This window comes from Pseudomonas sp. BCRC 81390, from assembly GCF_030341915.1.
Taxonomy (GTDB): domain Bacteria; phylum Pseudomonadota; class Gammaproteobacteria; order Pseudomonadales; family Pseudomonadaceae; genus Aquipseudomonas.
This window is the reverse complement of record NZ_JATAAG010000010.1, coordinates 168,334-261,780: the sequence shown is the minus strand read 5'-3', so window position 1 is coordinate 261,780 and position 93,447 is coordinate 168,334. Positions and strand designations below refer to the sequence as shown.

Genomic DNA, 93,447 nt, shown 5'->3' with positions numbered 1-93,447 from the left:
GGGGGGGGGGGCGCAGCAGCCCCATTGGCACCGGACCTGAAAATGCTATCGTGTGGCCACCCAGTCTGCCGCCAGGAGCCCGCTCAGTGAGTATCGCCGCCATTCGCCCCGCCCGGGAACTGTTGCTCAAGGAATACCGCGGGGTGCTCTCGACCCATTCGCGGTCGATGCCCGGTTACCCGTTCGGCTCGGTCGTGCCGTACTGCCTGGACGGCCAGGGCTACCCGCTGATCCTCATCAGCCGCATCGCCCAGCACACCCACAACCTGCAGAAAGACCCCAAGTGCTCGCTGCTGGTCGGTGAGCGTGAGGCCGAGGACGTGCAAGCCGTAGGACGCCTGACGGTAATGGCCGAAGCGCACAAGCTGGTGGAGGAGGCCGCCATCGACGCCGCCGCCGAACGCTACTACCGCTATTTCCCGGACGCCGCCAACTACCACAAGGCCCACGACTTCGACTTCTGGGTGCTGCAACCTGTACGCCACCGCTACATCGGCGGCTTTGGTGCGATCCACTGGCTTGACCAGGTGACCCTGGCCAACCCGTTCGCCGGCGAGGCCGAGGCGAGCATGGTCGAGCATATGAACAGTGACCATGCCAAGGCGATTGCGCACTACGTCGAACTGACCGATTTGCCACGCCATGCGCCCGCGCAACTGGTCGGGGTGGACAGTGAAGGCATGCACCTGCGTATCGGTCAGGCAGTGCACTGGTTGCCTTTTCCCAATACTTGCAATACGCCGACACAAGTCCGCGAAGCCCTGGTTTTGCTGGCGCGCGCCGACCAATGGCCGGCTGTGACCAAGGCCGAGGCTTGAAAAGCCGAGCGCACGCATCCATCTGTGGGTCTTACAGGAAGGTTCTCTTCCGACGAGGAATGCTTTGATGCGTGCTTTTCTACTGTTGTTTCTCCTGTTTCCCGTGCTGGAGCTGTTCGTCTTCGTGAAGGTCAGCGCCGCCATCGGTTTCTTCCCGGCGCTGCTGTTGATCATCGCCGGTTCCGCGCTGGGTGTGCTGGTGATGCGGGTGGCCGGGCTGGCCACCGCGTTGCGCGCCCGTGAAAGCCTGCAGCGTGGCGAACTGCCCGCCGAAGACATGTTCCAGGGCCTGATGCTCGCGGTCGGTGGCGGCCTGCTGTTGCTGCCCGGCTTCATCAGCGACGTGCTCGGCCTGCTGTGCCTGCTGCCATTCACCCGTCACCTGGCCGCCCGCAAGATGCGTGAGCGTGCCGAGGCCCAGGCCATGCGCCAGCGGGCGTTCCAGGACGACCCGTTCCAGGCGCAGCCGCGTGATGGCGGTCACCGTCCGAATGTGATCGAAGGCGAGTACGAGCGCCGCGACAAGTAATAACCGGGGGCCGCTTCGCGCCCCTATCGCGACACAAGGCCGCACCTACGGAGTTCACAAGCCCCTGTAGGCGCGGCCTTGTGTCGCGATAGGGCTGCGAAGCGGCCCCAAGCTTTTCAGGCTGATGAAAAAATTTCTGAAGCAAGCCTTGTAATTGAATATGACGGCCTCATGTATGTGGTCACCGCAAGGTTTCTGGTGGCAACACCAGACATGACTCAGGCGGTTCGCCCAGCGCGAGCGGCCTTCCGGCTACGCCGGACAGCATCAACCCGCCGGTGTCGACACCGGCCGATGAAAACCACAATTTGGGAGAGATCGACAATGAAGCTTCGTCCTCTGCATGACCGCGTCGTTATCCGTCGCAGCGAAGAAGAATCGAAAACCGCTGGCGGTATCGTCCTGCCGGGTTCGGCCGCTGAAAAGCCAAACCGCGGCGAAGTAGTCGCCGTCGGCACCGGTCGCATCCTGGACAACGGCGAAGTGCGCGCGTTGGCAGTGAAAGTGGGTGACAAAGTGGTTTTCGGCCCTTACTCGGGCAGCAACACCGTGAAAGTCGATGGCGAAGACCTGCTGGTCATGGCCGAGAACGAAATCCTCGCCGTCATCGAAGGCTGATTTCCCCGACTTCCCGTTACTCCAAAGAATTCCAAAGGATTAAACGATCATGGCTGCTAAAGACGTAAAATTTGGTGATTCCGCCCGTAAGAAAATGCTCGTTGGTGTCAACGTTCTGGCTGACGCCGTAAAAGCCACCCTCGGCCCGAAAGGCCGCAACGTGGTCCTGGCCAAGAGCTTCGGCGCGCCGACCATCACCAAGGACGGCGTTTCCGTCGCCAAGGAAATCGAGCTGAAGGACGCCTTCGAGAACATGGGCGCCCAGCTGGTCAAGGAAGTCGCTTCCAAGGCCAACGACGCTGCCGGTGACGGCACCACCACCGCTACCGTCCTGGCCCAGGCCATCGTCAACGAAGGCCTGAAGGCCGTCGCTGCCGGCATGAACCCGATGGACCTGAAGCGCGGTATCGACAAGGCCACTGCTGCCGTCGTCGCCGAGCTGAAGAACCTGTCCAAGCCATGCGCCGACTCCAAGGCCATCGCCCAGGTCGGTACCATCTCCGCCAACTCCGACAGCTCCATCGGTGAAATCATCGCCGAAGCCATGGAAAAAGTCGGTAAAGAAGGCGTGATCACCGTTGAGGAAGGCTCGGGCCTGGAAAACGAACTGTCCGTCGTGGAAGGCATGCAGTTCGACCGTGGCTACCTGTCGCCGTACTTCGTCAACAAGCCGGACACCATGGTTGCCGAGCTGGAAGGCCCGCTGCTGCTGCTGGTCGACAAGAAGATCTCCAACATCCGTGAGCTGCTGCCAGTGCTGGAAGCCGTTGCCAAGGCCGGCCGCCCACTGCTGATCGTTGCCGAGGACGTCGAAGGCGAAGCGCTGGCTACCCTGGTGGTCAACAACATGCGCGGCATCGTCAAGGTTGCTGCGGTCAAGGCACCGGGCTTCGGCGACCGCCGCAAGGCCATGCTGCAGGACATCGCCGTCCTGACCGGCGGCCAGGTCATCTCCGAAGAAATCGGCCTGTCCCTGGAAACCGCTACCCTGGAGCACCTGGGTAACGCCAAGCGCGTCATCCTGTCCAAGGAAAACACCACCATCATCGACGGCGCTGGTGCCGACGGCGAGATCGAAGCACGCGTCAAGCAGATCCGTGCCCAGATCGAAGAAACTTCTTCGGACTACGACCGTGAGAAGCTGCAAGAGCGCCTGGCCAAGCTGGCTGGCGGTGTTGCCGTGATCAAGGTGGGTGCCGGCACCGAAGTTGAAATGAAAGAGAAGAAAGCCCGCGTTGAAGACGCCCTGCACGCTACCCGTGCAGCCGTTGAAGAAGGCGTGGTGCCTGGCGGTGGTGTGGCCCTGGTGCGCTCGCTGGCGGCCATTGCCAACCTCAAAGGCGACAACGAAGACCAGAACGTCGGTATCGCCCTGCTGCGTCGTGCTGTCGAAGCGCCGCTGCGCCAGATCACTGCCAACGCCGGCGACGAGCCAAGCGTTGTCGCTGACAAGGTCAAGCAAGGTTCGGGTAACTTCGGTTACAACGCTGCTACCGGCGAATACGGCGACATGATCGAGATGGGTATCCTGGACCCAGCCAAGGTCACCCGCTCGGCGCTGCAAGCTGCTGCTTCGATCGGCGGTCTGATGATCACCACCGAAGCCATGGTTGCCGACCTGCCGGAAGACAAGCCAGCTGCTGGCATGCCTGACATGGGCGGCATGGGTGGCATGGGCGGCATGATGTAAGCCAGCCTTACCCCCTGCACCATCAAAAACCCCGGTTCGCGAGAACCGGGGTTTTTTGTTTTCCTGTCGGGGTCATTGGGGCCGCAATGCGGCCCTGGGTCAGGCGACGCTACGCTCGGCGGCAGGTACCTCAGCCATTCCCCGCCGATACAGAACCAGGTAATACGAGCCCAACCCGATCAACCAGCAGAACACCGCCGTCCAGACGTTGTGTGACAGGAAATGCGCCCCTTGCATCATCCGCCCCAACGACAGTACCGACCCGGCCACGAAAGCCAGTGCCAATGCTGCCCGCGCCAGGCGCGGTTTGCGGTCCCGCAGCATGAAGAACAGTCCGAACAGGCAGAACCCGGTCGCCGCATGCCCGCCCGGCCAGCACAGCCCGGGTTTGTCGGTAGCCGGGCGTGGTTCCAGCAGCTTGCTGTAGGTTTCGCTGCCGCCGAACTGGGTCAGGCTCCACGGGCATTGCACCTGGGTCACCTTCTTCAGCGGCGTGACGAACGCCGTGGACAGGCCCAGCGCCAGCACCAGGCAACCCAGCTCGCGGCGCCAGCCGAACAGGCGCTTCCAGAAGAAGCTTGCGGCGAAGGTCAGCAGCGACAGCAGCCCAAGCAGGATCACCCCCTGCTTGACCCGGTCATGCAGGATGTTCTCCAGCAGATAGCTGTGGCGGCCGATGAACTGGCCCGCCGCGGGGTCGAAGAACAACTTGGCGATGTCCATGTCGACCGAGGTCAGTTCCAGCAGGATCAAGCCCAATGCGGTCGCCAGGGGAATTCCCAGGTACAGCCAGAAATTGATCGGACGGGGTCGGGTTGCTTGCTGCATGACGGCTCCAGGAGGCAAAAAAGATCGGGCATTGTCGGCTGCCCGCTATCCTGTGTCCGTGAAGGATCAGTGAAAAAACCGTCAAGTCCGATGAATTTCGCCCGGGGCTGGCACCCTGCAGGCATAGGCCTTAAGCTGCGCCTGCCGCGCCACAGCGAGAAGCGCCGCACAGGAGAAACCGATGCGCATTCTTTTGGTTGAAGACAACCGCGATATCCTGGCCAACCTGGCCGATTACCTGGGCATGAAGGGCTACACCGTAGACTGCGCCCAGGATGGCCTGTCCGGCCTGCACCTGGCCGCCACCGAGCACTACGACCTGATCGTGCTCGATATCATGCTGCCCGGCATCGATGGCTACACCCTGTGCAAGCGCCTGCGCGAAGACGCCCGCCGCGACACGCCGGTGATCATGCTCACTGCCCGCGACCAGCTGGATGACCGCCTGCAAGGCTTCCGCTCCGGGGCCGACGATTACCTGCTGAAACCCTTTGCCCTGTCGGAGCTGGCCGCACGCATCGAAGCGGTGCTGCGCCGTGCCCAGGGCGGCGGGCGCCGCACCCTGCAGGTAGCTGACCTGAGCTACGACCTCGATACCCTTGAAGTCACCCGCCAGGGCCGCCTGCTCAAGCTCAACCCGGTCGGCCTCAAGCTGCTTGCGGTGTTGATGCAGAAGAGCCCGCACGTGTTGCGCCGCGAAGTACTCGAAGAAGCCCTGTGGGGCGACGACTGCCCTGACAGCGACAGCCTGCGCAGCCACGTGCACCAGTTGCGCCAGGTGATCGACAAACCGTTCGAAAAACCGCTGCTGCACACCGTCCATGGCGTCGGCTACCGCCTCGCCGAGGGCCGCGATGGAGTTTAAGCAAAGCCTTGCCCAGCGCATCATCATCGCCTTCGCCCTGATGAGCGCGCTGGTGGCTGGGGCCTTCGCCTTTGGCATCGTCGGTACTGTGCACCTGGTCGAGGAGCGGCTGATTTCCTCGGTACTGGGCGGTGACCTGCAGCGCCTGCTGCGCATGGACAGTGTCAGCGATTGGAGCCACCGGCCGCGCCCCGACCAGTTGTTCTACTTCAGCGGCGGGCGTGACGACTTCGAGCTGCCCAAGGACCTGCGCCACCTCGACCGGGGCTTCCACGAGGTATTCCGCGACCAGCTGTCGTACCACGCCATGGTCGAGATCGTCGATGGCCGCCGCTATGTCCTGCTGCAGGACCAGAGCGACTTCGAGGAACGCGAGCGCCTGCTGTTCGCAGTCGTGGTGGTGGGCTTCGTGCTCAGCCTGGTGCTGGCAGTGATCCTCGGCTGGCTGGTGGCGCGCCGGGTGATGGCGCCGGTGATCCGCCTGGCGCGGCAGGTGCGTCATCGTGACCAGTTGCTGGGCCTGGCGCCGCCACTGGCGCCGGACTATGCGGCGGACGAAGTCGGCCAGCTGGCGGTAGCATTCGACGATACCCTGGGCCGCCTGCGTGACGCATTGACCCGGGAACGGCTGTTCACCAGCGACGTCAGCCACGAACTTCGCACGCCCCTGATGGTGCTGGCCACTTCATGCGAACTGCTGATGGAAAACCCCAACCTCGATGCCCGTTCGCGCAGCCAGGTGGAGCGTGTGGCAAGGGCTACGGAGGAGATGCGTGAGCTGGTCAAGACCTTCCTGATGCTGGCCCGCGCACAGCGCGACGAGGGTGCGGTGGCCTCGCGCGCCACCCTGCGGGAAGTGGCGGACGAACTGGTCGGTGTGTGGCGTGACACCATCGAGCAGAAGGGCCTGGCCTTGTATTTCGACGGCCGCGTCAGTGCCAGCCCGGTGCTGTACAACGCTACCTTCCTGCAATCGGTGATGGGCAACCTGTTGCGCAATGCCGCGCACTATACCGACAGCGGCTATATCCGCCTGAGCCTCGAGGCCAACGGTTTCAGTGTCGAAGACAGTGGCGTGGGCATTCCCGAAGAGCAGCGCGAGGCCATGTTCCGGCCCTTCGTGCGCGGTGATGAAAGGCGTGGCGAGGGCCTGGGCCTGGGCCTGTCGTTGGTGCAGCGAATCTGCGATGACCAGGGCTGGCATGTCACCCTGACCTCAACCTTGCCGCACGGCTGCCGTTTCCACGTCGACCTGAGCAATACTGCGTCCAAGGGCGACCCTGAGGCAGAGTAAACTGCTGTTACAGGTCGCTGCGCCGATGACGTTTTTTTCACATCAGCATGACCTGATTCCAACGCCCGCTTGCCTACTGTGGGTGGAATGGAATCAGGAGATGCCCAATGCGTAGTCCCATCAAGCTTGAATTTTCTGAGAAGTACGACAAAGAACACGCACGTGAATACTTTCTCAAGCATCAGGATGGCCTGGCGCGACGCCTTTCCCACAAGCGAGACGAGCAACTGGCGCGTCGCGCCCTGGCATTGGCAGGTGAGCCTGGCCTGGTCCTCGACCTGCCATGCGGCGCTGGCCGCTTCTGGCCGTTGCTGGCAGAAAAACCCAACCGGGTGATCATTGGCGCCGACAACTCCGAGGCGATGATCGAGACAGCCTGTGCAGCACAACCGCCAGAGGTGGTGGCGCGGGTACGTCCCTTGCAGACTTCGGCGTTTGCCATCGACCTGCCGGACAATTCGGTGGACAGCATCTTCTGCATGCGGCTTTTCCATCACATTGGCGAAGCTGCCCACAGAAAGACCATTCTTTCGGAATTTCAGCGGGTTAGCCGTGATAGTGTGATCCTGTCATTGTGGGTGGATGGCAATTTCAAGGCCTGGCGGCGGAAAAAGCTGGAGCAACGCCGCAACGCTCGCAAAGCCGGGCAGGACAATTACCAGAACCGTTTCGTGTTACCGGCCGAAACGGTGGAAGAAGAATTCAGGGCCGCCGGCTTCAGAATCCAGGAACGCCTCGACTTCCTGCCGTTCTATGCCATGTGGCGGGTCTATGTATTGCGTAAGGGGTAGTGTTTGATGGCTGTAGCCCGGAAAGGGGAGTCGCGGTTCGATTTTTACTGGCGCCAACAGGGCGAGTGGGTCGAGGAGCCAAACCAGCGCCGCGGCGGCGAAAGCGGCGTGCAACGCCTGAACGATGCCAATGGCAAGCTGCTGTATGCCAAGCGCCAGGTCGGGCACATCTATCGTAGCCTGCTGCACCCTTTCGGCCGACCGACCGTGTTGCGCGAACTCGATGCGTTGCACAGTTTCGAGCAGTTGGGCGTGCGCGTGCCGCGCATCGTCTTCTGTGGTGCCGAGCGTGATGCCGATCATCAATGGCGTGCGCTGCTGGTAAGCGAAGCACTCGACGGCTTCGTCGAACTCGATACCTGGCATGCCGAAGGTGCCCGCGAACGTTATCCCCAGGTGGTGCACGAGCGCATGCTCAAGGACCTGGCCGATAACCTGGCGCGCATGCACCTGGGCCACTGGCAGCACGGCTGTCTGTATGGCAAGCATGTCTTCATCAAAGTGATTGGCGAAGGTGAGCAGGCCCGGGTCGAGGTCGCGCTGCTGGACCTGGAAAAGTGCCGTCGACGAATCAGTTGCCAGCGTGCGGCGGGCAATGACCTGCGCCAGTTACGCCGCCATTCGTCGTTGAACGACGCGGAATGGCAAACCTTGCTCTACTTTTACCAGATGGCGTTTGGCAGCGCTGTCAAAGGGTTAGGGCAATGAAACTAGAAATAGCTCGAGCTTTGTTCCTGGTGGCTGGCCTGGCGGTGACCACCGTGGCGGTGGCTGCGTGGGAAGAGCCGAGGCCGACAGTGTTCAGCAGAGCCGATATGGCCGACCAGTGCGCGTTGCCGCGGGACGTGAAACCGCAGCAGCAGGCCAAGGTTGCGCCGGATCAGGACTTGCTGTTGTTCCTGTTCGGCATGCGCCAGGGGTTGCGGCCGTTTGGTTGAACCCGGCGGTAGATGGAAATGCCTTGCCGGCTTCTTGGCGGGTGAACCCGCTCCCACAGGAACTGCACAGAATCCGAACCTGACGCTGTATCTGTGGGAGCGGGTTTACCCGCGAAGAGGCCGGTTCAGGCTACAGCGGTTTCTTTGGCCTGCGCCTTGTGCGCCAGCAAGGTGTAGATACAGGGCAAGACGAACAGGGTAAACAGCGTACCAATCGACATCCCGGTAGCAATCACCGTCCCAATGTCAAAACGGCTGACCGCCCCCGCCCCGGTCGCCAGAATCAACGGCACCATGCCAAACACCATCGCTGCGGTGGTCATCAGCACCGGCCGCAGGCGAATCGCCGCCGCCTCTTCGATCGCCTCACGCACGCTCAGGCCCTGTTCTTCGCGCAACTGGTTGGCGAACTCGACGATCAGGATGCCATGCTTGCTGATCAGGCCGATCAGCGTCACCAGCCCGACCTGGGTGTAGATGTTCATGCTTGAGACACCGAGGAACAACGGCAGCAACGCGCCGCAGATCGACAACGGTACCGTCACCAGGATTACCAGCGGGTCGCGGAAACTTTCGAACTGCGCCGCCAGCACCAGGAAGATGATCGCCAACGCCAGGCCGAAGGTTACCCAGAGTGCGCTACCTTCCTGCACGTATTGGCGAGCCACCCCGGCATAGTCGAAGGCGAAGCCTTCCGGGGCCTCCTCGCGGGCGATGCCCTGCACGGTCTGCAGCGCCTCGCCGAGGCTGACCATCGGCACCCCCTGGATGATCGCCGAGTTCAGTTGCTGGAACTGGTTGAGCTGGCGCGGGCGAGCGCGGTCGCGGAGGGTAATCAGCGTCGACAGGGGCAGCAGCTGGCCCTGGTCGTTCTTCACGTAGTAGTTGTTCAGCCAGCCAGGGTTGTCACGGTAGGGCCTTTCAACCTGGGCAATCACCTTGTAGCTGCGGCCTTCGAGGGTGAAGCGGTTGATTTCCCCTTCGCCCAGCAAGGTTGCCAGGGTGCCGCCGAGGGTATCCATGGATACCCCCATCTGCGCCGCCTTGGCTCGGTCGATATCCACCACCACCTCGGGTTTGTCGAACGCCAGGTCGATATCGAGGAAGGCGAACTTGCCGGACGCCTGGGCGCGGGCCTTGATACGCTGGGCGACTTCCAGCAGCGCAGGGTAGTCACCGGCGCTGTTGATCACGAACTGGAACGGCAAGCCTTCGCCAGTGCCGGGCAGCGATGGCAGGTTGAAGCCGAAGATCTGCAGGCCGCCGATTTCCTCGAGCTTGGCCTGCACCAGCGGCAGCAATTCCATTTGCGTGCGCTCGCGCTCGTTCCAGGGTTTGAGCAGGAAGCCTCCGATGCCGGTTTGCACACCGTTGAAGCCGTTGATCTGGAACGACGAGTAGTACTCGGGGAAGCTCTTGAACAGCGGGGTGAACGTGTCGGTATAGGCGTTGAGGTAATCCAGGTTGGCTGTTTGCGGCGAGCTGCTCATCATGAAGATCACCCCCTGGTCCTCGTTGGGCGCCAGTTCGTTCTGGGTGAATTTCAGCAACACCGGGATCAGGCACAGGATGATCACCGCGAATACCAGTACCACCGGACGGCTGTCGAGGGTGGCGTGCAGCAGGCGTTGGTAACGCGTTTTCAAGCGTTCGAACAGCACGTCCAGGCGGTGGGCCAGGCCGCTGGGGTTCTGCTCCTGGCGCAGCAGCAGGGCACACATCATCGGCGACAGGGTCAAGGCAACGATGCCGGAGATGATCACTGCACCGGCCAGGGTCAGGGCAAATTCCTTGAACAGTGCGCCGGTGAGCCCGGTAAGGAAGCCGATCGGCGCGTATACCGCAGCCAGGGTGATGGTCATCGACACCACGGGCATGGCGATTTCGCGGGCACCCTCGAGGGCGGCATCGAACGGCGACTTGCCCTCTTCCATGTGCCGGTGGATGTTCTCCACCACGACAATCGCATCATCCACTACCAGGCCGATGGCCAGCACCATGGCCAGCAGGGTCAGCAGGTTGAGCGAGTAACCCATCATCTGCATGAAAAACAGCACGCCGATCATCGACAGCGGAATGGTCACCACAGGGATCAGCACTGAACGCAGGGCACCGAGGAACAGGAACACCACCACGATGACGATCAGCACCGCTTCGCCGAGGGTCTTGATCACTTCGTCGATGGAGGCCTGGATGAACAGCGTGGCGTCGTAGGCGATCGACACCTTCAACGCCGAGGGCAGCTGGCTTTCCAGCTCGGGCATGATGCGCCGTACTTCCTTGATCACGTCCAGCGGGTTGGCCGCCGGGGTGGCCTTGATGCCGATGTACACCGACGGGGTGCCGTCGAACGAGCTGACCGTGTCGTAGTTTTCCGCGCCCATCTCGACCCGCGCCACATCGCCGAGCAGCACGCGGCTGTCACCGCTGGTCTTGACTGGCAGGGCAGCGAAGGCCTCGGCCGACTTCAGCTCGGTGCTGGCGTTGACGCTGGTGACCACGTATTCGCCCTTCACCTCGCCGGCGGCGGAGAGGAAGTTGTAGCGGCGCACGGCGGTGGTCACGTCGCTGGCCGACAGGCCGTAGCCTGCCAGCTTCACTGGGTCGAGCCAGATGCGCATGGCGAACACCTGGTTGCCGAGGATCTCCGCCTCGGCCATGCCCGGCAGGGTGGCCAGCTTGGGCTGGATGACCCGCGACAGGTAGTCGGTAATCTGCGGGTTGCTCATCTCCTTGCTGTAGAAGCTGATGTACATCAGTGCCGAAGCATCGGCGGCTTCCTTGCTCAGGACCGGGTCCTCGGCATCCTGGGGCAGCTTGTTGCGCACCTCGTTGGCCTTGGCCAGCAGCTCGGTGAACAACCGGTCGCTGTCGGCGCCGATGCGCGCGTAGATGGAAATGATCGAGAAGTTCTGCCGGCTTACCGAGGTCATGTAGTCAATGCCTTCGGCGCTGGCCAGGCTTTGTTGCAACGGCTGGGTGATGTAGCCCTGGATGGTTTCGGCGTTGGCGCCGGGGTAGGCAGTAGTGACCGTGATCAGGGCGTTTTCCATTTGCGGGTACTGGCGGATCTGCAGCTTGCTCCAGGCCTGGAAGCCCAGCAACAGGATCAGCAGGCTGACCACGCTGGCCAGCACCGGGCGGCGGATGAACGGGTCGGTGAATGCCATGCCAGCCTCCTGTCAATCCTTGCCCGGCTCGCCCGCTGCGGGCTTGAGGGCTTGGTCCTCGCCGATGCGGATCGCGGCCCCCGGGGTCAGTTTCAGTTGACCGGCGGTGACCACCTGATCCCCGGCCTGCAGGCCCTTGCTGACCACCACCACACCGTCGCGGCGCTCGCCGGTCTGCACCGTGCGCTGCTCGGCGGTGAGCTGCGGCTGGCCCTTGTCGTCGTTCAGCGGCTTGCCGTCCTTGTCCTTTTTCGGCGTGGCGACGTACACCGAGTTGCCGTACAAGGTGTAGGTGATGGCGCTCTCCGGCACCACCACTTGTGGCTGCGGGTTGGGCAGCAGGATCAGCAGGCTGGCGAACATGCCTGGCAGCAGCTTGCCGTCCGGGTTGGCCATGGTCGCGCGCACCAGCAGGTTACGCGTGGCTTCATCGACCTTGGGGTTGATCGCGCTCAGGCTGGCGGGGAAGGTCTGGCCGGGGTAGGCCGGTACCTGCACCAGCACCTGCTGGCCCACATTCAGGCGCGGCAGGGCCTGTTCCGGCACGTTGAAGTCAACGTAGAGGCTGGACAGGTCCTGCAGGGTGGCGATCACCGTGCCGGCGGCCAGGTAGTCACCGACGTCCACCTGGCGAATGCCGATAGTGCCGCTGAACGGGGCACTGATGCTCTTCTTGGTCTTCGATGCCTTGAGTTGCTCGACCAGTGCCTGGTTGCGCCGGTACTGGGCGGTGAGGCGATCGAACTCGCCGCGGGAGATGGCCGCGTCACCGACCAGCTGGCTGCCGCGGCCGAAATCGACCTTGGCCAGGCCGAGGTCGGCCAGGGCGGTGCCGAGCAAGGCGGTTTCCTGGTCGTCATTGAGTTGCAGCAGCAGTTGCCCGGCCTTGACCTGCTGGCCGGAGTCGAAGTGCAGGGCCTTGACGATGCCTTCCACCTCCAGGCTCAGTTCCACACCCTGAAATGCCCTGAGGCTGCCAACGGCAGGCAGGCGCTCTTGCCACGGGCGCTGCTTGGCCAGGGCGGCTGCCACGGTGATGGGTGGCCGTGGGGCAGTGAACATCTGGATCTGCTGGTAGATCGAGAAGGCCTTGTAGCCCCCCAAGGCCAACACGATCAGCAGAACCACGGCCAACATGATGAGCATGCGGCGGCGCAGCATAGGTCCGTTTCCTTGGATGCAGTTGTTATTCGCTTGGACACGACTACGGGCGTTCCTGCCCACGTGTGGATGGGGGAATTATCGACTGTTTTTTGCGGGAAGGGGAGTGCAATGTCTGTGCCGACCCCTTCGCGGCTAAAGCCCACACAGGTGTAGTGTCAGCTCGAAGCCAGCGCAGTACCTGTGGGAGCGGGTTTACCCGCGAAGCAGGCGACGCAGTGGATGGCACAGGCTTCGCCCGTGTTCGCGGGGCAAGCCCGCTCCCACAGGAATAACGCCAGCTTTGAACATTTGAGCAAGACAGTGCTCCCGCAGGTGTAGTGTCAGCTCGAAGCCAAGCGCAGTACCTGTGGGAGCGGCCTTGTGCCGCGAAGCAGGCAACGCGGAGGATGGCACCGGCTGCGCCGGTGTTCGCGGCTGAAGCCGCTCCCGCAGGTGTAGTGTCAACGCGAAGCCAGCGCAGTACCTGTGGGAGCGGCCTTGTGCCGCGAAGCAGGCGACGCGGAGGATGGCACCGGCTGCGCCGGTGTTCGCGGCTGAAGCCGCTCCAACAGGTGTAGTGTCAACGCGAAGCCAGCGCAGTACCTGTGGGAGCGGGTTTACCCGCGAAGCAGGCGACGCAGTGGATGGCACAGGGTTCGCCCGTGTTCGCGGGGCAAGCCCGCTCCTACAGGAATAACGCCCGCTTTGAACATTTGAGCAAGACAGTTGCTCCTGCAGGAACCGCGCAGTCAGTGGGCTGCGCGGTTCCTGTGGGAGCGGCTTCAGCCGCGAAATGGCCAGTACGGCCAACCCGAAGATCAGACCAGATGCAGGTGGTTGTCCCAGAAACCGGACGGCAGGTTCAGCGGCTGCCCGACCAGTTCGGCCTTGCGGCAATCGTAGAAGCGGCAACGGCCCTGCCCGGAGGTAACCACGAAACCGTCCTGGACCGCGCCAACCCCGGCGCAATCAGGCATCGGTGCGTCCAGCCGCACCGCGGCGGTGTCCAGGTCCCAGACGAACAGGCGGTTGGCACGTGGCGCGGTCAGCGCGACCAGCCGCAACTCGCTGTGGATGGCGACACTGGCGGTGTACTGGGCCATCGCCTGCAACTGCCGCTCCGGCACCGGGAAGGCCTTGAACGGCTCGCCCGGGCGCTTGATCGCCAGCAGCTCGGCGGTCTCGTCGGCAGCGCCCATGAATTGCTGGCAGGCGGCGATGGTGCCGTCGCTGCCCACCGCCAGGTGGCGCACGCTGTTCATCTGCTGGGCCAGGGTTTCCTTGCTCAGCAGGGTGCCGTCGCGCTGCATCAGCACCAGGCTCGGCTGCATGGCGTCGAGGTTCATCTCCACCCGGCTTTCGGCTTCGGTGCGAATACCGCCGTTGGCCACCACCAGTGTCTCGCCGTCCGGCAGCCAGGCCAGTTCGTGCGGGCCGATGCCGTGGGTCGGCAGTTCGCCGCTGTGCACCAGGCGCTCGCCCTCGAAACGGTACACGCCGAGCACGCCGCGCCCCGGGTCGGTGGTGTCGTTCTCGGTGGCGTACAGCCATTCGCCACTTTTGTGCACCACCGCATGACCGTAGAAATGCCGGTTCGGTTGCGAGTGTACGGTTTGCAACAGGCGCCCGTCGCGCAGGTCGACCAGGTAGCTTTCGGTACCGGGGCGGCGGGCGACGAACAGGGCGACCGGCAGTTGCGGGTGATGGATGATGGCATGGCAACGCTGGGCAACCTGGGTGCTGAACACCTGGGTGCCATCCAGGCGGAACCCGACCGCGTAGTGCTTGCCGTCGCCGTCGTCACGCGCCGACAGCAGCAGCGGTTCGCTGCCTTTGTTGCGGAACAGGCTCCAGCCGCCCAGGGTGAGGGCGCTGAGCAATACGCTACCGAGTTTGAGGGCCTGGCGTCGCAGCATGATCAGTCACCGTCGTTGGCATTGAAGCCCAGCTGGATGTTCAACGCCTTGGCCAGGTCGCCTTCGTGCAGGCGGTGGACGACGTTGAGGCTGTCGTAGATCTGGTTGAGGGTTTGCTGGCCGGCGTCGTCAGCCAGCAGTTCGCCCAGGGTCTTGTGGTTGTTGGCCAGCAGCTTGAGCGCGCTCGCGTAGGCATCGTCGATCTTGTCCGCCAGGGCTTTCTGGTCGCTGGGCAGCAGGCCGCGCAGGCCCTGGTTGTCGACCCCGACCCATACCGCTTCGGCGGCCTTGAGGCTGGCCTGCAGGCTGTTCAGCGAGTTGTGGCTGCGCCAGGCTTCGGCCTGCAGCGGCTGCGGGATGCCCTTGCTCTGGCGGCCCATCGGCGCGCCGAGTTTCTTCTTCAGGCTGTCCAGGGCAGTGACCTGGGCACGCAGCAGGTCGGCAATCGCCTCATGCGAGTCGGCATAGCGCTGGTTGGGGAACTTGGTCATCTGCGACAGCATGCCGTCGGTGCTGTTCCAGCTCTTGAGGATATCTTCGGCCAGCGCCTTCTGGTGTTCACCGATGGCCACCAGCAGCGGGCAGTAGCGGGCCTTCTGCTCGGCCGTGGCGATGTCCGGCTTGCTGTCGAACAGGATGTACTCGTAGGCCGAGAGGCCACGCACCACGACGCTGGCCTTGCCCAGGGCCGCGGCATCGACGGGGGTGTCGGCGCTGACCAGTTGCTCGACCTGGCGACCGACCAGGTTCTTCTTGTCGGGCCAGAACTGTACCTGCCAGGCGCGATTGCCTTCGGCCAGCGGGCCGACCAGCAGCGGTTGCAGCTCGGCCCAGGCCTTTTGCGCGTTGAGGAAGTCGGCACGGGCCTTGTCCAGGGTTTCCTTGCCTTCGCAATAGGCCAAGGCGCTGGCGGCCAGCATGCGGTCGGCTTCGACCCAGCGGCTGTAGGTAGGCAGGATCACCTGCTTGGCAATCGCAGCGGAGGTCACGGCTTGCGGGTCCTGCGGCGAGCAGGCACCGAGGGCGAGTGCGGCGAGGCTGGTGAACAACAGTTTGGGTCGGAACATGCCGGCTCCTATGCGCGTTTCAAAGTGAGTTCAGGAAAGCCAGCAACGCGGCGCGCTGCCCGGCATCGAAAGTTAGCACGACATTGCGCGCTGCCTCGGCTTCGCCGCCGTGCCAGAGCACAGCTTCGAGCAGGTTGCGGGCGCGGCCATCGTGCAGGAACTGGCTGTGGCCGCTGACCGTTTCGCTCAGGCCGATGCCCCACAATGGCGGAGTACGCCAGTCCTGGCCGTTGGCGGCGAACTCGGTGCGATCGTCGGCCAGGCCAGGCCCCATGTCATGCAGCAGCAGGTCGCTGTAGGGGCGAATCAGCTGGTTGGCCAGCTCCGGCTCGGCAGCATTGGCGGCGGTGGTGAACTGCGGTGTGTGGCAGCCCTGGCAGCCGGCCTGGTAGAACAGGTTCTTGCCTGCCAGTACCTCTGGCGTGCCCACGTCACGGCGCGCCGGCACGGCCAGGTTGCGCGTGTAGAAGGTGACCAGGCGCAGGATGTTGTCGCTGACCTCCTTCTCGCCATCGGCACCGTTGCCATTGGGGGCGGCCAGGCAGGCGGCCTGGGCCGGGGTGCAATCGTCGTTGGGTTGCAAGGTGGTGGTCAGGCCCATGTCGCCGGCAAAGGCGTGCACGTTCTGCTGGTTGACGTTGGGCTGCCCGGCCTTCCAGCCGAAGCGGCCGACCACGGTCTTGCCCAGGGTGTCGTCCCATACCCGGTTGGCGCGCCCGCGGATACCGTCGTGATTGCGGTCGTCCGGGTCTTCGTTGGCCAGCAGGTCGGCTTCGGGGATGGCTTCGAGCAGGCCCAGGCCGATCATCGGCGGCGCTACCCGCGCCGAAAAACGCGTGTCGGGGTGCATCACGCCATAGCCGAGCTGGGTGATCTGCAGGGCCGGCTTGCGCAGCTCGACCTGGTAACCATCCTTGAACGTCAGTGTTTCCCGGGTATAGCTGACCCGTACCTTGCCTTCCGGTGCCACGCCGGGGATGGCCATGTCCTGTAACTGGGTGCCATAGACCGGCTCCGGCACCACCCCGAGGCGCTCGACCACCTTGGCCAGGTAGGGCTGGTCGGGGATCGACAGGCGCACCAGCATCGACACTGCGTTGCTGTCGCCCGGCTCTGGCGGGTGGCCGCGGCCGTCGCGTACGTGGCAATTCTGGCAGGCATTGGTGTTGAACAGTGGGCCCAGGCCGTCACGTGCCGTGGTGGTGGACGGGGCGATCACCCACGGGTTGCGGAAGAAACTGTTGCCCACGGCGAAATCCAGGCGCCGCTCGGGCGAGAGGTTGGCCGAGGGCAGGGAATAGGCGTTGCGGTCATTGCGCTGCACGGTCGCTGCGCCAGCTGACAACGCTTCGCCGGGCTCGGCCTGGGTGAAACGCGGGGCGTCGTCACAGGCGGCGAGGGCAAAGGCCAGCAGCAGGGGGGAGAGTCGAAACAGCGACGAGGACATCGAGAATCCTGGGCGTGAGCGAAAAACCGGCGTGCAAGCTTAGCAGGGTGGAGAAGTTTGAATAAGAGCAATTTGCAATTGCTGGATGAAATCGCTGTCAGTTGGCCACGCCGGCCTGTCCGGTTTCTGCAGGGGCATGCGGCTTGCAAAGAAAAGACGGCCCGAAGGCCGCCTTTTCAGAACCGCTACAGCGGGATCAGAATTCGTGATCCGCAGTATCCGGGTTCAGGTTGGCAATACCCAGCTTGCCCGCAGCCTGTTCGATCGCACCGGTCTGCTTGACCAGGGCGGCGATGGCATCACGCACGATCTGGTTGCCGGCAGCGTTGTCGGCGGCGATCAGCTGGTCGTAGTGCTCGCCCTTGAGGGCGTGGTCGACGATCACCTGGATCTTGGCTTCGGTGGCCTCCAGGTCGGCCTTGAGGGTGGCGTCGGCGGCCGGGTCGACCTTGGCCACCAGCGACGACAGGCTTGGGCCGGTCACCTTGCTGCCGTCCGGGCGGGTGTACTCGCCCAGGTAGACGTTGCGGATGCCCTTGGCGTCGTAGAAGTGCGAGTAGTGGGTGTTGTCGCTGAAGCAATCGTGCTCATCTTCCGGCGAGTTGGCTTCCAGCGAAACCTTCATGCGCTCGCCCGCCAGTTCGCCCAGCGACAGGCTGCCCATGCCGAACAGCATCTTACGCAGGCCGTCGTTGACCGGCTCGGCTTCCAGCTTGGCGCGGTAGTTGTCGGCAACGTTCGGTGCCCAGTTGCCGACCATTTCTTCGAGGTCCTTGACCAGCAGGTCGGTGACCGCTTTCAGGTAGGCGCGACGGCGGTCGTTGTGGCCGCCGGTGGCGCCCTTGCCTTCCAGGTAGTCCGAGGCCGGACGGTTGCCTGCGCCCGGGCCGGTGCCGTTCAGGTCCTGGCCCCAGAGCAGGAACTCGATGGCGTGGTAGCCGGTAGCGACGTTGGCTTCGGAACCGCCCAGCTCGTTCAGGCTGGCAAGTTTCTCGGGGGTGATCTGCTTGACGTCGATCTTCTCTTCGCCGACCTGGATCTCGCTGTTGGCGATGATGTTGGCGCTGGCTGCCGGGTTGCCCAGGGCATGCTCGTAGCTCTTGTCGACGTAGTCGATCAGGCCTTCATCCAGCGGCCAGGCGTTCACCTGGCCTTCCCAGTCGTCGATGATGGTGTTGCCGAAGCGGAAGACTTCGCTCTGCAGGTACGGGACGCGCGAGGCGACCCAGGCGTCCCGGGCGGCCTTCAGGGTTTCGTCGTTGGGCTTGGCCAGAAACGCGTCGACAGCGCTCTGCAGGGTCTTGGCGGTGCTCAGGGAGTCGCTGTACACGGCATACACCAGCTCGGCGTAATGCTTGACTACGGCTTTGCCGGCAGCCTCGTCGACAGCCCCGGGCGCTGCAGCGGTGGTGCTGGCGGCAGCCGGTGCCTGGGCTTGCGGCGCGGCGGCCTTGTCGTCCTTGCCTTCACCGCAACCGGCGAGAGCGATGGCAATGGCCAGCAGACTGGCGGAGGCCAGAGGCATTCGAATCATTGTTGGTTTTCCTGCGTCGTGTGGTTGGACCAAGGGGGAGACCGTGCGCCGTGGCACGCGAAACGACAACATCATGCGAAAGATTTGCATTTGCTGTAAAGGGGCGCTATGCAAATTATGCAGGCGGCAGCCAAGCCCAGCGGCTGCTGGGGTGTGATGTCAGGTCATCGACACCTGGTTGCGCTGCGCCTGTTTGAGGAAGTTGGTCAGCTCCCGGGCCGACAACGGCTTGCTGTAGTGGTAGCCCTGGCCCTCATGGCAACCCTGGGCAATGATGTAAGTCTCCTGTTCGACGGTTTCCACGCCCTCGGCAATCACCTGCATGCCCAGGCTCTTGCCCAGCTGGATGATCGCGCGAACGATGGTAGCGTCGTCATCGTCGTCCAGCAGGTCCTGGACGAAGCTCTTGTCGATCTTGATCTTGTCCAGCGGCAGCGATTTCAGGTAGCTGAGCGACGAGTAGCCGGTGCCGAAGTCGTCGATGGCAATCAGCGCCCCGGAGCGGCGCAGGCTCAGCAGGTGCTGGGCGGCGGTGCTGATGTCTTCCATCAGGCCGGTTTCGGTCACCTCCAGCTCCAGGCTGCGCGGGGGCAGGCGGTAGGCCTGCAGCAGGTTGTTGACCACCCGCGGCAGTTCATTGTGGTGCAGTTGCACGGTGGACAGGTTGACAGCCATGCGCAGGTCGCTGAAGCCCATGTCATGCCATTCGCGCAGTTGTCGGCAGGCCTGGTCGAGCACCCACTCGCCGATGGCGATGATGCTGCCATTCTGTTCAGCCAGGGGAATGAACTGGTCCGGCGGCACCATGCCCAGCTCCGGGTGCTGCCAGCGCAGCAACGCCTCGACACCGACCACCCGGTGGTCGCGGTAGCTGATCTGTGGTTGGTACACCAGGTACAGCTGGTTGCGCGGCAGGGCTTCGCGCAGGTCTTTCTCCAGCTCGCGGCGGCGGCGCATCTCGCTGTCGACGCTGGCGATGTAGAACTGGTAGCGGTTACGCGACCGGGCCTTGGCCAGGGTCATGGTCTGTTCGGCTTTCTGCAGCAGCTTTTCGGTGCTGTCGCCGTCTTCCGGGAACAGGGTGATGCCGATGGTGGCGCGCAGGCGGATCTGTCGGTGGTGGTCGAGGTCGAACGGCACTTCCAGGTCGTCGAGGATGCTTTGCGCCAGTTCGGCCGCCTCGTAGGGTTGCTCGATATTGGCCTGTACCAGGGCGAACTGGTCGCCGCCCAGCCGAGCCAGGGCGCCCAGGCGGCTACTGTGGGCGCGCAGGCGGTCGGCCAGGGCCAGCAGCAACTGGTCACCGACCTGGTAGCTGAACTGCTCGTTGATGCCCTTGAAGTCGTCGAGGCCCAGGCACAACACGGCTACCCGGTGTTGCAGGCGGCCGCCGTCGATGAGGATCTTGTCCAGTTGCTGCTGCAGTTGCTGGCGGTTGGGCAGGCCAGTGAGGAAGTCGTACTGGGCCATGCGTTGCAGGCTGTTTTCGGCCTCGTGGCGCAAGTGGGTGTTGCGCTCGATCGAGGCCAGTAACTGGTTGGCGGTATTTACCCACAGGCCCAGTTCGTTCTTTTCGTGGCCCTTGAGCAGTGGCAACTGGTGCTGGCTGGGGCGGTCGGGGTTGATCTGGGTGAGGTGCTCGATGATCTTCGACAGTGGCTTGGTCAACAACCAGTGGTAGACCAGATACAGCACCATGCCCATGGCCAGCGCCCGTAGTACGCCGGAAATGAAGATGATCACGGCGTTTATCAGGAAGTCCTCGCCATAGGACGAGGTGTCGAGGGTGATGTTCAGGTCGCCGTAGTATTCGCTGTAGGGGCCGCGGCCGACCAGTTGCGTGGTGTAGGTGCGTTCCTGGCCGAGGATCAGGTCAGTCAGCCAGCGCATGGCCGTGTCCCGCAACGGACGGGACTTTTCTGCCAGCATGGTTTCGTTGGGGTGGCCGATGGAGGCCATGCGCACCGACTCATCCTGGAACAGGCCTTCCATTACCTGCATGCCCATTTCGCGGTCGAGGCTGTAAACCGCCTGGGTCGAAGGGTCGCGGAACATGTCGAGGATGCGCTGGGCATCGTTGTTCACGGCTTGGCGGGTCTTGTAAGTGTCATAGATGATTTGCGCACAGCTGAGCACGACGCCGACCGCCAGCGCCGACAGCAGCACGACCCTGAGCAACTTGACCGACAAGCTGTTCCGCAATTCCAGCTTCAATGGGGTTTCCTTAATCCATGCGCATGGCATCATTTTGCCATCAACGATGACGATACACTACCGGCCGACCATCAGCAGTGTATCGGTTGCCCGACCCCGCAACTTGAATGCGCTGTATCAATCTTCCGAAAGTTTGATGTTAGCGTGGTATGCGGGCTGAGCAAGCAAAACCGTGCCGGCTCCTTCGCGGGCTTGCCCGCTCCCTCAGGCGTTTCACTTTATCAGGGCAGTGACTGACCAGTGGAAGCGGGCAAGCCCGCGACGAGGTCCTTAAAGGCATAAAAAAACCCGGCGCCGGGCCGGGTTTTCCGTTCAGGGCTGAATGACTCAGGCCTTGAAGGTCTTGCCTTCGAACTGTTCGGCAACGAAGGCCCAGTTGACCAGGTTCCAGAACGCCTCGACGTACTTCGGACGCAGGTTGCGGTAGTCGATGTAGTAGGCGTGTTCCCAGACGTCGCAGGTCAGCAGCGGGGTGTCGCCGCTGGTCAGCGGGCAGCCGGCGCCGATGGTGCTGGCCAGGGCCAGGGAACCGTCGGCCTTCTTCACCAGCCAGCCCCAGCCGGAACCGAAGGTGCCAACCGAAGTCTTGGTGAACTCTTCCTTGAACTTGTCGAAGGAACCGAAAGCGGCGTTGATGGCGTCAGCCAGGGCACCGGTCGGCTGGCCACCGCCGTTTGGCGACAGGCAGTTCCAGTAGAAGGTGTGGTTCCAGACTTGAGCGGCGTTGTTGAAGATGCCGCCCGAAGAGCTCTTGACGATCTCTTCCAGGGTCTTGCCTTCGAATTCGGTGCCTGGGACCAGGTTGTTCAGGTTCACGACATAGGTGTTGTGGTGCTTGTCGTGGTGATACTCCAGGGTTTCCTTGGAGATGTGCGGCTGCAGGGCATCGTGGGCGTACGGCAGCGGCGGCAATTCAAAAGCCATGGTGGATCTCCTGATTCAGGTCTGTTTGCGGTTTGCGCAAGGCCGATCACGGGCGGCCCGATCAGCGTCAGCGAGATTGTACTCTTTGCGACGCAAGGGCTGGATCATAGCACCGGGCCCGGCGCATAACCACGCAACAAAGATAGGGAATAGAGGTTCCAGAGCGGTTGGCGGGTGGCGATCGGTGGTGGTCGTTTCCAGGCAGGCGAATGTGCGAAAGCCTTTGTAGGGGCGGCCTTGCGTCGCCCTAGGGCCGCAGCGCGGCCCGTGCAAGGCGGGTGATGAAACCCTGTGTCAGTTGAAGACCAACTGCGCCGCCACCGCGAACATCATGACAGCGACCATCAGGTCCAGCATGCGCCAGGTCGCTGGCCGTGCCAGCCAGGCGGCGCCGAGCGCCAGGGTCGAGAACCACACCAGCGAGGCGCTGGCAGCCCCGGCCACATAGGCCCCCGGCGCGGTCTGCTGGGCCCCCAGCGAGCCGATCAGCAACACCGTGTCGAGATACACGTGCGGGTTCAGCAGGGTCACCGCCAGGGCGCTGAGCAGCACCGCGCGGCGTGAGCGTGCGCCTTGGCCCTGCTGGTGCTGCAGGCTCTGCCGGGAGCAGGCGCTGCGCAACGCCTTGGCCCCGTACCAGATCAGGAAGACCGCGCCGCCCCAACGGGCGACCGCCAGCAAGGTAGGGTTGTGCGCCAGCACGGTGGCCAGGCCGAACACGCCGGCGGCGACCAGGATCGCATCACAGAGGATGCACAGCGCCGCCACCGGCAGGTGATGCTCGCGGCGCAAGCTCTGTGCAAGGACGAAGGCGTTCTGGGCGCCGATGGCCATGATCAGGCCGAAGGCCACCAGCATGCCGTTGAGATAGCTTTGCCACATGGCCCGCTCTCCAGGAGTGTCGAGAAAAGATGCTGGCCATTGTGCGCAAACGGGTTGTATAAGAAAAACAAATAACGCTGATCAGGCATTAGCAAAATCGATGTTCGACTACAAACTGCTGGCCGCCCTCGCGGCGGTGATAGAACAGGGTGGTTTCGAGCGCGCCGCGCAGGTGCTGGGCCTGTCGCAGTCGGCCATATCCCAGCGCATCAAGCTGCTCGAGGCGCGGGTCGGCCAGCCGGTGCTGGTGCGGGCCACACCGCCAGGCACGACCGAAGTCGGTCGGCAGTTGCTCAACCATGTGCAACAGGTGCGCCTGCTCGAACGCGACCTGCAACGCCAGGTGCCGGCGCTGGACGAGGAGGGCATGCCGGAGCGCCTGCGCATTGCCCTCAACGCCGACAGCCTGGCCACCTGGTGGGCCGCTGCGGTGGGTAACTTTTGCGCGCAGCACAACCTGCTGACCGACCTGGTGGTAGAAGACCAGGAAGTGGGCCTGAAGCGCATGCGTGCCGGCGAAGTGGCAGCCTGCCTGTGCGCCAGCGAGCGCCCGGTGGCCGGCGCGCGTAGCCTGCCACTGGGGGCCATGCGTTACCGGGCGCTGGCCAGCCCCGGGTTCATGGCGCGGCATTTTCCCCAGGGGTTCGCTGCGGGCCGCCTGGCCCGTACGCCGGCAATCGTCTACGGCCCGGACGACTTCCTGCAGCACCGCTACCTGGCATCGCTGGGCATCGACGGTGGTTTTCTGCACCACCTGTGCCCGTCCTCGGAAGGTTTCCTGCGCATGACCGAAGCCGGCCTGGGTTGGGGCCTGGTGCCCGAACTGCAAGCCCGTGAGCAGCTGGCCGGCGGGCAATTGGTGGAAATCTGCAGCGATACCCCCATCGATGTGCCGTTGTACTGGCATCATTGGCGCAACGGCGGGCAACTGCTCGCGCAACTGACCGAGCATCTGCGGCACTGCGCACGGCAATGGCTGGTGCCCTTGTAGCCACGGCTGGCGTCAGTTGCATCTGAAATCTGGCAAGACGGAGTCTTACATGCGAATTCTGGTCACCGGCGCGAGCGGCTTCATTGGCGGGCGTTTTGCGCGCTTTGCCCTTGAGCAGGGCCTGGACGTGCGGGTCAGCGGCCGCCGCGCGGAGGGGGTCGAGCACCTGGTCAAGCGCGGCGCCCAGTTCATCCCCGGCGACCTTGGCGATGCCGAGCTGGCCCGTCGCCTCTGCCAAGGCGTCGAGGCCGTGGTGCACTGTGCCGGCGCGGTGGGCAACTGGGGACGCTACCAGGACTTCTACCAAGGCAACGTTGTGGTCACCGAGAACGTGGTAGAGGGCTGCCTCAAGGAGCACGTGCGACGCCTGGTGCACCTGTCGTCGCCGTCGATCTACTTCAACGGTCGCTCGCGTCTGGATATCCGCGAAGACCAGGTGCCGCGTCGCTTCCACGACCACTACGGGCAGACCAAGTACCTGGCCGAGCAGAAGGTGTTCGGCGCCCAGGAATTCGGCCTCGAGGTGCTGGCGCTGCGCCCGCGTTTCGTCACCGGGGCTGGCGACGCCAGTATTTTTCCGCGGCTGATGCACATGCAGCGCAAGGGCCGCATGGCGATCATCGGCAACGGCCTGAACAAGGTGGATTTCACCAGCGTGCACAACCTCAACGAGGCGCTGTCCAGTGCGCTGTTCGCTGACGCCCGGGCGCTGGGCCAGGCCTACAACATCAGCAACGGCCAGCCATTGCCGCTATGGGATGTGGTCAATTATGTGATGCGCAAGATGCAGCTGCCGCAGGTCACTCGCTACCGTTCCTACGGCCTGGCCTACAGCCTGGCTGCGCTGAACGAGGCGGCCTGCCTGCTATGGCCGGGTCGCCCGCAACCGACCCTGTCGCGCCTGGGCATGCAGGTGATGAGCCGCGATTTCACCCTGGATATCAGCCGCGCCCGGCAATACCTGGACTACCAGCCCAAGGTCAGCCTGTGGACGGCGCTGGATGAATTCTGCGCCTGGTGGCAGCACCAGCTGCCAGGCGCATGAGGCCCGCGGGTCGACGACGGTCATCAACGCGCCGCGCTGGCGGTTTATACTCGTGCCTCTTTGCGACTACCGCGGTTGAATGTATCCATGCGTAACCATGCTGATGATGACTACGATGACGTGCCTACCCTGCGGGCCGGCACCCATGACGATGACGAACTGATGCCGGCGCACGTGGTGCGCAGCCGCCAGAAAGCCGCCCGCGGGGCCAGCACGGCGCCGCTTTGGGCCTTGCTCGGGGCCTCGTTCATCGCCTTGGCGGGCCTCGGCTGGTGGAGCTTCCAGCAGATTTCCCTGATGGAACAGCAACTGGTGGCGACCCAGGAGAGCTTTGCCCGCATCAGCGAGGAAGCGGCCGGGCGCCTGCAGGCCATCAGCGGCAAGGTCGCGGCCAGCGAGTCGGGGGCCAACACCAGTAGCGAGGCATTGAAACTGCAGCTGCGCCAGTTGCAGCAGGGGATGGCCGGGCAGGCCGGTGACCTGGGCAAGCGCCTGGAGCAGGTGCTGGCCGATACCCGTGAACAGCAGAAGGCAGTGACCGAGCTGCAGAGCCAGTTGCAGGCGCAACTGAAGCAGGTGAACGGCGAACTGGCCGCGTTGCGCTCGGGCCAGGTCGATGGGGGCAAGCTGGATGCCCAGCTGAAGGGCCTGAACGAGCAGGTTGCGGCACTGAAGGCCGCGCAGGCCGACGGCGGCAAGCTGGATGGCCAGCTCAAGAGCCTGAGCAGCGAGGTGGCGGCGCTGAAGAAGCAAGGTAACCCGAGCGCGGCTATCCAGGACCTGGAGCAGGACATGTTGGTGCTCAAGAGCCAGATCGATAACCGTCCGGCTGCGGCGGCAGCCAGTGGTGCTTCGGTGCAGGAGTTCGATGCCTTCCGGGCGCAGACGACCCGCAACCTGAATACCTTGCAGAGCCAGATCCAGAACCTGCAGCAGCAGATCAACGCCCGGCCGTGACAGGGCGGGGGAGGGTTTTGCCCTCCTTTCGCGACACAGGGCCGCAAAGCGGCCCCGGCAATCCCGGTTACAACCGCGGATAGTCGATATACCCCACCGGCCCCTTGCCATAGAAGGTCTCTGGCCGCGCTTCATTCAACGGCGCATCCGCCGCCAGCCGCGCCGGCAGGTCAGGGTTGGCGATAAACGGCACGCCAAACGCCACCGCATCCGCCTTGCCTGCCGCCAACGCGGCATTGGCACTGGCCTTGTCGAACCGTTCGTTGACGATGTACGCGCCACCGAACGCTTCCTTGATCAGCGGGCCAATGCTGTCGTCAGCTTCCTTCTCCCGCGAGCAGATAAAGGCAATGCCGCGTTTACCCAGCTCACGCGCCACGTAGGTGAAGGTCTCGGCGCGGTCGGCATCACCCATGTCGTGGGCATCGGCACGTGGTGCCAGGTGTACGCCGACGCGGCCTGCACCCCACACTTCGATGGCCGCATCGGTCACTTCCAGCAGCAGCCGTGCACGATTTTCCAGCGAGCCGCCGTAGCGGTCGCTGCGCTGGTTGGTGCTGCTTTGCAGGAACTGGTCGAGCAAGTAACCGTTGGCGCCATGAATCTCCACACCATCGAAGCCGGCGGCCTTGGCATTCTCGGCGCCGCTGCGGTAGGCCTCGACGATATCGGCGATTTCTTCGCTCTCCAGCGCGCGCGGGGTGGGGTAGTCACTGAGCGGGCGTACCAGGCTCACATGACCCTTGGGCTGGATTGCGCTGGGGGCTACCGGCAGTTCGCCATTCAGGTAGCTGGGGTGCGAGATGCGGCCAACATGCCACAGTTGCAGGAAGATGCGCCCGCCCGCAGCATGCACGGCCTTGGTCACATTGTTCCAGCCACGTACCTGTTCGTCGTTCCAGATGCCCGGGGTATCCGGGTAGCCGACACCCATGGGGCTGACCGAGGTCGCCTCGCTGAGGATCAGCCCGGCACTGGCGCGCTGCACGTAATACTCGGCCATAAGCGCATTGGGCACCCGGCCTTCATCGGCGCGGCAGCGGGTCAGCGGGGCCATGATGATGCGGTTGGGCAATTGCAGGTCGCCCAGGGTGATCGGATCGAAAAGCGTGGTCATGACGGTTACCTGCCTGTTCAGAGTGTTTGGCGCAATTGTTCGAGAAACGCCTGTATGGTGGTTTCGTTGCGTTTGAAGAAGTGCCACTGGCCGATCTTCTGGCTGCTGACCAACCCGGCGCGCTGCAGGGTGGCCAGGTGGGCAGAGACGGTCGACTGCGACAGGCCGCAGCGTTGGTCGATCTGCCCGGCACAGACACCGTTCTCGGTGCTGTGGTACTGGTCCGGGAAGTGCGTTGCCGGGGCTTTCAACCAGCCGAGGATTTCTCGCCTGACTGGGTGGGCCAGCGCTTTTATGATTTCGTCGAGATCGAGAGGCATGGGTTGAGGCTCGTTGTAGCGGTATATCGCGATAGGGCGAAATGTAAATCGTGAATTACCGATATACAAATACCAAGAGGTTCTGAGCTGAGCGCGAATCGCTATATCGCGTTATAACGATATAGGCGCTGACGGTGCTAGACTGCGCCGATGAACTACCTCGCACACCTGCACCTGGGCGGCCCGGCGCCGCAACAACTGCTTGGCAGCCTGTATGGCGATTTCGTCAAAGGCCCGCTGGAAGGGCGCTTCCCGCCTGCGTTGGAGGCGGCCATCCGGCTGCACCGTCGAATCGACAGCTATACCGACCAGCACCCGTTGGTGCTGGCGGCACTGGCGCGTTTTCCACGTGAGCGGCGGCGCTTTGCCGGCATCGTTGTGGATGTGTTCTTCGATCACTGCCTGGCCCGGCATTGGCAGGATTATGCCGAGCAACCGCTGGAGCAGTTCACTGGGGCGTTTTATCGGGTGCTGTTGGCGGAACCCAAGCTGCCCGGGCGGCTGGCGCGCATTGCGCCGTACATGGCGGCGGATGACTGGCTGGGCGCTTATGGTGATTTCGCCACGCTGGAACAGGTCTTCAACGGCATTGCCCGAAGGCTGTCGCGGCCAGAGGGGATGGCGGGGGTAATGGGTGAGCTGGAGCGGTTATATGAACCGTTGCTGGCGGATTTTCGCGAGTTCTATCCACAGTTGCAGGCGTTCGCGGCGGTGGGGCGGATGTCTGGCAGCCAGGCCTGTGCCGGCCTCTTCGCGGGCAAGCCCGCAAGAGACCAGTCCTGAACAGCAGACACTCAGGCAGCCCGCGCTTGCCGTCGCGCCACAACTTCAACTTCCTCAGCGCCGAACAATGCCAGCTGAATCGCCTGTTGCGCCTGCAGTGCGAGCATCGCCCGCTCCTTGCCTACGCTGCCGATCGGCTGCAGCAAGTGGATGCACACCTCGCTCCGCGGCTGGGCGAACAGGCGCAGCAGGTGCGACACCAGGTCATCCTCGCCGATGAACGGTGCGATCGGGTCAACCTGACCATGGCGCAGGTACTGGATGGCCACCGGTTGTACCGCCACCCCACGGTCGATGGCGCCCGCCAGCAGGCGGCCATGGAAGGTGCGCAGGGTCTGTCCGCTGGTGGTGGTGCCTTCGGGGAAGATCAAAAGCGGACGCGCCAGGCCCAATTGCCCGGCGATCTGTTCACGCAGGCGCTGGCTGTCACCGCCACCCCGGCGGATGAACAGCGTGCCGGCCTTTTCCGCCAGCCAGCCGGCCAGCGGCCAGTGGCGCACTTCGGCCTTGGACAGGAACGACAGCGGCAGCAGCATGCCGAGCAAGGGGATATCGGTCCAGGACACGTGGTTGCTGACCCACAGCATCGGCCGCTGCGGTAGCGCGCCGATCACTCGCACGTCGAATGGCAACGCCGCGACCAGGCGTTTCATGAACAGGCAGGTCCAGCGCTGGCGGCGCTCTATCGATGGCTTGAAACCCAGGCGCTCGCCCAGGGTGATCACACCGGCCAGCAGCATGCCCAGCAGCAGGACCAGCAGCAGTCGCGTCAGGCGGGCCAATACCCGCAGCTTCGGCATCACACCGCTGCCTTGAAGTGGCGGGCATAGCGTGGGCACAGTTCGTCGCGCTTGAGCAGGATGAACACGTCGGCGACCTGGAAGTCTTCGTCCCAGCATGGCTCGCCGCAAATTTTCGCGCCCAGGCGCATGTAGGCCTTGAGCAGGGGAGGCATTTCGGCAATCACGTTGTTCGGCAGCGCCAGCTTGGGCAACGGGTTTTTCGGTTCGGCGCGCAGGTGCTCGGTGCACAGGTAGCGGTCGCGCAGGCGCTGCATCACGGCATGGGCCTGTATGCCGCCATCCTGCATGGGGATGCTGGCGCAGCCCATCAGGTAGCTGTAGCGGCCTTCATTGAGGATTTCCGCCAGTTCGCTCCACAGTACGGCGATGGTGCCGCCGTTGCGGTAGTCGGGGGCCACGCAGGTACGGCCCAGCTCCAGGATCGGGCCCTGCAATTGCAACAGGCCATGCAGGCTGAATTCTTCTTCACTGTAGAAACGGCCCAGGCTGCTGGCGGCCTGGTGGTCGAGCAGGCGCGTGGTGGCGACCAGCTCGCCGGTACTCAGGTCGCGCACACCGATGTGGCGGCAATGCACGTCGTAGTCATCCATGTCCAGGCCGTGCTCGGCACCTTTGAGGCGGGCCTTGAATTCGGCGCTGAACACCTTGTAGCGCAGGGCCTGGGCCTCGTGCAAGGCCGCGGCGCCAACCAGGCGTTCGGCTTGCAGACGGCGTTCGGTGCTGTTGTCGCCAGCGTGAGCGATCCGAGTCATTACGAGTCTCCATAAGCCAGCCATGAAGGGTTGCGGCCGGTCGGCTTTGTTGTGCAAAGTCAGCCTAGGTAGACGCGGTGTCACCCCTGTGAAGCTTTGGTGATGCTTGCGTGACATCCCACGGCCTTAGCCGAAAGCCCCCTGCAAGGAGCCGCTCCATGGCCTGGTTGCAACGACTCAACGACCCGCTTCGCCAAGCGCTGGCGGGCACCCTTGGCGAAACCTATGCCGCGCTGCTCGAGCGTCTTGGCCCGGTTGCCCCGTTCGAGCTGGCGGTTCTTGGCGGGCGGGCGATGGCCACGCCGGGCCTGGCGTTCCTGGTCGGTTACCAGGCCGCCTTGCGCGTGCTGTGGCCCAGTGCTCCGCCGAGCCTCGGTGCCCTGTGCGCCAGCGAACGGCGCAGCGTGCGGCCGGCGGACATGCGTACGCGCCTGGACGGCCTGCGCTTGACCGGCAGCAAGGACTTCGTCACCGCCGGCCTGGAGGCGGAGTGGTTGCTGGTGGCGGCGCGCAGCGAGGCGTCGGGTGCGGCAGCGCAGTTGAACCTGGCGGTGGTCTACCCCGGCGAGCCGGGGGTGACGCTGGAAGCACTGCCGACCCTGCCGCTGATGCCGGAGGTGGGGCATGGGCGACTGGTGCTGGCGCATGCAGCGTGCGAACTGCTGGCTGGGGATGGCTGGGATGCCTATGTGAAACCGTTCCGCTCGCTGGAGGACTTGTATGTGCTCACCGCCCTGACGGCCTGGCTGTATGGCGTCGGCCAGGCGTGTGCCTGGCCGCAGGCCTTGCGCCTGCAGTTGCTCGGGCTGCTGGCCGGGTGTGCCGAAGGTAGCCGGCAGTGTGCCGATACGGTCGGTTGCCATTTGTTGCTGGGTGGGTTGTTTGCGCAGTTCCAGGCGCTACGGGGCGAAATCGAGGCGGCGTTGGCAGCCGGGCCGGCACATTGGGCGCAGCTCTGGCAGCGCGACCAGGGCGTGATGGCGCTGGCGGCTGCAGCGCGGGAGAAGCGCTTGAACAAGGCATGGGCGGCTGCGGGACTGTCATGAATGACTGCTACATTCGGGTGATTGCATGAATCCTGGGGCCGCACGGTGGCCTTCGAAGAAAGGCAATCCCGATGAAGACATTGTTCGTCATACTGGCATTGGTTACGCGGTGTGCCTGGGCCGAGGACTGGCCTCAACCCGATTGGCCAATCGATGACGCCACCCGCGACTGGCAGGCTGTCGACGCCTACGCCTTTCCCGCCCGTCCCACACGGGAGCGCATTGGCATTCGTACCGACGCCCTGCTGATCATTCGTGACGGTCGTATCCTGCACGAACGCTATACGGCGCCCACCACCGCAGCCACTGCCCACCTCACCTGGTCGGTCAGCAAAAGCGTGCTCGCCACGGTGCTGGGCGTGGCCCAGGGCCAGGGGCGCTTCCAGTTACAAGACCCGGTCAGCCGCTTCTACCCGCCCATGAGCGCCCACCCCGACGTGCGCATGGCCGACCTGCTGCACTGGGCCAGCGGTCTGGACTGGCAGGAAGACTACGAATACGCTCCGCTGAAATCCTCGGTGGTAGCCATGCTCTATACCCGCGGCCGTGCGGACATGGCGGCCTATACCGCGGCGCGAGGCACGGCCGCCAGCCCTGGCCAGCGCTTTCTCTATTCCAGCGGCGACAGCAACCTGCTGGCCGCCGCCCTGCGCGGCATGCTCGGCGGCGAACAGTACCCGGAATACCCCTGGCACGCGCTGTTCACCCCGCTGGGCATCACCAGCGCGGTGTGGGAACGTGACCAGGCCGGCATCCATGTCGGTTCTTCCTACCTGTACCTTACCGCGCGCGACCTGGCACGCATCGGTCTGCTGATGCAGCGCGACGGGCGTTGGCACGGCCGGCAACTGCTGCCCGAAGCCTGGGTGGCCTTCAATCGGACACCATTTGCCCAAGCCAACGCCACGGCCGGCGAGGCCAACCCCGGTGGTCACTGGTGGCTCAACCAGCCGTTGGCCGGGGCGCCACGGCCCTGGCCGAGTGCACCCGCAGACACCTATGCGGCCCTCGGCCATTGGGGGCAGGCGCTGTACGTGCTGCCCACGCAGAAGCTGGTGATCGTGCGGTATGCCGATGACCGCGACGGCAGCTACCAGCACGACGAACTGCTCAGGCGGGTACTTGCGGTGCTGGCCGGGGAGGGCGCATGAAGCGGGTCGGGCTGCTGCTGTTGCTGGGGCTGTCGTACTGGGCCTGGCAAGAGCGCCAGGCCCTGGCCGACTTCCCCGGCATCCTTTCGGCCTACTCGGCCAAGGAGTACTGCTCGTGCCGCTTCGTCATGGGGTTCGAGCCGGAGTATTGCCAGGGCTACGTGAAACAATGGCTGGCGCTGAGCCTGCTGGAGGAAGACCGCCAGCAGCGGCGGGTAACCGCCGAAGGCCTGGGGCGGCGCCACCAGGCTGTCTGGCAAGGCCCGCACGAGGGCTGCCGCTTGCTGCCGTGAAGGCGGGCGGTTAAGGTTGGCGGCCTGGTTTCACGAGATCCGTCATGTTCAAGTTGCCCCGCCTGCTACCCGCCTTGCTGCTGGCTTTGTGCCTGCCTGCCCACGCCAACTGGCACCTCGATGGCGAGTCGTCGCGCCTGTCGTTCATTACCGGCAAGAACGGTGACAGCGCCGAAGTGCATCGGTTTCTGGTGCTGCATGGCACGGTCGACCGCAAGGGCGCGGCCGGGTTGAGCATCGAGATGGATTCGGTGAGCAGCGGCATTCCCCAGCGTGACGAACGCATGCGCGAGGATCTGTTCGAGGTCGAGCGTTTCGCCGAGGCCAAGGTGCAGGCACAACTGGACCTGCGGCCGATAAACGACCTGGCCAATGGTGCCCAGGTCGAACTGCGCCTGCCACTGACCGTAACCTTGCACGGCCAGTCCCACAGCTACAACGCCCTGCTGCTGGCCACCCGCCTCGACGAGCGGCGCTTCCAGGTGGTGACCCTTGAGCCGCTGGTGCTGCGCGCCGAGGATTTCGGCCTGCTGCCCGGGTTGCAACGGCTGCGCAAGTTCGCTGGGCTCAAGTCCATCAACCCGTCGGTACCGGTGAGTGCGGTGCTGATCTTTACCGCCCGCTGACATGGCCGGGCCAGTCTTCCCCTGGCGGGATGGCAACCACTTCGAACTGCTGATCGACGGGCCCGAGTTCTTTCCGCGCATGCTCCTGGCGATCATGCGCGCCGAGTTCCAGATCGACCTGGAACTGTACCTGGTCGAGGCCGGCGACTGCGCGGACACGGTAGTCGAGGCGCTTGAACGGGCGGCGCTTCGTGGTGTGCGGGTGCGTTGCCTGTTCGACGACTATGGTTCGCTGGCGTTCAACAGCACATTGCGCCAGCGCTTGCTGGATGCCGGGGTGTACCTGCGCTGGTACAACCGCCTGCGCTGGAAGCGTGGCCTGCGCAACCTGTACCGCGATCACCGCAAGCTGCTGCTGGTCGACCAGCGTTGGGCAGTGGTGGGCGGCACCGGTGTTACCGATGAGTTCTGGACGCCGGGCGAGGCGACCAGTGAATGGCACGAGGTGATGGTGCAGATGCAGGGGCCGGTGGTGAATGACTGGCAATTGCTGTTCGACCGCCAGTGGCACGCCAACAACCGCCGTACCGCCTGGCGCCCTGCCGAGGGCTTTGGCCTGCCACGCCTGCCCAAGGTCCCGGCGCAGGGCCAGGGCATGGGCCGGGTGGCCTATGCCGACGCCCGCCAGCACCAGGACATCCTGCATTCGCTGGTGCGCGCGATCAACAGCGGCAAGCGCCGGGTGTGGCTGGCCACGCCCTACTTCCTGCCGACCTGGAGCGTGCGACGCTCGCTGCGCCGAGCCGCTGGCAAGGGTGTCGATGTGCGCCTGCTGCTGACCGGCCCGCGCACCGACCACCCATCGGTGCGTTACGCCGGGCACCGTTATTATCCCCGGCTGCTGCGCGCCGGGGTGCGCATCTACGAATACCAGCCGTGTTTCCTGCACCTGAAGATGGTCCTGATCGACGACTGGGTCAGTATCGGCTCGTGCAACTTCGACCATTGGAACCTGCGCTTCAACCTGGAGGCCAATATCGAGGCCCTCGACCCGCCGTTGACGGCTGCCGTACAAGCCAGCTTCGAGCGTGACTTCGCCTTGAGCGAGGTGGTCGACCTCAGTCATTGGCATGCGCGCCCGCTCTGGCGCAGGGTGAAGCAGCGGGTGTGGGGCTGGCTGGATCGCCTGGTGGTCAACTTGCTCGACCGTCGCGACTGAGACCGGCTATCGTGCAGTGACTGTCTCTAGGCAATCGAAGGAGTGGGTGCAATGACGGCTAAGAAGATTCTCATGTTGGTCGGCGACTTCGTTGAAGATTACGAGGTCATGGTGCCATTCCAGGCCTTGGGCATGGTTGGGCATACGGTGCATGCAGTTTGTCCGGAAAAAGTCGCGGGGCAGACCGTGCGCACGGCCATCCATGATTTCGAGGGTGACCAGACCTACAGCGAAAAGCCCGGGCACAACTTTGCCCTGAACTACGATTTCGTGCGGGTGCGGGCCGAGGGTTATGACGCATTGCTGATTCCCGGTGGCCGTGCGCCGGAGTACCTGCGCCTGGATGAGCGGGTGCTGGAACTGGTACGGGCATTCGACCAGGCTGGCAAACCGATTGCCGCGGTGTGCCACGGGGCCCAGCTGCTGGCGGCGGCCGGCGTGCTGGAAGGGCGTGAATGCAGCGCTTATCCGGCGTGTGCGCCAGAGGTGCGCCTGGCCGGCGGCACCTTCATCGATATCGCCGTGGACCAGGCGCATGTCGACGGTAACCTGGTGACCGCGCCCGCCTGGCCGGCGCACCCGGCGTGGCTGGCGGCGTTCCTCAAGGTGCTCGGCACCCGCATCGCCTGACCGGGCCCGGCTTCCTGGCACCTGCCAGGCATTGCTCTGGTAGGAGCGGCCTTGCGTCGCGATGGGCTGCGCAAGGCCGCTACTACACACTCCGTTCTCAGGGCCACTCGTGTTGGGCCCGTGCCCCTCAACCGACCTGCTCGAGCCAGTCATTGAGGTTGTAGTAGTTGGTCACCCTGGCAATCTTGCCGCAATGGATATAGAAGAACGCCCCCGCCGGCAGCACGTAGGTCTGGCCGTTGGCCGGCGGCAGGCCTTCATCATCGGCCAGGTATTCGCCATGCACGGTGAATTCCGCCGCCGCCCGGCTGCCATCGGCATTCTGCATCACCACGATGTCCGCCAGGCGTTCGCGGTAGCAGCGGTTCATCTTGTCCATGAACGCGGCAAACCGGGCCTTGCCCATCTGCCGCTCGCCCTGGTTGACGTCGTGGATCACGTCTTCGCTGAGCAGGGCAAGAAAGGCCGGCATGTCGCCGGCGTTGAAAGCCGCGTAGTACGCATTTACCAGTTCGGTAGCGGTCATGGAACAATACCTGTCGTTGAGGGAAAAGGCGGGTCGTGGCTTCGGATGATAGGGTTTCCCCTCAAGCCCGGCTTAGCCGAGCGCGTCATCCACATCGACAAAACGACCGCCAAGCATGGAAATACGCCTGTTGCACGGCGCCGCTATCGCGCCTTACATCGATGACCTCGCTCGCCTGCGCCTGACCGTGTTTCGCGAGTTTCCCTACCTTTACGACGGCACCCCGGAGTACGAAGCCGACTACCTGGCCACCTATGCCCGGTCCGGGCGCAGCCTGGTGGTGCTGGCGCTGGACGACGGCAAGGTGGTGGGTGCCTCCACCGGCCTGCCGCTGGTGGACGTCGGCGCCGAATTCCAGCAGCCATTCCTGGCCCAGGGGCGCGACCCGGCCAGCGTCTATTACTTCGGTGAATCGGTGGTATTGCCGGAGTACCGTGGCCAAGGCCTGGGGGTGCGTTTTTTCATCGAGCGCGAATCCTACGCGCACAAACTGGCCGAGTTCGATTACTGCGCGTTCTGCGCGGTGGAGCGGCCCGGGGTGCACCCTCGGCGCCCCGCGGACTACAAGCCCCTGCATGGCTTCTGGCGTAATCGTGGCTTCCTGCACGACCCGTCGCTGCGCACCCGCTATGCCTGGCGTGACCTGGACGACGCGGAAAGCTCCGACAAACTGATGTCGTTCTGGCTCAAGGAACTGCCGATATGATCCGCCTGGCGGCCTGCCAGTATGCGATCGAGCTGCATGAAACCTGGGACGCCTACGCCGCGCACCTGCAAGCCCTGTGCGCCGAGGCTGCGGCGGCGGGGGCGCGCCTGCTGCTGTTGCCGGAATACGCCGGGCTGGTGCTCAGCGGGCAGTTGCCGGTCGAGCAGCGGGGCGACCTGAAGGCCTCGATTGCCGGTATCCAGCCGCTGCTCGAGCCGTGGCTGGCGCTGTGCGAGGGCATTGCCCGACGCTGGGGAATCTACCTGCAGCCCGGCAGCTTGCCGGTGCAGGATGGCGACGGCCTGTACCGCAACCGTGCCTGGCTGTTCGGCCCAGAGGGCGTGTTGGGTTACCAGGACAAGCTGATGATGACCCGTTTCGAGCGCGAGCAGTGGGACATCGCCGCAGGCCAGGGGCTGCAGGTGTTCGACACCGAACTGGGGCGCCTGGGGATCCTGATCTGCTACGACAATGAATTCCCGATGCTGGCCCGGCGCCTGGCCGAGGAAGGCGCTGACCTGATCCTTGCGCCAAGCTGTACCGACACCGAGGCGGGCTATCACCGGGTGCGCATTGGCGCGCAGGCGCGGGCGCTGGAGAACCAGATTGCCGTATTGCAGAGCTCCACGGTCGGACTGGCCGCCTGGTCGCCGGCGCTGGACGAGAATATCGGCCGGGCAGGGTTGTTCGTGCCACCGGATCATGGCATGCCGGGGGACGGCGTGATTGCGTTGAGTGAGGAGCTGAGCCCGGTGCGTAGCCAGTGGCTGCTGTGCGAGGTGGACCTGGAAGAAGTGCGGCGGGTGAGGCGGGAAGGGCAGGTGTTTACCCGCAGGGACTGGCCGGAGCAGTTTGACAGAATCCTGTGAAAACAGTGGCGGCCTGTTCGCGGGCTTGCTCGCTCCCACAGGTGCAGCGCAAGCCTGAGGGCTACGCGTTACCTGTGGGAGCGGGCAAGCCCGCGAAGAAGCCGCCGCAGTTATATCAGGCTTACTTCACTTCGACTGCCAGGCTCTCGGCAATCTTGCTCTGCCACAGGGCAGGGCCAGTGATGTGTACCGATTCACCATTGCTGTCCACGGCGACGGTCACCGGCATGTCCTTGACCTCGAACTCGTAGATCGCTTCCATACCCAGCTCGGCGAAGGCCAGGACCTTCGACTTGCGGATGGCCTGGGCCACCAGGTAGGCGGCGCCGCCGACGGCCATCAGGTACACGGCCTTGTTGTCCTTGATCGCTTCGATGGCGGCAGGGCCGCGCTCGGACTTGCCGATCATGCCCAGCAGGCCAGTCTGCTCGAGGATCTGGCGGGTGAACTTGTCCATGCGGGTGGCGGTGGTCGGGCCGGCCGGGCCTACCACTTCGTCACCTACCGGGTCGACCGGGCCGACGTAGTAGATGAAGCGGCCTTTCAGGTCTACCGGCAGCTCTTCGCCACGGTTGAGCATCTCGACCATGCGCTTGTGCGCGGCATCGCGGCCGGTGAGCATCTTGCCGTTGAGCAGGATGGTCTCGCCCGGCTTCCAGCTGGCGACTTCTTCCGGGGTGATGGCGTCGAGGTTGACGCGACGGGCGCTCGGGCCGGCTTCCCAGACGATTTCCGGGTAGGCGTCCAGCGACGGCGCTTCCAGCTCGGCCGGGCCGGAACCATCGAGCACGAAGTGGGCGTGGCGGGTGGCGGCGCAGTTGGGGATCATGCACACCGGCAGCGAAGCGGCGTGGGTCGGGTAATCCATGATCTTGACGTCGAGCACGGTGGTCAGGCCGCCCAGGCCCTGGGCGCCGATGCCCAGCTGGTTGACCTTCTCGAACAGCTCCAGGCGGATTTCTTCCAGACGGTTCTGCGGGCCACGGGCTTTCAGTTCGTGGATGTCGATGGACTCCATCAACACTTCCTTGGCCATCACCGCAGCCTTCTCGGCGGTACCGCCGATGCCGATGCCGAGCATGCCAGGCGGGCACCAGCCAGCGCCCATGGTCGGCACGGTCTTCAGTACCCAGTCGACGATCGAGTCGGACGGGTTGAGCATGGCCATCTTCGACTTGTTCTCCGAGCCGCCGCCCTTGGCTGCGACATCGACCTCGACCTTGTCGCCGGGGACGATGGAGTAGTGGATCACTGCCGGGGTGTTGTCCTTGGTGTTCTTGCGGGCACCGGCCGGGTCGGCCAGGATCGACGCGCGCAGCACGTTTTCAGGCAGGTTGTAGGCGCGACGCACACCTTCGTTGATCATGTCGTCGACGCTCATGGTGGCGCCGTCCCAGCGCACGTCCATGCCCACCCGGATGAACACGGTGACGATGCCGGTGTCCTGGCAGATCGGGCGGTGGCCGGTGGCGCACATGCGCGAGTTGATCAGGATCTGGGCGATGGAATCGCGCGCGGCAGGCGATTCTTCACGCAGATAGGCCTCGTGCATGGCCTGGATGAAATCGACGGGGTGGTAGTACGAAATGAATTGCAGGGCGTCGGCGACGCTCTGAATCAGGTCGTCTTGCTTGATCACGGTCATGCAGCGCGCTCCTCTTAAAGACGGGAACATTCATTGAGACGCTCGACGGTGCCGACCAGCATGTCGAAACGCCTTGCAAAGGCGCGCCGGCGGCATGGCCGACGCAAAAAGGCGCGGCAGTATAGCGTGCCTCACCGTGTGAAACACCTGCGCGTGGTCTGGACCATGGTCGGCAAGGCGCGGGCATCCTTTTTGCTGCCTTTGCCCGCTTGGCATACAGTGGCCGCATGACCGATGGAGAAAGACCGACCATGCCCGAACTTTGCGTGGGCGAGCGCCGCTGGGCGGTGCCGACCGGCAGCAACCTGCTCGATGCCCTGAACGAGGCAGGGTTCAACGTGCCCTACAGTTGCCGCGCGGGCAGCTGCCATGTCTGCCTGGTGCATTGCCTGGCCGGGCAACCGCTGGATGCCCGGCCCGATGCCCTGGCGCTGGACAAGCATGCGCAGGGTTGGCGCCTGGCGTGCCAGTGCCAGGTGGTCGACGACCTGCGGGTGGCGCTGTTCGACCCGCAGCAGGATGGCGTAGCGGCGGAGGTCTGTGCGCTGGATTGGTGCGGCGATGTGTTGCGCTTGCGCTTGCGGCCGGAGCGGGTGGTGCGTTACCAGGCCGGGCAGCATGTGGTGCTATGGCATGCTGCGGTCGCGCGGCCCTATTCGCTGGCCAGCCTGCCGGGTGAGGACGATTTCCTCGAGTTCCATATCGACTGCCAGCGCCCTGGCGCCTTTTGTGACAAGGCCCGTGGTTTGCAGCCGGGGGATGTGTTGCGCCTGGGGGAATTCAGGGGCGGCGCCTTGCATTACGACCCGGACTGGCAGGACCGGCCGCTGTGGTTGCTGGCGGCGGGCACCGGGCTGGCGCCGTTGTGGGGCATCCTGCGCGAAGCGTTGCGGCAGGGGCATCGGGGCGAGATCCGGCTGCTGCACGTGGCGCGAGAGCGGTCAGGGCACTATTTGGCAGAGCCGCTGCTGAAGTTGCCAGGGGTGGAGGTCGAGCTGGTGCTGGCGGAGCAGCTGGAGGACGTGCTGGCCGGCTTGCGGCCGTCATCGCGGCAGACGCTGGCGCTGCTGTGCGGGGCGCCGGCGAGTGTCGAGCGGTTTGCCCGGCGGCTGTTCATTGCCGGAGTGCCGCGGGGGCAGGTGTTTGCTGATGTGTTTGTTGAACACGCCTGAGGCGTATGGGTTGCTTGTGCTGGCCTCATCGCGACCTTTGGTCGCTCCTACGGGGGATGGCGATTTCCTGTAGGAGCGACCGCAGGTCGCGATCAGGTCTCAAAGGCTATCAGCCGACCAGCGGATCACCCACGTGCAGGATCTTCATGCCGTTGGTGCCGCCGATGGTGTGGTAGCTGTCACCCTTGGTCAGGATCACCCAGTCACCTTGCTCCACCAGGCCGCGCTTGAGCAGCTCGTCGACCGCTGCCTGGCTCACCTTGTCGGCCGGCAGCGAGGCCGGGTCGAAAGCAATCGGGTACACGCCGCGGAACATCGAGGCGCGCGCCTGGGTGGCGCGGTGTGGCGACAGGGCGAAGATCGGCACGTGCGAACGCAGGCGCGACATGATCAGCGGGGTGTAGCCACTCTCGGTCAGGGCGATGATCGCCTTCACGCCCGGGAAGTGGTTGGCGGTGTACATGGCCGCCAGGGCGATGCTTTCGTCGCAGCGCTCGAAGGTGGTGTGCAGGCGGTGGCTGGACTTCTGGCTGGTCGGGTGCTTTTCGGCACCCAGGCAGATGCGGGCCATGGCCTGGACGGCTTCGATCGGGTAGGCACCGGCGGCACTTTCTGCCGACAGCATGACCGCGTCGGTGTTGTCCAGCACGGCGTTGGCGACGTCGGACACTTCGGCACGGGTCGGCATCGGGTTCTGGATCATCGACTCCATCATCTGGGTCGCCACGATCACCGCCTTGTTGTTGCGGCGGGCGTGCTGGATGATCTTTTTCTGAATGGCGATCAGCTCGGCGTCGCCGATTTCCACGCCCAGGTCACCACGGGCGACCATCACGGCGTCGGAGGCGGCGATCAGCTTGTCGAGGGTCTCGTCGTCGGCAACGGCTTCGGCGCGTTCGATCTTGGCCACCAGCCAGGCGTTGCCGCCGGCTTCGTCACGCAGCTTGCGCGCATATTCCATGTCGCTGGCGTCACGCGGGAAGGACACGGCCAGGTAGTCCAGGTCCATTTCCGCGGCCAGCTTGATGTCGGCCTTGTCTTTTTCGGTCAGGGCTGGTGCGGTCAGGCCGCCACCTTTACGGTTGATACCCTTGTGGTCCGACAGCGGGCCGCCGATGATCACCACGCAGTGCAGGGCGTCTGCAGTGGCAGTTTCGACGCGCATGACCACGCGGCCATCGTCGAGCAGCAGTTCGTCGCCGACGCCGCAGTCCTTGACCAGGTCGGGATAGTCGATACCGACGATGTCCTGGTTGCCTTCGGTCAGCGGGTGGGCGGTGGAGAAGGTGAACTTGTCACCGATCTTCAATTCGATGCGCTTGTTGGCGAACTTGGCGATGCGGATCTTCGGACCCTGCAGGTCACCCAGCAGCGCGACATGGCGGCCGTTCTTGGCGGCGATGTCACGGATCAGGCGGGCGCGGGCCTTGTGCTCGTCCGGGGTGCCGTGGGAGAAGTTCAGGCGTGCCACGTCCAGGCCGGCGAGGATCAGCTGTTCGATCACTTCCGGCGAATTGCTGGCGGGGCCAAGGGTGGCGACGATTTTGGTACGGCGGATGGTCATGCACAGACTCCTATAGTGAAGCGCAGCGAAAGGCTACTCCTGAATCTCGCTGTAGTCATTGTTCCGTTGCACTACCTGCGACCTTCCGGGTCAGGGCAACTGCTGACCAGCTACAGATTGAAGGGTGAGCGGCACGGGCGCTGATTCCACTGAACTGAAGAAAACCCGATCCCGGCCGATATACTTGCCATCAAAGGAGATCCCCATGCGCGCCCTGATCGTTTTTGCCCTGGCTGCCAGCGCCGTCGGCTGTACCCGCTGGTCGATGGACCACCACCTGAACAATGCCTACCGTGCCTACGACCGTGGCGACTGCCAGCGGGTCATGCTGGAGTTGTCGCAGGTCGACCGTACTAGCCGCGCGCGGCCGTTCATCCACCCCGAGGTGTCGCTGCTGCGTGGCCAGTGCCTGGAGCGCCAGGCGTTGTACGTAGATGCTGCGCAGACTTACCAGTACCTGATCCAGCAATACCCGGGCAACGAGTATGCCTATCGCGCCCAGGCGCGCCTGCAGACCCTGGAAAAACTGGGCCACCTGCGCGGCGAAGCGGCTGTGGCCAGCCCAGTGCAGAGCGCACCTTGGCGTTAACACCAAGGTGTGATTCATTTCACGGGATTTGCTGCGTGCGCTGCGCTAATCTGTAAATCAGCTGTTACAACAACCGCCAGTTCATCGTATTCCTGGCCCCTGGGTACGGACTGCACTGCGATCATGTTCAACAAGCGCCATATAGAACGTCATCAACTGCCTTGTGTCCTCAAGGTGTTCAACCGCTTGACCGGCCAGGCCATCGGCCAGTTGGGCAACGCCTCGGAAGACGGGCTGATGCTGATCAGCCAACTGCCTGTGCTGGTAGGGCCCGACTACGAACTGCAGTTGCGCCTGCCGTTGACCGGCGGCGGGCATCAGTTCGTCAACCTGACCGCCAGTTGCCTGTGGTGCCGCGAAGACCAGACCCCCGGCCACTACGATTCGGGCTTCATGTTGCTGCAAGCGCCCCGCGAGTACGACGACTTCGTCGGTTCGTTGCGTGGCTATTTCAGTTTTCTTCCCGCCGACGCTTCGGTCTGAGGCTGCGCTAGAATCGGTCGACCTTGATACAGGACGACCCCGTGACCTCAAGCATTTTCTGGCACGACTACGAAACCACCGGCATCAACCCCCGTTGCGACCGGCCGTTGCAAGTGGCCGGCGTGCGCACCGACTTCGACCTCAACGAAATCGACGAGCCGATCAGCCTTTATTGCCGGCCCTCCGACGACATACTGCCGCACCCGGCTGCCTGCCTGGTAACCGGCATCACTCCGCAGCAACTGGCTGAACAAGGGCTGTGCGAAGCCGAGTTCATGACCCGGGTACATGAGCAACTGGCCCGGCCAGGCACCTGTGGCGCTGGCTACAATACCCTGCGCTTCGACGACGAGGTGACCCGCTACAGCCTCTACCGCAACTTTTTTGACCCCTATGCCCGTGAATGGCAGGGCGGCAACAGTCGCTGGGACCTTATCGACATCGTGCGCACGGCCTACGCCCTGCGCCCTGACGGAATCGAATGGCCGCAGCAGGACGGGCGTGTCAGCCTGCGCCTTGAACTGCTGAGCAAGGCCAATGGCATCGAACACGGTCATGCCCACGAAGCACTTTCCGACGTGCGGGCCACCATCGCCCTGGCGCGTCTGATACGCCAGAAACAGCCAAAGTTGTATGAGTGGCTGTTCCAGTTGCGCAACAAGCATAAAGTCATGGAGCAGGTGCGTTTGCTACAGCCCCTGGTACATATATCCGGGCGTTTTTCGGCGGCACGCAACTACCTGGGTGTCGTATTGCCACTGGCGTGGCACCCGCGTAATCGCAATGCCCTGGTTGTCTGCGACTTGTATCAGGAAACCCTACCGTTACTACGGGAAAGTGCTGAAGTTCTGCGTCAGCGCTTGTATACCCGCCATGATCAACTGGCGGAGGGCGAACTACCCGTGCCGTTGAAACTGGTACAGATCAACCGCTGCCCGGTACTCGCGCCACTTTCGGTACTGCGCCCTGCCGATCAACAACGGCTGGGCCTGGATTTGACCGCGCTGCAATTGCGCGGCGAAGAACTGGCCAGGCAACAGTTGCAATGGCAAGACAAGCTGGAACACATCTACGGCGAGGAAGACTTCGCCGCGAACGACGACCCGGAACAACAGTTGTATGCCGGTTTTCTCGGCGATCGTGACCGCCGCTTATGCGAGCAAGTTCGTGCGCTGGAGCCGGCGCAGTTAGGCCTTGGGCACTGGATGTTCGACGACCCGCGCCTGCCGGAATTGTTGTTCCGCTACCGGGCGCGCAACTTCCCCGACACCTTGAGCGGCGAAGAGCGACAACGCTGGTTCAGCTTCTGCCAGCAGCGCCTGAGCGACCCGAAATGGGGCGCGCCGAATACCCTGGGCGACTTCGAGCAAGCGCGCCAGCAGGCCTGGGCGGGCGCTGACGAGGCGGGGCGGCGTGTGCTGGAGGCCTGGCGTGAGCACGCCCGGCAGTTGCAGGCCAGGTTTGCAATTGGCTGAATGCCAGGGTAAACGCAGGGAAACAAAAACGCCGGCAGGATGCCGGCGTTGTTAATGCGATAAGCAACAGGCGTAGATGGACAATCAGTCCAGCAGGGTCGCCCAGCTTTCAACCACATCGCCACCCCATTTGGCTTTCCATTCTTTCAGCGTCTTGTGATTGCCGCCTTTGGTTTCAATCACTTCATTGTTGTGTGGGTTCTTGTATTGCTTGACCTTGCGCGCACGCTTGGTGGCGGTAGTCTTGACGGCACCGCGAGGCGCTTTGCTCAGTTTCGAATCGGGGTCGAGCAGGGCAATCACGTCGCGCAGCGACTTGGAGTATTCGCCCATCAGGTTGCGCAGTTTGCCTTCGAACTCCAGTTCTTTCTTCAGCTTGTCATCCTGCGACAGATTGGCCAGGCGAGCTTGAAGTTCCTTGATAGCCTCTTCGGTGGCGCGGTATTCGTTGATCAGGGACATGGAGTGTTCCTTAATGCGTGTTCAGAAATGTGTGGGCCAATAATAGACAGGCGATCCGCTCAAGTAAATATATTATTGGGCGGTTAACTGTTAATTAAGCTGTGACAACATTTCTCCAAGTGAACAAAAATTTACATTTAACCCCTGCATTTGTCCTGTCTGTCAGATGCTGTGCGTAGCCTGCAGGGTAAGGTTCACAACCTCGGGCGGCAGCGATCAATACTGCGTTTTTGCTGGCGGGCCGCTAGAATGGGCGCCTTTGCGAAGTTCTGGAGTCTCATTCATGCGCACCTATCGTCTGGTGATCGCTTGCCCCGACCGTGTTGGCATCGTGGCGAAAGTCAGTAATTTCCTGGCCTTGTACAATGGCTGGATCAACGAAGCCAGCCATCACTCCGATGAGCAGAGTGGCTGGTTCTTCATGCGTCATGAAATTCGCGCCGAATCGCTGCCGTTCGGTATTGAAGCCTTCCGCGAAGCGTTTGCGCCGATCGCCGAAGAGTTCTCCATGACCTGGCGGATTACCGACTCGGCACAGAAAAAGCGCGTAGTGCTGATGGCCAGCCGCGAATCGCACTGCCTGGCCGACCTGCTGCACCGCTGGCACACCGATGAACTGGACTGTGAGATCCCTTGCGTGATCTCCAACCACAACGACCTGCGCAGCATGGTCGAGTGGCATGGCATTCCGTTCTTCCATGTACCGGTCGACCCCAAGGACAAAACCCCGGCATTCGCCGAAGTGTCGCGCCTGGTGCAGGAGCACGCTGCCGATGTGGTAGTGCTGGCTCGCTACATGCAGATCCTGCCGCCGCAGCTGTGCCAGGACTATGCCGAGAAGGTGATCAACATCCACCACAGCTTCCTGCCGTCGTTCGTCGGCGCCAAGCCCTACCACCAGGCTGCACTGCGCGGTGTGAAGCTGATTGGTGCGACCTGCCACTACGTTACCGAGGAACTCGATGCCGGCCCGATCATCGAGCAGGATGTGGTGCGGGTCAGCCATGCCGACAGCATCGATGACATGGTCCGCTTTGGCCGTGACGTGGAGAAGATGGTGCTGGCCCGTGGCCTGCGCTATCACCTGGAAGACCGCGTGCTGGTGCACGGCAACAAGACTGTGGTATTCGACTGACAGGCTCGGGTTGGCTGTGGGATGCGTGACGCAGTGCCGGACCGCGGTTCTGTGAGGGCCTGCCTTGTGTCACGATGGGGCGCAAAGCGCCCCCGGCAATCTTGAAGGGAACAGCAATGACCAGGCAGCGCAACCAACCTACCGCCACCGCCCCACCCACCCTCGGCGAAGGCTGCCTGGCCCGCTACGACCCCGCCGCCCTGGCCGACAGCGACGGTACCGAGTTTCCTGGCGCCGCCGAGCTCTGGCAGCAGCTCAACCCGCCTGACGCCGCCAGCGCTCAAGCAACGGCCGCGCCAGCAGAAACACGAATACCGGGCCACCCGCCAACAGGTAGAAGTAGTAGGTAACTGCCCGCCATATCACGATCGCCGCCGCCGCGGTCGAACTGCCCACCAGGGGCGTCAGCAGGCTCGCCGAGGTCAGCTCGGCGGCACCGGCACCGCCTGGCAGCAGGCTGAACTGGCCGGCACTGAGCGACAGCATCTGCACCAGAAAGCTGGGTATCCACGCCAGGTTCACCCCCAGCCCCTGCAACACCAGGTACAACACGCTGTAGCGCAGCCCCCAGTGCACACAGGTCAGGGTGAAAACCAGGATCAGCGTGCGTTTCGGCAGGTGCCAGGTTTGCGCCAGGGCATTGATGAAGTGCAGCAGTTTGCGCGCCCAGCGGCGTTTGCGCTGCGGGCTGATGCCCAGGTGGCGCACCAGCCGGCCATTCAGGCGCATCACCGTGCGCCGGTAGCGCAACAGCCCGAGCACCGCGGCCAAGGCCGTGCACAAGAGCAACGCGCTGCCCAGGAGCATGCCTTGCTGGCTACGCCCCAGGCTGTGGAACAAGGCGTAGCCGGCGATTGCCAGCATGGCGCAGAAGAAGAACACCAGGTCGTTCAACTGGTCCATGGCGAACACCGCGCCGCTGCGCGCCGGGCCGATGCGATCGCGCGCCAGCAGCGCCATCAGGGTCAAGGGGCCGCCACTGCCGCCGGGCGTGGTGCAGATGGCAAACTCGGTAGCCATCACCACGCCCAGGCTGCGCAGGCGCCCGAGCCTCGCACCTTGCTGGCCGAGCAGCAGGCGCAGGCGAACGGTGTTGATGACCCAGCACAGCAGGATCATGCCAAGCAGGGTCAGCAGCAGGCTGGGGTCGAAGCGCTGCAGTCGTGGCAGCAGCCCGCTGCCGCCGAGCAAGGCCGGCACCAGTACCGCGCCGAGCAGCGCCAGGCCCAGCCATGCCAGGCGGTTCATGCGCCGACCTTGCGGTCCAGCCAGGCCGACTTGGTCAGAGGTTCGCGGCCCTGGGCCAGGAGGGCGCGCAAAGTGTTCAACCAGTACTCGCGGGAGCTGCGATGACGCATGTCCACCGGGTGCAGGCCCAGGCGCAGGGTTTCGGCATTGCGCCAACGCCGGCATTGCCAGTCGCAGACCAGCCGCGACAGGCCGCGGCGCCAGGCGCTACGGGCGCTCCACACCAGGCCCGGGGCTTCGATCGCGGTGAACTCCGGCAAGCGATACAGGTGCTGCGGCGTGCTGGTGTAGCGCAACGGCAGTTGACGCAACGCCTGGCGGGTACCTTCGCTCATCAGCCAGGCGGGTGCGACGAACCCGGCCACTGGCCAGCCCTGTCGGCCGAACAGGTCCAGGCCATGCTGCAGTCGCTGCAGGGCCTGCTGCTGGTCGAGGGCATGGAACTCGCCTTCATGGGTATAGATACGGCGCATGAAATACTCGCTGGGCGTACGCGGGGAAGGGCCGTCATCGGCATGGTAATAGCCATGCAGGGCCAACTCGTCGCCCTGTGCCAGGCGCCGTTCGAGCAGACGGCAGAAGGCGGGCGAGCGCAGCAGTGGGTTGCGCTGGTGAAAGTCCGGTACCACCAGCCAGGTCATGGGCACGCCGCCGATGGCGTCGACTGCCTGGACAAAGGGTTGGTAGTCCGGCCAGGTCTCGGGGGCCACATCGTGCAACACCAGCATCAGGCTGCGTGCACCTGGCAACGGCTCAAGCATGGGCGCGTGCCTGCGGCTGGTGGCCGAGCACGGCCTGGTAGTGCTGCAGCAGGCCGGCAACCACGTTGTCCCAGGAATAATGCTGCTCGACGTGGCGGCGGGCCTGTGCCCCCAGTTTGCGTACGCCGGCCTCGAACGCCTCGCGCACGGCGTCCGCCATGGCCTGGCCATCGTTCGGTCGGCACAGGCGTCCGCAGTGTTCGTTGACGATCTCGCCGAACGCCCCGGCGCGCACGGCCACCACCGGCGTGGCGCTGGCCATGGCTTCGAGAATGACCAGGCCGAAGGTTTCCTGGTCGCCGGCATGCACCAGCAGGTCAGCGCTGGCCATCAGCCTGGCGACTTCCGGGGCAGGGCAGAAGTGGTCGATCACGCTGACATTCTGCGGCACGTTGGCCGGCATGTTCGAGCCTACCAGCAACAGGTGGTAAGGGCGGCCAAGGTGCTGCATGCAGTCGAGCAGTACCGGCAGGTTCTTTTCCCGCGAGCCCCGGCCAGCATAGATCAGCAAGCGGCTGGTATCGGCAATGCCCAGTTCGGCACGCAGTTGCGGGTCGCGTCGGCTGGGGTGGAAGGTGCCCAGGTCGACGCCCAGGCGCTGCACGTGCACGTCCCGCACGCCCAGGCGGCGCAGCTTGTCGGCCATGACCTGGCTAGGGGCCAGGACCCGGTCGAAATTGCCGTACAGCTTGCTGACGTAGGCCTCGACGTTGGGTGTGAACCAGTTGCCCATGCGGTTGCTGACCAGCAACGGCAGGTCGGAATGGTAGAAGCCGATTACCGGCACGTTCAGCTGGCGCCTTGCTTCCAGCGCTGCCCAGGCAGTCAGGTAGGGATCGCCGACTTCGATCAGGTCAGGCTTGAGCTGGCGCAGTACGTTGCACCAAGGGGCCAGGCGCACCGGGAAGCGGTAGCCGTTGCCGAATGGCAGCGGCGGTGCGGGTACCTGGTAGATGCCATCGGCATGTTGCGCGCTGGCGCCGGGTATCAGCAGGCTGTGGCGCACGCCGTGGATGGCGTCGAGGCGGTGGTGTTTGGCATCAAGATAGGTACGTACGCCGCCGCTGGCGGGGGCGTAGAACATGGTGATGTCGGCGATGTGCACGATCAGCATCCCTCCGGGATCGTCTTCGGGTCTGTCATCCGGCGGTAGAAAGCCGGCGATGACGCGCCTTAAAGTTGACCTTTCAGAAGGATAGTTTGTTCGATCGGGGTTGGCCGGGGGCAAGGCGGGGAGCGGTGTCGGCTCCTTCACGGGCGTGCCCGCGAAGAAGCCGACGCGTTCCTGGATCAGATACGGAAGCTGCCCACCAGCTGCTTCAGGCGGCTGGCCTGCTGCTCCAGGTCGGAACAGGCGCGCAGGGTGGCCTGCAGGTTCTCCACGCCCTCCTGGTTGAGCATGTTGATTTCGTTGATGTCCATGTTGATCGCTTCGACCACGGCGGTCTGCTCTTCGGTGGCGGTGGCCACCGACTGGTTCATCCCGTCGATTTCGCCGATGCGCACGGTCACGCTGTCCAGGCGTTCGCCGGCCTGGTTGGCGATCTGCATGCTGTCCTGGCTGTGGCGTTGGCTCTGGTCCATGGTCTCGACCGACTCGCGGGCGCCGACTTGCAGCTCTTCGATCATGGTCTGTACCTGCTGTGCCGATTCCTGGGTGCGGTGGGCCAGGTTGCGCACCTCATCGGCAACCACGGCAAACCCGCGCCCGGCCTCACCGGCACGGGCCGCTTCGATGGCCGCGTTCAGGGCCAGCAGGTTGGTCTGCTGGGAAATGCTGGTGATCACTTCGAGGATCTGGCCAATGTTGACGGTCTTGCTGTTGAGCGTCTCGATGTGCGCGCTGGAGGTGACGATCAGGTCGGACAGGCGGTTCATCGCCGCAATGTTGCGCTCCACCACCTGTTGCCCTTCCTCGGCCAGCAGGCGCGCCGAGCTGGCGTGCTGCGAAGCCTGGGCGGCGTTGCCGGCAATTTCCTGGGCCGCGGCGCCCAGCTCGTTGATGGCCGCGGCCACGCTGTTGGTGCGGTTGGCCTGCTCGTCGGAGTTGGTCATGGACGAGTTGGAGGCACTGATCACCCGCAGGGCCACTTCGTTGACCTGCTCGGTAGCCGAGGACACTTCGCGGATCGAACTGTGGATACGCTCGACGAAACGGTTGAAGGCGCTGCCCAGGATGCCGAATTCGTCGTGGTTGTGGATACGCAGGCGCTTGGTCAGGTCGCCTTCGCCTTCGGCGATGTCCTCCATGGCGCGGGTCATGGTGTGCAGCGGTTGCATCAACACGCGGATCAGCAGGCCGAGCAGGCCGATGATGATCACCACCGCCACCAGCGTGGCGATCACCGCCGAGGTGCGGAAGGTGCTGAGCATCGAGAAGGCCTTGTCCTTGTCCACCGACAGGCCGATGTACCAGTTGGCCGACGGCAGGCCGGTGATCGGGGTGAAGGTCAGCAGGCGGGTCTGGCCATCGCTCTGCACTTCGGTCAATTCACGGGTCAGTTTCGGCGTGTGCTGCGGGAACAGGTCCGACAGCGACTTCATCACCAGGTCTTTGTCCGGGTGCACCAGGATCTTGCCCTGGTCGTTGACCAGGAAGGCGTAGCCCATGCCGCCGAAGTTCAGCGAGTTGATGATCTGCACCAGGCCATCGAGGGCCAGGTCGCCACCGACCACACCGACGTTGCTGGCGATTTTGCTGATGATGCCGATGACCATCTTGTTGGTGGCCATGTCGATATACGGCTCGGTCAGGATGGTGCCGGTGGCATTCATGCCGTCCTTGTACCAGGGGCGGGTGCGTGGGTCGTAACCGTCCGGCATCTTCGTATCGGGGCGCACGCTGAAGCCGCCATCGACCTTGCCCGCGTAGACCGTGAGGAAGCTGGAAATAAGGGCATTCTGGCCCAGCAGGGTGTCGGAGCTGGCCGGCTCCTGGGCGATGTTCTGCGCCAGGTTTTCCACCAGCTTGATGCGGCCTTCGAACAGGTTGCGAATATTGTTCGAAGTGGAATCGCCCATTTCCGCCAGATAGCTTTCCAGGTCTTCGCGGATCGCATTACGCTGGAGGTAATCGTTGTAGAGCGTAAAAAGGCTGAAGGCGAGTATCACGATCAGTGATGCGGCCAAAAGAATCTTGTGGCTGAAACGAAGGCTTTTGTTCATGGCGTAATCGGTTCCGCTAAGGTTTGTATCAGGCGTCTGCACGCGAGGCATCGCAGCCGTGCAAGATCCCGAAAAGTCCCTTTTCGGTTGTCCCTCTCTATCAAGGCAAATATCACCCACAGGTATCGGCCGAATTCAGGTAAAGCTTGAGCAGAGGATTAAAGAGATGTCGGAACTTTCGACCATTGTTGTAGGCGCAGGCCCGGACGGTTTACCAGTCGGACAGGCAATGAGGCTAGCCAACCGCCATGGCCTGGTGGCGGGCGCCACCGGTACGGGCAAGACCGTCACCCTGCAGCACCTGGCGGAGGTATTCAGCGACGCGGGCGTGGCGGTGTTCGCCGCCGATGTCAAAGGCGACCTGTGCGGCCTGGGCGCTGCCGGCGCGCCGCAGGGCAAGGTGGCCGAGCGCATCGCGGGCATGCCCTGGCTGGGCCACACGCCGCAAGCCTACCCGGTGAGCCTGTGGGACATCGCCGGACAGTCCGGTCACCCGCTGCGCACCACCCTCAGCGAAATGGGGCCGTTGCTGCTGGGGAACTTGCTGGAACTGAGCGACAGCCAGCAGGCGGCGCTGTACGCGGCGTTCAAGGTGGCTGACCGTGAAGGCTTGCTGCTGCTGGATCTCAAGGACCTCAAGGCCCTGCTAGCGCACCTGAAAGACAACCCGCAACTGCTCGGTGAAGACAGTGCACTGATGACCACGGCTTCCACCCAGGCCCTGTTGCGCAGGCTGGCTACCCTGGAACAGCAGGGCGCCGAGGCGTTGTTCGGTGAGCCGGCGTTGCAGCTCGAGGACCTGCTGCGAGTTGGCCCGGATGGCCGTGGGCGCATCCACCTGCTGGACGCCAGCCGCCTGGTGCACGAGGCGCCCAAGGTGTATGCGACCTTCCTGTTGTGGTTGCTGGCCGAACTGTTCGAACAGTTGCCCGAGCGCGGCGATGCCGACAAGCCAGTGCTGGCATTGTTCTTCGATGAAGCGCATCTGCTATTCAACGATACGCCCAAGGCGTTGCAGGAGCGCCTGGAGCAGGTGGTGCGGCTGATCCGCTCCAAGGGGGTTGGGGTGTACTTCGTCACCCAGTCGCCAGGGGACTTGCCGGATGCAGTGCTGGCGCAACTGGGCTTGCGCATCCAGCATGGCCTGCGCGCGTTCACTGCCAAGGAACAGAAGTCGCTGCGCGCGGTGGCAGATGGTTTCCGCCCCAATCCGGCGTTCGACACCCTGGCGGTGCTGACCGAGCTGGGCATTGGCGAGGCGTTGGTGGGGACGCTGGAAGAAAAGGGTACGCCGGCGATGGTGCAGCGCGTGTTGATTGCACCGCCGCAGTCGCGTATCGGGCCGCTGGGCGCCGTCGAGCGTAGTGCGCTGATTGCGGCTTCCCCGCTGGCTGGGCGTTATGACAAGCCGGTGGACCGTGAATCGGCTTATGAAATGCTCAGCCAGCGCAAGGGCGAGCCGGTAGAGCCAGCGCCACAGCCTCAGGCGGATGAGGAAAGTTTTGCCGACAAGGCCGGCGAGTTTTTGCAGAGTGCGGCGGGGCAGGCGATCAAGTCGGCGGTGCGCCAGGCGGCCAACCAGTTGGGGCGGCAGTTGGTACGGGGGTTGATGGGGTCGTTGCTGGGAGGCAGGAAAAGGTAGGTTTCCTGTAACGGCGCCTTCGCGGCTGAACCCGCTCATGCGCGGAGATTGAAAAAGGCGCCTGCGAGGGCGCCTTTTTCATTGCGGTGTCATTCAGCCAATGGCTTTCGACGCCAGCCAGAACAGGCCAGCCGCCAAACCCATCGACGCCGGCAGGGTCAGGACCCAGGCCAGCAGGATGGTCTTCACGGTGCCGCCTTGCAGGCCGCTCTTGTTGGCAACCATGGTGCCAGCCACGCCGGACGACAGCACGTGAGTGGTCGATACCGGCAGGGCGAACACGTTGGCCATGCCGATGGCGCAGGCTGCGGTGATCTGTGCCGACATGCCCTGGGCATAGGTCATGCCCTGCTTGCCGATCTTCTCGCCAACGGTCAGCACCACGCGCTTCCAGCCAACCATGGTGCCCAGGCCCAGGGCCAGGGCGACGGCAACGATTACCCAGAACGGGGCGTATTCGGTGGTAGCGGTCAGGTCCTTGCGCAGCTTTTCCAGGTCGGCCTTTTCACGGGCTTCCAGGCCTGGCAGCTTGCCGACCTTTTTCGCCGTGTCGTCCAGGCACAGCAGGTAGCGACGCACTTCAACGCGCTTTTCCGCATCCAGGCTGTGGTAGTCGGTCACACCTTGCAGCGAAGATTGCAGCGCGGCAATGGTCGGTTCGGTCTGCTTCGGGTTGCAGCTGAACTGCTCCGGCAGGTCGCTGGCATTGGCCTTGCCCAGCGCCAGGAACTCGCCCAGGGTAGCGGCGTTGCGCTGGTAGAACTGGCTCATGTGCAGGGTGGCGTCGCGGGTCCGCTCGATCTGGTAGGTGGTGCTGTTCAGGTCGAGGACGAACTTGGCCGGTACGATACCGATCAGCACCAGCATGATCAGGCCAATGCCTTTCTGGCCGTCGTTGGAACCGTGCACGAAGCTTACGCCCATGGCCGAAACCACCAGTACCAGGCGGTTCCAGAACGGCGGGTGCTTCTTGTCGTCGAGCTTGCGACGCTGCTCGGGGGTCTTGTGCATCTTCGACAGCGGACGCCACCACTTCAGGCCGATCAGCACCAGGGCTGCGACGGCGAAGCCGGCCATTGGCGACACCACCAGCGACATGGCGATGTCGATCGCCTTCTGCCAGTTGACGCCGTCGCCCAGCGGGATGTCGTTGATCAGTGCGTTGGCCAGGCCGACGCCAAGAATGGAGCCGATCAGCGTGTGCGAGCTGGAGGCCGGGATACCGAAGTACCAGGTGCCGAGGTTCCAGGTGATGGCCGCAGCCAGCAACGAGAAGACCATGGCCAGGCCGTGTCCGGTGTTCACATTGATCAGCAGCTCTACCGGCAGCAGGTGCACGATGGCATAGGCCACCCCCACACCGCCGAGCAGAACGCCAAGGAAGTTGAACACGCCGGAGAAGAACACGGCGAGGTGCGGCGGCATGGCTTTGGTATAGATGACGGTGGCTACCGCGTTGGCGGTGTCATGAAAGCCATTGATGAACTCGAAGGCGAGTACGAAGGTCAGGGCGAGCAGCAAGCTCACCAGTACCCAGGCATCCAGTCCGCTGAATAATTCGATCATGAAGGTTGTCTGGCGGTCATAGGGGGGCGGGATTATGCCAGAAAACCACGGCAATCGATGCATCTGCGACAGACCGATGGCAGTCTTCCAACGTTGCGCATGCTGTGCGCGGCGGAGCCAGCGCTCAGGAAAATGTCGGCCAAAACGCGGGAAATACGACGGAAAACGTTAAAAGTCCGACGAAAAATTCGCGGCGCTACCATTCAAACGGTCGTATGAAATTTGTGTGATTCCATTTCATCTTCGGCCTGGCGGTAAAGATCGAGCCCGCCCGGGCAGGCCGGGCGGCGATGCGCTGGCGCGATCCGGTTTCAGGAGTTGTCGCTACGCAGTTCCTTTTCCATACGCTCCAGTTCCTGGCTGAAGGCCTGGTCACGCACGCTGGCACGCTTGCGCCAAGGTTTGCGTTCCGGATCTGGTTGTGCGGCGTAAGTCGTGACCTCGCCACCATAGACGTCCTTGTAACGTTCAGCCTGGCGCTCCAGTTCTGCGCGCAGTTCGTCTTTCGTCACATGCTTTACCTGAATTAAGTTTGTTCGCTGTTTGTCATGTGCAGTACAGCCTGCGCATGCCTGGTTGCCACGCTGGCGTGATACAGCAGAAGGTTCGTTGCCGCTGCAGCGCTGCGGCCTGCCTGTCCGATTATAGCAATCGACATTTAGCTGAACACCGTTATTTACCGGCTCCGACATTCCCGACATAAGTAACGGATAGGTCCGACAACAGTGTTTGCCTTCGTGCAAGTTCGAAAAGCAAGACGGGAAAAAGTTCGTCGTCAGAACGGGTAGAGGTATTCGACTGGCTGTGCAATGAAAAACGGCCTCGCCTGAAAGGCGAGGCCGTTGCCTGGGACTTCTACGGTGGGTACCTGACCAGTCTCTCCAAAGAAGCCACAAGTGGCCTGAGAAAGGTATAAGTAAAAGTGTCAGCGGTCAATTGCGATTATCGGCCGTTTGTTCGATAATCGCACGAGCGGGCGTTTTTTTTGAGGTATGCAATGAGTGACGAAAAGCTGGCCAACGATTCCGTCCATCCAGACTCGGCCATTCCAGAGCAGGCACGATCTGCCTCGACAGCGCTGGCGCCGCCGATCGTGGCGTCGCCGGCCAAGCGTATCCAGGCCTTCACCGGCGACCCGGACTTCATGACCTCCCTGGCGCGTGGCCTGGCCGTGATCCAGGCCTTCCAGGAACGCAAGCGTCACCTGACCATCGCCCAGATCAGCCATCGCACCGAAATTCCCCGGGCAGCGGTGCGCCGCTGCCTGCACACGCTGATCAAGCTGGGCTATGCCACCACCGACGGGCGCACCTATTCGCTGTTGCCCAAAGTATTGACGCTGGGCCATGCGTACCTGTCCTCGACGCCGTTGGCGATATCCGCCCAGCCTTACCTGGACCGCATCAGCGACCAGTTGCACGAGGCGGCCAACATGGCCACCCTCGAGGGTGACGATATTCTTTATATAGCCCGTTCAGCCACGGTGGAGCGGCTGATCTCGGTCGACCTGTCGGTGGGTGGGCGCCTGCCGGCCTATTGCACGTCGATGGGGCGCATCCTGCTGGCGGCGATGGACGACACCAGTCTGCGCGAGTACCTGGAGCGTGCAGACCTGAAGGCCCGCACCAGCCGTACCTTGCACGACCCCGAGTCGCTGTTCGCCTGTATCCAGCAGGTGCGTGCCCAGGGCTGGTGCGTGGTGGACCAGGAGCTGGAGCAGGGGCTGCGCTCGATTGCGGTGCCGGTGTATGACGCTTCGGGGCAGGTGTTGGCGGCGTTGAACGTGAGTACGCATGTCGGGCGGGTGACGCGCAGCGAGCTGGAGCAGCGCTTCCTGCCGATTCTGCTGGCCGCCAGCCGGGACCTTTGCCATCAGTTGTTTGGCTGAGCAGCCAAGGGGCGTGTGCTGCCCCTTTCAAATTGAGAACAGGCAAAACCGTTTCCTGTGCGATAAACGCACAGTGTCGTTCGCGGCGAATTGCTTCACTTGTGCCCGCTGATTAATGTCTCTCGCAGCGGTCGGCGGCGCTGACCGAACAAGAAAAATACAAGAGGCACTTAACATGACTACTGTCCCTTCGCTGGCGCGGCCGCACTCGCGCGCAGTCCCGTTGTATCCAGGCTGACACAAGCCGTTCTCACCCAATGATTGCCTCCTGTGCCGGTTGACCGCGTGCAGTGGCCTGGCTGTGCCCTAATCCTGGATAACAATAATGAACCAAGCGCAAACCAACGTCGGCAAGAGCCTCGACGTCCAGTCGTTCATCAATCAGCAGCCGCTGTCCCGCTATCAATGGCGCGTGGTGCTGCTGTGCTTCCTCATCGTCTTCCTCGATGGCCTCGACACCGCCGCCATGGGCTTCATCGCCCCGGCCCTGTCGCAGGAGTGGGGGATCGACCGCGCCAGCCTCGGCCCGGTCATGAGTGCCGCACTGATCGGCATGGTGTTCGGTGCCCTGGGCTCCGGCCCGCTGGCCGATCGGTTCGGCCGCAAGGGCGTGTTGGTTGGGGCGGTGCTGGTGTTCGGCGGCTTCAGCCTGGCATCGGCCTATGCCACCAATGTCGACCAGTTGCTGGTGCTGCGTTTCCTGACCGGCCTGGGCCTTGGCGCAGGCATGCCCAACGCCACCACGCTGCTGTCCGAATACACCCCCGAGCGGCTCAAGTCGCTGCTGGTGACCAGCATGTTCTGCGGCTTCAACCTTGGCATGGCTGGCGGTGGCTTCATTTCCGCGAAGATGATCCCGGCCTACGGCTGGCACAGCCTGTTGGTCATCGGTGGCGTGCTGCCGTTGCTGCTGGCACTGGTGCTGATGGCCTGGCTGCCGGAGTCGGCGCGGTTCCTGGTGGTGCGCAATCGTGGCAACGACAAGGTGCGCAGGGCCCTGTCGCCCATTGCGCCGCAGGTAGTCGCCGAGGCTGGCAGCTTCAGTGTGCCGGAACAAAAGGCCGTGGCCGCACGCAACGTGTTTGCGGTGATCTTCTCTGGTACTTACGGCCTGGGCACCGTGCTGTTGTGGCTGACCTATTTCATGGGCCTGGTCATCGTCTATCTGCTGACCAGCTGGCTGCCGACGCTGATGCGCGACAGCGGTGCGAGCATGGAGCAGGCTGCCTTCATCGGCGCGCTGTTCCAGTTCGGCGGCGTGTTGAGTGCCGTCGGTGTGGGCTGGGCCATGGACCGCTTCAACCCGCACAAGGTGATCGGCATCTTCTACCTGCTGGCCGGGGTGTTCGCCTACGCCGTGGGGCAGAGCCTGGGCAATATCACACTGTTGGCTACCCTGGTGCTGGTTGCCGGCATGTGCGTGAACGGGGCGCAGTCGGCCATGCCGTCGCTGGCGGCACGCTTCTACCCGACGCAAGGCCGGGCCACTGGGGTATCGTGGATGCTGGGCATCGGCCGTTTCGGGGCGATTCTCGGGGCCTGGAGTGGCGCGACACTGCTGGGCCTGGGCTGGAGTTTCGAGCAGGTGCTGACGGCGCTGCTGGTACCGGCAGGGCTGGCGACCGTAGGTGTGATCGTGAAAGGGCTGGTGAGCCACGCGGACGCGACCTGAGGTGCCGGCGAAGGGGCCGGTAAAGGTAACGAAAGGAGATAGGTAGGGATGCAATAATTGGTTCGATAATCGCACAAATAGTCGATTATCGGATTGTAAGGCCCCTGCCAGTCTCCTTAATCTGAGCTTACCGAAGCATCCTGACCAGGAGTCTCCAAATGGCCGCAATTCTCTCGCTTCACGAAGCCGTGAAGCAGTTCATCCAGGACGGCGACACCGTCGCCCTGGAAGGTTTCACCCACCTGATCCCGACTGCCGCTGGCCACGAAATCATCCGCCAGGGCAAGCGCGACCTGACCCTGGTGCGCATGACCCCGGACCTGATCTACGACCAGCTGATCGGCGCCGGTTGCGCCAGCAAGCTGATCTTTTCCTGGGGCGGCAACCCGGGTGTCGGTTCGCTGCACCGCCTGCGTGATGCCGTCGAAAAGCAATGGCCGCACGCTATCGAGATCGAAGAGCATAGCCATGCGGATCTGGCCAACGCCTACGTTGCGGGAGCATCGGGCCTGCCATTCGCGGTGCTGCGTGCCTACGCCGGTTCCGACCTGCCGAAAGTCAACCCGCTGATCAAGAGCGTGACCTGCCCGTTCACCGGTGAAGTGCTGGCTGCGGTACCGTCGGTGCGCCCGGACGTGACCGTGATCCATGCGCAGAAGGCTGACCGCAAGGGCAACGTGCTGCTGTGGGGCATTCTCGGTGTGCAGAAGGAGGCTGCCCTGGCCGCCAAGCGTTGCATCGTCACCGTCGAGGAAATCGTCGACGATTTGCAAGCACCCATGAACGCCTGCGTGCTGCCGACCTGGGCCCTGAGCGCTGTATGCCTGGTGCCGGGTGGCGCGCACCCGTCCTACGCCCACGGCTACTACGAGCGTGACAACCGCTTCTACCAGGCCTGGGACCCGATTGCGCGTAACCGCGACACGTTCACCGCCTGGATCGACACCTACATCCGCGGCACTGCCGATTTCAACGAATTCAAGGCCAGGCTGGCCAGCACTGCGGAGGCCGCACAATGAGCTACTCCACTTCCGAAATGATGACCGTCGCCGCAGCCCGCCGCCTGCGCAACGGTGCTGTGTGTTTCGTCGGCATCGGCCTGCCGTCCAAGGCCGCCAACCTGGCACGCCTGACCTCGTCGCCTGACGTGGTGCTGATCTACGAGTCCGGCCCGATCGGCGCCAAGCCAAGCGTGCTGCCGCTGTCGATCGGCGACGGCGAGCTGGCCGAGACCGCCGACACCGTGGTGCCGACCGGCGAGATCTTCCGCTACTGGCTGCAGGGTGGCCGCATCGATGTCGGCTTCCTGGGCGCTGCGCAGGTCGACCGCTTCGGCAACATCAACACCACCGTGGTCGGGGACTACCACGCTCCGAAAACCCGCCTGCCAGGCGCCGGTGGCGCACCGGAGATTGCCGGTTCCGCCAAACAGGTTTTGATCATCCTCAAGCAGTCGCCGCGTGCCTTCGTCGACAAGCTGGATTTCATCACCTCGGTCGGCCACGGTGAAGGCGGCGACTCGCGCAAGCGTCTTGGCCTGCCAGGCGACGGCCCGGTCGGCATCATCACCGACCTGTGCATCATGGAGCCGGAAGCCGGCACCAACGAGTTCGTCGTCACCGCCATCCACCCGGGGGTGACCCGTGAACAGATCATCGCCGCCACTGGCTGGGCGATCCGCTTCGCCGACGATGTGCAGACCACTGCCGAACCCACCACAGTCGAGCTGTCCGCCTTGCGCGACCTCGAAGCCCGCACCGCCGCGGCCCATGGCCAGGTGGCAGGAGAAGCCTGATGCGCGACGTATTCATCTGTGACGCCATCCGTACCCCGATCGGCCGCTTCGGCGGCGCGCTGGCCGGCGTGCGGGCCGACGACCTGGCCGCCGTGCCGCTGAAGGCGCTGATCGAGCGCAACCCCAGCGTGCAATGGGAGCAGCTGGACGAAGTGTTCTTCGGCTGCGCCAACCAGGCCGGTGAGGACAACCGCAACGTGGCACGCATGGCCCTGTTGCTGGCCGGCCTGCCGCAGAGCATCCCCGGCGTCACCCTGAACCGCCTGTGCGCTTCGGGCATGGATGCCATCGGCACCGCGTTCCGCGCCATCGCCAGCGGCGAAATGGAGCTGGCGGTCGCCGGCGGCGTCGAGTCGATGTCGCGTGCCCCGTTCGTCATGGGCAAGGCCGAGAGCGGCTACTCGCGCAACATGAAGCTCGAAGACACCACCATTGGCTGGCGTTTCATCAACCCGCTGATGAAGAGCCAGTACGGTGTGGATTCGATGCCGGAAACCGCCGACAACGTGGCTGATGATTACCAGGTTTCGCGCGCCGACCAGGACGCCTTCGCCCTGCGCAGCCAGCAGAAGGCTGCCGCTGCCCAGGCCGCCGGTTTCTTTGCCGAAGAGATCGTGCCAGTGCGTATCGCGCACAAGAAAGGCGAAACTGTCGTCGAGCATGATGAGCACCTGCGCCCGGAGACGACCCTGGAAGCCCTGGCCCGGCTCAAGCCGGTCAACGGCCCGGACAAGACCGTCACCGCAGGCAACGCTTCGGGCGTGAATGACGGCGCTGCGGCGCTGATCCTGGCCTCTGCCGAAGCGGTGCAGAAGCACGGCCTGACCCCACGTGCACGGGTCCTGGGCATGGCCAGTGCCGGTGTCGCGCCGCGGGTGATGGGCATCGGCCCGGTGCCGGCGGTGCGCAAGCTGACCGAGCGCCTGGGTATCGCAGTGAACGATTTCGATGTGATCGAGCTCAACGAAGCCTTTGCCAGCCAAGGTTTGGCCGTGCTGCGTGAGCTTGGCGTGGCCGACGATGCACCGCAGGTGAACCCCAACGGCGGCGCGATCGCCCTGGGCCACCCGCTGGGCATGAGCGGTGCGCGCCTGGTACTGACGGCGCTGCACCAGCTGGAGAAGAGCGGTGGGCGTAAAGGCCTGGCGACCATGTGCGTGGGCGTTGGGCAGGGTCTAGCGTTGGCCATCGAGCGGGTTTGACCTGTACCGGTCTCTTCGCGGGCACGCTCGCTCCCACAGCAGGGACCACGCCTCCCGCCGTAGGTGCAGGCGTGTTGGCGAGGGGGCCGAACCTTGGACGCAAGGCCAGGGCGGAACGAGCGTGTTACCAGGTGTGTCTAGAATTACCTGCGACCCTCCAGGAGTGAACTCACCATGACCTCAACCTATTACACCGGTGAAGAACGCAGCAAACGCATCTTCGCTATCGTTGGTGCCTCCTCGGGCAACCTGGTGGAATGGTTCGACTTCTATGTCTACGCCTTCTGTGCCATCTACTTTGCCCCGGCTTTCTTTCCCTCCGACGACCCTACGGTGCAGTTGCTGAACACGGCGGGCGTGTTCGCCGCGGGCTTTCTGATGCGCCCCATCGGTGGCTGGATCTTCGGTCGCCTCGCCGACCGCCATGGACGCAAGAATTCCCTGATGATCTCGGTGCTGATGATGTGCTTCGGCTCGCTGATGATCGCCTGCCTGCCGACCTACGCCAGCATCGGCACCTGGGCCCCGGCATTGCTGTTGCTGGCCCGCCTGATCCAGGGCCTGTCGGTAGGTGGCGAATACGGCACCACCGCTACCTACATGAGTGAAGTGGCCCTGCGCGGCCAGCGCGGTTTCTTCGCCTCGTTCCAGTACGTCACCCTGATCGGCGGCCAGTTGCTGGCGGTGCTGGTGGTGGTGATCCTGCAGCAGTTGCTCACCGAGGACGAGCTGCGCGCCTGGGGCTGGCGCATTCCGTTCGTGGTCGGCGCCATCGCCGCGCTGATTTCGCTGATGCTGCGCCGCTCGCTGCATGAGACCAGTAGCGCCGAAGTCCGCCAGAGCAAGGAGGCCGGCACCATCAAGGGCCTGTTCAGCAACCATGCGGCAGCCTTCATTACCGTGCTTGGCTATACCGCCGGTGGTTCGCTGATCTTCTACACCTTCACCACCTACATGCAGAAATACCTGGTCAACACGGCGGGCATGACGGCAAAAAACGCCAGCTACGTGATGACCGGTGCGCTGTTCCTGTTCATGGTGCTGCAGCCATTCTTCGGCATGCTCTCCGACCGTATCGGCCGGCGCAATTCGATGCTGCTGTTCGGCGCCCTGGGGACACTGTTCACGGTGCCGCTGCTGATGGCGTTGAAAACCGTGAGCAGCCCGTTCATGGCTTTCGTGCTGATTACCCTGGCCCTGTGTATCGTCAGTTTCTACACCTCGATCAGCGGCCTGGTGAAGGCCGAGATGTTCCCGCCGCAGGTGCGCGCGTTGGGTGTGGGCCTGGCCTATGCGGTGGCCAACGCGGCGTTCGGCGGTTCGGCCGAATATGTGGCCCTGGGCCTGAAGTCCCTGGGCATGGAAAACACTTTCTACTGGTACGTGACGGCGATGATGGCGATTGCTTTCCTGTTCAGCCTGCGCCTGCCGAAGCAGGCGGCGTACCTGCACCACGATGATTAAGGACGTGGCATGACCAACCAACTGTTCGACGCCTACTTCACCGCCCCGGCCATGCGCGAGATATTCTCCGACCGCGGCCGGCTGCAAGGCATGCTCGATTTCGAAGCGGCGCTGGCACGTGCCGAAGCGGCGGCCGGGCTGGTCCCGCATAGCGCCGTCGCGGCCATCGAGGCGGCCTGCCATGCCGAGCGCTACGATGTGCGCGCGCTGGCCGACGCGATTGCCAGCGCTGGCAACTCGGCCATCCCCCTGGTGAAGGCGTTGGGCAAGGTGATTGCCAGTGGCGTGCCCGAGGCCGAGCGCTACGTACACCTGGGTGCCACCAGCCAGGATGCGATGGATACCGGCCTGGTGCTGCAGTTGCGCGCAGCCCTCGACCTGATCGAGGCCGACCTTGCCAGGCTGGCCGCTACCCTGTCCCGCCAGGCCTTGCAGCACGCCGACACACCGCTGGTAGGACGCACCTGGCTGCAGCACGCCACGCCGGTGACCCTGGGCATGAAACTGGCCGGTGTGCTGGGTGCCGTGAGCCGTCACCGGCAACGCCTGCAGGAACTGCGCCCACGCCTGCTGGTGCTGCAGTTCGGTGGCGCCTCGGGTAGCCTGGCCGCCCTCGGCAGCAAGGCAATGCCGGTAGCCGAAGCCCTGGCCGCTCAGCTTCAGCTGAGCCTGCCCGAGCAGCCCTGGCACACCCAGCGTGACCGCCTGGTGGAGTTTGCTTCAGTGCTGGGCCTGGTCGCTGGCAGCCTGGGCAAGTTTGGCCGCGATGTCAGCCTGCTGATGCAAACCGAGGCGGGGGAGCTGTTCGAGCCTTCCGCGCCAGGCAAGGGTGGCTCCTCGACCATGCCGCACAAACGCAACCCGGTGGGTGCCGCTGTGCTGATCGGTGCGGCGACCCGCGTGCCGGGCCTGGTCTCGACGCTGTTTGCCGCCATGCCCCAGGAGCACGAACGCAGCCTCGGCCTGTGGCATGCCGAATGGGAAACCCTGCCGGAGATCTGCTGCCTGGTTTCCGGTGCGTTGCGCCAGGCCCAGGTGATTGCCGAGGGCATGGAGGTGGATGCCGCGCGCATGCGCACCAACCTCGACCTGACCCAGGGGCTGGTGCTGGCCGAGGCGGTGAGCATCGTCCTCGCCCAGCGGGTTGGCCGCGACCGCGCCCATCACCTGCTGGAGCAATGCTGCCAGCGCGCCGTGGCCGAGCGGCGTCACTTGCGTGCGGTGCTGGGCGAAGAACCGCAGGTCAGTGCCGAACTGTCTGGCGAAGAACTCGACCGCTTGCTCGACCCTGCCCATTACCTGGGCCAGGCGCGTGTCTGGGTGGCACGCGCCGTATCCGAACATCAACGTTTTACTGCCTGAAGGAGACCGCTGTGGCGCATTTGCAACTGGCCGATGGCGTTTTGAACTACCAGATCGATGGCCCGGAAAACGCCCCGGTGCTGGTCCTGTCCAACTCGCTGGGCACCGACCTGGGCATGTGGGACACGCAGATCCCGCTGTGGCGCCAGCACCTGCGGGTGCTGCGCTACGACACCCGTGGCCACGGCGCATCGCTGGTCACGGAAGGCCCATACACCATCGAACAGCTGGGCCGGGATGTATTGGCCCTGCTCGACGGCCTGGACATCGCCAAGGCGCACTTCGTCGGCCTGTCGATGGGCGGCCTGATCGGCCAATGGCTGGGCATCAATGCCGGCCAGCGCCTGCATAGCCTGACGCTGTGCAACACCGCCGCCAAGATTGCCAACGACGAGGTGTGGAACAGCCGCATCGACAGCGTGCTCAAGGGCGGCCAGCAGGCCATGGTCGACCTGCGCGATGCTTCCATCGCCCGCTGGTTCACCCCGGGGTTTGCCCAGGCCCAGCCAGCCCAGGCCCAGCGCATCTGCCAGATGCTGGCGCAGACCAGCCCGCAAGGCTATGCCAGCAACTGCGCGGCGGTGCGCGATGCCGACTATCGCGAGCAACTGGGCCGGATCCAGGTGCCGACGCTGATCGTGGCCGGTAGCGAAGACGTGGTAACCACGCCGGAGCACGGCCGCTTCATGCAGGCCGCGATCGACGGTGCCGAGTACATCGACTTCCCGGCTGCGCACCTGTCCAACGTCGAGGTCGGCGAGCCGTTCAGCCGCCGCGTGCTCGACTTCCTGCTGGCTCACTGAGGCTATCGCCATGGACGAGAAACAACGTTACGACGCCGGCATGCAAGTACGCCGCGCAGTGCTTGGCGATGCCCATGTGGACCGCAGCCTGGAAAAGCTCAACGACTTCAATGGCGAGTTCCAGGAAATGATCACCCGCCACGCCTGGGGTGACATCTGGACTCGCCCGGGGCTGCCGCGGCACACACGCAGCCTGATCACCATCGCCATGCTGATCGGCATGAACCGCAACGACGAACTGAAGCTGCACCTGCGCGCGGCAGCCAACAACGGCGTGACCCGCGATGAAATCAAGGAAGTACTGATGCAGAGCGCGATCTATTGTGGCATTCCGGCGGCCAATGCCACCTTCCACCTGGCTGAGTCGGTGTGGGATGAGCTGGGGGTGGAATCACGGAGCTGAGCCCTGCTGGAGTCCTGGGGCCGCTTCGCGGCCCATCGCGACGCAAGGCGGCTCCTACAACGAGCGCGCCACAACCGGGCCGGCGTTGCGCTCGACGGCCTGCTTCAGGGCCGGGCACAGGCCCAGCATGAACGCCGCTTCCGCCACCACGAACAGCGGCCCGATGATCAGGCCGCTGACGTCGTCGACAAATGCCGGTTTACGGCCCTCGTAGTAGTGGCCGACGAACTGGATGATCCAGCCCACCACGAACGCCGCCAGACCACTGCCAAGCCACAGTGCAGTGGACTGTACCGCCAGCACCTGGCCGACCCACAGGCACAGCCCCAGCAACACGCCCATCACCAGCCCGAAGCGCAGGTCCAGGCGCAGATAGAACCATACCGACGCCGCCGCTGCCAGCAGTGCCGGGGAAAGCCACATGCCTGCCACGTCCCAGCCTGGGCGTGACAGCAGGATGGTGACTGCCAGTACGATCAACGGAATGCCCATGAAGTGGGTGGCGATGTTGCGTGGGTCGCGATGGTAGCCGGCGTATTGGCTCAGGTGGTCGACGAGGTTCTTCATGTTGTGCCTCCCTGGTTTGCCCGATCGGGGTGTCTTGCAGGCACCGGCAAAGCGGCCGGTGCTGCAAACCGATATAGCTCAGGATAGACCGCCGACACTACCATCATCAGCCAGGCGAATGGCAGCGGCCTGCACTGCCATATCCAGTGGTTCAAAGCAGGTTCAGCGGGTAACTCACGATCAACCGGTTCTCATCGAACGCGTTGGTGCTGAAGTCCCTGCGCATGGTGGAGTTGCGCCATTTCAGCGACAGGTCCTTGAAGCTGCCCGACTGCACCACATAGGCCAGTTCGGTCTCCCGCGCCCATTCCTTGCCATCGTCCACGGCGCCTGCGGTGACGTTGTCACCCTTGATATAGCGGTTCATCAGGGTCAGGCCGGGTACGCCGACGGTGGCGAAGTTGAAGTCGTAGCGCACCTGCCAGGAGCGCTCCTTGGCATTGTCGAAGCTGGAGTTGTAGCTGTCGTTGGCCAAGGTGCCGCCGCTGGTGCCGTTGACCCGCATCCAGGCGTTGTCGCCGCTGACCTTCTGCAGGCCGACATAGAAGGTGTGGCCCTGGTAGCGAGCCGAGAGCAGGGCCGAGGCCGTGCGGTTGTCCAGTTCGCCGGCGCGTTCGGCGCCGTCTTCCTTGCCGGTGAAGTAGCCCAGGTTGGCGCCCAGGGTCCAGTCGCCCAGCGGCTGGCTGTGCACCAGGTTGAGGTACTGCTGGCGGTAGATGTCCTTGAGCTGCGCATCCCACAGGCCAATCATGGTGCGCTTGTCGTTGAAGGTGTACTCGCCGCCGGCAAAGTTGAAGCGGTCGGAGGTGAACGCCGCCTTGCCGTTCAACGACATGTCTTCCATGCTGGCATCGTTGCGCGGGCTGTTGCCGCGAAACTGGCCGGCGTACAAGGTCAGGCCGGCGATTTCCTTCGAGGTTAGCTGGCCACCACGGAAGGTCTGTGGCAACGAGCGGCCGTCGTCCGAGCGCAGGATTGGCAGTACCGGCATCCATTCACCCACTTTCAGTTCGGTTTCGGACAGCCTGGCTTTCAGCGCCACGCCCAGGCGACCGAAGTCATCGGCGGGACGGCCATCGTCGTGCACCGGCAGCAGGTGGGTGTTGGTGGTGCCTTTGCCGCCGTCGAGCTTGACCGAGTACAGGCCCAGTACGTCCACGCCGAAACCGACGGTACCCTGGGTGAAACCGGAGCGGGCGTCGAGGATGAAGCTCTGCGTCCATTCCTCGGCCTTGGCCTGCGGGTGGGCCGGGTCGACGAAATTGCGGTTGATATAGAAGTTGCGCAGGTTGAGGGTGGCCTTGGCGTCCTCCATGAAGCCACTCTCGGCAGCGTACAGCGGGAAGGCGCAGGACAGGGCCAACAGGCCGGGCAGCAGCTGGCGTGCGGGTTGCAAAGTGCTCATCTGTCGTGGATCTCTTGTTTTTATGGGCGAGCCGGTGTGCTGCAGGATGCGGCCTGCAGGTGCGGGTCTTGGGGATGAACCGGGGCAACGTTGCGTGGAGAGGATGGTGCGGGGTGGGGCATGGGTGAGGCAATTCGCCGCAAACGGAAGCGGGCGATAATCGAACGGAATGTTCCGGCTGGTTAATTTATTTTCTGCGCCGCACCGGTAGCCCGCTAAGAGCCCGGGGCAGGCAACAGAAAACAAAAAGCCCACCGCGAGGGTGGGCTTGATGCTGTTGCAGTCTCAATCAGCCTTTCGGTGTTTCCACCGAAGCCTGCTGGTTGGCCTGCCCGGTCTGCTCGTACCAGCCGCCGCCAAGCGCCTTGTACAGGTTGACCTCGCTGGTCAGCTGCGACAGACGGTCGCCGATCAGGGCCTGCTGGGCGCTGAACAGGTTGCGCTGGGCATCGAGGAAGGTCAGGTTGCTGTCGATACCGATGCGGTAGCGGCGTTCGGCCAGGCGGTAGTAGTCCTGGTTCGCCTGCACCAGGTCGCGTTGTGCCTGCAGCTGCTCCTCGAAGGTCTTGCGCGCCGCCAGGCCATCGGAGACTTCCTGGAAAGCCGTCTGGATGGTCTTTTCGTACTTGGCGACGTTGATGTCCTTCTGGATCTTCGAGTAGTCCAGGCTGGCCTTCAGGCTGCCGGCGTTGAAGATCGGCAGGTTGATCTGCGGCTGGAACAGCCAGGTGCCTTGGCCGCCCGAGAACAGGTGGCCCATGTCCGGGCTCAGGCTGCCGGCATTGGCGGTCAGGCTGATGCTCGGGAAGAACGCCGCCCGGGCTGCACCGATGTTGGCATTGGCGGCCTTGAGCAGGTGCTCGGCTTCCTGGATGTCCGGGCGACGCTGGAGGATGTCCGACGGCAGGCCGGCCGGTACCTCGGCCAGCTGGTCGGCATTGAGCTCCAGCGGCTTGGGCAGGTCGGCGGGAATGCCGGTGCCCAGCAGCACGGTCAGGCTGTTGACGTCCTGGGCGACCAGGCGCTGGTACTGCGAGTACTTGACCCGGGCGCCTTCCACGGCGGTGCGCGCCTGGCTGACGTCGAGTGCCGAGGCTACGCCGACTTCGTTGCTGCGACGGGTGAGGTTGTAGCTTTCCTCGTAGGTCTTCAGCGTTTCTTCGGTCAGCTTGAACAGCGCCTGGTCGGCCTGCCAGGTGTAATAGGCGTTGGCCACGCTGGCGACCAGGCTGATCTGCGTGGAGCGGCGCGCCTGCTCGCTGGACAGGTAGGTTTCCAGGGCCTGTTCGGTCAGGCTGCGTACGCGGCCGAACAGGTCCAGCTCGTAGGCACTGACGCCCAGGGTGGCGGAGTACTGGCTGGTGATGCCGGCTTCGCCGGTTTGCGACATGTTCGCCGGTACCCGCTGGCGGCTGCCGCTGCCATTGGCCGAGACCGCCGGGAACAGGTCGGCCCGCTGGATACGGTATTGTGCGCGGTAGGCGTCGATGTTCAGCGCCGCTACGCGCAGGTCGCGGTTGTTCACCAGCGCGGTCTGGATCAGTTGCTGCAGCGCCGGGTCGTGGAAGAACTGGCGCCAGCCCTGTTCGGCGGCGGCAACGTCTGCCGACTGTGTTGGCGAGTATGCCGGGCCTTGCGGCCACTGCGCAGCCACCGGCGACTCCGGGGTCTGGTAGTCAGGGATCAGCGAGCAGCCGCCAAGAATGAAAGCGGTTACCGCCAGGGACAACAAAGACTTGGTCATTGCCCAGCCTCATAACGTGGAGTTTCAGGGGTGACGTCCTTTTCCGGCTGTTTGCTGCCGAACAGCGACGACACTGCGACGAAGAACAGCGGTACCCAGAAGATTGCCAGAATGGTCGCACTGATCATGCCGCCGATCACACCAGTACCGATGGCGTGCTGGCTGCCGGCGCCAGCGCCATTGGCGATGGTCAACGGTACCACGCCGAGAATGAACGCCAGCGAGGTCATGATGATCGGACGCAGACGCATGCGGCACGCCTCGATCGCCGCGTCGTACAGACTGCGGCCTTGTTCGTGCAATTCCTTGGCGAACTCGACGATCAGAATGGCGTTTTTCGCCGCCAGGCCGATGGTGGTCAGCAGGCCGACCAGGAAGTACACGTCATTCGACAACCCGCGCAGGCTGGTGGCAATCAGTGCACCGATGATGCCCAGAGGCACTACCAGCACCACGGCGATCGGGATCGACCAGCTTTCATACAGGGCTGCCAGGCACAGGAACACGAACAGTACCGAGAGGGCGAACAGCGCCGGCATCTGCGAACCGGAGAGTTTTTCCTCGTAGGACATGCCGGTCCAGGAGTAGCCGATACCGTCAGGCAGTTCGCCGGCGATGCGCTCTACCTCGGCCATGGCTTCACCGGTGCTGTAGCCAGGTGCCGGTGCACCCAGGATTTCCATGGCCTCGACACCGTTGTAACGCGACAGCTTGGGCGAGCCGTAGCTCCATTCACCCTTGGCGAAGGAGGAGAACGGCACCATTTCGCCGGCGCCATTGCGCACGTACCACTTCTGCAGGTCTTCCGGGCTCATCCGTGCGTTCGGCTCGCCCTGGATGTACACCTTCTTGACCCGGCCACGGTCGATGAAGTCGTTGACGTAGCTGGCACCCAGGGCAATCGACAGGGTGTTGTTGATGTCGGCGATGGTCACGCCCAGGGCGCTGGCACGTTCGTCATCGATGGTCAGCTGGTACTGCGGTTCGTCGTTCAGGCCGTTCGGGCGAACGGCGCTGAGGACTTTGCTCTGCGCAGCCTTGGCCAGGAACTGGTTGCGTGCTTCCATCAGCTTGGCATGGCCGACACCGCCACGGTCCTGCAGGAACACGTCGAAGCCGGTGGCGTTACCCAGTTCCAGCACCGCAGGCGGGGCGAAGGCGAACACCATCGCATCGCGGAAGGTGAAGAAGTGCTGCTGGGCGCGTTGGGCCAGGGCGAACACGCTGTTCTCCTTGGAACGTTCACCCCATGGCTTGAGCATGATGAATGCCATGCCCGAGCTCTGGCCACGGCCGGCGAAGTTGAAACCGTTGACGGTGAACACCGACGCCACGGTGTCGGCCTCTTCCGTCAGCAGGTACTCACGCATCTGGTCGACCACCACCTGGGTGCGCTCGGCACTGGAGCCGGCCGGGGTCTGCACCTGGGCGAACAGTACGCCCTGGTCTTCTTCCGGCAGGAACGCGGTGGGGATGCGGGCAAACAGCCAGATCATGCCGACCACGATCAGCGCGTAGGCGAGCAGGAACGGTGCCTTGTTGCGCAGGATGGTGCCCACGCTGCGTTCGTAGCCGGTAACACTGCGGTCGAAGTTGCGATTGAACCAGCCGAAGAAGCCGCGCTTGGCGACGTGATGCTCGCCTTTTTTCAGCGGCTTGAGCATGGTGGCGCACAGGGCCGGGGTGAAGATCAGCGCCACCAGCACCGACAGGCCCATGGCCGAGACGATGGTGATGGAGAACTGCCGGTAGATCACACCGGTGGAGCCGCCGAAGAATGCCATGGGCAGCAGTACTGCCGACAGCACCAGGGCGATACCCACCAGGGCGCCCTGGATCTGCTCCATCGAGCGCTTGGTGGCTTCCTTGGGTGGCAAGCCTTCCTCGGACATTACCCGCTCGACGTTTTCCACCACGACGATGGCGTCGTCCACCAGCAAGCCGATGGCCAGGACCATGGCGAACATGGTCAGGGTGTTGATGCTGAAGCCCGCTGCGGCGAGGATGCCGAACGTACCCAGCAACACCACGGGTACGGTCATGGTGGTGATGATGGTGGCGCGGAAGTTCTGCAGGAACAGGTACATCACCAGGAACACCAGGACCACGGCTTCGATCAGGGTGTGGATCACGCCGCTGATCGACTCGGTGACCACCGGGGTGGTGTCATACGGGAATACCGCTTTCACCCCAGGTGGGAAGAACGGCTCCAGGTCGGCGATGGTCTGGCGCAGGGCCTTGGCGGTGTCCAAAGCGTTGGCGCCGGTGGCCAGTTTTACCGCAAGGCCAGAGGCCGGCTTACCGTTGAACTGGGCGCTGACTGCGTAGTTTTCACCGCCCAGGCCAACCTGGGCGACATCACCCAAGCGCACCTGCGAACCGTCGCTGTTGACCTTGAGCAGGATCTTCTCGAACTGCTCGGCGGTCTGCAGGCGGGTCTTGCCGATGATGGTGGCGTTCAGCTGGGTACCCGGTACGGCAGGCAGGCCGCCGAGCTGGCCGGAGGACACCTGCACGTTCTGCGCGGCTACGGCGTTCTTGACGTCTACCGGGGTCAGCTGGAACTTGTTCAGCTTGGCCGGATCGAGCCAGATACGCATGGCGTACTGCGCACCGAACACCTGGAAGTCACCCACGCCTGCGGTACGCGAGATCGGGTCCTGCATGTTGGAGACGATGTAGTTGGCCAGGTCGTCCTTGGACATGCTGCCGTCTTCGGACACCAGACCGATCACCAGCAGGAAGTTCTTCACAGCCTTGGTGACACGGATACCTTGCTGCTGCACTTCCTGCGGCAGCAGCGGGGTGGCCAGGTTCAGCTTGTTCTGTACCTGCACCTGAGCGGTGTCAGGGTTGGTGCCCTGCTCGAAGGTGGCGGTAATGGTCATGCTGCCGTCGGAGTTGCTTTCCGACGACACATAACGCAGGTGGTCGATACCGTTGAGCTGCTGCTCGATCACCTGCACCACGGTGTCCTGCACGGTTTGCGCCGAGGCGCCCGGGTAGGTCACGGCGATGGCGATGGCCGGCGGCGCGATGCTGGGGTACTGGTTGATCGGCAGCTTCAGGATCGACAAGGCGCCGACCAGCATGATCACCAAGGCGATCACCCAGGCGAAGATCGGGCGATCGATAAAGAACTTCGACATGGTTTACTCCGCTTTGGCGTCTGCTTTCGCCGCGTTGGCCTGATCGGGGCCGGCGGGTTTCTTGACGTTGGTGGCTTCGCTGACCTTGACCTCGACGCCTGGGCGCACGTACTGCAGCCCTTCGGTGATCAGCCGGTCACCCGGTTTCAGGCCTTCCTCGATCAACCAGTCGCTGCCCAGGGTACGGTTGGCCTTGAGCTGGCGCAGCTCGACCTTGTTTTCCTGGTTGACCACCAGCGCGGTCGGTGCGCCTTTCAGGTCGCGGGTCACGCCCTGTTGCGGCGCCAGGATGGCATTGGCGTTGACCCCGGCCTTGAGCCGCGCATGCACGAACATGCCGGGCAGCAGGGTGTGGTCAGGGTTGGGGAACAGCGCGCGCAGGGTGACCGAACCGGTGGTCTCGTCGACCGCGACTTCGGAGAATTCCAGGCGACCTTCCTGCTTGAACAGGCTGCCGTCTTCCAGCACCAGTTGCACCGAGGCGGCGTTGTCGCCGGCCTTTTGCAACTGGCCGCTTTCCAGGTCACGGCGCAGCTTGAGCAGCTCGGCGGTGGACTGGGTGACGTCAACGTAGATCGGGTCGAGTTGCTGGATGGTCGCCATGGCGTTGGCCTGGCCATTGCTCACCAGCGCACCCTCGGTGAACGCCGAACGACCGATACGGCCGCTGATCGGCGCCAGCACCTTGGTGTAGCGCAGGTCGATCTGCGCGCTCTTGAGCGAAGCCTCGGCCTGCAATCGTTTGGCATTGGCGTCGTCGTATTCCTGCTTGGACACAGCCTGTTCATCGATCAGCTGTTTGTAGCGTTCGGCCAGCGAACGGGTGGCCTGCAGGTTGGCCTGGGCATTGGCCAGGTTGGCTTCGTAGACGGCAGGGTCGATCTGGTACAGCTGCTGGCCTTCCTTGACCTCGCTGCCTTCCTTGAACAGGCGCTTGAGGATGATGCCATTGACCTGCGGACGCACCTCGGCGACGCGGTAGGCACTGGTGCGCCCCGGCAGTTCCGAGGTCAGGGTGAAGGCCTGGGGCTGGATGGTCACGACGCCGACCAGAGGAGCCTGCGCCACGGGCGCTGCTTCTTCTTTCTTGCAGCCACTGAGCAGGGATGCCAGGGCGACGGCGGAAACCAGAGCGGTAACGGCTGGCTTGAATTGCATGAGGATCCTCGGGGCGCTGGAGCAGGGAGACGCTCAAGAGTAATGGAAGAATCTTGATCTGGAAAAATTGCTATCCGGTGGATAAATAGCTTGCTAAGGAATATACTTACATTCATGGTTGTTTGTAAATACCGCTGGGTTGTACTTCAGTACTGCTCAGCCCCTGATCAGCTCATCCGCGATGCACCCCGCAGAGGTGCTCCGGAGCATTTCCCGTACGCGCCACGCGTTCGGGCCAGACGAGGTTGGTACTGCCATGGTCCGTCGAACCAAAGAGGAAGCCCAGGAAACCCGCGCCCAGATCATCGAGGCGGCGGAAAGGGCCTTCTACAAGCGCGGGGTTGCGCGAACCACCCTGGCCGACATCGCCGAGCAGGCGGGTGTGACGCGCGGGGCCATCTACTGGCACTTCAACAACAAGGCCGAGCTGGTGCAGGCACTGCTCGACAGCGTGCACGAAACCCATGACCACCTGGCGCGGGCCAGCGAAAGCGAGGACGAAGTCGACCCGCTTGGCTGCATGCGCAAGCTGTTGCTGCAAGTGTTCAACGAGCTGGTGCTCGATGCCCGAACCCGGCGTATCAATGAAATCCTGCATCACAAGTGCGAGTTCACCGATGACATGTGTGAAATTCGCCAGCAGCGCCAGAACGCGGTGCTGGATTGCCACAGGGGCATCACCCTGGCGTTGGCCAACGCCGCGCGCCGGGGCCAGTTGCCAGGCGAGCTGGATGTCGAGCGCGCGGCGGTGGCCATGTTTGCCTATGTCGATGGCCTGATAGGGCGCTGGCTGTTGCTGCCTGACAGTGTCGACCTGGTGAAAGATGTCGAAAAGTGGGTTGACACCGGGCTGGATATGCTGCGCTTGAGCCCGGCTTTGCGCAAATGACACTTTGTTAAGGATTGTGAGGGAGTGTTTCCCCTTTGTATTAAGAGGGGATTAATGCTGCCCGGCTTTCAGCGGCCCCGTAGTTGCCGGTCTGGCAAGGCCAATGCGACAAACAGTCCCAGCACAGCCACCCCGGCACTGACCATCAACAGCTGCCGGAAGGTTTCCAGCAAGCGCCCCTGCGTCACCAGGTCCACTTCACCGGCCTTCAGGCTGCCCAGCAAGGGATTGCCCAGCGAGGCGAACCCGCCCTGTTGCAGCAGCGCCAGGAGCAGGCTCGACATGCACGCCACGCCCATGGCCCCGCCCAGCGAGCGGAACAGGTTGGTCGTGCTGGTAGCGACCCCGATGTCCTTGCTGTCGACCGCACTTTGCGTGCCCACCAGCGAAGTCGGAAACTGCAACCCGCAGGCAATACCGGTCAGCAGCATGAACAGCGCGCTCAGCCAGCCCGACTGTGGCGGGGTCAGCGCCATGGCGAAAATGGCCACTGGCATCAGCAGCGCACCGGCCAGGATCTGTGGCTTGTAGCGCCCGGTCCGGCTGGTCAGGCGGCCGCCGGTAAAGGCCCCCATGGGCAAGCCCATCACCAGGGGTAGCAGATGCAGGGCGGCGCTGTCGGCACCGGCGCCGGTGATGCCCTGGAAACGCAAGGGCATGAGCATGGTCAGGGCGATCGACTGGAAGCTGGCGAAGAAGATCACGCCCCAGCACAGCACCGCCACGCGGTTGCCGAACAGGCTGAGCGGCAGCAGCGGCTCGGGGCAGCGGCGCTCATGGGCGATGAACAGCAGCAGGCCCAGCACGGCGCAGGCGAACAGCGCCAGCACGGCCGTGTCGAGCCAGGCGCGGCCCTGGCCGACCAGGGTGATGCCCAGCAACAGGCTGCCCAGGCCGAGCACCAGCAGCACGGCACCGAGGTAATCCACCTGCGCCTTGCGGCGCTGCGCCGGCATGCCGACAAGGGCGCGGCGGATCGCCCACAGCGCGACCAGCCCCAGTGGCAGGTTGATCCAGAATACCCAGCGCCACGACAGGTACGCAGTCAGCCAGCCGCCCAGCACCGGCCCGGCGACGCTTGCCACTGCATACATGCTGCTGAAATAACCTTGGTAGCGACCCCGCTCGCGCGGCGGTACGAAGTCGCCGATGATCGCCTGGCTCACCGAGACCATGCCGCCCGCGCCGATGCCTTGCAGCACCCGGGCCAGTACCAGTTGCGGCATGTCCTGGGCCAGGGCGCAGGCGATCGAGGCCAGGGTGAACAGGCTGATGCCGGTGAGGATCATCCGCCGCCGCCCGTACAGGTCGCCCAGCTTGCCGTAGATCGGCACGGCCACGGTCATCGCCACCATATAGCCGGAGATGACCCAGGCCAGCAGGCCGACATCGTTGAACTGTGCCGATATTGCCGGCAGTGAGACAGCGACAATGGTCTGGTCCAGCGCACCAAGGAAGATCGCCAGCATCAGGGCGGTGAGCACGTTGCGCAACGTAGTGGGGGGCAGGGCGGCGGTCACGGGTATACCTTTGGGTCGGTAACGGCCTCAGCGAGTTGCAAAGGCTCCCGGATTGTAACCTGAGTTAGGTAGCTTCCTATGTACTATCTGCATCCCCTATGCAAGATCGGCATTGGCGCATTCATCCAGTGCTGCATGGCTGCGTGATATCGTTGGTATGCCACAAAGGCTGAAAATCGGGGCTTGCACCAGCTTGGTGCAACGTTTTGCCGCAGGTATTTTGCGCCTTTGTCTCCCACACCTTTTATTCCTCTGCCTGCATGTCGAGCATGACCGCCCAGATGGCGACGGTTGGAACAGGTCAGGTAGACCCGATTACAGGGGTCGGTAGTTACCGTTCGAATTTCAACTAATTTTGCGGAGTGATCATGCCCAAGGCTTCCCATCAAGATCTGCGTTTTGCCTTCCGCGAGCTGCTCGCTTCAGGTGCCTGTTACCACACCGCATCGGTGTTCGACCCGATGTCGGCACGCATTGCCGCAGACCTGGGTTTCGAGGTCGGCATTCTCGGCGGTTCCGTCGCTTCGCTGCAGGTGCTGGCCGCACCGGACTTCGCCCTGATCACCCTTAGCGAGTTCGTCGAGCAGGCCACCCGTATCGGCCGCGTGGCGCAACTGCCGGTGCTGGCTGACGCGGACCACGGCTATGGCAACGCGCTGAATGTCATGCGTACGGTCATCGAGCTGGAACGTGCCGGCGTGGCCGCGCTGACCATCGAGGACACCCTGCTGCCAGCGCAATTCGGGCGCAAGTCCACCGACCTGATATCGGTCGAAGAGGGCGTTGGCAAGATCCGCGCGGCACTGGAGGCACGAGTCGATTCCTCGTTGTCGATCATCGCCCGTACCAATGCCGGTGTGCTTTCCACCGAAGAGATCATCGTGCGTACCCAGAGTTACCAGAAGGCTGGTGCCGACGGAATCTGCATGGTCGGGGTGAAGGATTTCGAGCAGCTGGAACGGATTGCCGAGCACCTGACGGTACCGTTGATGCTGGTCACCTACGGCAACCCGAACCTGCGCGATGATGAGCGTCTGGCGCGCCTGGGCGTGCGTATCGTGGTTGATGGCCATGCCGCCTATTTTGCCGCGATCAAAGCTACCTACGACTGCCTGCGACTGCAGCGCGGCCAGCAGAACAAGTCGGAAAACCTCAGCGCTACCGAGCTGTCGCACACCTACACCCAGCCCGAGGACTACATCCGCTGGGCCAAGGAATACATGAGCGTCGAGGAGTGACAGCGCGACAGCTTCGGGACGTCACAGGTCTCTGTCCCATTCCGGTTCGTCGCTGAACCGCTGCACCAGGAAGTCCAGCATGCTGCGCAAGGTCGCCGGCATGTGCTTGCGCGACGTGTACACGGCGTTCAGGTTCAGCTCGCGCGGCTTTGCCTCGGGCAGCAGGCGCACCAGCTCGCCTCGGCGCAGGGCCTCGGCGGCCTGATAGGTCGGCAGCATGGCGATGCCGGCGCCGGCCAGCGCCGCCTTCTGAAGGGTCATCGCCTCGTTGGCGCTGATATTCCCCGCCACCGGCACGGCAACCTGCTGCCCAGCCACCTCGAAATGCCACAAGCTGTGGCCGAAATAGGCATGAGTGAGGCAATTATGCCGGCTCAGGTCTTCGACCTGTTTGGGTGTGCCGTGTTCACGCAGGTAGGCCGGTGCCGCGCACACTGCCGAGCGGCACACACTCAGGCGCCGGGCGATCAGGTTGGGGTCCAGGTCGTTGCTGGTGCGGATCGCCAGGTCGATGCGTTCATCCACCAGGTTGACCGTGCGATCGAGCATTTGCAGCTCCACCTTCACTCCCGGGTAGCGCCGAACGTAGGCAGCGACCGCATCTACCAACTGGGCCTGGCCGAATGAGGTGCTCACGCTGATGCGCAGCGCGCCTTTGGGCGCGTCATCCGGTTGCTGCACCGCAGCTTGCAGGTCGCCAGCCAGTTCCAGCAGTTGCCGGCAACGGGGCAGGGTTTCCTCGCCGGCGGCAGTGAGGCTGAGTCTGCGCGTGGTGCGCTGCATCAACCGCGCGCCAACCCAGTCTTCCAGCTCTGCCAGGTAGCGCGACACCACTGGCCGGGAAAGCTGCAGATGATCCGCCGCAGCCGATTGGCTGCCGAGGTCGACAACGGCGACGAAAACCCGCATGGCATTGAGACGGTCCATGATCTGCCCGATTTCAGAAACAAACTATGTGCGAGGATCGCATTTTTTGGCACGGATCGGGCAACTAAGCTGTTGGGCATTGTTCCCCTGACGAGCGTTTCCAATGCCTTTTTTTACCACCTTGCGTGGCCTGCTACTGGCCTGCGTTACCCTGGCCGGCCCGGCGCTGGCTGCCGAGCCCTTGCAGCTGGAGGTCTACAACCCCGGCCATGCGGCAATTTTTCCGGTCAGTTCGGTGATCGTCAGCGGTGAACACGACGCCGTGCTGATCGATGCCCAGTTCGGCAAGGCCCAGGCCGAGCAGCTGGTGCAGCGTTTGCGAGCAAGTGGCAAGCACCTGACCAGTATCTACATCAGCCATGGTGACCCGGACTACTACTTTGGCCTGGATACTGTCACCCGGGCCTTCCCCGACGCCAAGGTGCTGGCCTCGGCCGCCACGGTTGCCCATATCCGCCAGACCATGGCGGCCAAGCTGGCCTACTGGGGGCCGCAGATGGGCACGGACAAACCGGCGCAGTTGGTGCTGCCGCAGGTGCTCGAAGGCGACCGCCTGATGCTGGAGGGACAGGCCCTCGAGGTGGTTGGCCTGGACGGCCCGCAACCCGATCGCAGTTTCGTATGGATCCCGGCGATCAAGGCGGTGGTCGGTGGCGTGGTGGTGTCCGAGCACATCCATGTGTGGATGGCTGATATCGCATCGGCCAAGTCGCAGGCTGACTGGCTCGCCACCCTGGCGCATATCGAAGCACTGGCGCCACGTACGGTCATCCCCGGGCACTATCTGGGGGACAGCAGCCGGTCGCTGCAGGCCGTGCGTTTCACGGCGAACTACATTCGTGATTTCGATGCCGAGACCGCCAAGGCGAAAGATGCCGGTGCGTTGATCGAGGCGATGAAGCAACGTTACCCAGGCCTGGCCGATGAGAGCTCGCTGGTGTTGGGGGCCAAGGTCGCCAAGGGTGAGATGAAGTGGTAATTCCGTAGTGGATGGAGAATATCCCATGAAGATCGCGATTATTGGTGCCACTGGCCGCGCTGGCAGCCAGTTGTTGGAAGAAGCCCTGCGCCGTGGCCACAGTGTGCTGGCTATCGCGCGGGACCCTTCGCGCTTGCAGGGGCGTGACGGGGTGACCGTCAAGGCGCTTGACGTCAAGGATGGCGCTGCCTTGCAAGCAGCTGTAGCTGGGGTGGATGCAGTGTTGAGCGCGGCGCACTTCGCGACCATCGAGCCGCACGCCATCATCGAGCCAGTCAAGCGGGCCGGGGTCAGGCGCCTGCTGGTGGTGGGCGGGGCCGGCAGCCTGTTGCTGCCTTCGGGGCACCGGGTGATCGACAGCCCGGACTTCCCGGAGGCATACAAGGCCGAGGCTGCGGCCGGGGCGCATTTTCTGCAGGTGTTGCAACGGGAGCCGAACCTCGACTGGACCTTCCTGTCGCCGTCGGCGGAATTCGTCGAGGGTGAGCGCAGCGGGCATTACACGCTGGGCAAGGACCACCTGTTGATCGGTGCCGACGGCAGGAGTTGGATCAGCTTCGCCGATTATGCGATAGCCATGCTCGACGAGCTGGAAAAACCGCAGCATTCGCGGCAGCGCTTCACAGTCGGCTATTGAGCGGCGCCCATGCGCGGATAAACCCGCGCATGGGCCGTCACAGAGCGGCCTGGCGTTCCAGCCAATCCAGCAGTTCCACCAACCCCGGTGGCAAGCCCTTGGCCTGGCTCACCAGGTAATACCCCTTGCCGGTCATTACCTTGAGCGCAAACGGCATGCACAGGCGTCCCCCGCGCAAGTCATCGCCGATCAGCGACCAGTCGCCGATGGCTACGCCGGTGCCCTGCGCGGCCATGGCCATCGCCATGTCCAGGGTCTCGAAATGCTGTTTCGGCCCCTGACTGGCCAGTGTCACCCCGGCCGCCTGCAACCACAGGCGCCAGTCGTGCTCATCCCGCGACGGGTGCAGCAACATGTGCCGGGCCAGATCTTCAACCTGCTGCAGCGGCCGCGGCCCCTGGCGCAGCGAGGGCGCACAGACCGGCGTCAGCTGCTCATCGAACAGCTTGCGCACGCGCAGCCCATGGTTTGGTGCATCACCATAGACCACCGCCGCATCGAAGCCCTCGCGACGCAGGTCCACCCCATGCTGCACCGTGGTGGTCAGTTCTACCGGCACATCCGGGCGTAGCGCTTGCCATTCCATCAGGCGCGGTAGCAGCCAGCGCATCACGCAGGTCGGCGCCTTGAGCTGCAAGGTGACGCTGCGCCCGCCCACCTCCCGTACCCCTTGTTCGATCAACGCGAATACCTGCTGCACCCGTGGCAACCAGTCCTGGCCCTCGCGCGTCAGGCTCAGCCCGCGCGCCTGGCGCTGGAACAGGGCATAACCCAGGTGCTCCTCGAGCGCTGCGATCTGCCGGCTGACGGCACCTTGGGTAATGTGCAACTGCTGCCCGGCACGGGTGAAATTGCAGTGCTGGGCGGTGACCAGAAAGGTGTGCAGCGCAGGCAGCGGCGGAAGGCGTTTCATTGTGCTAAGCCATGATCCCAGGACATGGCTAGTATGCGTTTTTTTGCATTGTGGGAGTAGCCGTGGCTTGGGTCCAATAACGGCCTTAACCCAACAGGATTCACGGTGGACCCCAATGGCAACTTGCGGCGAAGTATTGGTCAAACTCCTTGAAGGCTATGGCGTGGACCATGTCTTCGGCATCCCTGGCGTGCATACCGTGGAGCTGTACCGCGGCCTGGCGGGGTCGTCCATCCGCCATATCACCCCGCGTCATGAGCAGGGGGCCGGGTTCATGGCTGACGGCTATGCGCGCACCCGTGGCAAGCCCGGGGTATGCTTCATCATCACCGGCCCGGGCATGACCAACATCACCACCGCCATGGGCCAGGCCTATGCCGACTCGATTCCGATGTTGGTCATTTCCAGCGTGCAGTCCCGCAATCAACTGGGCGGTGGCCGCGGCAAGCTGCACGAGTTGCCTGACCAGGCGGCGCTGGTGTCGGGTGTAGCGGCGTTTTCCCACACCTTGATGAGTGCCGATGACTTGCCCCAGGTGCTGGCGCGGGCGTACGCCGTGTTCGAGGGGGCGAGGCCACGGCCGGTGCATATCGAGATCCCGCTGGATGTGCTGGTCGAACCGGCTGATCACCTGCTGCCTGGGCGCCCGGTGCGTGGCAGCCGGGCCGGGGCGGCGCCGCAGGCGGTGGCGCAGATGGCCGAGCGCCTGGCCACTGCACGGCGGCCCCTGATCCTCGCCGGGGGTGGTGCCCTGGCTGCGGGGGCTGCGCTGGCACGCCTGGCCGAACACTTGCAGGCCCCGATGGCGCTGACCATCAATGCCAAAGGCTTGCTGCCTTCCAGCCATCCGCTGCAGATCGGCTCGACCCAGTCACTGCCAGCTACGCGTGCCTTGGTGGCGGAAGCCGATGTGGTGCTCGCCATCGGCACCGAGCTGGCCGAAACCGATTATGACGTGACCTTCAAGGGCGGGTTCACGATCCCGGGCGCTCTGTTGCGCATCGACATCGACCCGGACCAGACCGTGCGCAACTATCTACCCGAGCTGGCGCTGGTGGCTGATGCCGAACTGGCAGCCGCGGCGTTGCTCGGCGCCTTGCAGGCGCAACCGCAGCCCGTGCGCGAAAGCACCTGGGGGGCTGCCCGCGTGGCCAATCTGCGCCAGGCGCTGGCGGCCGGCTGGGACCAGCCAACCTTGAGCCAGACGCGCCTGTTGCAAGCCATCCTCGAATGTTTGCCGAATGCCGTGCTGGTGGGTGACTCGACCCAGCCGGTATACACCGGCAACCTGACCCTGGACATGGACCAGCCACGCCGCTGGTTCAATGCCTCGACCGGCTACGGCACCTTGGGTTATGCCTTGCCGGCAGCCATGGGTGCCTGGTTGGGCAGCGCCGAGCAGCATGGCGAGCGTGCGCCTGCGGTGTGCCTGATCGGGGATGGTGGTTTGCAGTTCACCTTGCCAGAGTTGGCCAGCGCAGTAGAGGCGCAGGTGCCGCTGATCGTGCTGCTGTGGAATAACCAGGGGTATGAAGAGATCAAGAAGTACATGGTCAACCGTGCCATCGAGCCGGTCGGGGTGGATATCCATACGCCGGACTTCCTTGGCGTGGCGCGGGCACTGGGGGCCGCGGCGGAACATGTGGCCGATGTGACGCAGCTGCAGGCGGCGCTGATGCTGGCGGTGGAGCGCAAGGGGCCGACGCTGATCCAGGTTGACCAGAACCAGTGGCAGGGGGCTGTGTGCGGGTAAGTAGCGCTGTTGCCTGTACCGGCCTCTTCGCGGGTGAACCCGCTCCTACAGGTACTGCACAGTTTTAAGCATCTGTGCAGTACCCGTGTAAGCAACTGTCTTGCTCAATTTCCAAAAGCTGGCGCGGTCCCTTTGGGAGCGGGTTTACCCGCGAAGGGGCCAGTACAGGCAAAGCCGAACTCAGCCGGCAGTGGCCCGCAACCGCGCCACATCCCGGATCGGCGGCGCGCCATACAGCCGGCTGTATTCCCGGCTGAACTGCGACGGGCTTTCATAGCCCACCCGATAGGCCGCCACCGCCGCTTCGAGCCCGTCGTTCAGCATCAACCGGCGGGCTTCCTGCAAGCGCAGTTGCTTCTGGTACTGCAACGGGCTCATCGAGGTCACCGCCTTGAACCGGTGGTGCAAGGTCGAGGTGCTGAGGTTCACTATCCGCGCGAGATCCTCGATGCGCAGCGGCAACTGGTAGTTCTGGTTGAGCCAGGTGATGGCCTGGCACACCCGGTGAGTCTGGCTGTTGGCCAGGGCAATTTCATACAACCGGTAGCCCTGCGGGCCTCGCAACAGGCGATAGAGAATCTCTCGGCGAAACAGCGGCGCCAACATGGCGATGTCGCGTGGAGTGTCCAGCAGGCGAATCAGCCGCAGCAGGGCGTCCAGCAACGCAGCGTCGGTTCTTTCCACATACAGGCCACGGCCCGACGGCCGGTTGGGCACCAGCATCGGCCCGCTTTCGGCGATCAACTGGCTGATCTCGGCCGGGTCCAGGTCCAGGCGCAACCCCAGGCTGGGGTGCTCGGGGCTGGCATCGAGGCGCACGCCGCTCAGCGGCAAGGTCACCGACACCACCATGTAGTGCAGCGGGTCGTAGGCATACTGTTCGTCGCCGAGGAACAGGCTCTTGCTGCCTTGGGCAAGGATGCACAGGGCGGGTTGGGCCAGGGTCGGCACCGAGCGGACATTCTCGGTGTAGCGCACCAGGTACAGGTCATCGATGGCCGACGCCGGGCCGTAGGGCTCACCTGCATGGCGTTGGATCAGCTCGGCCAGTTCCTGGCGTTGCAGTTCCAGGGTGGGGTCGATGGACGTGGCAATGGTCATGATGGCTTTCCTCTGCTGACCGACGCAGCATAGGTTTGGGCAATGGCGGACGCTAGTCGAAAGCTGCCTGTCGATTGCCTGATCCTGCCACGCTGCAGGATCAGGCAATCGACAGGCAGTAATGGCCTAACGCGTCGCACGGGGCAGGCCCTAACCTTGGCAGCCTGGTTTTCCGTCCGCTTGCTTCAAGGAGATTGTGCAATGACCCCGACACGACCGGTCACCCACCTTGCTTTCATCCGTGCCAGCAGCGGGCGCTCGGCAGAGCTGGGCGCGCGCCTGCGTGACTTGCTCGAACCCTCGTTGCGGGCACCGGGTTGCCTGAGTTTCACCGTGCAGCGGTCGCAGGCCGATGCCGACCTGTGGCTGCTCAGTGGTAGCTGGCAGAACCAACAGGCGATGAGCGGGTACTTTGCTTCGCCGACGCTGGAGGTGTTTGGTGAGCTGGTGCAGACTCAGGTGGTTAGCAGCCTGGACCTGCATACCTTCGATTGAGCTGTTGCCTGTACCGGCGGTAGGGCCGGTACAGACGAATAAGGTAAAATACCGGCCCTCGATCAATCAGGCGGATAGCAACATGGCACGTAGGGAGTTCCCGCATTTCGAAGCGGTTTCGGCGATGGTTCCGGTGGAAGGCGGTTACCACGCCGCGATTGCGGTCAAGGCCCTGGGCATGGGCGGCGCGCCGCGTTTTCACAAGGTGCTCGACGGCCAGGTTTTCAAGGGCGCCGTGGCCGCCGACGAAGCGGCCAGCGCCGAGCTGCAACGCCTGCAGGGCGTCAGCGACGAAGGTGAACTGGTCTGGTGATCAGGCCGGCGGCCGGGCCATCTTGAACAGGTTGCCCAGTTCGAAATAGTCCGCCGGGCCACCGCCACGCAGGATCGGTTCGGCGGCAGCGGTATCGTAGATGCCGTTGTTCAGCAGGTGCTCGGCAATGTGCACCGCCACCACTTCACCGAGGATCAGCCAGCTGGGCACCAGTTCCTGGTCGGCCCGCTTGAGCTGGACGATCTGGCTGACCTTGCACTCGAAGGCCACCGGCGTTTCGCCGACGCGCGGCACGCTGACGATGCGCGACGGCGTGGCGGTAAGGCCGCTCAATTCGAATTCGTTGACTTCGGCGGCCACCGGCGCACAGCTCTGGTTCATCTGCGCGGCCAACGGGCGGGTGGCCAGGTTCCAGACGAATTCGCCGGTCTGCTCGATGTTGTTCAGGCTGTCTTTGCGCCCGACGCTGCAGAAGCCGATGATCGGTGGAATGTAGTTGAAAGCGTTGAAAAAGCTGTAGGGGGCCAGGTTCAGCCGACCTTCGCGGTCCTGTGACGAAATCCAGCCGATAGGGCGGGGGCCGACGATGGCGTTGAACGGGTCGTGGGGCAGGCCGTGGCCTTTGGCGGGTTCGTAGTAGTACATCTGTGCTGGGCTTGCTGGCCCTACCTCCTGGTGGACAAGACGCCTAGTGTGCCAAGCCTGTGCTCGCCTGCAAATGATCAAGCCCGGCCGAAGCCGGGCTGGTAGCGCGTATCAGTGGATCAGCTGATGCGGTGGGCGTCGGTGCGGTCGAAGCCATCTTCGGCGAAGCGCTGGCCACCGGTGCGGTCGAAGCCATCTTCGGCGAAGCGCTGGCCACCGGTGCGGTCGAAGCCATCTTCGGCGAAGCGCTGGCCACCAGTACGGTCGAAACCATCTTCAGCGTAGGTCGCGGATTGGCTCTGTGCCGCTGCGAAGGTGTGGGCGTTGGTGCGGTTGAAGCCATCTTCGGCAAAGGCGCCAGCAGCGAAAACCGAGAGGGCCAGGGTGAGGATCAGTTGGTTTTTCATGGTCGTTGCTCCAGTAGGTTTGAGAGGTTGCTTGTTTCTATGGGCTTGATGCTACGCCGATTAATTAGATAAAAAGCGCAAAAAATAGCGATTAAATATCTGTTTATTCGATGTATCTGTCTGCACATACGGTGAGCCGGCAGTGTTCATGCCCCTGTTGCGTGCCTGCGCGCCAACGTCCTGCCAGCCATTGCAGCTTGGAAGCGAAGAATTAATGGGACGTTAAAAATGAAAAATCTGTCATCCAAGGCAGGCCAACGCATTTTTCATTTATTGCAAACCGATTTTTCAGACGCTGCTCAGCACCATCGCCGCATTTCAGACCGGAGCGGCACAACAATGAACAAACTTCCGCAAATCACTTTGGCCTTCTGGGTCATGAAGATCTGCGCTACCACCCTTGGGGAAACGGCGGGCGACTTGCTGTCGATGACCTTGAACATCGGCTACGCACTGAGCTCGTTGCTGCTGATCAGCGTGTTCCTGCTGACCTTGCTTGGCCAGCTGTACTCGCGCCGCTACCACCCGATGCTGTACTGGCTGGTGATCCTCTCCACCAGCACCGCCGGCACCACCATGTCCGACTTCATGGACCGCACCCTCGGCCTGGGCTACGCCGCGGGGTCTGCGCTGCTCATCGGTATCCTGCTGCTGACCTTCCTGGCCTGGCGCCTGAGCGGCAACCCGCTGGACGTCACCCGCATCAGGAACCGTGCGGGTGAGCTGTTCTACTGGGTGGCGATATTGTTTTCCAACACGCTGGGCACTGCTTTGGGCGATTACCTGGCAGATGACTCGGGGCTCGGCTTTGCCGGCGGCGCCCTGCTGATCGGCAGCGCCATCGCTCTGGTGGTAGTGGCCCGCTACTGGACGCGCATACCGGGTGTGGTGTTGTTCTGGGTGGCCTTCGTGCTCACCCGTCCGTTCGGTGCAACGCTGGGAGATTTCCTCACCAAGCCGCATGAAAAGGGTGGCCTCGACTTCGGTACGGTCGGTTCTTCGGCAGTGTTGGGCGGGGTGCTGCTGCTACTGGTGCTAATGGCTACCTGGTATCAGCGCCGGGAACCGCGTCAGGCGTTGGAGATGTCCTGAGCTCGGCGATGAAAGCCCAGTGCACAGTGAATGACGAAAGAAGAAGGGCGCCCCGCGAACGGTGCGCCCTCCCTTATTACGGCAAGCTCACGCTCATTCGGTGGTAATCCGCGAGTGCTGCTTGGTGTCCTTCATGGTTGCGTATACCAGCAGCGAGCAGGCGATGCAGGCGGTGACATACCAGTAGAAGCCGCTTTCCAGGCCAATGCTCTTGAACCACAGGGCCACGTACTCGGCGGTGCCGCCGAAGATCGACACGGTCAGGGCGTACGGCAGGCCCACGCCCAGGGCGCGGATTTCGGTGGGGAACAGTTCGGCCTTGACCACGGCGTTGATCGAGGTGTAGCCGCTCACGATGATCAGTGCTGCCATGATCAGGAAGAACGCGCCCCACCAGGTCTGGATGGTGTGCAGGGTGCTGAGGATCGGTACGGTGAACAGGGTGCCGAGTACCCCGAAGGCGATCAGGATCGGGCGACGACCGATCTTGTCGGACAGGCCACCGATTACCGGCTGCAGGCACATGAACAGGAACAGCGTGGCGGCCGAGATGGTGGTCGAGTCGCTGATACTCATGCCTGCGGTGTTGACCAGGTACTTCTGCATGTAGGTGGTGTAGGTGTAGAAGGCCAGGGTGCCGCCCATGGTCAGTCCGACTACCGTCAGCAGTTCCTTCGGATGGCGCAGCAGGGTGCGCATCAGGTTTTCCTTGGCCTTTTCCTTCTTGGTAAAGGAGGCGGTTTCTTCCATGCCGCGACGCAGGTAAAGCGCCACCACGGCGCATAGCGCACCGATCACGAAAGGTACGCGCCAGCCCCAGGCATACAGCTGCTCGGTGGTCAGGGTCTGTTGCAGTACGATCAGTACCGCCAGGGCGATCAGCTGGCCGGAGATCAGCGTCACATACTGGAAGCTGGAGAAGAAGCCACGGCGGTCCTTGCTGGCCATTTCGCTGAGGTAGGTGGCCGAGGTGCCATATTCGCCGCCTACCGACAGGCCTTGCATCAGGCGCGCAATGACCAGCAGGATTGGCGCGGCCACACCGATGGTTTGGTAACCTGGGGTCAGGGCGATGATCAGGGAGCCGGCGCACATCAGCAGCACCGAGGCCATCAAGGCGGCCTTACGGCCTTTGCGGTCTGCATACAGGCCCATCAGCCAGCCACCGATCGGGCGCATGAAGAAGCCCACGGCGAAGATCGCGGCGGTGTTGAGCATTTGTGCGGTGGCGTCACCGGCCGGGAAGAAGGCCTTGGCGAAGTACAGCGAGAATGCTGCGTAGACGTACCAGTCGTACCATTCGACCATATTGCCGATGGACCCGCTGAAGATCGACTTCAGGCGGCTGGCGGTGGTTTTTTCCGCGGCGGGCACGGTGGCCGCCCCGGCGGGCAGGGTGGTGGCGTTATCCATCAGGGGATACCTTCTCGTTGTTTTTGTGGAGCGCGCCGAGGCGCGGCTTGCACAGGCAATTGCAGAAGGTGTGCCAAATGAGTGCGTGGTGATCCAGAGAGGGGCGCTTGGCCCTTCATGGGCCCGCCGCGGGACCGCGTCACGCTTGAGGGCGCATTTTTTCATGTGGGCGCAGGCGGGCCCATGAAGAGCTGCAACGCAACCCAAAAAAACCTCCTTGTGAGCGGTTTTTTGCTTACCCATTCAGGTTGATAAGCGGATTTCCGCTCATTCGCGCCCGATAAAGTCCTCACGCACCAACCCGTGCCGCTGCATCTTCTCGTTAAGTGTGCGCCGGGGCAGTTGCAAAGCCTCCATCACTGCCTTGATCTCGCCGCCATGCTGGCGCAGCGCTGCCCGCAGGCATTGCGCCTCGAACGCTTCCATTTGCCCGCTCAACGACTGCCCGGCTGGCGCCGCCTCGCTGCTCGGCGAGCCCAGCCCCAAGGCGTGGCGTTCCGCCGCATTGGCCAGTTCGCGCACATTGCCCGGCCAGTCATGCGCCAGCAACTGCGCCAGTTGCGTGCCCGACAAGGGCGGTGTCACACGGCCAAGCTTTTCCGCGGCGGCCCGGGCAAAGTGCTCGAACAGCAGTGGGATATCCTCACGCCGCTCACGCAGCGGCGCCAGGCGCAGTTCGGCCACGTTCAGGCGATAGGCCAGGTCTTCGCGGAAACGCCCGGCGCGGGCTTCCTCGAGCAGGTCGGGCTTGGTCGCGGCGATGATGCGCAGGTCGACGGCGATGCTCTGGTTGGCCCCCAGCCGCTCCAGCTTTTGCTCCTGGATCACCCGCAACAGCTTGGCCTGTTGCGCCAGCGGCATGCTCTCGATTTCGTCGAGGAACACCGTGCCACCGTTGGCGTATTCCAGTTTGCCGATGCGTTTGCCCTGGGCACCGGTGAAGGCGCCGCTTTCATGGCCGAACAGTTCGGCCTCGAACAGCGCTTCGGGGATGGCCGCGCAATTGAGGGCGACGAACGGCTTGCCCGCGCGCGGGCCGAAGTCGTGCAGGCAGCGGGCCACGCGTTCCTTGCCGCTGCCGGTTTCACCACGGATCAGTACATTGACTGGCAGGTTGGCCAGGTCCAGCACTTGCCGACGCAGCTGTTGCAGGCCCTGGGACATCCCCAGCAGCGTGCCTTCCAGACGCGCCTTGAGGTCGGCCTGCTCATGCAGCCTGCGGTTCTCCAGCACCAGTTGGCGTTTTTCCAGGGCGCGGCGCAGGCTGCCCAGCAGGTGTTGCGGGGTGAAGGGTTTTTCCAGGAAGTCGTAGGCCCCGCTGCGCATCGCTTCCACCGCCATGGGCACGTCGCCGTGGCCGGTCAGCAGGATGACCGGCAGGTCGGGGTCGTCGGCCTGCAGGCGTTCGAGCAGTTGCAGGCCATCCATGCCGGGCATGCGCACATCGCTGATGACCACACCGGGAAAGTGCCGTGGCAGGTGTGCCAGGCATTCTTCGGCGCGGGCGAACAACTGCACGCTGAAGCCGGACAGGCTCAGCCATTGTTCGACCGCCGTGCGGATACTGGCTTCATCGTCGACAACCATCACCGAATTCAACATACAGGCTCCAGGTCTCGGGGCAGGGCAAGGCTGAGGCGCGCGCCGCCGGGCAGGTTTTCGGCCTGCAGCTGGCCACCGGCCTCATGGACGATGCCATAGGAAATGGCCAGGCCGAGTCCCAGGCCTTCACCCACCGGCTTGGTGGTGAAGAACGGGTCGAAGACCTTGGCCAGGTTGGCCTCGTCGATGCCGCCGCCGGAATCCAGCACACTCAGGCGCCACAGCTCGCCGTCGGGCTCGATGCGGATCTCCAGGCGTTTGTAGCGCTTGTCGGCCATGGCGTCGAGGGCGTTGCGCAGCAGGTTGATCAGCACCTGCTCAAGGCGAATGGCATCGCCGCGTACCCAGGCCGGGCGCGCCAGGTACAGGGCCACTTCCACCGCTTCGCTGCGCATTCGCGCGTCCAGCAGGTGCAGGGCCTGGTCGACCACGGTGGCCAGGTCGAGGCGCTCGCGCAGCCCGACCGGGCTATTGCGGGCGAAGGTTTTCAGGTGGCCGGTGAGCGCAGCCATGCGCGTGAGCATCTGCTCCAGCGGTTCCAGGGCCTGCCGCGCTTCGTCGTAGCGGCCATGATCAAGCAGCAGGCGCAGGGTTTCCAGCTGCATGCGCTGGGTGGTCAGCGGCTGGTTGATCTCATGGGCCATGGCCGCCGACATCTGCCCCAGCGCGGCCAGCTTGGCCGATTGCACCAGGCCCTCCTGGGCTGTGCGCAGCTCGCGGGTGCGCTCTTCGACCTGGCGCTTGAGCTCTTCCCGGCTGCGCTGGCGCAGGCGAGCCAGGCGCAGGCGCTGGCTGAGGAACAGTGCGGCGAACACCAGGCTCAGCCACACGGCGGCGGCGGCCAGGGCCGCATTACGGCCGTCGGCCACCACCTGTGGCTTGCGCAGCAGGTGCAAGGTCCAGGCTTCGCTGCCCAGCGGCAGGCTTTCCCACAGGTATTCACCAGTGCCCGCCGGGCCGTGCACGCGGCTGAGGGTGCTGTTTTCGGCAAAGCGGGTCAGCACCTCATGCTGCAGTGGCACCAGCGGGTGCTTGTCGTACTGACGGGTTTCGGCCAGCTCGGCGCGGTCGGCGCCAGTGAGTGGCTGCAGCTCGCGGTAGCGCCAGCCGTCCTGGTTGGCGATGAAAGTGATGCCGCGGGCGTCGCTGACCAGCAGGATATCGCTGCCCTGGCGCCACTCGCGTTCCAGTTCGGGAAACTCCAGCTTCACCACCATCGCGCCGAGGAAGCGCCCGTGCTCATCGTTCACTGCGCTGGCGAGGAAGTAGCCGGGTACTCCGCTGGTCACCCCGACGGCGTAGAAGCGGCCACTGCCCTGGCTGCGGGCTTGCTTGAAGTAGGGCCGGAAGCCGTAGTTGGAACCCACGTAGCTGCTGGGCAGGCGCCAGTTGCTGGCAGCGATGGCCAGGCCGGTGCGGTCGAGCAGTTCGAGGGTGGAGGAGTTGGCCGCGCCATTGATGCGCTCGAGCTTGCGGTTCAGGGCGTCCTGCAGCGGTTCGCTGACCGGGCCCTGCAGGGCGGCGATCAGCTCCGGGTCCAGCGCAAGCACGGCGGGCAGCGCGCGGTAACGGTCAATCAGGGTGTGCAGGGCATTGGCGTACAAGCCCAACTGCTGGCTGGCGCGCCCCGCGTCGGCGGCCATGGCCTGGCGCTTGGCCTGGTGCATGGCCCAGCCGGCGCTGAGGGCGGTGCCCAGCACGATCAGCAGGGTGATCAGGCCCAGACGCAGGGCGCGAAAGGAAAAGGCCATGAGGTGGATCCGGGTGGTTGGGATATCGGGGCCGGCCCTTTCGCGGGGTTACCCGCCAAAGGGCCGGCACAGGCGCCTCAATTACAGCAGTTGGAAACTCTGCTGCTGCACCGCCTGGGAGTCCAGCCCCACCTGGACATTGAACTCGCCTGGCTCGGCCACCCGCTGCAGCTGGCCATTGTAGAACTTCAGGTCTTCCTCGCTGATGCGGAAGCTCAAGGTGCGCGACTCGCCCGGCTTGAGCATGAGTTTCTGGAAGTTCTTCAGCTCCTTGACCGGCCGGCTCATCGACGCCGACACATCCTGCAGGTACAGCTGCACCACGGTCTCGCCGGCCAGCTTGCCGGTGTTCTTCACCGTCACCTGGGCCTGCAGCGTGTCGCCACGCTTGAGGTCCTTGCTCGACAGCTTCAGGCCCGACAGCTCGAAGCTGCTGTAGCTCAGGCCATAACCGAAGGGATACAGCGGGCCGTTGGGTTCCTCGAAGTACTGCGAGGTATAGTTACCGGGCTTGCCCGGGGTGAAGGGGCGGCCGATACGGGTGTGGTTGTAGTACATCGGGATCTGCCCGACCGAGCGCGGGAAGGTGATGGCCAGTTTGCCGGACGGGTTGTAGTCACCGAACAGCACGTCGGCAATCGCATTGCCACCTTCGGTACCGGCGAACCAGGTTTCGAGGATTGCATCAGCCTGCTCGCGCTCCCAGCTGATCGACAGCGGGCGGCCGTTCATCAGCACCAGCACCAGCGGCTTGCCGGTGGCCTTCAGGGCCTTGATCAGCTCGCGCTGGCTGGCCGGGATTTCCAGGGTGGTGCGGCTCGACGACTCGTGGGACATGCCGCGCGATTCGCCGACTACTGCGACTACCACGTCCGACTGCTGCGCCGCCTTTACCGCTTCGTCGATCAGCACCGCAGGCGGGCGCGGGTCGTCGACGATCTCGGGCGCATCGAAGTTGAGGAAGTTCAGGTAATCGAACATCGCCTTGTTGCCGGTGACGTTGGCACCCTTGGCATAGACCAGCCTGGCCTTGCCTTCGACGGCGCGGCGCAGGCCTTCGCGTACGGTCACCGAGTGCTTGGGCTGGCCGTCGGCTGCCCAGCTGCCCATCATGTCGATCGGCGCATCGGCCAATGGGCCGACCAGGGCGATGGTGCCGGCCTTTTTCAGTGGCAGGGTCTGGTTGCGGTTTTCCAGCAGCACCAGGCTGCGACGCGCCACGTCACGCGCGGCTTCGCGGTGCAGGCGGTCGTTGCCGTAATAGTCCTTGAGGTCGCTTTCGGCCTTGCCGATGCGCACGTACGGGTCCTTGAACAGGCCCATGTCGTACTTGGCGCCCAGCACTTCGCGCACCGCCTGGTCGAGTTCGCCCTGGGTCACCTCGCCGGACTTCAACAAGCCTGGCAGCTCTTCACCGTACAGGGTGTCGTTCATGCTCATGTCGATGCCGGCCTTGATCGCCAGCTTGGCGGCTTCGCGACCGTCGCGGGCGACGCCGTGGCGGATCAGCTCCTGGATGGCGCCGTGGTCGCTGATGGTCACGCCCTTGAAGCCCCACTCCTTGCGCAGCAGGTCATTCATCAGCCAGGTGTTGGAGGTGGCCGGCACGCCGTTGATCGAGTTCAGCGCCACCATCACCCCGCCAGCACCGGCGTCCAGCGCGGCGCGGTAGGGCGGCAGGTAATCGTTGTACATCTTCGGCAGGCTCATATCGACCGTGTTGTAGTCGCGCCCGCCTTCCACGGCGCCGTACAGGGCGAAGTGCTTGACGATGGCCATGATGCTGTCGGGGTTGGCCGGGCTGCTGCCCTGGAACGAGCGGACCATGACCTGGCCGATCTTCGACGTCAGGTAGGTGTCTTCGCCAAAGCCTTCGCTGGTGCGGCCCCAGCGCGGGTCACGGGCGATGTCGACCATCGGTGCGAAGGTCATGTCGAGGGCGTCGGCGGCTGCTTCGATAGCGGCCGTGCGGCCGACCTTGGCCACGGCGTCCATGTCCCAGGTCGCAGCCATGCCCAGGCCGATCGGGAAAATGGTGCGCTCGCCGTGAACGGTGTCGTAGGCGAAGAACATCGGGATCTTCAGCCGGCTGCGCATGGCCGCGTCCTGCATGGGGCGGTTTTCCGGTGCAGTACGCGAGTTGAAGGTACCGCCGATGCGTCCGGCGGCAATTTCCTCGCGGATCTTTTCCCTGGGCATTTCCGGGCTGATGCTGATCAGGCGCAGCTGGCCGATTTTCTCGGCTTCGGTCATCTGGCTGATCAGATGGTCGATGAACGCCTGCTTGTCCTGCAGGGGGGGAGCGGAGGGGGCGGCGAGGGCCGCCTGACTGGCAAGGCCCATGGCCAGGCCCAGCAAAGACAGTTTCATCATCAATTCCGTTTTGGGGCCTCTGCCGTATCGACAGTGATACGCGCGCGGCCGAGGTTTTCAGGCGGCTATTGTTGTACGATTCGCAGGCTTTTTCTTCCTGCGGCGGATTATGCCTGAATCTGTCGCCAGCGGACGAAGCCCCGAATGCCGGGAAAACAACTATAAAAATGCTCAAGAGACCGACGGCATGACTCCCCTTGACGAATACCATCAGCGGCTGGTTGCCGAAGCCATTGCCCGTGCCGAGCGGCGCACCGATGCCGAACTGGTGACGGTGCTGGCCCGGCGTGCCGACGATTACGCCTATTGGCCGCTGTTCTGGGCTGCGCTGCTGGCGCTGGTCGTGCCGGGCCTGCTGCACTGGCTGCTGGGGTGGCCCGGAGGGCGCGGCCTGCTGGTGGCGAATGTGGTGCTGTTCGTCGGCTTGTGCCTGTTGCTGCGTAACCCGCGCCTGGCCGGTTGGCTGATCCCCCGCGCGCTACGCCGCTGGCGCGCCTCGCGCCTGGCCCGGCAGCAGTTTCGCGAACAGAACCTGCAGCGCACGGCAGGTGCGACGGGGGTGCTGATCTTCGTCTGCGAGGCGGAGCGGCATGTCGAGATCCTGGTCGACCGCGGTATCGAGCACTGCCTGGACGCCACGGCCCGCGCGGTAATCGTCGCCCGGCTTGCCGAGCAGGTGCGCCAGGGGCGGACTTTGCAGGGCTTTGTCGAGTGCATCGACGCGTGCGGCGAACTGCTCAGCGAACATGTGCCGCCGACCCATGCACGCAATGAGCTGCCTAATCGCCTGGTGATTCTCGACTGATGGGGGACTCGCCGCCAGTCCGTGTTCCCACAGGATCGGTACCACCCTGTAGAATGCGCGCATTGCGCCCTGCGCTTCCCGCTACCCGAGGCACCGCTTTCCCATGTCCGCCAGTCCTTCCGCCCCCTCCGCGCCGGATGCCCGCGCCCAGTTTCTCGACCTGCTGAGCACTGCCCTGCAGGGCAATACCTTGGTCAAACTGGTGCTGGCGCGGCATGTCGGTACCGACCAGACCCTGCAACGGATCATTGCCAAGCCGCTGCAGGTCAAGGGCCAGGCGTGCCTGTCGCTGGTCTATCGCCACCAGACCCGCGACATCACCCGTAACCTGGCGCTGGAGCAGGCCCAGGCACTGGTTGCCGAACTGCTGCCGGGCAGCTTCCGCAACGCCCACCTGTTCGACGGCGACGGCGAAGTGCAGCTGACCTTCAGCAAGAAGGGCAAACCCATGCTCCAGCGCCACGGCGCGCAGGCGCCGCGCGAGGCGGCCAGCAGCGGCCATGACCGCGAGAAGAAGCGCTACCTGGAGCTGTCGCGGCCATTCCTGCGTGACCTGGGCGTGACCGACGGTCAAGGCGCGCTGATTCCGTCCATGTCGCGCAAGTGGAAGCAGATCAACAAGTTCATCGAGGTCTTCGACCATGCCCTGGCCAGCGCGCCGGTGGCCGCGGA

Annotated in this window: 85 protein-coding genes and 1 pseudogene (1 of these 86 only partly in view); 46 read left to right on the top strand and 40 right to left on the bottom strand. The window is 63.9% G+C overall.

Going from position 1 to position 93,447, the window contains the following annotated elements; genetic code table 11:
- Positions 1 to 86: 86 nt before the first annotated feature.
- The 4 genes from QSV36_RS05670 (at position 87) to groL (ending at position 3,655) form a co-directional block, all read left to right on the top strand.
- Positions 87 to 818: a HugZ family pyridoxamine 5'-phosphate oxidase gene (locus QSV36_RS05670; RefSeq protein ID WP_289130696.1), complete on the top strand. Its 732-nt coding sequence runs from the start codon at positions 87 to 89 to the stop codon at positions 816 to 818.
- Positions 819 to 885: 67 nt separating this feature from the next.
- Positions 886 to 1,347, top strand: coding sequence for an FxsA family protein (locus tag QSV36_RS05665; RefSeq protein WP_027917974.1), 462 nt, complete (start codon positions 886 to 888; stop codon positions 1,345 to 1,347).
- 324 nt (positions 1,348 to 1,671) lie between these two features.
- Complete coding sequence (locus tag QSV36_RS05660) at positions 1,672 to 1,965, top strand: co-chaperone GroES (RefSeq protein WP_003260750.1); 294 nt, start codon at positions 1,672 to 1,674, stop codon at positions 1,963 to 1,965.
- 49 nt (positions 1,966 to 2,014) lie between these two features.
- Positions 2,015 to 3,655, top strand: coding sequence for a chaperonin GroEL (groL, locus tag QSV36_RS05655; protein ID WP_170032376.1), 1,641 nt, complete (start codon positions 2,015 to 2,017; stop codon positions 3,653 to 3,655).
- Positions 3,656 to 3,754: 99 nt separating this feature from the next.
- Here groL and QSV36_RS05650 read toward each other — a convergent pair whose 3' ends face one another.
- The gene (locus QSV36_RS05650) at positions 3,755 to 4,483 is read right to left on the bottom strand and encodes a phosphatase PAP2 family protein (protein ID WP_289130684.1); all 729 of its coding nucleotides are present in this window, start codon (positions 4,481 to 4,483) and stop codon (positions 3,755 to 3,757) included.
- A 181-nt stretch (positions 4,484 to 4,664) separates the two neighbouring features.
- Between QSV36_RS05650 and colR the strand changes: the two genes are divergently transcribed.
- The 5 genes from colR to QSV36_RS05625 all read left to right on the top strand — a co-directional run bounded on the left by colR (position 4,665) and on the right by QSV36_RS05625 (position 8,371).
- Positions 4,665 to 5,348, top strand: a complete 684-nt coding sequence (colR, locus tag QSV36_RS05645; RefSeq protein WP_003255215.1) for a two-component system response regulator ColR — start codon at positions 4,665 to 4,667, stop codon at positions 5,346 to 5,348.
- Positions 5,338 to 6,642 carry a sensor histidine kinase gene (locus QSV36_RS05640; protein ID WP_289130683.1) on the top strand — a complete coding sequence of 435 codons (1,305 nt, stop codon included), beginning with the start codon at positions 5,338 to 5,340 and terminating at the stop codon, positions 6,640 to 6,642. Before colR ends, QSV36_RS05640 begins: the two co-directional genes overlap by 11 nt.
- 107 nt (positions 6,643 to 6,749) lie before the next feature.
- A complete protein-coding gene (locus QSV36_RS05635; protein WP_289130680.1) occupies positions 6,750 to 7,433 on the top strand; it encodes a class I SAM-dependent methyltransferase in 684 nt (227 codons plus the stop codon).
- A gap of 6 nt (positions 7,434 to 7,439) precedes the next feature.
- On the top strand, positions 7,440 to 8,141 hold the full coding sequence (locus QSV36_RS05630; protein WP_289130678.1) for a lipopolysaccharide kinase InaA family protein: 702 nt from the start codon (positions 7,440 to 7,442) through the stop codon (positions 8,139 to 8,141).
- Positions 8,138 to 8,371: a hypothetical protein gene (locus tag QSV36_RS05625; RefSeq protein WP_289130676.1), complete on the top strand. Its 234-nt coding sequence runs from the start codon at positions 8,138 to 8,140 to the stop codon at positions 8,369 to 8,371. Before QSV36_RS05630 ends, QSV36_RS05625 begins: the two co-directional genes overlap by 4 nt.
- Before the next feature lie 125 nt (positions 8,372 to 8,496).
- On the opposite strand, the gene QSV36_RS05620 is transcribed toward QSV36_RS05625, so the two are convergent.
- From QSV36_RS05620 to QSV36_RS05580, 9 genes are all read right to left on the bottom strand, one after another.
- Positions 8,497 to 11,541, bottom strand: a complete 3,045-nt coding sequence (locus QSV36_RS05620; RefSeq protein ID WP_289130674.1) for a multidrug efflux RND transporter permease subunit — start codon at positions 11,539 to 11,541, stop codon at positions 8,497 to 8,499.
- 12 nt (positions 11,542 to 11,553) lie between these two features.
- On the bottom strand, positions 11,554 to 12,702 hold the full coding sequence (locus tag QSV36_RS05615) for an efflux RND transporter periplasmic adaptor subunit (RefSeq protein ID WP_289130672.1): 1,149 nt from the start codon (positions 12,700 to 12,702) through the stop codon (positions 11,554 to 11,556).
- A gap of 800 nt (positions 12,703 to 13,502) precedes the next feature.
- Positions 13,503 to 14,600 carry a DUF1513 domain-containing protein gene (locus QSV36_RS05610; RefSeq protein WP_289130669.1) on the bottom strand — a complete coding sequence of 366 codons (1,098 nt, stop codon included), beginning with the start codon at positions 14,598 to 14,600 and terminating at the stop codon, positions 13,503 to 13,505.
- Between the two features lie 2 nt (positions 14,601 to 14,602).
- A complete protein-coding gene (locus QSV36_RS05605; RefSeq protein WP_289130666.1) occupies positions 14,603 to 15,667 on the bottom strand; it encodes an imelysin family protein in 1,065 nt (354 codons plus the stop codon).
- 19 nt (positions 15,668 to 15,686) lie between these two features.
- Entirely contained in the window at positions 15,687 to 17,114 is a 1,428-nt protein-coding gene (locus QSV36_RS05600; RefSeq protein WP_289130662.1) for a di-heme oxidoreductase family protein, read from the bottom strand.
- Positions 17,115 to 17,310: 196 nt separating this feature from the next.
- Positions 17,311 to 18,648, bottom strand: coding sequence for an imelysin family protein (locus QSV36_RS05595; RefSeq protein WP_289130659.1), 1,338 nt, complete (start codon positions 18,646 to 18,648; stop codon positions 17,311 to 17,313).
- 159 nt (positions 18,649 to 18,807) lie between these two features.
- Entirely contained in the window at positions 18,808 to 20,862 is a 2,055-nt protein-coding gene (locus QSV36_RS05590) for a putative bifunctional diguanylate cyclase/phosphodiesterase (protein ID WP_225779136.1), read from the bottom strand.
- Between the two features lie 327 nt (positions 20,863 to 21,189).
- Entirely contained in the window at positions 21,190 to 21,786 is a 597-nt protein-coding gene (locus QSV36_RS05585) for a superoxide dismutase (protein ID WP_003255187.1), read from the bottom strand.
- A gap of 294 nt (positions 21,787 to 22,080) precedes the next feature.
- The gene (locus QSV36_RS05580) at positions 22,081 to 22,668 is read right to left on the bottom strand and encodes a LysE/ArgO family amino acid transporter (RefSeq protein ID WP_289130656.1); all 588 of its coding nucleotides are present in this window, start codon (positions 22,666 to 22,668) and stop codon (positions 22,081 to 22,083) included.
- A gap of 100 nt (positions 22,669 to 22,768) precedes the next feature.
- On the opposite strand from QSV36_RS05580, the gene QSV36_RS05575 reads away from it, so the two are divergent.
- The 3 genes from QSV36_RS05575 to QSV36_RS05565 all read left to right on the top strand — a co-directional run bounded on the left by QSV36_RS05575 (position 22,769) and on the right by QSV36_RS05565 (position 25,661).
- The gene (locus QSV36_RS05575) at positions 22,769 to 23,659 is read left to right on the top strand and encodes a LysR family transcriptional regulator ArgP (RefSeq protein WP_289130655.1); all 891 of its coding nucleotides are present in this window, start codon (positions 22,769 to 22,771) and stop codon (positions 23,657 to 23,659) included.
- A gap of 49 nt (positions 23,660 to 23,708) precedes the next feature.
- On the top strand, positions 23,709 to 24,704 hold the full coding sequence (locus QSV36_RS05570) for an NAD-dependent epimerase/dehydratase family protein (RefSeq protein WP_289130653.1): 996 nt from the start codon (positions 23,709 to 23,711) through the stop codon (positions 24,702 to 24,704).
- An 87-nt stretch (positions 24,705 to 24,791) separates the two neighbouring features.
- Positions 24,792 to 25,661 carry an ATPase gene (locus tag QSV36_RS05565; protein ID WP_289130651.1) on the top strand — a complete coding sequence of 290 codons (870 nt, stop codon included), beginning with the start codon at positions 24,792 to 24,794 and terminating at the stop codon, positions 25,659 to 25,661.
- Between the two features lie 67 nt (positions 25,662 to 25,728).
- On the opposite strand, the gene QSV36_RS05560 is transcribed toward QSV36_RS05565, so the two are convergent.
- Complete coding sequence (locus tag QSV36_RS05560) at positions 25,729 to 26,778, bottom strand: alkene reductase (protein ID WP_289130649.1); 1,050 nt, start codon at positions 26,776 to 26,778, stop codon at positions 25,729 to 25,731.
- A gap of 17 nt (positions 26,779 to 26,795) precedes the next feature.
- Positions 26,796 to 27,098 (bottom strand): ArsR/SmtB family transcription factor, encoded by a 303-nt coding sequence (locus QSV36_RS05555; protein WP_289130647.1) that lies wholly within the window; start codon positions 27,096 to 27,098, stop codon positions 26,796 to 26,798.
- Positions 27,099 to 27,248: 150 nt separating this feature from the next.
- Here QSV36_RS05555 and QSV36_RS05550 point away from each other — a divergent pair, with 150 nt between their 5' ends.
- On the top strand, positions 27,249 to 27,881 hold the full coding sequence (locus QSV36_RS05550; RefSeq protein WP_289130644.1) for an acyl carrier protein phosphodiesterase: 633 nt from the start codon (positions 27,249 to 27,251) through the stop codon (positions 27,879 to 27,881).
- 11 nt (positions 27,882 to 27,892) lie between these two features.
- Here QSV36_RS05550 and QSV36_RS05545 read toward each other — a convergent pair whose 3' ends face one another.
- Both QSV36_RS05545 and olsB read right to left on the bottom strand, forming a co-directional pair.
- On the bottom strand, positions 27,893 to 28,681 hold the full coding sequence (locus QSV36_RS05545; RefSeq protein WP_289130641.1) for a lysophospholipid acyltransferase family protein: 789 nt from the start codon (positions 28,679 to 28,681) through the stop codon (positions 27,893 to 27,895).
- Complete coding sequence (gene olsB / locus QSV36_RS05540; RefSeq protein ID WP_225779127.1) at positions 28,681 to 29,436, bottom strand: L-ornithine N(alpha)-acyltransferase; 756 nt, start codon at positions 29,434 to 29,436, stop codon at positions 28,681 to 28,683. The genes QSV36_RS05545 and olsB overlap by 1 nt, the downstream gene beginning before the upstream one ends.
- Before the next feature lie 158 nt (positions 29,437 to 29,594).
- On the opposite strand from olsB, the gene QSV36_RS05535 reads away from it, so the two are divergent.
- The 6 genes from QSV36_RS05535 (at position 29,595) to QSV36_RS05510 (ending at position 34,341) form a co-directional block, all read left to right on the top strand.
- Positions 29,595 to 30,482, top strand: a complete 888-nt coding sequence (locus tag QSV36_RS05535) for an acyl-CoA dehydrogenase middle domain-containing protein (protein WP_289130637.1) — start codon at positions 29,595 to 29,597, stop codon at positions 30,480 to 30,482.
- Positions 30,483 to 30,553: 71 nt separating this feature from the next.
- Positions 30,554 to 31,633, top strand: a complete 1,080-nt coding sequence (locus QSV36_RS05530; protein WP_289130635.1) for a serine hydrolase domain-containing protein — start codon at positions 30,554 to 30,556, stop codon at positions 31,631 to 31,633.
- A complete protein-coding gene (locus tag QSV36_RS05525; RefSeq protein ID WP_289130632.1) occupies positions 31,630 to 31,926 on the top strand; it encodes an amidase in 297 nt (98 codons plus the stop codon). The genes QSV36_RS05530 and QSV36_RS05525 overlap by 4 nt, the downstream gene beginning before the upstream one ends.
- Before the next feature lie 44 nt (positions 31,927 to 31,970).
- On the top strand, positions 31,971 to 32,552 hold the full coding sequence (locus tag QSV36_RS05520; protein WP_289130630.1) for a YceI family protein: 582 nt from the start codon (positions 31,971 to 31,973) through the stop codon (positions 32,550 to 32,552).
- A 1-nt stretch (position 32,553) separates the two neighbouring features.
- Positions 32,554 to 33,711: a phospholipase D-like domain-containing protein gene (locus QSV36_RS05515; RefSeq protein WP_289130627.1), complete on the top strand. Its 1,158-nt coding sequence runs from the start codon at positions 32,554 to 32,556 to the stop codon at positions 33,709 to 33,711.
- Positions 33,712 to 33,762: 51 nt separating this feature from the next.
- Positions 33,763 to 34,341 carry a DJ-1/PfpI family protein gene (locus QSV36_RS05510; RefSeq protein WP_225779121.1) on the top strand — a complete coding sequence of 193 codons (579 nt, stop codon included), beginning with the start codon at positions 33,763 to 33,765 and terminating at the stop codon, positions 34,339 to 34,341.
- A gap of 127 nt (positions 34,342 to 34,468) precedes the next feature.
- Here the strand turns inward: QSV36_RS05510 and QSV36_RS05505 are convergent, their stop codons facing one another.
- Positions 34,469 to 34,867: a nuclear transport factor 2 family protein gene (locus QSV36_RS05505; RefSeq protein WP_289130625.1), complete on the bottom strand. Its 399-nt coding sequence runs from the start codon at positions 34,865 to 34,867 to the stop codon at positions 34,469 to 34,471.
- Between the two features lie 115 nt (positions 34,868 to 34,982).
- Here QSV36_RS05505 and QSV36_RS05500 point away from each other — a divergent pair, with 115 nt between their 5' ends.
- Both QSV36_RS05500 and QSV36_RS05495 read left to right on the top strand, forming a co-directional pair.
- Positions 34,983 to 35,573, top strand: a complete 591-nt coding sequence (locus tag QSV36_RS05500; RefSeq protein WP_289130622.1) for a GNAT family N-acetyltransferase — start codon at positions 34,983 to 34,985, stop codon at positions 35,571 to 35,573.
- A complete protein-coding gene (locus tag QSV36_RS05495; RefSeq protein ID WP_289130620.1) occupies positions 35,570 to 36,442 on the top strand; it encodes a carbon-nitrogen hydrolase family protein in 873 nt (290 codons plus the stop codon). The genes QSV36_RS05500 and QSV36_RS05495 overlap by 4 nt, the downstream gene beginning before the upstream one ends.
- Positions 36,443 to 36,563: 121 nt before the next feature.
- Here QSV36_RS05495 and QSV36_RS05490 read toward each other — a convergent pair whose 3' ends face one another.
- On the bottom strand, positions 36,564 to 38,087 hold the full coding sequence (locus tag QSV36_RS05490; RefSeq protein ID WP_225779118.1) for a fumarate hydratase: 1,524 nt from the start codon (positions 38,085 to 38,087) through the stop codon (positions 36,564 to 36,566).
- A gap of 251 nt (positions 38,088 to 38,338) precedes the next feature.
- On the opposite strand from QSV36_RS05490, the gene QSV36_RS05485 reads away from it, so the two are divergent.
- Positions 38,339 to 39,259, top strand: coding sequence for an iron-sulfur-binding ferredoxin reductase (locus QSV36_RS05485; RefSeq protein ID WP_289130617.1), 921 nt, complete (start codon positions 38,339 to 38,341; stop codon positions 39,257 to 39,259).
- A 109-nt stretch (positions 39,260 to 39,368) separates the two neighbouring features.
- Here QSV36_RS05485 and pyk read toward each other — a convergent pair whose 3' ends face one another.
- Entirely contained in the window at positions 39,369 to 40,823 is a 1,455-nt protein-coding gene (gene pyk, locus QSV36_RS05480; protein WP_289130614.1) for a pyruvate kinase, read from the bottom strand.
- A 205-nt stretch (positions 40,824 to 41,028) separates the two neighbouring features.
- Between pyk and QSV36_RS05475 the strand changes: the two genes are divergently transcribed.
- The 3 genes from QSV36_RS05475 (at position 41,029) to sbcB (ending at position 43,370) form a co-directional block, all read left to right on the top strand.
- On the top strand, positions 41,029 to 41,412 hold the full coding sequence (locus tag QSV36_RS05475) for a tetratricopeptide repeat protein (protein ID WP_170032275.1): 384 nt from the start codon (positions 41,029 to 41,031) through the stop codon (positions 41,410 to 41,412).
- Positions 41,413 to 41,535: 123 nt separating this feature from the next.
- On the top strand, positions 41,536 to 41,895 hold the full coding sequence (locus QSV36_RS05470; RefSeq protein ID WP_225779114.1) for a PilZ domain-containing protein: 360 nt from the start codon (positions 41,536 to 41,538) through the stop codon (positions 41,893 to 41,895).
- A gap of 41 nt (positions 41,896 to 41,936) precedes the next feature.
- Complete coding sequence (gene sbcB, locus QSV36_RS05465; RefSeq protein WP_289130609.1) at positions 41,937 to 43,370, top strand: exodeoxyribonuclease I; 1,434 nt, start codon at positions 41,937 to 41,939, stop codon at positions 43,368 to 43,370.
- 84 nt (positions 43,371 to 43,454) lie between these two features.
- Here sbcB and mvaT read toward each other — a convergent pair whose 3' ends face one another.
- Complete coding sequence (mvaT, locus tag QSV36_RS05460; RefSeq protein WP_170032265.1) at positions 43,455 to 43,832, bottom strand: histone-like nucleoid-structuring protein MvaT; 378 nt, start codon at positions 43,830 to 43,832, stop codon at positions 43,455 to 43,457.
- Positions 43,833 to 44,115: 283 nt separating this feature from the next.
- Between mvaT and purU the strand changes: the two genes are divergently transcribed.
- Positions 44,116 to 44,967 carry a formyltetrahydrofolate deformylase gene (purU, locus tag QSV36_RS05455; protein WP_112250408.1) on the top strand — a complete coding sequence of 284 codons (852 nt, stop codon included), beginning with the start codon at positions 44,116 to 44,118 and terminating at the stop codon, positions 44,965 to 44,967.
- A 255-nt stretch (positions 44,968 to 45,222) separates the two neighbouring features.
- On the opposite strand, the gene gpgF is transcribed toward purU, so the two are convergent.
- The 5 genes and pseudogenes from gpgF to QSV36_RS26000 form a co-directional block, all read right to left on the bottom strand.
- Positions 45,223 to 46,215, bottom strand: a complete 993-nt coding sequence (gene gpgF, locus QSV36_RS05450) for a glucosaminyl phosphatidylglycerol flippase (RefSeq protein WP_289130605.1) — start codon at positions 46,213 to 46,215, stop codon at positions 45,223 to 45,225.
- Positions 46,212 to 46,976, bottom strand: coding sequence for an N-acetylglucosaminyl phosphatidylglycerol deacetylase (gpgD, locus tag QSV36_RS05445; RefSeq protein WP_289130603.1), 765 nt, complete (start codon positions 46,974 to 46,976; stop codon positions 46,212 to 46,214). Before gpgD ends, gpgF begins: the two co-directional genes overlap by 4 nt.
- The gene (gene gpgS, locus QSV36_RS05440; RefSeq protein WP_289130602.1) at positions 46,969 to 48,090 is read right to left on the bottom strand and encodes an N-acetylglucosaminyl phosphatidylglycerol synthase; all 1,122 of its coding nucleotides are present in this window, start codon (positions 48,088 to 48,090) and stop codon (positions 46,969 to 46,971) included. Before gpgS ends, gpgD begins: the two co-directional genes overlap by 8 nt.
- A gap of 176 nt (positions 48,091 to 48,266) precedes the next feature.
- Positions 48,267 to 49,031 carry a methyl-accepting chemotaxis protein gene (locus tag QSV36_RS26005; protein ID WP_406822286.1) on the bottom strand — a complete coding sequence of 255 codons (765 nt, stop codon included), beginning with the start codon at positions 49,029 to 49,031 and terminating at the stop codon, positions 48,267 to 48,269.
- A gap of 93 nt (positions 49,032 to 49,124) precedes the next feature.
- Positions 49,125 to 50,141, bottom strand: a pseudogene (locus tag QSV36_RS26000) (HAMP domain-containing protein); the annotation flags it as partial.
- Positions 50,142 to 50,307: 166 nt separating this feature from the next.
- Between QSV36_RS26000 and QSV36_RS05430 the strand changes: the two are divergent.
- Positions 50,308 to 51,783: a helicase HerA-like domain-containing protein gene (locus QSV36_RS05430; protein ID WP_289130596.1), complete on the top strand. Its 1,476-nt coding sequence runs from the start codon at positions 50,308 to 50,310 to the stop codon at positions 51,781 to 51,783.
- Positions 51,784 to 51,876: 93 nt separating this feature from the next.
- Here QSV36_RS05430 and QSV36_RS05425 read toward each other — a convergent pair whose 3' ends face one another.
- On the bottom strand, positions 51,877 to 53,349 hold the full coding sequence (locus QSV36_RS05425; protein ID WP_289130595.1) for an inorganic phosphate transporter: 1,473 nt from the start codon (positions 53,347 to 53,349) through the stop codon (positions 51,877 to 51,879).
- Positions 53,350 to 53,660: 311 nt separating this feature from the next.
- A complete protein-coding gene (locus tag QSV36_RS05420) occupies positions 53,661 to 53,861 on the bottom strand; it encodes a hypothetical protein (protein ID WP_051098410.1) in 201 nt (66 codons plus the stop codon).
- A 485-nt stretch (positions 53,862 to 54,346) separates the two neighbouring features.
- Here QSV36_RS05420 and pcaR point away from each other — a divergent pair, with 485 nt between their 5' ends.
- From pcaR to pcaC, 9 genes are all read left to right on the top strand, one after another.
- On the top strand, positions 54,347 to 55,237 hold the full coding sequence (pcaR, locus tag QSV36_RS05415; RefSeq protein WP_289130591.1) for a pca regulon transcriptional regulator PcaR: 891 nt from the start codon (positions 54,347 to 54,349) through the stop codon (positions 55,235 to 55,237).
- 325 nt (positions 55,238 to 55,562) lie between these two features.
- Entirely contained in the window at positions 55,563 to 56,909 is a 1,347-nt protein-coding gene (pcaK, locus tag QSV36_RS05410) for a 4-hydroxybenzoate transporter PcaK (RefSeq protein WP_289130588.1), read from the top strand.
- Positions 56,910 to 57,067: 158 nt separating this feature from the next.
- Entirely contained in the window at positions 57,068 to 57,928 is an 861-nt protein-coding gene (locus QSV36_RS05405; protein ID WP_225779103.1) for a CoA transferase subunit A, read from the top strand.
- A complete protein-coding gene (locus tag QSV36_RS05400) occupies positions 57,925 to 58,704 on the top strand; it encodes a CoA-transferase subunit beta (RefSeq protein WP_289130584.1) in 780 nt (259 codons plus the stop codon). Before QSV36_RS05405 ends, QSV36_RS05400 begins: the two co-directional genes overlap by 4 nt.
- Positions 58,701 to 59,906 carry a 3-oxoadipyl-CoA thiolase gene (pcaF, locus tag QSV36_RS05395; protein WP_289130903.1) on the top strand — a complete coding sequence of 402 codons (1,206 nt, stop codon included), beginning with the start codon at positions 58,701 to 58,703 and terminating at the stop codon, positions 59,904 to 59,906. The genes QSV36_RS05400 and pcaF overlap by 4 nt, the downstream gene beginning before the upstream one ends.
- A gap of 174 nt (positions 59,907 to 60,080) precedes the next feature.
- The gene (locus QSV36_RS05390; protein WP_289130581.1) at positions 60,081 to 61,370 is read left to right on the top strand and encodes an MFS family transporter; all 1,290 of its coding nucleotides are present in this window, start codon (positions 60,081 to 60,083) and stop codon (positions 61,368 to 61,370) included.
- 9 nt (positions 61,371 to 61,379) lie between these two features.
- On the top strand, positions 61,380 to 62,732 hold the full coding sequence (locus tag QSV36_RS05385) for a 3-carboxy-cis,cis-muconate cycloisomerase (RefSeq protein WP_289130579.1): 1,353 nt from the start codon (positions 61,380 to 61,382) through the stop codon (positions 62,730 to 62,732).
- A gap of 11 nt (positions 62,733 to 62,743) precedes the next feature.
- The gene (pcaD, locus tag QSV36_RS05380) at positions 62,744 to 63,535 is read left to right on the top strand and encodes a 3-oxoadipate enol-lactonase (RefSeq protein ID WP_289130576.1); all 792 of its coding nucleotides are present in this window, start codon (positions 62,744 to 62,746) and stop codon (positions 63,533 to 63,535) included.
- 10 nt (positions 63,536 to 63,545) lie between these two features.
- Positions 63,546 to 63,938 carry a 4-carboxymuconolactone decarboxylase gene (gene pcaC, locus QSV36_RS05375; RefSeq protein WP_047583944.1) on the top strand — a complete coding sequence of 131 codons (393 nt, stop codon included), beginning with the start codon at positions 63,546 to 63,548 and terminating at the stop codon, positions 63,936 to 63,938.
- Between the two features lie 54 nt (positions 63,939 to 63,992).
- Here the strand turns inward: pcaC and QSV36_RS05370 are convergent, their stop codons facing one another.
- The 5 genes from QSV36_RS05370 to ttgA form a co-directional block, all read right to left on the bottom strand.
- Positions 63,993 to 64,505, bottom strand: coding sequence for an Mpo1 family 2-hydroxy fatty acid dioxygenase (locus tag QSV36_RS05370; RefSeq protein ID WP_289130574.1), 513 nt, complete (start codon positions 64,503 to 64,505; stop codon positions 63,993 to 63,995).
- 151 nt (positions 64,506 to 64,656) lie between these two features.
- Entirely contained in the window at positions 64,657 to 65,910 is a 1,254-nt protein-coding gene (locus QSV36_RS05365) for an OprD family porin (protein ID WP_289130572.1), read from the bottom strand.
- 289 nt (positions 65,911 to 66,199) lie between these two features.
- On the bottom strand, positions 66,200 to 67,654 hold the full coding sequence (locus QSV36_RS05360; protein ID WP_289130570.1) for an AdeC/AdeK/OprM family multidrug efflux complex outer membrane factor: 1,455 nt from the start codon (positions 67,652 to 67,654) through the stop codon (positions 66,200 to 66,202).
- Positions 67,651 to 70,803 (bottom strand): multidrug efflux RND transporter permease subunit TtgB, encoded by a 3,153-nt coding sequence (ttgB, locus tag QSV36_RS05355; protein WP_289130568.1) that lies wholly within the window; start codon positions 70,801 to 70,803, stop codon positions 67,651 to 67,653. Before ttgB ends, QSV36_RS05360 begins: the two co-directional genes overlap by 4 nt.
- A 3-nt stretch (positions 70,804 to 70,806) precedes the next feature.
- Complete coding sequence (gene ttgA / locus QSV36_RS05350) at positions 70,807 to 71,961, bottom strand: toluene efflux RND transporter periplasmic adaptor subunit TtgA (protein ID WP_289130567.1); 1,155 nt, start codon at positions 71,959 to 71,961, stop codon at positions 70,807 to 70,809.
- Positions 71,962 to 72,217: 256 nt separating this feature from the next.
- On the opposite strand from ttgA, the gene ttgR reads away from it, so the two are divergent.
- A complete protein-coding gene (gene ttgR / locus QSV36_RS05345) occupies positions 72,218 to 72,850 on the top strand; it encodes an efflux transport transcriptional regulator TtgR (protein WP_289130565.1) in 633 nt (210 codons plus the stop codon).
- 68 nt (positions 72,851 to 72,918) lie between these two features.
- Here ttgR and QSV36_RS05340 read toward each other — a convergent pair whose 3' ends face one another.
- Entirely contained in the window at positions 72,919 to 74,370 is a 1,452-nt protein-coding gene (locus QSV36_RS05340; RefSeq protein WP_289130564.1) for an MDR family MFS transporter, read from the bottom strand.
- 368 nt (positions 74,371 to 74,738) lie between these two features.
- On the opposite strand from QSV36_RS05340, the gene QSV36_RS05335 reads away from it, so the two are divergent.
- Complete coding sequence (locus QSV36_RS05335; protein ID WP_225779090.1) at positions 74,739 to 75,608, top strand: oxaloacetate decarboxylase; 870 nt, start codon at positions 74,739 to 74,741, stop codon at positions 75,606 to 75,608.
- Positions 75,609 to 75,629: 21 nt separating this feature from the next.
- Here the strand turns inward: QSV36_RS05335 and QSV36_RS05330 are convergent, their stop codons facing one another.
- Positions 75,630 to 76,535 carry a LysR family transcriptional regulator gene (locus tag QSV36_RS05330; protein WP_289130562.1) on the bottom strand — a complete coding sequence of 302 codons (906 nt, stop codon included), beginning with the start codon at positions 76,533 to 76,535 and terminating at the stop codon, positions 75,630 to 75,632.
- A 103-nt stretch (positions 76,536 to 76,638) separates the two neighbouring features.
- Here QSV36_RS05330 and QSV36_RS05325 point away from each other — a divergent pair, with 103 nt between their 5' ends.
- Both QSV36_RS05325 and QSV36_RS05320 read left to right on the top strand, forming a co-directional pair.
- On the top strand, positions 76,639 to 77,514 hold the full coding sequence (locus QSV36_RS05325) for an MBL fold metallo-hydrolase (RefSeq protein ID WP_289130560.1): 876 nt from the start codon (positions 76,639 to 76,641) through the stop codon (positions 77,512 to 77,514).
- 25 nt (positions 77,515 to 77,539) lie between these two features.
- Positions 77,540 to 78,151: an NAD(P)-dependent oxidoreductase gene (locus QSV36_RS05320; protein WP_289130559.1), complete on the top strand. Its 612-nt coding sequence runs from the start codon at positions 77,540 to 77,542 to the stop codon at positions 78,149 to 78,151.
- A gap of 37 nt (positions 78,152 to 78,188) precedes the next feature.
- On the opposite strand, the gene QSV36_RS05315 is transcribed toward QSV36_RS05320, so the two are convergent.
- The gene (locus tag QSV36_RS05315) at positions 78,189 to 79,064 is read right to left on the bottom strand and encodes a LysR substrate-binding domain-containing protein (protein WP_289130558.1); all 876 of its coding nucleotides are present in this window, start codon (positions 79,062 to 79,064) and stop codon (positions 78,189 to 78,191) included.
- A 115-nt stretch (positions 79,065 to 79,179) separates the two neighbouring features.
- Between QSV36_RS05315 and QSV36_RS05310 the strand changes: the two genes are divergently transcribed.
- Positions 79,180 to 80,817: a 5-guanidino-2-oxopentanoate decarboxylase gene (locus tag QSV36_RS05310; RefSeq protein ID WP_289130556.1), complete on the top strand. Its 1,638-nt coding sequence runs from the start codon at positions 79,180 to 79,182 to the stop codon at positions 80,815 to 80,817.
- A gap of 180 nt (positions 80,818 to 80,997) precedes the next feature.
- On the opposite strand, the gene QSV36_RS05305 is transcribed toward QSV36_RS05310, so the two are convergent.
- On the bottom strand, positions 80,998 to 81,918 hold the full coding sequence (locus tag QSV36_RS05305; RefSeq protein WP_289130554.1) for an AraC family transcriptional regulator: 921 nt from the start codon (positions 81,916 to 81,918) through the stop codon (positions 80,998 to 81,000).
- Between the two features lie 201 nt (positions 81,919 to 82,119).
- Here QSV36_RS05305 and QSV36_RS05300 point away from each other — a divergent pair, with 201 nt between their 5' ends.
- Positions 82,120 to 82,413, top strand: a complete 294-nt coding sequence (locus QSV36_RS05300) for a putative quinol monooxygenase (protein ID WP_289130552.1) — start codon at positions 82,120 to 82,122, stop codon at positions 82,411 to 82,413.
- A gap of 82 nt (positions 82,414 to 82,495) precedes the next feature.
- Positions 82,496 to 82,726 carry a hypothetical protein gene (locus QSV36_RS05295; RefSeq protein WP_225779083.1) on the top strand — a complete coding sequence of 77 codons (231 nt, stop codon included), beginning with the start codon at positions 82,496 to 82,498 and terminating at the stop codon, positions 82,724 to 82,726.
- Here QSV36_RS05295 and QSV36_RS05290 read toward each other — a convergent pair whose 3' ends face one another.
- On the bottom strand, positions 82,727 to 83,332 hold the full coding sequence (locus tag QSV36_RS05290; RefSeq protein ID WP_289130548.1) for a flavin reductase family protein: 606 nt from the start codon (positions 83,330 to 83,332) through the stop codon (positions 82,727 to 82,729).
- 119 nt (positions 83,333 to 83,451) lie between these two features.
- The gene (locus QSV36_RS05285; protein ID WP_289130545.1) at positions 83,452 to 83,739 is read right to left on the bottom strand and encodes a hypothetical protein; all 288 of its coding nucleotides are present in this window, start codon (positions 83,737 to 83,739) and stop codon (positions 83,452 to 83,454) included.
- A gap of 339 nt (positions 83,740 to 84,078) precedes the next feature.
- On the opposite strand from QSV36_RS05285, the gene QSV36_RS05280 reads away from it, so the two are divergent.
- A complete protein-coding gene (locus tag QSV36_RS05280) occupies positions 84,079 to 84,831 on the top strand; it encodes a COG4705 family protein (RefSeq protein WP_289130542.1) in 753 nt (250 codons plus the stop codon).
- A gap of 93 nt (positions 84,832 to 84,924) precedes the next feature.
- Here the strand turns inward: QSV36_RS05280 and QSV36_RS05275 are convergent, their stop codons facing one another.
- The 4 genes from QSV36_RS05275 to bglX form a co-directional block, all read right to left on the bottom strand.
- Positions 84,925 to 86,244, bottom strand: coding sequence for an MFS transporter (locus QSV36_RS05275; protein ID WP_289130539.1), 1,320 nt, complete (start codon positions 86,242 to 86,244; stop codon positions 84,925 to 84,927).
- 267 nt (positions 86,245 to 86,511) lie between these two features.
- Positions 86,512 to 87,846, bottom strand: coding sequence for a two-component system response regulator MifR (mifR, locus tag QSV36_RS05270; RefSeq protein ID WP_289130537.1), 1,335 nt, complete (start codon positions 87,844 to 87,846; stop codon positions 86,512 to 86,514).
- A complete protein-coding gene (locus QSV36_RS05265) occupies positions 87,840 to 89,597 on the bottom strand; it encodes a sensor histidine kinase (RefSeq protein WP_289130535.1) in 1,758 nt (585 codons plus the stop codon). The genes mifR and QSV36_RS05265 overlap by 7 nt, the downstream gene beginning before the upstream one ends.
- A gap of 81 nt (positions 89,598 to 89,678) precedes the next feature.
- Complete coding sequence (bglX, locus tag QSV36_RS05260) at positions 89,679 to 91,970, bottom strand: beta-glucosidase BglX (RefSeq protein WP_289130532.1); 2,292 nt, start codon at positions 91,968 to 91,970, stop codon at positions 89,679 to 89,681.
- 187 nt (positions 91,971 to 92,157) lie between these two features.
- Between bglX and QSV36_RS05255 the strand changes: the two genes are divergently transcribed.
- Together QSV36_RS05255 and QSV36_RS05250 are read left to right on the top strand one after the other, a co-directional pair.
- Complete coding sequence (locus tag QSV36_RS05255; protein ID WP_289130528.1) at positions 92,158 to 92,775, top strand: TPM domain-containing protein; 618 nt, start codon at positions 92,158 to 92,160, stop codon at positions 92,773 to 92,775.
- 103 nt (positions 92,776 to 92,878) lie between these two features.
- Positions 92,879 to 93,447 carry the beginning of a class I SAM-dependent methyltransferase gene (locus tag QSV36_RS05250; protein WP_289130525.1) on the top strand. Its footprint extends 652 nt past the window's final position, so 569 of the gene's 1,221 nt are visible here — the first part of the coding sequence; it begins with the start codon at positions 92,879 to 92,881; its stop codon lies beyond the right edge, outside the window.

Coding starts and splice junctions, on each gene's coding strand:
- QSV36_RS05665 (WP_027917974.1), top strand. CDS start 886: ATGCGTGCTTTTCTACTGTTGTTTCTCCTGTTTCCCGTGCTGGAGCTG.
- QSV36_RS05660 (WP_003260750.1), top strand. CDS start 1,672: ATGAAGCTTCGTCCTCTGCATGACCGCGTCGTTATCCGTCGCAGCGAA.
- groL (WP_170032376.1), top strand. CDS start 2,015: ATGGCTGCTAAAGACGTAAAATTTGGTGATTCCGCCCGTAAGAAAATG.
- QSV36_RS05650 (WP_289130684.1), bottom strand. CDS start 4,483: ATGCAGCAAGCAACCCGACCCCGTCCGATCAATTTCTGGCTGTACCTG.
- colR (WP_003255215.1), top strand. CDS start 4,665: ATGCGCATTCTTTTGGTTGAAGACAACCGCGATATCCTGGCCAACCTG.
- QSV36_RS05640 (WP_289130683.1), top strand. CDS start 5,338: ATGGAGTTTAAGCAAAGCCTTGCCCAGCGCATCATCATCGCCTTCGCC.
- QSV36_RS05635 (WP_289130680.1), top strand. CDS start 6,750: ATGCGTAGTCCCATCAAGCTTGAATTTTCTGAGAAGTACGACAAAGAA.
- QSV36_RS05630 (WP_289130678.1), top strand. CDS start 7,440: ATGGCTGTAGCCCGGAAAGGGGAGTCGCGGTTCGATTTTTACTGGCGC.
- QSV36_RS05625 (WP_289130676.1), top strand. CDS start 8,138: ATGAAACTAGAAATAGCTCGAGCTTTGTTCCTGGTGGCTGGCCTGGCG.
- QSV36_RS05620 (WP_289130674.1), bottom strand. CDS start 11,541: ATGGCATTCACCGACCCGTTCATCCGCCGCCCGGTGCTGGCCAGCGTG.
- QSV36_RS05615 (WP_289130672.1), bottom strand. CDS start 12,702: ATGCTGCGCCGCCGCATGCTCATCATGTTGGCCGTGGTTCTGCTGATC.
- QSV36_RS05610 (WP_289130669.1), bottom strand. CDS start 14,600: ATGCTGCGACGCCAGGCCCTCAAACTCGGTAGCGTATTGCTCAGCGCC.
- QSV36_RS05605 (WP_289130666.1), bottom strand. CDS start 15,667: ATGTTCCGACCCAAACTGTTGTTCACCAGCCTCGCCGCACTCGCCCTC.
- QSV36_RS05600 (WP_289130662.1), bottom strand. CDS start 17,114: ATGTCCTCGTCGCTGTTTCGACTCTCCCCCCTGCTGCTGGCCTTTGCC.
- QSV36_RS05595 (WP_289130659.1), bottom strand. CDS start 18,648: ATGATTCGAATGCCTCTGGCCTCCGCCAGTCTGCTGGCCATTGCCATC.
- QSV36_RS05585 (WP_003255187.1), bottom strand. CDS start 21,786: ATGGCTTTTGAATTGCCGCCGCTGCCGTACGCCCACGATGCCCTGCAG.
- QSV36_RS05580 (WP_289130656.1), bottom strand. CDS start 22,668: ATGTGGCAAAGCTATCTCAACGGCATGCTGGTGGCCTTCGGCCTGATC.
- QSV36_RS05575 (WP_289130655.1), top strand. CDS start 22,769: ATGTTCGACTACAAACTGCTGGCCGCCCTCGCGGCGGTGATAGAACAG.
- QSV36_RS05570 (WP_289130653.1), top strand. CDS start 23,709: ATGCGAATTCTGGTCACCGGCGCGAGCGGCTTCATTGGCGGGCGTTTT.
- QSV36_RS05565 (WP_289130651.1), top strand. CDS start 24,792: ATGCGTAACCATGCTGATGATGACTACGATGACGTGCCTACCCTGCGG.
- QSV36_RS05560 (WP_289130649.1), bottom strand. CDS start 26,778: ATGACCACGCTTTTCGATCCGATCACCCTGGGCGACCTGCAATTGCCC.
- QSV36_RS05555 (WP_289130647.1), bottom strand. CDS start 27,098: ATGCCTCTCGATCTCGACGAAATCATAAAAGCGCTGGCCCACCCAGTC.
- QSV36_RS05550 (WP_289130644.1), top strand. CDS start 27,249: ATGAACTACCTCGCACACCTGCACCTGGGCGGCCCGGCGCCGCAACAA.
- QSV36_RS05545 (WP_289130641.1), bottom strand. CDS start 28,681: ATGCCGAAGCTGCGGGTATTGGCCCGCCTGACGCGACTGCTGCTGGTC.
- olsB (WP_225779127.1), bottom strand. CDS start 29,436: ATGACTCGGATCGCTCACGCTGGCGACAACAGCACCGAACGCCGTCTG.
- QSV36_RS05535 (WP_289130637.1), top strand. CDS start 29,595: ATGGCCTGGTTGCAACGACTCAACGACCCGCTTCGCCAAGCGCTGGCG.
- QSV36_RS05530 (WP_289130635.1), top strand. CDS start 30,554: ATGAAGACATTGTTCGTCATACTGGCATTGGTTACGCGGTGTGCCTGG.
- QSV36_RS05525 (WP_289130632.1), top strand. CDS start 31,630: ATGAAGCGGGTCGGGCTGCTGCTGTTGCTGGGGCTGTCGTACTGGGCC.
- QSV36_RS05520 (WP_289130630.1), top strand. CDS start 31,971: ATGTTCAAGTTGCCCCGCCTGCTACCCGCCTTGCTGCTGGCTTTGTGC.
- QSV36_RS05515 (WP_289130627.1), top strand. CDS start 32,554: ATGGCCGGGCCAGTCTTCCCCTGGCGGGATGGCAACCACTTCGAACTG.
- QSV36_RS05510 (WP_225779121.1), top strand. CDS start 33,763: ATGACGGCTAAGAAGATTCTCATGTTGGTCGGCGACTTCGTTGAAGAT.
- QSV36_RS05505 (WP_289130625.1), bottom strand. CDS start 34,867: ATGACCGCTACCGAACTGGTAAATGCGTACTACGCGGCTTTCAACGCC.
- QSV36_RS05500 (WP_289130622.1), top strand. CDS start 34,983: ATGGAAATACGCCTGTTGCACGGCGCCGCTATCGCGCCTTACATCGAT.
- QSV36_RS05495 (WP_289130620.1), top strand. CDS start 35,570: ATGATCCGCCTGGCGGCCTGCCAGTATGCGATCGAGCTGCATGAAACC.
- QSV36_RS05490 (WP_225779118.1), bottom strand. CDS start 38,087: ATGACCGTGATCAAGCAAGACGACCTGATTCAGAGCGTCGCCGACGCC.
- QSV36_RS05485 (WP_289130617.1), top strand. CDS start 38,339: ATGCCCGAACTTTGCGTGGGCGAGCGCCGCTGGGCGGTGCCGACCGGC.
- pyk (WP_289130614.1), bottom strand. CDS start 40,823: ATGACCATCCGCCGTACCAAAATCGTCGCCACCCTTGGCCCCGCCAGC.
- QSV36_RS05475 (WP_170032275.1), top strand. CDS start 41,029: ATGCGCGCCCTGATCGTTTTTGCCCTGGCTGCCAGCGCCGTCGGCTGT.
- QSV36_RS05470 (WP_225779114.1), top strand. CDS start 41,536: ATGTTCAACAAGCGCCATATAGAACGTCATCAACTGCCTTGTGTCCTC.
- mvaT (WP_170032265.1), bottom strand. CDS start 43,832: ATGTCCCTGATCAACGAATACCGCGCCACCGAAGAGGCTATCAAGGAA.
- purU (WP_112250408.1), top strand. CDS start 44,116: ATGCGCACCTATCGTCTGGTGATCGCTTGCCCCGACCGTGTTGGCATC.
- gpgF (WP_289130605.1), bottom strand. CDS start 46,215: ATGAACCGCCTGGCATGGCTGGGCCTGGCGCTGCTCGGCGCGGTACTG.
- gpgD (WP_289130603.1), bottom strand. CDS start 46,976: ATGCTTGAGCCGTTGCCAGGTGCACGCAGCCTGATGCTGGTGTTGCAC.
- gpgS (WP_289130602.1), bottom strand. CDS start 48,090: ATGCTGATCGTGCACATCGCCGACATCACCATGTTCTACGCCCCCGCC.
- QSV36_RS26005 (WP_406822286.1), bottom strand. CDS start 49,031: ATGACCAACTCCGACGAGCAGGCCAACCGCACCAACAGCGTGGCCGCG.
- QSV36_RS05430 (WP_289130596.1), top strand. CDS start 50,308: ATGTCGGAACTTTCGACCATTGTTGTAGGCGCAGGCCCGGACGGTTTA.
- QSV36_RS05425 (WP_289130595.1), bottom strand. CDS start 53,349: ATGATCGAATTATTCAGCGGACTGGATGCCTGGGTACTGGTGAGCTTG.
- pcaR (WP_289130591.1), top strand. CDS start 54,347: ATGAGTGACGAAAAGCTGGCCAACGATTCCGTCCATCCAGACTCGGCC.
- pcaK (WP_289130588.1), top strand. CDS start 55,563: ATGAACCAAGCGCAAACCAACGTCGGCAAGAGCCTCGACGTCCAGTCG.
- QSV36_RS05405 (WP_225779103.1), top strand. CDS start 57,068: ATGGCCGCAATTCTCTCGCTTCACGAAGCCGTGAAGCAGTTCATCCAG.
- QSV36_RS05400 (WP_289130584.1), top strand. CDS start 57,925: ATGAGCTACTCCACTTCCGAAATGATGACCGTCGCCGCAGCCCGCCGC.
- QSV36_RS05390 (WP_289130581.1), top strand. CDS start 60,081: ATGACCTCAACCTATTACACCGGTGAAGAACGCAGCAAACGCATCTTC.
- QSV36_RS05385 (WP_289130579.1), top strand. CDS start 61,380: ATGACCAACCAACTGTTCGACGCCTACTTCACCGCCCCGGCCATGCGC.
- pcaC (WP_047583944.1), top strand. CDS start 63,546: ATGGACGAGAAACAACGTTACGACGCCGGCATGCAAGTACGCCGCGCA.
- QSV36_RS05370 (WP_289130574.1), bottom strand. CDS start 64,505: ATGAAGAACCTCGTCGACCACCTGAGCCAATACGCCGGCTACCATCGC.
- QSV36_RS05365 (WP_289130572.1), bottom strand. CDS start 65,910: ATGAGCACTTTGCAACCCGCACGCCAGCTGCTGCCCGGCCTGTTGGCC.
- QSV36_RS05360 (WP_289130570.1), bottom strand. CDS start 67,654: ATGACCAAGTCTTTGTTGTCCCTGGCGGTAACCGCTTTCATTCTTGGC.
- ttgB (WP_289130568.1), bottom strand. CDS start 70,803: ATGTCGAAGTTCTTTATCGATCGCCCGATCTTCGCCTGGGTGATCGCC.
- ttgA (WP_289130567.1), bottom strand. CDS start 71,961: ATGCAATTCAAGCCAGCCGTTACCGCTCTGGTTTCCGCCGTCGCCCTG.
- ttgR (WP_289130565.1), top strand. CDS start 72,218: ATGGTCCGTCGAACCAAAGAGGAAGCCCAGGAAACCCGCGCCCAGATC.
- QSV36_RS05335 (WP_225779090.1), top strand. CDS start 74,739: ATGCCCAAGGCTTCCCATCAAGATCTGCGTTTTGCCTTCCGCGAGCTG.
- QSV36_RS05330 (WP_289130562.1), bottom strand. CDS start 76,535: ATGGACCGTCTCAATGCCATGCGGGTTTTCGTCGCCGTTGTCGACCTC.
- QSV36_RS05325 (WP_289130560.1), top strand. CDS start 76,639: ATGCCTTTTTTTACCACCTTGCGTGGCCTGCTACTGGCCTGCGTTACC.
- QSV36_RS05320 (WP_289130559.1), top strand. CDS start 77,540: ATGAAGATCGCGATTATTGGTGCCACTGGCCGCGCTGGCAGCCAGTTG.
- QSV36_RS05315 (WP_289130558.1), bottom strand. CDS start 79,064: ATGAAACGCCTTCCGCCGCTGCCTGCGCTGCACACCTTTCTGGTCACC.
- QSV36_RS05310 (WP_289130556.1), top strand. CDS start 79,180: ATGGCAACTTGCGGCGAAGTATTGGTCAAACTCCTTGAAGGCTATGGC.
- QSV36_RS05305 (WP_289130554.1), bottom strand. CDS start 81,918: ATGACCATTGCCACGTCCATCGACCCCACCCTGGAACTGCAACGCCAG.
- QSV36_RS05300 (WP_289130552.1), top strand. CDS start 82,120: ATGACCCCGACACGACCGGTCACCCACCTTGCTTTCATCCGTGCCAGC.
- QSV36_RS05295 (WP_225779083.1), top strand. CDS start 82,496: ATGGCACGTAGGGAGTTCCCGCATTTCGAAGCGGTTTCGGCGATGGTT.
- QSV36_RS05290 (WP_289130548.1), bottom strand. CDS start 83,332: ATGTACTACTACGAACCCGCCAAAGGCCACGGCCTGCCCCACGACCCG.
- QSV36_RS05285 (WP_289130545.1), bottom strand. CDS start 83,739: ATGAAAAACCAACTGATCCTCACCCTGGCCCTCTCGGTTTTCGCTGCT.
- QSV36_RS05280 (WP_289130542.1), top strand. CDS start 84,079: ATGAACAAACTTCCGCAAATCACTTTGGCCTTCTGGGTCATGAAGATC.
- QSV36_RS05275 (WP_289130539.1), bottom strand. CDS start 86,244: ATGGATAACGCCACCACCCTGCCCGCCGGGGCGGCCACCGTGCCCGCC.
- mifR (WP_289130537.1), bottom strand. CDS start 87,846: ATGTTGAATTCGGTGATGGTTGTCGACGATGAAGCCAGTATCCGCACG.
- QSV36_RS05265 (WP_289130535.1), bottom strand. CDS start 89,597: ATGGCCTTTTCCTTTCGCGCCCTGCGTCTGGGCCTGATCACCCTGCTG.
- bglX (WP_289130532.1), bottom strand. CDS start 91,970: ATGATGAAACTGTCTTTGCTGGGCCTGGCCATGGGCCTTGCCAGTCAG.
- QSV36_RS05255 (WP_289130528.1), top strand. CDS start 92,158: ATGACTCCCCTTGACGAATACCATCAGCGGCTGGTTGCCGAAGCCATT.